We start from the raw sequence: 114,342 nt of genomic DNA on the forward strand, positions 1-114,342 counted from the left end.
TATAAATCATAATTGGCACTGGCTTTACAAGCACCCTGTTGAGTTCTCAAAGAACAACCACACACCGACCAGAAGCCCCACCTCAGTGGAACCCCAACCGGGGCTTTTCGTACCGTGTCCCTTAGCGCTTTCCAGCGCCAGGCACTTTTACTACGTTACCCGCTCGTTTCCGCCGTGTCAAACCGGTGTTTCGCGGTTCGTCGTGCTTCATTCGGTAATGCGGGCACCATGGCTCGACCGGCTTGCGCCGCTCTCGTCACGGATTCGGCAGGCCGGCCGCTGCGGTCTCCCGCAAGCTCGCCCGGTGCCCTGCCGGTTGGTAACCATACCCGGTCGGTTTCGCCGCACCAAATCCGCCTCGCGGCGTTTCTGGCGGCACCTCCCGGTCCGGGATCCGGTGGGCAAGCCCGCCGGCCCGAGGCCGTTTGTCCTGCGCTCCGGCCGTCTCAGGCTTTCGCCTGTTTCGTCCGTTCCGCGCTGGCAGAGAGAAAGTTACGCGTCCGGCGGGATGATCGTCAAATCCGCCGGACGCGTCCCCGGTCACATCGTCGACAGTCGACTATTCGCCCAGCTCAACGCCCGCGAACGAGCGCTTGCCGCGACGCAGCACCAGGTATCGCCCGTGCAGCAGATCGGTCGCCGACACCCCGGCGTCCACCTCGGTCACCCGATTGTTGTTGACGTAGGCGCCACCCTCGGCGATCACCCGGCGGGCCTCCTTGAGCCCACTGACGAGCCCGGAGTCCCGCAACAGCCCGGCGACATCCGGCAACTCGCCGGAGAGACGCACCAGGCCGGCCTCGGTCAACGCCGCACGCAGCGTCTCCGGGGCCAGGTCGTCGAGCGACCCGCGGCCGAAGAGTGCCTGACTGGCGGCGACCGCCTGTCGGGTCTCCTCGGCGCCGTGCACCAGGGTGGTCAGCTCCTCGGCGAGCGCGCGCTGCGCCAGGCGCGCCGCCGGCCGCTCGGCCGTCGCCTTCGCCAGCTCCTCCAACTCGTCACGTGTCCGGAAGCTGAAGTAGCGCAGGTAGCGGTCGACCTCTCGGTCCTCGACGTTGAGCCAGAACTGGTAGAACGCGTACGGGCTGGTCATCGTGGGGTCGAGCCAGACGGCGCCCCCCTCGCTCTTGCCGAACTTCGTACCGTCGGACTTGGTGACCAGCGGCGTGGTGAACGCCTGCACCGGCCCGGCGCCCCGCCGGCGGACGTAGTCGACGCCGGCGGTGATGTTGCCCCACTGGTCGGAGCCACCGAACTGGAGCTGACAGCCGTGCCGGCGGTGCAGCTCGAAGAAGTCGTTGCCCTGCAGCAGCTGGTAGCTGAACTCGGTGAAGCTGATGCCCGTCTCGAGTCGGGCCCGCACCACCTCCCGCGCGAGCATCTTGTTGACCGGGAAATGCTTGCCCACGTCGCGCAGGAACTCGACGATCGACATCTCGCCGGTCCAGTCCAGGTTGTTGACCAACTGCGCCGCGTTGTCCCCGGTGTACGACACGAAGGGCGCGAGCTGTTCGCGGATGCGCTCGACCCAGCCGGCGATCACCTCGGGCGGGTTGAGCGTCCGCTCGGCGCTCTCCTTCGGGTCACCGATCTGCCCGGTGGCCCCGCCGACCAGCAGCAACGGGCGGTGGCCGGCGAGTTGCAGCCGGCGGGCCATGAGGACCTGCATGAGGTTGCCGACGTGCAGGCTCGGCGCGGTGGGGTCGAAGCCCACGTAATAGGTGGCGGCCGTCCCCCCGTCGAGCAGCTCGCGCAGCTCGTCGAGGCCTGTCGAGTCCTGGATGAGGCCACGCCAGAGCAGGTCGTCGGTCAGGGAGTCCCGCCCGGAGGGCGGGGGGCTGCTGTCGGTCACGGTCACCGATTCTCCCCCATCGCCGGCACCGACCCGTACCGGGTTTGCCGCAACCCGCCCCGGTTAGGCTTGCGCCCCGTTGATCGAGGAGGGATTTGCCGTGGAGATGCCGGATCTGACGGGTGGTTTCGTCGCCCTGCTCGGCCTGACGTTCGAGGAGGCGTCCGCCGACCGGGTGGTCATCAGCTGGCAGGTCCGACCGGAGCTGCACCAGCCGTTCGGCATCCAGCACGGCGGGGTGTACTGCTCGGTGGTGGAGACCGCGGCCAGTGTGGGTGGCTCCCTCTGGCTGGCCGACCGGGGCACGGTGGTCGGCGTGTCGAACCAGACCGACTTCCTGCGGGCCGTCCGGGACGGGAAGCTGACCGCGGTCGGCACCCCCGTGCACCGGGGCCGCAGCCAGCAGCTCTGGCAGGTGGAGATCACCGACGCCGACGAGCGGCTGGTCGCCCGCGGTCAGGTGCGACTCCAGAACCTCTCGCGCGACTGAGCGGCGGCACCCGGACGGTTCAGCTGCGGGCCTCGTCCAGCACCGGCTCCGCCGCCTGGTCGGCGTCGGGGTCGGTGTCATCGGGTACCCGGCTGACCCGTACCTCGGTGATCGCCCGGTGGTCGATGCCGGCCACCACCAGCACCCAGCCGTCCAGGGTGACGTCCTCGCCGGCGACGGTGGGGATGTGCCCGAGGCGGGCCAGCACCAGCCCGGCGACCGTGGTGTAGTCGCCGTCCGGACGCGACGGCAGCTCGACGCCGATGTCCGGGAGGTCGTGCACCGGGAAGGTGCCGGGCAGCAGCAGCGCGCCGTCCGGGTCGCGCCGCACCGAGCGCACGTCCCGGTCGGTCTCGTCGTAGATCTCGCCGACGATCTCCTCCAGGATGTCCTCCAGCGTGACGATGCCGTCGACCGCGCCGCGCTCGTCCACGACGAGCGCGATGTGCTGGCGCTCGGCCTTGAACTGGCGCAACGCGTCCACCACCGGCAGCGAGTCGGGCAACAGCATCGGGGGGCGGGCGATCTCGTCGACCGGGCGGTCGTCGGGCACGCCCACCAGATCGCGCAGGTGGATCACGCCGGCCGTGTCGTCCAGGCCGCCGTGGCGCACGACCGGCGCGCGGGAGTGCCCGGTGGCGGCCAGCACGAGCCGCGCGGCCTCCGCGGTGGTCCCGCTGTCGAGCGTGAAGACCTGCAACCGGGGTACGAGGACAGCCCGCAACCGTCGGTCGGCGATCTCCACGGCGCCGGCGATGATGGTGCGTTGTTCCTTGGTGAAGCCGTGGTTGCCGGCGACGATGTCGCGCAGCTCGTCCGGGCCGATCTCCTCCGGCTGGTGTTTCGGGTTGAGCCCGACCAGGCGGACGACCACGTCGCTGGTGGCGCCGAGCGCCCAGACGGCCGGCCGGGTGAAGCTGGCGAGCAGATCGAGCGGGCGGGCCACCAGTAGTGCCCAGCGCTCGGCGGACTGCATGGCGATCCGCTTGGGGGCCAGCTCGCCGAAGACCAGGGTGACGAAGGTCAGCGCGAGGGTGACCACCACGATGGCCACCGTCTCGGCGGCGCTGCCGAACATTCCGAGCAGCGGGACGAGCGGCTTGGCCAGCGAGACCGCCGCGGCGGCGGAGGCCAGGAAGCCGGCGAGGGTGATGCCGATCTGGATGGTGGCCAGGAAGCGGTTCGGGTCCTTGGCGAGGCGGGCCAGCACCCGCCCGGCGCGACTGGTGCGCTCCAACCGCTGGATCTGACTGTCCCGCAGCGACACCAGCGCCATCTCGCTGCCGGCGAAGAGCGCGTTGATCACGACCAGGATTCCGACCAGGGCCAGTTGGCTCCCGTAGCTCTGCACGCCCGGTTCGCTCCCTCGTGGTGGTGGCACCGGCCGGTACGCGCGGTGCCCGCCGGTCGGCGAGCCCGCCCGGCGTAGGCGTGTGTTTGCCCCGTCCGGTGCCCGCCGAATCCTGCCCCGGTGAGGCTACGCCGGATCGGGCGTCGGTGACGCTACGCCGGATCGGGCGTCGGTGACGCTGCGCCGGATCGGTCGCGGGTGACGCTACGCCGGATCGGCGGCCGGGGTCGCCGGCAGGTCGAGGACGTACGAGTCGCCGTCCGGGCGGAAGCCGAGCCGGTGGTAGTACGGGGCGACCATCCGGGGCGGGCTGACCACCCGACGGAAGCCTCGTTCGGTGAACAGGTGGCTGCGTCGGTAGACGAACTCGCCCGGGGTGAAGTCACGGAACCTGGGGGTCACGTAGTCCAGGTCGATCTGGGCGACGCCGTGCGCCTCGGCGTGCGACAGCACCACGCCCACCACCTCGTCGGCGGTGACCACCAGGAAGGCGGATCGTCCCGACGCGTCCGGGTCCCAGTGGAAGTCGGGGTTGAACCGGGCGATGTCGCCGGCGTGCACCCGCAGCGTGTGCGCGAGGAACTGGTCGCCGACACCGACCTCGACCACCTGGTAGGTCTTCTCGTCGTGCCGGGTGGCGAGCATCCCGCGCAGGTACCAGATGTTGATCGCCGCGAGCACGACGTTGAGCCCGACGCCGGGCCAGACCTCGATCGCGGCGTTGTAGCCGATCAGCACGAAGCAGCCGACGAGGTTGAGCGCCCGCAACCGCAGGATGCGCGACTGCAGCAGCGACCAGACCAGCACCGCGGAGCCGGCCCAGCCGACCAGATCCAACCAGTTCACCCCGCGAGACTAGTGCCCGCCCAGGTCAGGGGCGTCGGCGGGCAGCTCCAACAGCCACTCCTCGACGTCTTCGCCGCGACCGTTGGCGTACCCCGAGTCCTCGCCGACCACCACGAAGCCGCACTTGCGCAGGACCGCGAGGGACGCGGCGTTGTCCTTGACGGCGCGGGCGTGCACCGGTCGGGGCACCTCGCGCAGCAGCGCGGTCAGGGCCGCGGTGGCGTGCCCCCGGCCCCAGCGGGCCGGGTCGATCCAGTAGCTGACCTCGGTCCTGCCCTCGGCGGGGAAGGCGCTCACGTAGCCGACCACCTCGCCGTCGACCTCGACGGTGCGGACCCGGTTCGCCGGGTTGGTGAGCACCCGGGCCCAGTGCTGGGCGAACTCCCGACGGTCGGACGGGTCCTTGGCGACGAAGGCCGCCATCCGGTTGGCCTCCGGGTCCTGCTGGAACAGGAAGAACTCGACGAGGTCGTCCTCCTGGACCGGGCGCAACCGCAGATCAGGGGTCATCGGACGAGGGTACGCAACGGCGAGCCCGCGCCGCGCGCTCAGTCGCTCACGGCGGCGACCGCCAGCACGGCGGCGAGCAGGGAGCTGCCCACCGACAGCAGGCGGCGCCACGGCACCCGCGCGTTGACCACCGGCAGGGCGGACCACCGGGTCACGGCCAGTGCGGCCCCCGCCGCGGACAAGCCGGCGCCGAGCGGCCAGAGCCAGACCGGCACCACCGACCAGTCGCCCATCCGGTGCGCCAGCCCGAGATAGGCGAACGCCCACACCACCGCCGCCACCAGGGTCACCCGGTCCAGTTCGCGGCGGCGGGCGGTGCCGAGCAGGGACAGGCCGCCGAGGAAGCTGAGCGCCACCGCGAGACCGGCGCCGATCCAGACCGGAGCCGCCGGTGCCGCCCCTCCAGCCTCCTTCTCCGGTACGCCGAGCAGTCGCAGCCCGATCGGCTCGACGCCCTTGTCGGTGTTGCCGAGGACCACCACCGCCCGGCCGGTGGCCCGTTCGAGGCCAATGTAGGACCGGAACCCGCCGGTCGCGCCGTTGTGCCAAACCACCTCGTGGTCGCCGTGCCGGGTGGTGAACCAGCCGTACCCGACGTGGGTGTTCTCGTCCTCGCGGAAGCGGGCGGTGGTGGCGTCGGTGCCGGGCGCGGTGCCGGCGAGGGTCGCGGCGGCCAGCCGGCCCAGATCTTCGGCGGTGGACCAGGGGCCGACGCCGGCCGGGGCGTAGCCCACTCCGGACCAGGGGTCGAGTGCCCGGCCGGCGGCCCGGCCGCCGTGGGCGCGGCCGGCCGGCAGGTCGTCGGCGTGGGTGGCGATCACCGTGGCGTTCATGCCGAGCGGTCGGAGCAGCCGGGACCGCAGCAGATCGGCGTACGCGACGCCGGCCTTCGCGGCGAGCGCGTGACCGAGCACGGACGGCCCGACGTTGGAGTAGTGGACGTCGCCGCGCTCGTCGTCGTCGGGGGTGACCCGGTCGGCGGCGCTCCGGATGGCGTCGACGTCCTGCCCGGCGTACGGGTTGCCACCGGACACGTTGGACCAGAGGATGCGAGCCCAGCCCAGGATGCCGCCGGGGGCGAGGCGGGGCAGGCCGGCGCGGTGGCTGGCCAACTCGGCGAGCGTCACCTCGCGGGCGGGGCCGGCGACGGTGGGCCAGGTGGCGCCGAGGGGGTCGTCGGGGCGGACGACCCCGGCGGCGACCTGGTCGGCCAGGAGCATGCCGGTGAGCACCTTGGTGACCGAGCCGATCTCGAACGAGGTGCCGGGCTCGACCGGCCGGCCGGTCGGGTCCCGGTCGCCCAGGCCGGCGGTACGGATGCGACCGTTCTCGACCAGGGCGACGGCGAGCCCGCGGTGCCCCGACGGGTCGCGCACGGCGGACCGTGCGGCGGCGGCCAGATCGGCGTCCCCGGTGGCCTGTGCGCTGAGGCGGGCCACCCGGGGCATCAGCGCGATCCCGGCGACGCCGGCGACCAGTGCCGCGGCGAGGGTGATCGCGGTCGTCCTGCGCATGGTGCTTCTCCCTGCTGTTCGGGCGGTCGGTGCGGTGGGGGCGGTTCAGCGACCGGCGGCGGTGAGGATGGTGAGCAGCGGCACCACGCGTTCGGCGGGGACGGACCACCGCCCTCGGCCGACGCTGCGCAGCCAACCGGCGGCGGTGATCTGGCGCAGGTGGTGGTGGAGCTGGCCGGTCGTGCCCAGTTCCTCGATCTCGGCCAGCTCGCTGGTGCTCTGGCGACCGTCGAGGATCTCGCGCAGCAGCCGCAGCCGCACCGGGTGGGCCAGCGCGGAGAGCGTGGCGGACAGCTCGGTCCAGTCGGCGGCGAGCACGTCGTCGACGGTGCGGCCGTACTGCCAGTCGTAGTGCTGGCCGGCGACGCGGACGGTGCCGGTGTAGAGGACCGCGCCGGTGCCGTCGGGCGGCAGGCGCTGCTTGAGGCCGTCGAGGGCCCAGAAGGCGCCTTCGGACGCGGCCGGTGCCGTCGATGCCGGCGTCAGTCGTTCACTCAGGGCGGTGATCTGCGCTTCCAGGGCGGCCAGCCGCTCTTCCACTGTGCTCATGTGGAGATAGTACGTACTAACGTACTTCCGAGCAAACTCTGTCTCCGGCGTCGGCGATCCGTGGCGAGCGCGCCGCCACCGAGGCAGGAAGATGAAGGGGGCAACCGACCGACCCAGGGAGCGCCGATGAACCGACCCGTCGTGGTGGGCGTGGACGGATCGTCGTCCAGCCTGGTCGCCGCGGAGCACGCGGCCCGCGCCGCACTGCTCCGGTCCCGGCCGCTGCTCCTGCTGCACGGATACCTGCACCCATTCGGCTACGGCATCCCGCTCAACCCGTACGACATCGGGATGCCGGTGCCGTCCGAGGAGGCGCAGCGGATGTTGGAGACCACGGCGGCCGACCTGACCGACCGCTGGCCCGGCCTGGTCGTCGAGGTGCGTCAGGTAGCCGGCGGCCCCGGCATCACGCTGATCGAGGAGTCCCGCCAGGCCGAGTTGGTCGTGGTGGGCAGTCGAGGGCTCGGCGGGTTCGCCGGGCTGCTGCTCGGCTCGGTCGGCACGCAGGTGGCCGCGCACGCGCACTGCCCGGTGCTGGTGGTCCGCCCGGACGAGCAGCCGATCCCGGTGGACGGGCCGGTGCTGGTCGGGGTCGACGGCTCCGAGTCGTCCCGGCTGGCGACGGGCTACGGCGCCGACGAGGCAGCGCGGCGGGAGGTGCCGCTGGTGCTGGTGCACGTCGGCCCGGCGGCCGGGGACCGGGCGGTGCCGGAGGAGATCGAGGAGTCGCAGGCCGTGTACCAGGCCGAGGCGGTGCGGCTACTGGCCGACGCGTCCGCCGCGGTACGCGCCGCGCACCCCGACCTGGTGGTGCGGGAGCATCCGGTCCGGGCGGCCGGCCCGGTCCAGGGGCTCATCGAGGCCAGCGGCACGGCGTCGCTGCTGGTCGTGGGCACCCGGGGCCGGGCCGGATTCGCGGGCCTGTTGCTCGGGTCGGTCAGTCAGGCGGTGATCCAGCACGCGCACTGCCCGGTGCTGGTCGCCCACCCGGTCAGCTGACCGGCGCGTCGTCGGATCGGCCGAGCATCTGCAGGAAGTCGGTGGTGAGGGCGAACGGGTCGGCGGGGCCGCTGGTCGGCGGCCGGCGCTCGATCTGGTCGGCCAGTTCACCGGCGGCGCGCCGGATCCGACCGCGCAGAGCGCCGTCCGCGGTGCCGTCGGACCAGTCCTCCGGTGCGGCGAAGACCGCGGTCGGGACGACCACCGACCGGAGGTAGGCGAACATCGGGCGGACGGCGTGCTCCAGAGCCAGGGAGTGCCGGGCGGTGCCGCCGGTGGCGCCGATCAGCACCGGCCGGTCGACGAGCGACTCGGAATCCAACACGTCGAAGAACGACTTGAACAGCCCGTTGTACGAGGCGCTGAAGATTGGGGTGACGGCGATGAGCCCGTCCGCCCCGGTCACCGTGTCGATGACGTCGCGCAGCGCGGTCGGCGGGAACCCGGTGAGCATGTTGTTGACCACGTCGTGGGCGTACTCCCGCAGGTCGACCACGTGCAGCTCCACCTCGGCGCCGCGCCGGACCAACTCGTCGCGGGTCGCCGCGGCGAGCTGGTCGGCGAGCAGCCGGGTCGACGAGGGCTGACTCAGCCCCGCCGAGACCACGGCCAGGGTGCGGTGGGTCATCGGGTCGCCCCCTCCGGTGCCTTGCCCGTGACGTCGTCGACGGCGTGCACGGTGCTGTCCTTGCCGCCGCCCGCGGCGGCGACCAGCGAGGCGTGCGTCGGCGCCGCCGGCACGTGCGCGGGACGCAGCGCCTCGAACTCCTTGCGCAGCACCGGCACCACCTCCTCACCCAGCAGGTCGAGCTGCTCCAGCACGGTCTTCAGCGGCAACCCCGCGTGGTCCACCAGGAACAGCTGCCGCTGGTAGTCACCGACGTACTCCCGGAAGCCCAACGTGCGGTCGATGACCTGCTGCGGGCTGCCCACGGTCAGCGGCGTCTCCCGGGTGAACTCCTCCAACGACGGCCCGTGCCCGTAGACCGGGGCGTTGTCGAAGTACGGCCGGAACTCGCGGACCGCGTCCTGCGAGTTGCGGCGCATGAACACCTGGCCACCGAGGCCGACGATCGCCTGGTCGGCGCTGCCGTGGCCGTAGTGCGCGTACCGCTGGCGGTAGAGCGCGACCATCCGCTGGGTGTGCTCCTTGGGCCAGAAGATGTGGTTGGCGAAGAAGCCGTCGCCGTAGTACGCGGCCTGCTCGGCGATCTCCGGGCTGCGGATCGAGCCGTGCCAGACGAACGGGGGCACGCCGTCGAGCGGGCGCGGCGTCGAGGTGAACGACTGCAACGGGGTGCGGTACTTGCCCTTCCAGTCGACCACGTCCTCGCGCCACAGCCGGTGCAGCAGGTCGTAGTTCTCGATGGCGAGGGGGATGCCGGCGCGGATGTCCTTGCCGAACCACGGGTAGACCGGGCCGGTGTTGCCGCGGCCCATCATCAGGTCCACCCGGCCGTCGGAGAGGTGCTGAAGCATCGCGTAGTCCTCGGCGATCTTCACCGGGTCGTTGGTGGTGATCAGCGTGGTGGCGGTGGACAGCAGCAGCCGCTCGGTGCGCGCCGCGATGTGGCCGAGCATGGTGGTCGGCGACGAGGGCACGAACGGCGGGTTGTGGTGCTCGCCCGCGGCGAAGACGTCCAGACCGACCTCTTCGGCCTTGAGCGCGATGGCGACCATGGCCTTGATCCGCTCATGCTCGGTCGGCTCCCGACCGGTGGTCGGGTCGACCGTGACGTCGCCGACGGTGAAGACTCCGAACTGCATGACCAGCTCCTCGCGTGTCAACCGGGTGCCGTCGTGGTACCCGGACGCAGCTCACAACTTATTTGACGACGCAACTATTCCGTGGCCGGCCCATCTCGCAGTGGCGCCGGTCACGCCCGATAACGGACACACCCCGCGTTGGCGGCGCCTATCACCAGCTCAGCCGCCGGCCACCGACGGGAGCACCTGCACCTCGGCGCCCTCGCCGACGGGCGTGGCCAGCCCACCCGAGTGCCGGCAATCCGCACCGTCGACATAGACGTTGACGTAGCGGCGCAGCTCGCCACGCTCGTCGCGGATCCGCCGGGCCAGCCGCGGATGCGCGACGGCCAACTCGTCGAGGACCGCCCGCAGCGTCCCGGTGGCGCCGACGCTCAGCCGACTGGCCCCGCCGGCCTCGCCCCGCAGCGGTCCGGGCAGCAGCACGGTGACCACGCTCAGACCCCCGCGGCCCGGACGCAGAGCACGTCCGGCAGGTGTGCCGCCACCAGGGACCAGGAGTCGCCCTCGTCGCGGCTGGCGTAGACCGAGCCGGAGCGGGTGCCGAAGTAGACCCCACCGGGAGCGGCGCCGTCGGCGCACATCGCGTCGCGCAGCACCGCCGGGTAGAACGGCCCCTCGGGCAACCCCACCGACAGCGGCTCCCACTTGCCGCCGGCGTCGGCGGAGCGGAACACCCGGCAGCGGTGGTCGGCCGGGAACCGCTCGCTGTCGGCCACCAACGGGAAGGTCCACACCATGCCGCCCCGCCCGGGGTGGGCCACCATCGGGAAGCCGAAGTCGCTGGGCAGCCCGTCGGCGATCGAGGACCAGGTGCGGCCGTCGTCGTCGGAACGGTAGACGCCGTGGTGGTTCTGCGCGTACAGCCGCTCGGGATCGGCCCCGTCCCGAGCGACCTTGTGCACGCACTGGCCGAACTCCGGCCACTCGTCGGGCATGAAGTAGGCGCGGATGCCGGTGTTGCCCGGCGCCCAACTCGCCCCGGCGTCCTCCGAGCGGTAGACGCCACCCGTGGACATCGCGACCAGCAGCCGGGCCGGGTCCCGCGGATGCGGCAGCACGGTGTGCACGGCCTGGCCGCCGAAGCCGGCGTCCCACTGCGGGCGGTGCGGGTGGTCCCAGAGGGAACGGACCAGCTCGAAGCTGCGGCCACCGTCGGCGGACCTGAACAGCGCCGACGGCTCGGTGCCGGCCCAGACCACGTCCGGCTGGTCGGGGCCGGCCGGCACCAACTGCCAGACCCGCCCGAGGGAGACGCCGGTGTCGGCCGGGAACGCGACCGGCGCCTCGTCCGGCTCGTCCCAGGAGGCGCCGAGGTCGTCGCTGGTGGCGACGCTGGGACCGAAGTGTGAGCTGGTCATCCCGACGAGCAGCCGCGGGGTGGACCGCCGGGTGTCGACCGCGACCGCGTAGACCCCGGTCATCGGAAAGTGCGGGCCGGTGATCTCCCAACCGCGCCGGTCATCGTCGCTGGTGGCGAGAAACAACCCCTTGGCCGTGCCGATCGCGAGCAGCGTCGCCATGATGTCCTCCGAACCGTCAATGAGCAGTTCGGTGATTATGGCCACACCCTCCGACACGTTCGCCGGACACACGCGCGCGGGATCAGCGCCGGGTGCGGGGCACGTGCCGGCGATACGCGCTGACCGTCGGATCGCCGTCGAGCCAGAACCGCCACGGCAGGTCGTGCGCGCCGGTCACCCCGACGCGCGGGCCGGCGACCACCGTCTCCGGCGGCACCGGCCGCGTCGGTGGGCGCAACCGGACCGGCCCGTCGCTAAGCAGGTACGCCCCGTACGCCTCGCGGTCGATGCCGAGCGCGGCACAGAGCCGGGCCGGCCCACGGGCCAGGTCCACGTCCCGGCGTACGGCCGGTCGACGGTCCCGAGCCTCGGTCAGGCCGTCGACGACCTGCCCCGCGCGCAGCAGGACCGCGGAAGCCTCCCCCTCGACACCTGTCACCACGTTCATGCACCAGTGCATCCCGTAGGTGAAGTAGACGTACGCGTGCCCGGCCGGCCCGAACATCACCGCGTTGCGGGGGGTGCGACCCCGGTGCGCGTGCGAGGCCTGATCCCCGGCCATGCCGGCGTACGCCTCGACCTCGGTGATCCGGACGGTGACGCCGCCCGCGTGCAACTCGCAGCCCAGCAGCCCACGCGCGGCCGGCAGCAGCGGGCCGGCGAGCAGGTCGGCCAGCGTCGCCAGGCCGGCGTCGGCGGAGCGGTCGTCCGACACGAGATCCATGGCTCCGACGGTACCCAGCATTCCGCCTGACCATCCCGCCGCCGGGTCCGGCCGGGCACCCGGAAGCCCTCCGGTGTTCATTCGTTCGTCATCCACCCGCGGAAACCCGCCCCACGACCGGCGGGTGTAACGAGTGTCGTCGCAGGGCGCGACGGCGCATCCGGAGAGGAACCACCATGAACGTACGCAGAATCCGTCGACCTCTCATCGCCATCGTCCTGGCCGCGGCAGGCGCCACGCTTGCCCTCGCCCCGTCGGCCAGTGCCAACGCCCCGCTGCGGGCGGGTGCCGCGGTCGACGGCGCCCCGCTGACCGCGGTCGCGCTCAGCGGCACCGGCAAGATCGACGCCAGCGGCGCGGCGGTCTTCGTCCCGATCACCCTGACCTGCTCGCAGCGCACCTCGGTCGACCTGACCGTCAAGGTCGCCCAGGCGATCGGGGACACGATGCGGACCGGCACGACCAGTCGGAAGGTGGTCTGCGACGCGACCACGCAGAAGGTCCGGATCGCCGTGACCGCGACGGAGCGCCCGTTCGCCCCCGGCGTGGCGTTCGGCGTGGTGACCGGCAACTCCTGCGACGCACTGTGCAACTCCCTCACCGACGAACACCGCTTCGAGCTGTCGCTCTGAGCCGCGGCGGGGCGGCGCGGCAAGACCGCACCGCCCCGCTTCAATAGTTTGTTGACAATCGTTCGTTGATAGACTGGGATCGGGGCATGACGACGGACGAGCTGTTCACCGCGCCGGACCCGTCCCGCGCCCGCGCCCACCGCACCCACGAGGCCCTGCAACGCATCAGCGAGCGGCACGCCGGGACCGACACCCAGCGCGGGCGCTGGGCCCACCCGTACGTGCTCGACCCGTGGGAGGCGGTCGCCCTGGTCACCGCACTGGCCGCCGGCGGAGCCGAGCGGGCACCGGCCGAGGAGCCGATCGACGCCGCCGACCTCACCGCCGCGCTGACGCTGCTGCCGCACGTCCGCGCCGAGCTGGACGCCCTGGAAGCCGGACTGTTGACGCTGGCCCGCGACCGGGGGCTGACCTGGCAGGCGATCGCGTACGGGCTGGGCCTGGGCAGCGCGCAGGCGGCCCGGCAGCGCTACGAGCGGGTCGCCGCCCGCTCAGCCGAGCAGAGCGCCTGACGGCCGCGCCCGTCCGTGTTCGACCGCGCCAAGATCGCGCTGGTCCGCGTCAAGATCGCGCTGGTCCGCGCCAAGATCGCGCTGGTCCGCGTCAAGATCGCGCTCGAACACGGAAGTAGTGGCCTCGACCGCGGCGGAGGCCACTAGATCCTGGATCGAGCACGATCTTGCGGGACGGGACGGGACGGGACGGGACGAGACGGGGCGGGGCGGGGCGGGGCGGGGCGGGGCGGGGCGGACCCAGAGCGGGCCGGGCCGGGCGGGATCGGCACGGCGCGCGTGCGACGGCGATTGGGCGGGCACACTGTGCGCACGACGAGGAGGCACCCATGGAGCGCGCGGAGATGCTGACGTACTGCCTGGCCAAGCCGGGAGCGTGGCTGGACCGGCCGTGGGAGGGCGACGAGGTGGTGAAGGTGGGCAGCCGGATCTTCGCGTTCCTCGGCAGCGGCGCGGGAAAGCCGACGGTCGGCATCAAGTGCGGGCCGACCCGGGAGATGGCCGACGAGTGGCTGCACCGGCACCCCGACGACGCCAAGGTGATGGCCTACATCGGCCGGTCCGGGTGGAACACGCTGCGCCTGGACGGCGGGATCGACGACGAGGAGTTGACCGAGGCGGTCGACGCGTCGTACGACATGGTGGTGGCGAAGCTCCCGAAGCGGGAGCGCCCGACGACCTGAACCGCCGCGGCGCCGGCGGCCAGCGCCGACGCCACGGCACGGCTCAGCGCGGGACGACCCGCTCGGCGGCCCACTCCCGCCAGGTGGTCAGCCGGTCCGCCGCGGTGGCGAGCTGGTCGGCCACCGGGCCGGGGCCGGTGGAGCCGGGGGTGGTGCGGGCGGCGAGGGCCGAGCGGACCGAGAGCACGTCGCGCACCGACGGGTCGAGGTGCTCGCTGATCGCGGTCAGGTCGTCGTCGGAGACGTCGTTGAGCTCGCACTCCCGGGCCGCGCAGAGCGCCACCAGCCGACCGGTGATCTCGTGCGCGTCGCGGAACGGCACGTTGCGCCGGACCAGCCAGTCGGCGACCTCGGTGGCCAGGGAGAAGCCGACCGGGGCGGCGGCGACGAGACGGTCCACCCGGACCGTCATCGTGGAGATCATCCCGGCCAGGGCCGGGAGCAGCAGCTCCAGGGTGTCGACGGCGTCGAACGCCGGTTCCTTGTCCTCCTGCATGTCCCGGTCGTAGGTCATCGGCAGGCCCTTGAGCATGGTGAGCACGGTCACCAGGCCGCCGACCAACCGGCCGGACTTGCCGCGGGCCAGCTCGGCGATGTCCGCGTTCTTCTTCTGCGGCATGATCGACGACCCGGTCGCGAACGAGTCGTCCAGCTCCACCCACCCGAACTCGTGCGAGGTCCAGAGCACGACCTCCTCGCCGAGCCGGGACAGGTGCACGCCGATCAGGGCGGTGGTGAAGAGGAACTCGGCGACGAAGTCCCGGTCGGCGACCGCGTCCATGGAGTTGGCGAACGACGTCCGGAAGCCCAACTCCTTGGCCACGGCCACCGGGTCCAGCGGAAGCCCCGAACCAGCGAGGGCGCCCGCGCCCAGCGGGCTGACCGCCGCCCGGTGGTCCCAGTCGCGCAGCCGCTCCAGGTCCCGCAGCAGCGGCTGCACGTGGGCGAGCAGCCAGTGCCCGAACGTGACCGGCTGGGCGTGCTGGAGGTGCGTCATGCCGGGTGCGGCCGTGTCGATGTGCCGCTCGGCCTGCTCCACCAGCGCCTCGGCCAGCTCGACGAGCCGGCTGGCCACGCCCCGGGCGTGGTCGCGCAGGTATAGCCGCAGGTCGGTGGCGACCTGGTCGTTGCGGGACCGGCCGGCGCGCAGCTTGCCACCGAGGCTGCCGAGGCGCTCCAGCAGACCGCGCTCCAGCGCGGTGTGCACGTCCTCGTCCTCGATGGTCGGGCGGAACGCCCCGGAGGCGCAGGCGGCCTCCAGGTCGTCCAACGCGGCCAGCATGCGGCCCAGCTCCTCCGGGTCGAGCAGGCCGGCGCCGGCCAGGACCCGGGCGTGCGCCCGGGAACCCGCGATGTCGTACGGGGCCAGGCGCCAGTCGAACTGCACGCTCACCGACAGTCGGGCCAGCGCCTCGGCGGGGCCACCCGCGAAACGACCACCCCACAGGCTCGTCCGGTTGGTGGCTGCGCTGTTCTCGGTCAGGCTCTTGTCGTCCACGTCGCCCATCATTGCTCTGCTCGTCTCTCCCTCGCGACTGCGGGGCTCACTCACTGCGTTCGCGCTCGCACCGGTCACTGTCCGCCACCGCCCAACGGGCGTCCCGAGCGGCGGCCATCCGGCTCGGCAGCCCCCACAGCTGCACGAAGCCCTTGGCCAGGGACTGGCCGAACGTGTCTCCGATGTCCAACCCTCCGGAGTACGCGAGCACGACCCGCTCGGTCATGACGGGAGGTTCCCTTCGGCGGTGTCGTCCCGGCGTGCCCAACCGGCGAGCTTCTCGCCGAGCGCGGCCCCGCCGATGGCCTCGCGGGCCACCACGAGGATGGTGTCGTCGCCGGCGATGGTGCCGACGATCTCGGGCAGACCCGCCCGGTCCAACGCGCTGGCCAGGTACTGGGCCGCGCCCGGCGGGGTCCGCAGCACCGCGATGTTGCCGCTGGAGTCGACCCCGTTGAGCAGCTCGCGCAGCAACCGCACCAGCCGCGCCGGAGCTGCCTCGGCGTCGCGCAGCGGTCGCTGGCCGTCCTCCGGGATCAGGTAGACGGCCGGTCCGTCACCGCCACGCACCTTGACCGCGCCCAACTCCTCCAGGTCCCGCGAGAGGGTGGCCTGGGTGACCACGACACCGTCGGCGGCGAGCAGGTCCGCCAACTCGGTCTGCGACCGGATCGCCCCGTCACGGATCAACTCCACGATCCGGGCGTGCCGGGCCGCGCGGGTCAACGGCCCGGTCATCGCCGCTCCCCGGTCGCGGCGTCACCGGTCGCGCCGTCACCGGTCGCGATTTCCAGCAGGAACGCCAGCAGCGCCTTTTGCGCGTGCAGCCGGTTCTCCGCCTGGTCGAAGACCGCGCTCTGCGGCCCGTCGAGCACCTCGTCGGTGATCTCCTCACCACGGTGCGCCGGCAGGCAGTGCAGCACGATCGCGTCCGGCGCGGCCTGACCGAGCAGTTCCTTGTTGACCTGGTACGGCAGGAAGGGGGTGATCCGGTCCAGCCCGTCGGACTCCTGCCCCATCGACGTCCAGGTGTCGGTGGCCAGCACCTCGGCGTCGCGTACCGCCTCGGCCGGGTCGGTCAGCACCCGTACCGACCCGCCGGTGTCGGCGGCGATCCGGGCCGCCTGGTCCACGACGGCCGGATCGGGCGCGAACCCCGCCGGCCCGGCGATCCGCACGTGCATGCCGGCCAGCGCCCCGGCCAGCAGGTACGACTGCGCCATGTTGTTCGCGCCGTCGCCCACGTACGTCAGGGTGCGCCCGGCCGTGCCGCCGCACCGCTCCCGGATGGTCAGCAGGTCGGCCAGCAGCTGGCACGGGTGGAAGCCGTCGGTGAGCGCGTTGACCACCGGCACGGTGGCGCCCGCCGCGACCTCGGCGATCCGCTCGTCGCCGTGGGTCCGCAGCACGATGGCCGCGACGTAGCGGGACAGCACACGTCCCGCGTCCGCCAGGGACTCGCCCCGACCGAAGTGGGTGACCTGCGTGTCCACGACCAGCGGGTGCCCGCCCAACTCGGCGATCCCGACGTCGAACGAGATCCTGGTCCGCAGACTCTGCTTGTCGAAGAGCACCGCCACCGAACGGGGACCGGCCAGCGGCCGGTGGCCGAAGCGGTCCGCCTTCATCTGCGCGGCCAGGTCGAGAACGGTGGACTGCTCGGCCGGCGAGAGGTCGTCGTCGCGCAGGAAGTGCCGGGTCATGCGGTCGTCCCCGTGGTGGTCGTGGTGGTCGTGGTGGTCGGCGTGGTCGGCGTGGTCGGCGTCGAGATCTTGGAAGATTTGGGCCCCTGGAGGGGCGCTTTCCCTCCAAGATCTGGCTCGGTCCCGGCGGTCCCGGCGGCCGCCGGGGCCGTCGCGTCCAGGGCGGCGGGCAGCGCGGCGACGAAGGCGTCCACCTGCGCGGCGGTGAGGATCAGGGGCGGGACCAGCCGGAGCACGCCCGGCTGCACCGGGTTGACCAGGAAACCGGCCTCCCGCAGCGCCTCCGCGAGCACCGACGCCACGGGCGCGGTGAGCGTCACGCCGAGCAGCAACCCGGCGCCGCGTACGCCGTCGATCAGCGGGTGACCCAGCGCCTCGATGCCGCGACGCAGCCGCTCGCCGACCCGCTTGACGTTGTCGAGCAGGCCCTCGTTGGCGATGGTCGCCACCACGGCGAGCGCCGCCGCGCAGCTGACCGGGTTGCCGCCGAAGGTGGTGCCGTGCGAGCCGGGGGTGAGCAGGTCGGCGGCCCGGCCGAAGGCCAGCGTCGCCCCGATGGGCAGCCCGCCACCCAGCCCCTTGGCCAGGGTGACCACGTCCGGCTCCACGCCCTCGGCCTGGTGCGCGAACCAGTGCCCGGTACGCCCCACGCCGGTCTGCACCTCGTCGAGCACCAGCAGCGCGCCGTGCCGTGCGGTGATCCGCCGGGCCGCGGCCAGGTAGCCGGCCGGCGGGACGACGACGCCGTTCTCACCCTGGATGGGCTCCAGGATCAGCATCGCGGTGGCGTCCGTGACCGCCGCTTCGAGGGCGGCCACGTCGCCGTAGTCGACGTGGGTCACTTCGCCGGGCAGCGGCCGGAACGGGTCGGCCTTGGCCGGCTGACCGGTCAACGCGAGCGCGCCCATGGTGCGGCCGTGGAAGCCGCCCCGGGTGGCCACCACGTGCGTGCGGCCGGTGCGCCGGGAGAGCTTGAACGCCGCCTCGTTCGCCTCCGCGCCCGAGTTGGCGAAGAACACCCGGCCCGGCCGGCCGGCGAGCGCCAACAGCAGCTCGGCCAGGGCCACCGGCGGCTCCGCCACGAAGAGGTTGGACACGTGCCCGAGGGTCGCGACCTGCTTCGACACCGCCGCCACCACGGCCGGGTGGGCGTGACCGAGGGCGTTCACCGCGATGCCACCGACCAGGTCGAGGTATTCGCGGCCGGCGTCGTCGACCACCACGGCGCCGGCACCGGAGACCAGCGCCAGCGGCGGCGTGCCGTAGTTGTCCATCATGGACTGCTTCCAACGCTGCGCCAACGTGCTCACGACGCGACCATCCCGTCTCCCGGCACCACCATCGTTCCGAACCCCTCCGAGGTGAACACCTCAAGCAACGTCGAGTGCGCCACCCGACCGTCGACGACGTGCGCGGCGGGCACTCCCCCACGCACCGCCCGCAGGCAGGCCTCCATCTTCGGCACCATCCCCGACTCCAGACTGGGCAGCAGCTTGGCCAGGTCATCCGCGACGATCTCGGAGACCAGGCTGGTGGTGTCCGGCCAGTCCGCGTACAGGCCGGCCACGTCGGTGAGTACGACCAGCTTGCGGGCCCGCAACGCGATGGCCAGCGCCGCGGCTGCGGTGTCCGCGTTGAGGTTGTGCAGCACCCCGTCCGCGTCCGGCGCCACCGTGGAGATCACCGGAATCCGACCGGCGTCGATCAGGTCGGTCACCGCCGACACGTCGACCGACTCGACGTCACCGACCTGGCCGACGTCGACCGGCAACCCGTCCACGTACGCCGGGCGGCGCACCGCCGTGAACAGCCGCGCGTCCTCGCCGGAGAGGCCGACCGCGTACGGGCCGTGCGAATTGATCAGCCCGACCAGCTCGCGGCCCACCTGCCCGACCAGCACCATCCGGACCACGTCCATCGCCTCGGCGGTGGTCACCCGCAGGCCGCCCCGGAACTCACTGGCGATGCCGAGCCGGCCCAGCATGGCCGAGATCTGCGGACCGCCGCCGTGCACCACCACCGGCTTGAGACCGGCGTACCGCAGGAAGACCATGTCGGCGGCGAACGCCCGCTGCAACTCGGGGTCGGTCATGGCGTTGCCGCCGTACTTCACCACCACCGTCGAGCCGGAGAAGCGCGCCAGCCAGGGCAGCGCCTCGATCAGCGTCTCCGCCTTGACCTGGGCGCGGGCGAGGTCGGTGCTGAGACTCATGAGGAGTACGCCGAGTTCTCGTGCACGTACGCGTGGGACAGGTCGTTCGTCCAGATCGTCGCGGCGGACGAGCCGGCGTGCAGGTCGATCCGGATGGACACGTTGCGCCCGGTCAGGTCGACCTTCGAGCGGTCCTCGGCGGCGGCACCGCCCCGGCACACCCACACCCCGTTGACCGCCACGTCCACCTCGTCCGGGTCGAAGGCGGCGGCGGTGGTGCCGACCGCGGCGAGGATCCGCCCCCAGTTGGGGTCGTTGCCGAACAACGCCGTCTTGACCAGGTTGTTGCGCGCCACCGTGCGGCCCACCTCGACCGCGTCGTCCTCGTCGGCCGCGCCGACCACGTCGATGGCGACCTCCTTGGTGGCGCCCTCGGCGTCGGCCACCAACTGCTGGGCCAGGTCGTGACAGGCCTCGGTCACGGCCGCGGTCAACTCGGCAAGCGTCGGCTCGATGCCGCTCGCACCGCTGCTCAGCAGCAACACCGTGTCGTTCGTGGACATGCAGCCGTCGGAGTCGACCCGGTCGAAGGTGACCCGCGTCGCGGCCCGCAGCGCCTCGTCCAGCGTCGCCGGCCCGGCCACCGCGTCGGTGGTGAGGACGCAGAGCATGGTGGCCATCCCCGGCGCGAGCATCCCGGAGCCCTTGGCCATGCCGCCGACGGTCCAGCCCCCACCGGGGGCCACCGTGGTCTTCGGCCGGGTGTCCGTGGTCATGATCGCCTCAGCGGCGGCCTGGCCGCCGGTCCGGGACAGCCCGCGGATCGCCGAGCGGACGCCCGGCAGCAGCTTGGGCATCGGCAGCCGCTCACCGATCAACCCGGTCGAGCAGACCGCCACGTCGCCGGCACCGAGGATCAGTCGCGGACTCACCGAGGTCAGCGCGGCGGCGGTGTGCTCGGCGGTGGCGTGGGTGTCCTGGAAGCCGCCCGGGCCGGTGCAGGCGTTGGCACCGCCGGAGTTGAGCACCACGGCGCGAACCACGCCGCCCTGCACGACCTGCTGCGTCCAGCGCACCGGCGCGGCCTTGACCCGGTTGGTGGTGAACACACCTGCCACACCCGCGTCCGGGCCGTCGTTGACCACCAGGGCGACGTCCGCGCCACCGCCGGCCTTGAGGCCGGCGGCGACCCCGGCCGCCCGGAACCCCCGCGGGGTGGTGACACTCATGGTGCGGTCCCCCAGATCGACAGGCCCGTCGTCTCCGGCAGGCCGAGCATCAGATTGGCGTTCTGTACGGCCTGACCGGCCGCGCCCTTGCCCAGGTTGTCCAGGGCGCTGAGCACGATCAGGCGACCCGAGTCGACGTCGACGGTGGCCTGTAGGTGACACGAGTTGGAGCCCAGCGTGGCGGCGGTGTGCGGCCAACGGCCCTCCGGCAGCACGTGCACGAACGGCGCGTCGGCGTACGCCCGCGCCAGCACCTCCTGCGGGTCGACGCCGCGCGCCGGCACCGCCGTGACCGTGGCCAGGATCCCGCGCGGCATCGGCGCCAGGACCGGGGTGAACGACAGACCGGTCGCGCCGGTGGCCTGCTTGATCTCCGGTGTGTGCTGGTGGGTGCCCACCCGGTACGGCGACAGGTCCCCCATCACCTCGCTGGCCAGCAGGTGCGCCTTCGTCGACCGGCCGGCGCCGGAGGTGCCGGAGGCGGCGACCACCACCACGTCGGCGGGGCTGGCCGCACCGTCGGCGATCAGCGGCGCGAGCGCCAGGGTGATCGCCGCGGCGTAACAGCCGGTGTTCGCCACCCGGGTGGAACCGGAGATCAGCTCCCGCTGGCCGGGCAGCTCGGGCAGGCCGTAGGTCCACTGCCCGGCGTGCGTGCCGCCGTAGTACTGCGCCCAGGCGTACGGGTCGGCGAGCCGGTGATCCGCGCCCAGGTCGACGATCCGCACCTCGTCCGGGAGTTGGGCCGCGAGGGCCGCCGACTCACCATGCGGCAGGGCCAGGAAGACCAGGTCCGCGTCGGCCAGGGTCGCCGGGTCGGTCTGGCCGAGCACCAGGTCCAGCCCGGTGAGCTGCGGATGCACCACGTCGACACGATGCCCGGCCTGGCTGTGCGCGGTGGCGGCGACCAGGTCGAACTCCGGGTGCCCGGCGATCAGACGCAGCAACTCACCACCTGCGTACCCGCTCGCACCGGCGACCGCGACTCGAATCCCCATACCCACCTCCGCATGACTATGCAGCGAAGATTAACAAGGACGACTCACGAGTGCAAGTTCATGCAGTGCAGTGCATGCTAATGAACAGATCGGCTGAACGGTGCGGTATCGCCAACCCGGCAAGCGGGAGGCCTCACGCTTCGGTCTCCTCGGGCCGCGGAGAGCCGGCCTCAGTCATCCAGGAGGAGCGGGTGCGTCGGGTGGGCCAGCCAAGGAACCGATCGAACATGTCACTGGCGCTCCCGGTGGTGGCGGGGTTGAGCTTGTGCAGGTCGTCGATGGCGTCATGGAGCATACGGGCCAGGTAGAGGCACAGGCTGACCTGATCGCCGTCGTACTCGCTGACGAGAGCGAGCTTCGCGCGCCCACAGGGCCAGGGTTGGCCGCAGGCACGACAGAGCCAGATCGGCCGCAGCGGGGTGTGCTCTCTGCGCCCGGAGTCGAGGCGTTGGGCTTGGGCAAGGCGCTCGTCGTGGATCCGGGCGGCAGAAGACGCTCCGGTGGAATCAAGCCGGTCTTGCTCATGGGCGCTCACGTCAATCCCCACTCGGTAGGTCGGGCTTGGAATGGCGGCGGAACGGGCGGGAGTTCACGTGGCCGCCGCGCCTTGCACAGCGGCGTCTGCTCCCACCCGTTCCAGCCCTGCGTCTACACAAGCCGCAGTGGTCGCTGCCGCCCAGCGCGGCAACTGCGCAGAACTGACGCATCCCCATTGCGTCGCACGGTGTGAGCTGGGTGAATGGACCGCGACGGATGGAGGCGAAGGGAGGCGGTACGTGGCGGACAGGCGTCGGCACCGGCTTGCGCAGCGCCGCAAGACGATCGGCCTGAGCCAGGAACGCCTCGCCGAAGCCCTCGGCGTCGACCGCTCCACCATCGTGCGGTGGGAACGGGCGGAGACTGACCCGCAGCCCTGGCACCGGCCGCGCCTTGCCACGGTCCTCAAGCTGTCGATCGAGGAACTGGCCGACCTGTTGGCCGACGTCGGCCAGGCGCCGTCACCGCCCGACGAGCGTCTCGGCTACGTGCTTCGCAACCCCGGCCGCGTCGACCTGATCGCTGTGGCGCACCTACGGGAGCGCGTACGGCGCCTCGACGAGCGCTACGACCAGACGCCCTCGACGCTCCTGCTCGCCGAGGCCGGGCAGCTACACGGTCAGGCAGTCTTCCTTCGCCAGCACGCCAGCAACGGGCCGGTGCAGCGCGAACTGGCGGCAGCAGTCGCCGAGTCCGCGACGTTGATGGGTCAACTCGTCTGGGACGCCTCGCAGCGGCGTGACCATGTCGCCAGCGCCGCCTACTTCGACCAGGCGATCAGCGCGGCCCAGGAAACGCGAGACCCGGTCACCGAGGCCAACGCGTTGCTCCGCAAGAGCTACCTCGCCCTCTACGGCACCAAGCAACCCAACGTCGGCCTTGTCCTGACGACCCGCGCCGCCGCCGTGAGCCACAGCGACAGTCACGTCATCGCTGGCCTCGCCCAACTGCATCGCGCTGAGGCGCACGCGATGCTCGGTCAGACCGAGGACTGCTCCGACGCTCTCGGTACCGCTGAAGCTCACTTCGCCGCCGTCGACACCCGAGACCCAGCCACCGACATCTTCTGCCCCAGCCACTACACGAGGCTCGCGGGCTCCTGCTGGCTCTCCCTCAACAAGCCAGACCAAGCCGTACCAGCGCTAGAAAACGCCCGACGACTGATCGCCGCGCGCCGCAAGTCCACCGCCGTCATCCTCGGCAATCTCGCCCTCGCTAGCATCCTCCAACGCGACGTCGACGCCGCAACGTCATACCTGCACCAGGCCATCGACGTCATAGAGCGGACCCGTGCCGGCGGCGGACTCAACCTCGCCGTCGCCGCCGCCCGGCAGCTACGCCCCTGGCGCAACGAGCCCCCGGTCCAGGATGTGAACGACCGACTCCTCACCCTGATGAGCCCATAGGAGCACCAACGTGACCGACATCGACCGCGCCAAACACGCCGTTCGGCAACACGTGTGGGACCTCCTCGAACGTCACGGTGCCGCCCCACCCGGCGTGCACGGTCACATCCCTGACTTCGTCGGCAAGGAGGAGGCCGCGGCCCACCTCGCGGAGCTGGACATCTGGAAGAACGCCCGAACCATCAAATGCAACCCCGACCGGGCACAACTTCCCGTCCGGGTACGTGCTCTGCAGGAAGGCAAGCTGCTCTACATGGCGGTCCCGAAGCTCGCCACCCCCAAGCCCTTCTATCTGCTCGACCCCGCCAGCCTCACCGCACCGATCGAGACCGCTGCTACCAGTAGCGGCGCACCCCAGGCCGCTCCCACCGTGGGACCCGACGAGATGCGTGCGGTGGACCTCATCGTCTGCGGCAGCGTCGCTGTCAGTCGCCGCAGCGGCGTGCGGGTCGGCAAGGGCGCCGGCTACTCCGACCTGGAGATCGCTCTCCTCACCGAAGCCGGACTCGTGACCACCCAGACCGCCATCGCCACCACGATCCACCAGACCCAGCTTCTCGACGATGAGCTGCCCGACGCGGACCATGACTTCAGCGTCGACTACGCGATCACGCCGAACGAGGTGGTGGCCTGCAGACCCGGCCGGGGACAGCCGTCCGGCATCATCAGATCAAACCTTCGCCAAGATCAGCTCGACAGCATTCCCATCCTGCGCGCCTAGCGACTGTCGCCAGAGGACGCGAGAAGGCCAGGCGCCTTCTCACTAACGAGGCCCGCGCCCGGCCTGCCCGTGGGTTCAACGAGCAAGATTTCTCCTTGCCTTCAACTGTCCCAGCCTGTCACTCAGATTGATCGAGTGGCACAGGCCGTCACCGGCAGGCCTTGACGGTAGCGGGCTCAGATCCAGCCTGCACTGGCTGCGGCCGCTCGGGGATCCGCCCACCCCGGGTGTGCCGGAATCCGACAGCTGGAGCACCTTTACGTCAGAGTGACGCTAACTCTAGTGTCGATTCATGTCCGACGATCGCTGGGTCGCCCCGAGGGTTCTTCTCGCGGTGGACCTCGTCATCCTCACGCTGCGCGGAGCCGTCCTCCAGGTTCTGCTGATCGAGCGCGGCGTCGAACCTCACCGTGGGGCGCTCGCGCTGCCCGGTGGCTTCCTCGGCCACGATGAGGAAGAGCTGCTCGCCGCCGCCCACCGCGAACTCGCCGAGGAAACCGGCTTCGGTGCCGGCCGGCCACACCTCGAACAACTTGGCGTCTACGGGGCACCTGGGCGCGACCCGAGGGGCCGGGTGATCTCGGTCGCCTACCTGGCGATCGCGCCGGCGCTGCCGGAGCCCGTCGCCGGCACCGACGCCTCTTCCGCCTACTGGAGGCCCGTGAACGAATCCCTCGCTGGCGACGTCCGGCTCGCCTTCGACCACCGGCGGATCCTCGCTGACGGGGTCGAGCGGGCGCGGGAGAAGCTCGAACGCACCGCACTCGCCACCGCGTTCTGCGGACCGACGTTCACGATCGCCGAGCTCCGCACCGTCTACGAGGCGGTATGGGGCGCACCCCTCGACCCCCGCAACTTCTACCGCAAGGTTCGCAGCGTGGACGGCTTCATCGTCCCGGTGGAGGCGACCCGACGGACGGACGGCGGCCGGCCGGCCCAGCTGTTCCGACCGGGCCCTCACACCACACTGCATCCCCCCATGGTCAGGCCTTCGGGACCGGACCCGGCGGACAAGGAGACCGCATGAGCACCAAAGATCGGCTCGTCGTGATCCTCACGGCGCTCAATCTGGAGTACGAGGCGGTTTGCGAGCGGTTGTCCGACCTCACGGTGCACCGGCACCCTGCCGGGACCCGTTTCGAGGTCGGCGGGCTCGGCCGCGGAGGCTGCCGCGTTGCGCTGGCCTTGGTGGGCAAGGGCAACCACCCAGCCGCCGTCCTCGCGGAGCGCGCGATGGCCGAGTTCTCCCCGGCCGCCGTGCTCTTCGTGGGCGTCGCCGGAGGTCTGTGGCCAAACATCCGGCTCGGCGACGTGGTGGTGGCGAGCAAGGTCTACGCCTACCACGGCGGCACCAGCGAAAACGACGGACTCAAGGCCCGGCCCAAGGCCTGGGAGATCCCGCACGAGGCCGACCAGATCGCGCACCACGTAGCACGGTCCGGGCGGTGGCGCGACGGGCTCACTGCCGAGTCCCATCCCGCTACCGTCCACTTCGGTGCCATCGCGGCCGGTGAGGTGGTGCAGGACTCGGCGGTCTCGGAGCAGGCGCGGTGGATCCGCCAGCACTACAACGACGCGTTGGCGATCGAGATGGAGGCGGCGGGCGTCGCCCAGGCCGGGCACCTCAACCGTGCCCTGCCGGTTGTGGTGGTGCGGGGCATCAGTGACCACGCCGACGGCACCAAGACGAGCACCGATGGACACAACTGGCAGCCCCGGGCGGCACGGCATGCCGCCGCGTTCGCCGCTGCACTGGCCCAGGAACTGGTGAAGAACCCCCCGACCCCCGCAACCAGTGACACCGACAGCGACAGGAGTGCGCCTGTGCGAATGACGAACCGGAACGTGGCCACCGGCAACGCCCAGGTGGGCATCCAGGCCGGGCAGATTCAGGGCGGCGTCGTCATCGGCGCCGGCGCCGATCGACCGGCCGACCTGGCGGCGAGCCTAGGCGAGTTGCGGCGTGACCTGAAGCAGGCGCACCGGGACGGTGGCCTCGACAACGACACCTACGAGGCCGCCGAAGCGGAGTTGGACACCGCCGCCGACTGCGTCCGGGAGGGGGTGGCCGGCAGCAGGAGCAGGCTGCTGCTCGCACTGCGGCGGCTGCGGGGCCTCGTCGGCGAGGTGGCCGAGTTGGCTGCACACCTCGCAGGCATCATCGCCGCGGTGAAGGCGTTCCAGTGACGACCGAAACGGCGACAAATGTCGCGGACGGAGACGCGTATGTTGGTGTGCAGGCCGGTACCGTGCACGGCGGCATCAACTACTACACCCTGCCCCCCGACCCGACTCCGGAGCAGCAGTTCGAGGCTGGGGTGAAGTACCTCGACGCCCGAGTACGCGACGAGGCGGTGCGGCTGCTCGAACGCGCCGCCGCCGGGGGCCTCCAGACCACCGAGATGCAGTTCTACCGGTTGATCGCTCTCCTCAGCGGACGCACCCTGCGCCAGCTCGGGGACGGTGAGCTGGACCGCCTCACCGCCATTTGTCGCAGCCTGCCGCCGCTCGATGCCAACGAACCGTGGGCCGCCGGCGTGCAGGCTGTACTTCGGCTGCTGACCCCGGTCAGCCCGGCCGAAGCAGAATTCGTCATCAAGGAGATCGACGCGCTGGGTGATCGACAGCGGGAGAGCGTCTACGGCCACCTCGAGGCACTGCTCGACGGCACGATCCAGGACGAAATGTGGCAACGGTCCGTTGCTCTGGCGGTATTGCGGCGCACCAGCGACCGCCGGGTCAACCGGGTATGGAAGTTCTTCCAACCCGTGCCCGCACAGCCCCGTACCCGGGAGGTGGCTCCCGCCGCCGTGACCGTGCGCAACTGGCTCCAGTTCGGTATCGCCGCGGCCTTCGCCGCGCTCTCCGTCGCCTCCCTGGTCGCGCTGGCCATGGCGACGGGACGACTCGGTCCCGTCGCCGGCGCGCTCGTCGGCGTCGGCGGGCTCGCCGCCTTCGGTGTCGGGGGCGCCGATCGCCACTACCGCTCGACGCGCATGCACGCCAAGGAGGCACAGCTTCGCCCGCCCACCCAACGCCGTCCCGAAGCGCCGACGGGCGGATTCGCGAGCAGGGTGGACCGCATGTTCCACCACTACTTCTCCCTATATGTGCCGCGCGGCACCGATCGCGGGTACTGGCTCGACCAGACCGCGGGCATACGGAGGCAGCTGCGTGACGAGCTGGTGGAGATCTACCGGGAACAGCGCATCGGAGCCGATCGCGTCGCCTGGTTGGTCCGGCACCTCGTCGGGGACGTCCGAGACCGGTGGGAGCGCGACACTCTCACGGCCCACCGACAGGAGCTGCGTCTCCCCGTCCGCACACGCACCCTCCATCTCGGCGGCCTGGTACTGCTCACCGGTGGCGGCGTCCTGGCCATGGCGGGCAGCATCTCGCTTGATCCCCTACACGCCGTCATGTGGCTCCTGCTGGCGGTAGCGTCGGCGGTGCCGGCGAAACGTGCCGGGTTCCGCATCATCGCCGAACGGCGCCGCGTAGCCGACGATGGCGCGGAACGGTTGCTCCGGGATCAAGCCCAATGGGCGGCGTACCGCAAGTGGCAGGCGAAGCTGGCTGACAGCCCCACCGACGCCGAGATGGCGGCCTGGCTAGAACACGACCGCAAGGTCCTGGTCGACCAGGCCATGAGGCAATTCCAACTGCATCCCAGCCAGGTCATCGCGCACGCATTCATCGAGGCACCCGGCCGCGCCTGCAAGCGGGCTCGGTATCCCCGTGGCCCCTGGCGATACTCCCGGTATCAACTCCTGCTCTTCCTGCTCACCCAGGATGGTGTGCGGCAGGTCGACATCGAACTGGACTTCGAGCTGGCCACGAGCCAGATCACCCAGCGCCTCAATTACCGCTTCGACGCCGTCGCCGCCGTACGGATCGAAGGGGTCGCCGGACAGCAGCAGACCTTCAAGCTGACGCTTTTCAACGGCGACCCGGTTTCGGTGCAGGTGAGCGTGCCAGATGGCGAGACCGACCCACATGGGGACGACCCGACAAAGATCACCGAGCTGTCACAGGACGCATCCGGACTCAGCCACACCCTTCACGTCCTGGAGGGGATCGCGGCTGAAGGTAAGCAGTGGGTGAGGCACCGCCGCCGCCGCGCCGATGAGAAACTTTCCAGCCTCGCAAGCGCCATTCGGGACGTGAGCGACTGACGACGACTCGTCTCCGGGGAATTGCGGCGGACGCTGGCACCCGTTCGCCGCGTTGTTCCTCATCAAGCTCGGGGAAGGTGACCTCGCCTGGACCGCCGCCAGCCTAGGTCTCGCCGCCGCCAACACCAGCCACGATCACGCCCTGATCGGCTCACTCAGCCGCCCTGGCGCGCACTTGCTGGCATCCATCGGCCAATACTGGTCGAACCAGTCCTCGCCGGCGCCGGAACTCGACGCCAGCCCCGGGAAACACGACAAGGCCCGCTCCGGTGGGCGGTTTCTGGGGGTCCTCGCAACACCTGATGGCTTAGCAGCACCGTGCCCGTCGAGCGGCAGGTTCGGCACGCCATCGAAACCGCCCGAGCCCTCGCCCGGTGGAACCGCATCGACGACGCGCTCGCGGTGCTCCTGGACGCCGAGGTCATCGGCCCCGACCAGGTGCGCTACCACCAGCTCTCCCGGGACCTCGTCCGGGACATCCTCACCCGCCCCCGACCGCCCCGACTGGCCGTCGAACTCAGCGATCGGATGGGCGTGCGGTCGGGAGGGCCACGCTGGTAGCTGGGCTCAGATCAGCCGACTCGTGTAGCCGGCCGCCACCAGTCGCTCGAAGGCCGCCCGCACCTCCTCCGGCATCTCCTGCGGAAACGCGAACCCTCGCTCGGCGTACACCTCGATCCGCTGCGTGTCGCCGACCAGCATGTCCACCACCCGCTGCGGGTCGCCGATGCTACTTACGTAGTCATCCAGTTCGAGTGGGTTCGATGCGCACACCACATCGACCTCCGGCCACATCAGCCTGCAGGTAGCGTAGGCCCGACGCTGCTGGTAGGGCCGCGACATGATCAGCACCGACTTCACCAGGATCCGGTGTTCGGTCAGGAGCTGACGCGAGTGCTGCAGGTTCTGGGCGGTGTTCGTGGCACGCGGCTCCACGAGAATTGCTTCCGCGGGAACGCCCTGCTCGATGGCGTACTCGCGGTAGTGCACTGCTTCCCCACGCGGAAACCGCTCGACGGTCGTCGGGGCGTTCGCGCCGGTGAACACGATCCTTGGGAAAAAACCCTCGTGAAACAAGCGCGTCGCGATGACAGCCACGCCGAGGTCATGACTGCCCAACCCGATCCCCACGTCGCACGGGCGCAACTCGTGACGCATGTCGTGGTAGCGCCAGAGCGTCTCCACGTCCGCGCGGATAGCGTCGGGAATCGCCTCGGCAGGTGCCGCAGCATGCCGGTTCATCACCACCTACCGGAGAGCCGTCATCGGGGGTCCGTCGGACCTGCCCAGGGCCACCAATCCCGCCCTCGCCACCTCCAGAGGCACGACGGCGGCCACGGGCTCATCCCGCTCGCTCAGGTAGACAACCTGGCCCTCACGCACGCTTCGCAGTAGCTCAGAAAGCACAGCCGGCAGCGGAAGGTCGCCAGGCGTGGCGTAGGTCCGATCCGCGCTGGGTTCCCTCATACCGCCAGCGTAGGGGTAGCAGCGCGGTGCAACGCCGCTGACTCCAGCACCACGCCGCAACGGGCCATCGGCAAGGAGACGAAAAGGCCCTGACCCAGGATAAGACCGAGGTCAGGGCCTTGATCGTTGGTGCGCCGTCAGGGATTCGAACCCGAACCCACGGATTAGGAGATTGTGGGACGGTCCCGTTATGCGCCGCGCAGAGTAGCGCCGAGGCGTTCCGCCGCGACGGCGACCGCCGCGTCCCGTGCCGCGACCGCCTCCTCGACGGTCAGCGTCCGGTCCGGCGCCCGGAAGGTCAGCTTGTACGCCAACGACCGGCGCCCCTCACCGAGCTGCGTCCCGGAGTAGACGTCGAACAGCCGCACGTCCTCCAGCAGTTCACCGGCGCCCGCCTCCAGCGCTCGGCGCACCTGCTCCGCCGGCACCGAGTCGTCCACGACCAGGGCCACGTCGATGAGCGCCGGCGGGAAGCCGGACACCGTCGGCGCGGGCGTCACCGGGGTCGGCGGCAGCGTGTCGAGGTCCAGCTCCATCGCGCAGGTGCGCCGGGGCAGTTCCAGGGCCGCGACCACCACCGGGTGCAGCTCACCGGCGTGCCCGACGACCGTGTCGTCGACCCGCAGTTCGGCGCAGCGGCCGGGGTGCCACGGCGCGTACTCGGCCGCGCGCACCTCGACCCGCTCGTCGGGGATCCCGGCGGCGGCCAGCACGTCCCGGGCCGCCTCGATCGCGTCCGCCCAGCCGGCCGGTCGACCCGCACCCCACCAGCCGGTCGGGTCAAGGTCGCCGGCGAGCACCACCGCGACGTGCACCGGCTGCGCCGGCACCACCGCGTCGGCGGCGGCGAACTCCGCGTCGGTGGGACGCCGGTCCACGCCCATCTCCGGCGGGCTGCCGGCACCGACGCGCGGGTGGAAGACCGCGCCGATCTCGTAGAGGGCGAGGTCGCGGTGACCCCGGCCGAGGTTGCGCTTGAGGATGCCGAGCAGCGGGCCAAGCAGCGTGGTGCGCAGCAGCGGCTCCTCCTCGGACAGCGGGTTGGCCAGTCGCACGGCGGGCCGGCGCGCGTCGTCGGCGGGCAGGCCGAGCTGGTCGGCCAGCTCCGGCGACACGAACGGGTGCGCGAGCACCTCCACGTACCCCCGCTCCGCGAGGGACCCGGCGACGGCCCGGCGGCGACGCTGCCGCGGGGTCAGGCCGCGGCCGGGGGGTGCGGTCGGCAGCACCGACGGCACCTTGTCGTACCCGTCGAGGCGGACCACCTCCTCGACCAGGTCGGCCGGGTCGGTCAGGTCGGGCCGCCAGGTCGGCGGGGTGACGCTCAGCGCCGCCCCGGCGCCGCTGGCCATACCGAGAGCGCCCGGGTCCTCCAACAACCGGTCGTCGCCCTGCGCCACCGTGCAGCCCACCCGCTCCAGCAGGGCCACCACCCGCGCCGGCGGGTACTCAACCCCGACCCGACGGGTCGGCAGGTCCGCCGGCAACGTGATCGGGGTACGCGGCCGGACGTGGTCGATGTCCAGGATCTCCGCGCTCGGGGCGCCCCCGCCGTGCTCGGTGAGCAGCCGCACGGCACGCTCCAACGCGACGAGCGCCACGGCCGGGTCGACGCCCCGCTCCCAGCGCTTCGCGGCCTCGCTGAACAGCTTGTGCCGGCGAGCCGTACGGCCGACCATCGCCGGGTCCCAGTGCGCGGCCTCGAACAGCACGGTGGTGGTGCCGGCGACGACCTCGCTGGTCTCGCCGCCCATCACCGCCGCGAGGGAGATCGGCCCGGTGTCGTCGCAGATCACCATGTCGTCGGCGGTGAGCACCCGGTGGACGCCGTCCAGGGTGGTCAGCTTCTCCCCCGCCTCGGCGCGGCGCACCACCAGCGGCCCGACGATCCGGTCGGCGTCGAAGGCGTGCATCGGCTGGCCCAGCTCCAGCATCACGTAGTTGGTGATGTCCACCGGCAGCGAGATGCTGCGGATGCCGGCGGTGACCAGCCGCTGGGCCATCCACGACGGGGTGGGCGCGCTCGGGTCGACCCCCCGGACCAGGCGGGCGGTGAACCGGTCGCAGCCGACCGTGTCGCGGACCTCCACCGGGTACGCCGGAGTCTCGGTGCCGCTCGGCGCGGGCGTCAGGGCCGGGTCGCGCAGCGGCACGTCGAAGGCGTGCGACAGCTCCCGGGCCAGGCCGCGCAGGCTCAGCGCGTACCCCCGGTCGGGGGTGATCTCCAGGTCGAACACGACATCGTCGAGGCCGACCACCGGGCGTGCGTCGTCGCCCGGCTTGGCCGTCACCTCCGGCCCCAGCACGATGATGCCGGAGTGGTCGTCGCCCAGACCCAGCTCCTTCGCCGAGCAGATCATGCCCGCCGAGTTGTGCCCGTACGTCTTGCGGGCGCCGATCGCGAAGCCGCCGGGCAGCACACCGCCGGGCAGGATCACCACGACCCGGTCACCGACGGCGAAGTTGCGCGCCCCGCAGACGATCTCCTGCGGCTCGCCGGTGCCGTTGGCGGCACCCACGTCGACCCGGCAGAAGCGGATCGGCTTCTTGAAGCCGGTGAGCTCCTCGATCTCCCGCACCTCGCCGACGACGAGCTGACCGGTGACCGCCCCGGCCAGGTCCACCACGGACTCGACCTCGATGCCGAGGTCGACCAGGGCCTGCTCCAGGTCACCGGTGGGCAGGTCGGCGGGGAGATCGACGTACTCCCGGAGCCAACTGACAGAAACTCGCATGACGTCAGACCACCGTTCCCGTGTCTCGTACCCGCATCGCCTACGCCCCGGTCCCGAGCGCGCGGCTGAACCGCACGTCGCCCTCGAAGAGATGGCGGATGTCGCTGACCCCGTGCCGGACCATCAGGGTCCGGTCGATGCCCATCCCGAACGCGAAGCCGGAGTAGACCTCCGGGTCGACGCCGCAGGCGCGCAGCACCCGCGGGTTGACCATCCCGCAGCCACCCCACTCGACCCACTGCGGGCCGTCGCGGTGCTCCGGGAACCACACGTCGAACTCTGCCGACGGCTCGGTGAACGGGAAGTAGTGCGGCCGCCACCGGGTCTTCGCCTCCGGACCGAACATCGCCCGGGCGAAGTGGTCGAGGGTGCCCCGCAGGTGCGCCATCGTGATGCCCTTGTCGACGACCAGGCCCTCGGCCTGGTGGAACACCGGGCTGTGGGTGGCGTCGATCTCGTCGGTGCGGTAGACGCGGCCGGGCACGATCACGTAGATCGGTGGCTTCCGACTGAGCATGGTGCGGGTCTGCACCGTGGAGGTGTGCGTTCGCAGCACCAGCCCGGACCCCTCCGGCGCGATGTGGAACGTGTCCATCAACCCGCGCGCCGGGTGGTCGGCGGGGATGTTCAACGCGTCGAAGTTGACCCACTCCAGGTCGACCTCGGGACCCTCGGCCACCTCGTAGCCCATCCCGACGAACAGGTCGCTGATCGACTCCATCAGGACGCTCAGCGGGTGCCGGGCACCCCGCGGACGCCTGTCGTAGGGCAGGGTGACGTCCACCCGCTCCTCGACCAGCACCCGCTCGGCCTGCTCACGCTCCAGCACCTCGGCGCGGTCGGCGTACGCGGTCTCGATCGCCCGGCGGGCCTCGTTGACCCGCTTACCGGCGTCGGACTTCGCGGCCGGCGGCAACGCGCCGATCTCGCGGCGCGCGAGGGAGACCGGCGACCGGTCCCCCAGGTGCACCGAGCGCAGCGCGGTCAACGCGTCCGGGTCGGCGGCGGCCGTGAACGCCTTCGTGGCGTCCGCGACAGCCTCGTCCAGGGCGGCGGGGTCGAGCAGGGCGACCTGCTTCGGGTCGTACGGATCGTTTCGGTAGCTCATGGCGTACGGGCACTCCCTCACGGCGGCGCCAGCCCTCACCGGGGCGGCTAGGCGAGTCTACGGACGCGCGGCTTCGCCGCAGCCCGCCGGTAGGAGTTGTGCAGGGAGCAGGTCAGGCCCGCCGCCCGCCGACACCGGCGGGCTGGCTAAACGAACGCCGTGTCGCGTTCATGGGCGGACGCTCTCCCCTGCTGTCAGTCACGCCGGGCACGATCACCTCAGCGCTGTGCTCTCGCTGAAGCGTACAGGCACACCGCCGCCGCGGCAGCCAGGTTGAGGCTCTCCGCGCGCCCGTACAGCGGCACCCGCACCCGGGCGTCGGCCGCCGCGGTCAACTCCTCGGGCAGGCCGTGCGCCTCCGAGCCGAACAACCAGGCGGTGGGCCCGACGAGCCGACCGTAGTCGGCCAGGTCGTCCAGGTCGCTGTCGCCGTACCCCGTGGTGGCGAAGATCGACAGCCCGGCGGCGCGCAGCGCGTCGACCACCGTGACCGGGTCCGGCGCGCGGACCACGTCGACGTGGAAGAGGCTGCCGGCCGACGCCCGCACGCACTTGCCGTTGTACGGGTCGACGGCGTCGCCGGCGAAGATCACCGCACCCGCGCCGGCGGCGTCGGCGGTGCGCAACACCGTGCCGGCGTTGCCGGGGTCGCGGATCTCGGCGAGGACCGCCACCAGCCGGGGCGCATTCGCGAGGGCCTGCTCCAACGACACGTCGAGGTGTTGGCAGACCGCGACCAGCCCCTGCGGGGCGACGGTCTCGGTCAGGGCGGCGAGGGCGTCGTCGGTGATCTCGGAGACGGGCACGTCGGCGCGGGCCGCCGTGGCGGCCAACTCCGGGTGCCGGTCGAGCGCGGCGGGCGTACCGAACAGCTCGGTGACCACCCCCGGCCGCGCCAGGGCCTCGCGGACCGCCTGCGGTCCCTCGGCCAGGAACCGGCCGGTGGCGTCGCGGTCGCGCCGGCGCTGCAACCGCCGGGCGGCGACAACCCTGGGGGTACGCGGGGTGAAGGCCATGATGTGCGTTCCTCCGGCACGATTGAGGCGCCCCCCGGACGGCGGTGCCGACACGGGAGACGCCTCGCTCTGGTGCGTGGGGATCAGGCGGCCTGAGCCGCCGCGCCGCCGGTGCCCTCGGCCGTGACCGCGGCCCGGGCCAGCTCCACGATCGCCGCGAAGGAAGCGGCGTCGTTGACAGCCATGTCGGCCAGGATCTTGCGGTCGACCTCGATGCCAGCCAGACGCAGGCCCTGGATCAGACGGTTGTAGGTCATCCCGTTGGCCCGGGCGCCCGCGTTGATCCGCTGAATCCACAGCTGCCGGAAGTCGCCCTTGCGGTCGCGACGGTCCCGGTAGGCGTACTGCATCGAGTGCAGCACCTGCTCCTTGGCCTTGCGGTACAGCCGGGAGCGCTGACCGCGGTAACCGCTCGCGGTCTCCAGCAGGGTACGACGCTTCTTCTGGGCGTTTACAGCCCGCTTGACGCGTGCCATCTCAACTCCTTAAAACGTAAAGGTGGCGCGCGTCAGCGGCCGAGCAGCTTCTTGATGCGCTTGACGTCAGCCTTGGCCACCTCGACCGTGCCGGTCAACCGGCGGGTACGGGTGGAAGACTTGCCTTCCAACAGGTGGCGCTTGCCGGCCTGCTCGGCCACGATCTTGCCACGGCCGGTCACCTTGACCCGCTTGCCCATACCCGTGTGGCTCTTCATCTTCGGCATGTGGAACGTCTTCTCCCCTGTTACTCGCCGCTGGTGTCGGCGGCGAGGCCGGTGTTACCGGCTGCTGCGGTCTCGCCGACCGCCGCGGTCTCATCGGCTTCCGGAGCGGCGGACTCATCCGCTGCCCGGTCCCGAGGTGCACCGCGGGACGCCGTGGCGGCGACCGCGGAGGCCTTGACGGCCCGGTGCGGAGCGAGAACCATGATCATGTTTCGGCCGTCCTGCTTGGGGGCGGCCTCGACGTATCCCAGGTCCGTGATCTCGGATTCGAGCCGGCGCAGGAGCCGGTAACCCAGCTCCGGGCGGCTCTGCTCGCGACCACGGAACATGATCGTCACCTTGACCTTGTCGCCCGCCTTGAGGAACCGCACCACGTGACCCTTCTTGGTCTCGTAGTCGTGCGGGTCGATCTTCGGCCGAAGCTTCATTTCCTTGATGACGGTCTGCTGCTGGTTACGCCGCGCTTCGCGCGCCTTGAGTGCGCTCTCATACTTGAACTTGCCGAAGTCCATGAGCTTGCACACCGGCGGGCGCGCCATCGGCGCAACCTCGACCAGGTCCAGATCGACGTCCGCGGCCAGCTGAAGGGCGCGCTCCAGCGGGACGATGCCCACCTGCTCACCCTCGGGGCCGACCAGTCGGACCTCACGTGCCCGGATCTGCTCGTTCACGCGTGGTTCGACGCTGATGGGGCCTCCTCGAGTCGTTTCTGCTCAGGTACCGACCCCGGCGGCTCCCAGGCGGGAACCGACCTGGAAAGCAGAAGGCCCCGGCGCATGCCAGGGCCCGCTCGACCGGTCGGTGCGATCACAGGATCACACGTCCGGTGCCGGGACGTGCCCGGAACCGGTGACCGGACCCGGCCACCGTAGCGGCGACTCGGGTGGGAGCAGGCGCTCCGCTTTCAAGGCTGCCTGCTCGCATGCGGAGACAGCCCGGTCGACTCGATAACACTACACCCGCGCCCCGGCTGGCCTCAAACCGGGCACACCCCCGCCACGCTGGGCCTACCCGCCGCGCTCCCGGACGGTCGACCCCGCACTGCCGGCGCGCGGCGGGCGCTCAGCCCCGCCGCTCCCCGTGTGTGCGGCGGATGCTCGGCCCCGCCCCGGGGCGCGTCGGGAGCTCGACCCGCCCTGCCCGCGCACGGCGCACGGCGCACGGCGCGTCAAGATCCGCGCAACATCGGCGATAGTGCTGCCTCCGGCGGGCGTGAGGCAGCAGTTTCGGTGTTGTTGCTCGGATCTTGGACAGCTGGGGGTCGGCTCAGCGGCCGCTGGCACGCTCGGCGAGACGGGCCTGGTGCGCCTCGTGCAGTCGCCGCAGCGCGCGGACCCCGTCCACGGCCAACTCCTTGTCGGCGGCCTGCAGGGCGACCATCGGCAGGAGATCGTCGTCGTGCAGCTCCAGGCTGGCCCACGGCGCGCCCCGGTCGAAACGGACTCCCCGGACAACCTCCCAGGGCAGCTCGTAGGAGCTGATGACGTTGCGGACCCGAATGCCGCGAGCGTCGGCCTCCACCCGCGGACGGGTGAACAGCAGGAAGCCCAGCGCGCCGAAGATGCCCAGGCCGATCATGGCGATCTGGTCGCCACGTTGGAAGCTGCCGTAACCGTCGCCGGTCGGCCCGCTCAGCGAGGTGGCGACCAGGCCGAACACGACCACCAGCGCGACCGCCGCCGACCAGCAGACCACGCGGATGCGACGGGGCTTCAGGTGGACCAGTTCGGTGTCACTCACCCCACCAGTCTGCCATCCGCACCCGCCCGTCGAGCGCACCACCCGCCGAGCCACCGCTCAGCCCGCACCGCCCCGCGCAAGCCGCGCCGCCCCGCGCAATCCACACCGCCCGCGCAAGCCGCACCGCCCCGCGCAAGCCGCACCGCCCGCGCAAGATCGTGCTTGATCCGGGATGTAGTGGCCTCGGTGGCGCTGGAGGCCACTACATCAATGATCGAGCGCGACCTTGCGCGGGCCGGGCGCCCACCACGGGCGTCGACACCACCGCCTCGAACCCCGCGGCGGCGCGAATGACAGATCCACTCGGCATCGGCGAAGCGGGGGTGTCCCAGGCATTCGGACACCCCCGCTTAGCGAAACCGAGTTGATCAACCGCCGGGGTCGAGCGGTGGATGCCGACGGTCAGAGGCGACAGGCGTGGATGTTGGTGACGAGGATGGCGCGGGCGCCCAGCTCGTACAGCTCGTCCATGATGCGGTGGACGTCGTCGCGGAGCACCATCGCCTGCACCGCCACCCAGCCCTCGCGGTGCAGCGGCGACACCGTGGGCGACTCGATGCCGGGGGTGAGCCCGCTGGCCCGTTCCAGCAGACCCGCCGGCACGTCGTAGGCGAGCATCACGTAGCGGCGGGCGACCAGCACACCGTGCAGGCGACGCAGCAGCTGCGCGGCCTGCGGGTGGGCCGGCGCGGCGGCGCGGCGGACCAGCACCGCAGAGGAGCGCAGCAGCGGCTCACCGAACACCACGAGGCCCGCCTGACGCAGGGTGGCGCCGGTCTCCACGACGTCCGCGATCACGTCGGCGACGCCGAGGCGTACGGCGTTCTCCACCGCGCCGTCGAGGCGGATCACGTCGGCCTTGACGCCCACCTCGCCGAGGTGCCGCTCGACCAGCCCGGGGTACGCGGTGGCGATCCGGTGCCCGCCCAGGTCCTGCACCGAGGCGATGTCGTCGGGGCGGGCGGCGAAGCGGAAGGTGGCCTGACCGAAGGCGAGGTCGACGACCTCCTCCGCCGGCGCGGCCGAGTCGATCAGCAGGTCCCGGCCGGTGATCCCGAGGTCGAGGTCACCGGACCCGACGTAGGTGGCGATGTCCTTGGGGCGCAGGTAGAAGAATTCGACGTCGTTGGCCTCGTCGCGGCAGACGAGGTCCTTGGGGTCGGTGCGCTGGCGGTAGCCCGCCTCACGCAGCATCTGGGCGGCCGGCTCGGCCAGGGTGCCCTTGTTGGGAATGGCGACACGCAGCATGACGGGAGTGCTCCTTCGATCCGGATGGCGATCAACGGGTGGGGATGCACTCACAGATGTCGGTAGACGTCCTTGAGGTCGAGACCACTGGCGAGCATGAGCACCTGGACCTGGTAGAGCAGTTGGGAGATCTCCTCGGCGGTGCGTTCCGGCCCCTCGTGCTCGGCGGCCATCCACGACTCGGCCGCCTCCTCGACGACCTTCTTGCCGATGAAGTGCACGCCCTTCTCCAGGGCGGCGACGGTGCCCGAGCCCGGGGTGCCGGCGGCGGCCTTGGCCTGCAGCTCGGCGAACAACTCCTCGAACGTCTTCACGGTGGACGATTCTTCCAGCCACCGGGGCGGCACCCCACGTCCGGGTCCGCCGAAATCCAGCAAGCGGACAATTCCCTATCAACACGGTGGGGTAAAACCCCAAGCAGACTGGTCGATACCTCTACGCTGTCGGCCATGGCCAGCAGCTCACGTCTCCTCGCGCTCACCCTCGCCGGTGCCGCCGTCGTCGCCACCGCCGGATGCGCGCCACAGAAGGAGCCGACCCCCACTGTCACCGCGCCGTCCTGCGCCAAGGACAGCCTGCCCACGCGGACGCCGGGCAAGCTCACCATCGCCACCGACCAGCCCGCGTACGAGCCGTGGTTCGTCAAGGACAAGCCGGACAACGGCGAGGGCTTCGAATCCGCCGTCGCGTACGCGGTGGCCGAGAAGCTCGGCTACGCCCGCGCGGACGTCTCCTGGACCCGGGTCAAGTTCGACACCGCCATCGCACCCGGGCCGAAGGCCTTCGACTTCGACATCAACCAGGTCTCCATCACCGACGAGCGCAAGCGGGCGGTCGACTTCTCCGCGCCGTACTACCTGGTCCGGCAGACCGTGATCGCGTTGAAGTCGTCCAAGATCGCCGGCCGGAAGTCGTTGGCGGAACTCCGTGACGCCCGACTCGGCGCCCAGGTCGGCACCACCAGCCACCAGGCGATCGTCGACGTGCTCAAGCCCGCCAGCAAACCCCAGGTCTACAACAGCAACGACGACGCCAAGAAGGCCCTGCAGAACGGGCAGATCGACGGTCTGGTGGTGGACCTGCCGACCGCCTTCTACATCACCGGCGCGGAGATCACCGACGCGACGATCGTCGGGCAGGTGCCGCAGGTCGGCGCGCCCGAGGCCTTCGGGTTGCTGCTGGACAAGAACTCGCCACTGACCCCCTGCGTCACCGGCGCGGTCGGTCAGCTCACCGAGGCGGGCACGCTCAAGCAGCTGGAGGAGAAGTGGCTCGCGCAGGTCGCGGGGGCGGCCGAGCTGCGGTGACCCTGCTCGAACACGTTCCCTCCGAGGCGCAGCGCCGGCGGTCGGCGTACCGGCATCGGCAGACCGTCTACAGCGTGCTGGTCGCGGCCTGCTCCACGGCGGCGCTCGGCACGCTGCTGGTCGTCGCGCTGACCGGCGCGCCCGGCTGGGACCGGGTCCGGCAGTCGTTCCTGGACCCGGCGATCGCCGCCGACGCGCTGCCGGCGGTGCTGGGCGGGCTCTGGCTCAACGTCCGACTGCTGGTCTGCTGTGCCGTCGGCGCGCTGGCGCTCGGGCTGGTGATCGCGGTGCTGCGGACGTTGCGCGGCCCGATCTTCTTTCCGGTCCGGGCGCTGGCCGCCGGATACACCTACACCTTCCGCGGTCTGCCGCTGATCATCGTGCTGTACGTGCTCACCCTCGGTGTGCCCGGCCTGCGCCTACAGGGCATGCCGCCGGCGCTGGTGCTCGGCGGGCTCGCCCTGGTCCTCACCTACGGCGGATATCTCGCCGAGGTGTTCCGGGCCGGCATCGAGTCGGTGCATCCCAGCCAGCTCGCCGCGGCCCGTTCGCTGGGCCTGACCTACCGGCAGACCATGCGGCACGTGGTCCTGCCGCAGGCCGTCCGCCGGGTGGCGCCACCGCTGCTCAACGACGTGGTGGCGTTGCAGAAGGACGTCGGGCTGGTCTCGCTCGCCGGGCCGATCGACGCGGTCCGGGCCGCCCAGATCGCCACCGCCCAGACCTTCAACTACACGCCGTACATCGTGGCGGGGGTGCTCTTCGTGCTGCTCGCGATCCCGCTGATCGCGGTCACCGACTGGGTGACGCTGCGGGCGGCCCGCCGACAGTCGGGAGGCTGACCATGGCGGTGCTGCGGTGCCGGGGCCTGCGCAAGGAGTTCGGCGGTCAGGTCGTGCTCGACCAGCTCGACCTGACGGTCGCCGAGCATCAGGTGGTCGCGCTGATCGGCGCCTCCGGCTCGGGTAAGTCCACCCTGCTGCGCTGTGTGAACCTCCTCGAGGAGCTCGACGACGGCACCATCGAGTTGGACGGGGAGGACATCTCCGATCCCCGGGTGGACCCGGACCGCGTCCGCCGGCGGATCGGGATGGTGTTCCAGGCGTACAACCTGTTCCCGCACCTGAGCGTGTTGGACAACATCACCCTCGCGCCGCGGCGCGTACACCGGCGGGATCGTGCGGAGGCGGAGGCGCAGGCCCGGGAGTTGCTCGACCGGGTGGGTCTGGGCGGACGGGCGGACGCCTACCCGGATCGGCTCTCCGGCGGGCAGCAACAGCGGGTGGCGATCGTCCGGGCACTGGCGAACTCACCTCGACTGATGCTGCTCGACGAGATCACCTCCGCGCTGGACCCGGAACTCGTCGGCGAGGTGCTGGCGATGATCCGGGACCTGAAGGCCGACGGCATGACGATGGTGCTGGCCACCCACGAGATGGGCTTCGCCCGGGAGGTCGCCGACCAGGTCTGCTTCCTCGACGCCGGGCGGGTCGTCGAGAGCGGCCCGCCGGAGCAGGTGTTCGGCGAGCCGACCCAGCCGCGGACCCGGCAGTTCCTGCACCGGATCATCGAGGCCGGTCGTCTCTGAGAGCCCGCCCTCGGAGACGACCGGGGCGGCACGGGCGTCAGCCGCCGAAGCCGACCCGCTGGGCGTTGCCCGCCGCGACGGTTCGTACGGCAAGCGCCGCGTCGAGTGCGGCCACCGTGGCGGCCCAGCCCTTGTCCTCGGCCGAGCCGGGCAGACCGGCCCGGTCGCGGGCCTGCTCGATGGTCTCCACGGTCAGCACCCCGTGCGCCACCGGCTTGCCCTCGTCCAGCGCCACCCGGGTCAGCCCGTCGGTCACCGAGCGGCAGACAAAGTCGAAGTGGGCGGTGGAACCGCGCACCACCACGCCGAGCGCGACCACCACGTCGCAGCGACGCGCGAGGGCCTGCGCCACCACCGGCAGCTCGACCGAGCCGGCGACCCGGGCGACGACCGACCGCGCCCCGCACGCCTCGGCGGCGGCCACGGCCCGCTCCAGCATGTGGTCGGTCAGGTCACCGTGCCACCGGGCGGCCACGATCCCGACGGTCAGCCCCGCGGCGTCCACCGCGTCGACTCCCGGCTCACCGAAACCCGCCATCGTCATGCTCCGATCTCGTCGTTGGCGACCGGGCGCCCCAGCGGCGCCTCGGACACCTCGTCCAACTCGTCCAGCAGGTGACCCATCCGGTCCCGCTTGGTGCGCAGGTAGCGCAGGTTCTCCGGGTGCGCGCCGGCCGGCAGCCCCTCCCGGCCGGTGATGGTCAGCCCGTACCCCTCCAACCCGGCCCGCTTGGCCGGGTTGTTCGTCAGCAGGCGCATCGAGCGCACGCCGAGGTCGTAGAGGATCTGGGCGCCGGTGCCGTAGTCGCGGGCGTCGGCCGGCAGGCCCAGGTCGAGGTTGGCGTCGACGGTGTCGCGGCCGGCGTCCTGCAACTGGTACGCCTGCAGCTTGTGCAACAGCCCGATGCCGCGCCCCTCGTGTCCGCGGACGTAGAGAACCACGCCCCGGCCCTCGCGGCCGACCCGGGCCAACGCGGCGTCCAACTGCGGCCCGCAGTCGCAGCGCAGCGAGCCGAACACGTCCCCGGTCAGGCACTCCGAGTGCACCCGGACCAGCACGTCCTGGCCGTCGCCGAGGTCACCCAGCACCAGGGCGACGTGTTCGGCCGGATCGTGCTCCGCCCGGTAGCCGAGCGCCCGGAACACCCCGTGCCGGGTGGGCATCCGGGCGTCCGCGACCAGTTCGACCTGCTTCTCGGTACGCCGCCGGTAGGCGACCAGGTCGGCGATGGTGATCAGCGTGAGGCCGTGCTCGGCGCAGAACTTCTCCAGGTCCGGCACCCGCATCATGGTGCCGTCGTCGTTGACCAGCTCGCAGAGCACGCCCGCCGGGCGCAGACCGGCGAGCCGGGTCAGGTCGATCCCCGCCTCGGTGTGCCCGGGCCGCCGCAGCACCCCGCCCTCGCGGGCGCGCAGCGGCACCACGTGTCCGGGCCGGGACAGGTCGGTCGGGTCGGTCGCCGCCGAGGCGAGCAGCCGACTGGTGTGCGCGCGGTCGGCCGCCGAGATGCCGGTGCTGACCCCCTCCCGGGCGTCCACGGTCACCGTGTAGGCGGTGCCCCGCCGGTCCTGGTTGGTGTGGTGCATCGGCGGCAGGTCGAGGCGGTCGGCCTCGCTCTCGGTCAACGCCACGCAGACGTACCCGGAGGTGTAGCGCACCATGAACGCCATCAGCTCCGGCGTGGCCAGCTCGGCCGCGAAGATCAGGTCGCCCTCGTTCTCCCGGTCGGCGTCGTCGACCACGACGACCGGCCGGCCGGCGGCGATCTCCGCGATCGCCTGCTCGATGCTCCCAAAACTGGTCATGCCGCCACTCCACTTCGTTCCATGGCGTCATGACCCACCACGGCGTTGAACCTGCTGATTCGCTCGCTCCGCTCGCTCATGCGACGGCCTCCGTGTAGGTGGGACGGACCGGGGCCGGTCGGGTGGCGCGCGAGGTGCGCCACCAGGCGGCGAAGCCCCAGGCGCAGATGGCGCCGTAGACCAGGTACATGACCGCCGACGGATAGAAGCCGCCACGCAGCAGCAGCGGCACGCCGACGGCGTCCACCGCGATCCACAGCAGCCAGAACTCCACCCAGCCACGAGCCATGCCGTAGGTGGCCAGCAGGCTGCCGGTGAGGATCCAGGCGTCGGGCAGCGGACCCCAGGAGCCCAGTGCCTTGAGCACCGGGTACGCCGCGGCGGTGCCGACCACCGCGGCCAGCAGCAGCATCAGCCGCTCCCGCCCGGTGGCCCAGCGCGGGACGACCGCCGCCTGACCGGCGTCGGCGCGACGGTTCGACTGCCAGCGCCACCAGCCGTAGACGCTGACCGCGAAGAAGAACACCTGCCGGCCGGCCTGCCCGTACAGGTCGTGCTCCTGCGGGGTGGCGAACACCCCGCCGAGGAAGACGGTGAGCAGCAGCGCGTTACCGACCATGCCGACCGGCCACGCCCAGACCAGCCGGCGCAGCCCGAGCAGCGCGGAGACCAGCCCGAAGGCGTTGCCGACGATCTCCCGGAGCAGCACCGGCGAGCCGGCCACCTGCACCTGGGCGTCCAGCAGCCAGCTGAGCGGACCCATCAGGCCACCTCGCCCAGGGTCGAGGCCGTCGGGCGAGCGTCGGTCAGCCGGTCGCCGAGCAGCCGCTCGACGTACTTGGCCAGCACGTCGACCTCCAGGTTGACCGGGTCGCCGACACCCTTGGCGCCGAGCGTGGTCAGCGCGAGCGTGGTCGGGATCAACCCGACGGCGAACTCGTCCGCGCCCACCTCGGCCACGGTCAGCGAGACGCCGTCGATGGTGATCGAGCCCTTCTCCACCACGTACCGCGACAGCGCGGCGGGCAGGCGGAACCGGACGGTCTCCCACTGCTCGGCCGGCTCCCGGGAGATCACCTCGCCGACGCCGTCGACGTGGCCCTGCACCAGGTGCCCGCCGAGCCGGCTGCCGAGGGCGGCGGCCCGCTCCAGGTTGACCGGGTCGCCGACGTTCAACGCGCCCAGCGCGGAGCGGCGCAGCGTCTCGCCCATCACGTCGGCGGTGAAGACCCCGTCGGTGACGTCCACGACGGTCAGGCAGACGCCGTTGACGGCGATGGAGTCGCCGTGCCGGGCGTCGGACGTGACGAGCGGACCGCGCACGGCGACACGCGCGGAATCGCCCGCCGTGGCCGTGACCCGGACGATGTCGCCCAACTCCTCGATAATGCCGGTGAACATGTCAGCCCTCCCTTTTGCGGGGCAAAGCGGTGATCCGGAGATCCGGACCGACCTGCGTAACGTCGACGAACTCCAGATCGATGGCCTCGGCGATGGTGGTCACTCCCGCGTCGACCAGGGCGGTCGGTCCGGCGCCGAGCAACCGGGGCGCCACGTACCCGACGATCTTGTCGATCAGGCCGGCCCGCAGGAACGCGCCGGCCAGTCGGGGGCCGCCCTCCAGCAGCACCGCGCGGACCCCGCGCTGGTGCAGCGCCGCGAGCAGCGCCGACAGGTCGACCCGGCCGTCCGGGTCGGCGCCGACCTCGTCGGCCGTCGCGATCCACGTCCGCGCGGCGCCGTCGCGGACCTGGGCGTCCGCCGGGGTACGCCCCGAGCTGTCCACGACCACCCGCAGCGGCTGCCGGATGGCCAGGCTGCCGTCGCGCAGGTTGCGGGCGGTCAACCGGGGGTCGTCGGCGAGGACGGTGCCCACCCCGGCGAGCACCGCGTCGACGGTGCCGCGCAGCGCGTGCACGTCGATCCGGGCCGCCTCCGAGGTGATCCACATGCTGGTGCCGTCCGCCGCGGCGGAGCGCCCGTCGAGCGTGGCGGCGTACTTCCAGATGACATACGGCCAGCCGCGGCGCATCGAGGTCAGCCACGCGACGTTGCCGGCCTCGGCCTCCTCGCCGCGTACCCCCAGGTCGACCCGGACCCCGGCGGCGCGCAGCGTGGCGGCGCCCCCGGACGCGACCGGGTTCGGGTCGGGTACGGCGATGACCACCCGGGAGACACCGGCCTGGACGAGCGCGGAACTGCAGGGGCCGGTGCGACCGGTGTGATCGCATGGTTCCAGGGTGACGACTGCGGTGCCGCCCTTGGCGCGTCGCCCGGCCTGCGCCAGCGCGACGATCTCGGCGTGCGGCCCGCCCGCGTACGCGTGGAAGCCCTCGCCCACGACCTGGCCGTCCTCGTCGAGCAGCACGCAACCGACCACGGGGTTGGGACTGGTGGTGCCGAGCCCGCGTGCCGCCAACTCGATCGCACGCCGCATCGCCTCGTCGACGGAGACGCTGGCCATCGCCCTGCCCTGCCCTCTCACTCGCCGGTCCGCGCGCGGCGGTCAGGGAGGCTGCGGCCATGGGGCCGCGGGCAGGCGGTGGCGGATCCGGGAACGGCGCGAGCCGCCCACGGATTCCGGGAACGGCACAGCCGCCCCCGGAGGGTCGGCGCGGCACGCTGAAGCCAGCGGCCGGCTCGGACCCGTCCGTCCCGCGCGCTGTCTCCCATCCGGACTGTCTGGGAGCGGACGAACCGCTCCCAACCGTCGGCCCCGGATTTTCACCAGGTCCACCGGGCAGCAGAGCCGTCCGGGTCGCGGGCTGACCACGGTTGGACCGTGGATCACCGCCGGTTCGGAATTTCACCGAGTCCCGCCAGCGCGTGGTGGGTACAGGAAAGTGTTACATGCAAAAGGGCGCGCGTCGCCACCTAGGCGAGCTACTTCACAGGGCCGTCATGCTCACGTGACACCACGGCGCCGGTCCACCGCGACGTACGACCCCGGTTGACTCTTGGCCACCGTCTTCATCTCCGAGGCCACCGCGATCGCCTCCAGGGGGTCGGTGAACCGCTTGCCGGCGTCGGAGAGGGACACCCCGATGGAGAGCGTGACCAGGGCGGCGCGGCGGATGGTGCCGCGCCGGTCCTTCAGCTCGACGAAACCGCGCTCCCGGTCGGTCGGGTCGTAGAGCGTGTCGGCCGCATTCTCGAAGTCGACGACCGCCCGGGACGTCAGTGGGCGCACCTGGTCCGGTGCGCAGACGATGACGAAGTCGTCGCCGCCGACGTGACCGAGGAAGGCCGGTGGCAGCCCGACGCCCACCACCGCCCGGTGCAGGCTCCGGGCCAGCGCGGAGATGAAGTCGTCGCCCCGCACGAAGCCGTACCGGTCGTTGACGCTCTTGAACCGGTCGATGTCGACGTAGCCGACGGCGTAGTCCACGCCGTTGCGGACCCGGTCGCTGATCTCCCGCCGGATCCGGCTGTTGCCGGGCAGCCCGGTCAGCGGGGAGACCTCCCGGAACTCCTTGTTGCGGCGCAGGGTGGACGAGACCCGGGCCACCAGCTCGGCGGTGTCGAACGGCTTGACCAGGTAGTCGTCGGCGCCGGCGCTGAGCCCGTGCACCTTGTCGACAGTCATCCCTTTGGCCGTCAGCATGATCACCGGAAGGGCGGAGGTCATCGGGTCGGCGCGCAGCCGCCGGGTCAACTCCAGCCCGTCGATGCGGGGCATCATGAGATCGACCACCGCCAGGTCCGGTCGCTGACGCTCGATGACCTCCAGGGCCTCCTGGCCGTCGCTGGCGTGGATCACCTCGAAGCCGTGCAGCCGCAGGTTGAACTCGACGAAACGAGCGATGTCCGCGTCGTCGTCGACGACGAGGATGATGTCCTTGCGGTCGACCTCGGGTTCCACCTCAGGCCCCGGGAGCCGCGCGTTCCGCCAGCGCCCGCAGGTGTCGTACCGCCTCCGCCGGGTCGGCGGCGCCGTACACGGCGGTGCCGGCCACGAACGCGTCGGCGCCGGCGGCGGCCGCCTGCTCGATGGTGTCCGCGGCGATCCCGCCGTCCACCTCGATGCGCAGCTCCAGGTGCCCGGCCGAGACGTGCCGGCGGGCGGCACGCACCTTCTCCAGCAACTGTGGAATGAACCGCTGCCCACCGAAACCGGCCTTGATCGTCATGATCAGCAGGGTGTCGAAGCTGGGCAGCAGGTCCAGATACGGCTCGATCGGAGTGTCCCGGTCGATGGCCAGGCCGGCCTTCGCACCCGCCGAGCGCAGGTCCTTGGCCAGCGCCACCGGGTCGTCGGCCGCCTCCGCGTGGAAGGTGACGTTGTACGCCCCCGCGTCGGCGTAACCGGGCGCCCACCGGCGCGGATCCTCGATCATCAGGTGCACGTCGAACGGCATCGCGGTGACCGCCCGCAGGCTCTGCACCACCGGCAACCCGATGGTCAGGTTCGGCACGAAGTGGTTGTCCATCACGTCGACGTGCAACCAGTCCGCGGCGTCCTCGACGGCACGGACCTCTTCGGCGAGATGGGCGAAATCGGCGGCCAGGATGCTCGGCGCGACGATCGGCGGCGGTACGGTCACGGGGCCAGTGTACGAACGCGGTCACGCGCGACCCGCAGCGCGGCACCAACTCCGACGCGTTGTGATGCGACAGTGACCAGTGGTGCAGAATTAGGCGCTCCGGACTGCCGAATCCGGACGAACAGACATGAGTGGCTGGCCGATCGACGGAAACGCGACGACACTCCAAGCGGGACGGTGCCGAAGGGCGCACGCCCGCCGGGGTTTCGCCGCGGGGCGCGGTGACCGGCCGCCAGCTCCCGGAAGGGCGGACGATGCGACGGTGGCTTCCAGCGCTGGCGCTGGCCGGCGTCACGACGATGCTGCTGGCCGGCTGCTCGCCGGCGCGGGGCGCGGACGGTGATCTCACCGACGACTGGCCGGCGCTTCGGGACCCGACGCCGTTCACCCCCGCCACCGACACCTGCCTGCCCCGGATCACCGGCGTCGTGCAGGCCAGCACCTACGAGACGGTGGACTGCGCGCGCAACCACCTCGCCGAGGCCATCCACGTCGGCACCTTCGTCGGGCCCGACGCGCTGACCGAGACCCGGCCGGAGCCTGGATCGGCGGCGCTGCGCACGGCCCGCGCCGAGTGCGACCAACGGGCCCGGGAGGTGCTCGGCGGCGACTGGCACACCGCCCGGCTCACCCTGTCCCTGGCGCTGCCGTCGGCACCGGCCTGGGCCGGCGGCGCGCGCTGGTTCCGCTGCGACCTCAGCGAGACCGGCAGCATCGACAACACCCGCCCGGTGAACCGCACCGGCAGCCTGCGGGGCGCGTTGATCGGCGACAGCCCGCTGACCCACCGCTGCTTCGACCCCAAGCTGATCGGCGACAACCTCAACTACATGGCGCCGGTGCTCTGCACCGAGCCGCACCGCGCCGAGTTCGTGGGCGTCTACCAGGAACGCGACGCCACCTGGGCCGAGTTCAGCGGGTCCGCCGCGCAGTCGCACCGGCGCTGCATGGAGTTGATCGCCGCGTACGCGGCCGTGCCGAACAACAAGGACCTCCCGTACCGGGCCGGGTCCATCTACTACCCGCCGTCACAACGGGAGTGGGAGGAGGGCGACCGTGGCGTGCGCTGTTTCCTGTGGAGCGACGACCGCAAACTCACCCGCTCGATGCGCGGCGCCGGCCCCGAGGGACTGCCCGCCATCTGAGGATGGGTGCCGTATGCTGCTGCGCCGTGGCGCTACCGACCGGCGGGGTCCGGCCGGAGGCCACAGTGGCGGGAGGTCAGCGATGCGACGGTGGTGGGCGGCGTACGCCGGGGGTGCGGCCCTGGCCCTGGTACTGACCGGGTGCAGCGCACCCGCCGGAGTCGACACCGACCTCGTGGACGACTGGCCGGCACCCGTCGCGGCGCAGCAGTTCGTGCCCGCCGCCGACGTCTGCCACCTGACCTCTCAGCAGGTCGGCTTCCTGACCGGCTACAACCCGACGGCGTGCACCGAATCGCATCTGGTCGAGACCATGCACGTCGGCACGCTCACCGGCCCGAACGCCCAGCCCGGCACGCCCCCGCAGCCCGGCTCGGCGGGCATGCGGGCCGCGCAGGCCGGGTGCGACGCGGAGGTCAACAAGGCGCTGGGCGCCGACTGGCGTTCCGGGCGGATCGGCCTGACCGTGGTGCTGCCGTCGCCGCAGGCCTGGGCGGGCGGCGCCCGGTGGTACCGCTGCGACGTCACCGAGATCGCCAGCATCGACGACACCACCGTCGGCCCGCGCACCGGCAGCCTCCGGGGCGCGCTGTCCGGCGCGGCACCGCTGGCGTACCGCTGCTTCAACCCCAAGCTGGTCAAGGACGACATCGACGAGATGCTGCCGGTCTCCTGCACGGCCAAGCACCACGCCGAGTTCGTCGGGGTCTGGCAGGCCCCGGCGGTCAGTTTCGCCGAGTTCTCCCGCACCGTGAAGAAGACCCACCGGGCCTGCCAGACGATGATCGCCAGGTACGCCAAGGTGCCGGACAACTCCCAGCTCGAGTTCCGCGCCGGCACGATCTTCTACCAGCCGTACGAGGAGGAGTGGAAGAACGGCAACCGCGGCGTGCAGTGCTTCCTCTGGATCTCCGACCGGAACCTGACCCGCTCGATGCGCAACGCCGGCACCAAGGGGCTCCCGGTCACCTGAGCGTCCGACGTCCGGCCGGTCGGGTGACCGGCCGGACGTGAGCCCCGTCAGCCTCGCCGCAGGACGGCGAGGAACATCGCGTCGGTGCCGTGGCGGTGCGGCCAGAGCTGCACCGTCGGCCCGTCACCCAGACCGGGCATGCCGGCCGGCAGCAGCGGTCGGGCGTCGACGAAGTCCACCGCGACACCACTGCGGCGGGCCGCCTCGGTCACCGTCACGTGCGTCTCGACGGTGTGCGGCGAGCAGGTCACGTAGGCGACCAGACCACCCGGGCGGACCGCCCGCAACGCCGCGCCCAGCAACTCCCGTTGCAGCCGGGTCAGCGGCGGCAGGTCGGACGGTTCGCGACGCCACCGCGACTCCGGCCGACGCCGCAGCGAGCCCAGCCCCGTGCAGGGAGCGTCCACCAGCACCCGGTCGAAGTGCTGCTCCGGCAGCTTCGGGTCGGCGCCCACGTCACGGCCGTCCATCGCCAGCACGGTCACCGGCAGGTCGCGGGTGGCCAGGGAGACCAGCCGGGCGCGGTGCTCGGCCACCTCCACCGCGGTCACCCGCGCGCCACGCTGCGCGGCCAACGCGCCGAGCAGGCCGGCCTTGCCGCCCGGGCCGGCGCACAGGTCCAACCACCGCCCGTCCGGGCCGTCCAGCGGCGCGTCGGCGAGTGCCGCCGCGACCAGTTGGGAACCCTCGTCCTGGACGTGGGCACGGCCGTCGACCACCGCCGGGATGTCGCCCGGCGCACCGCCGGGCAGATAGACGGTGTACGGCGAGAAGGCGCCGGGCGCCCCACCGACCTGGTCGGCCAGCTCGATCGGGTCGATCAGGCCCGGCCGGGCGCACAGGTGCACCGGGGGACGCTCGTTGTCCTCGATCAGGAGCCGGGCCGTCTCACCGAGATCGCCGTCGAGCGCTTCGGAGAAGGCCCGCACGATCCACTGCGGATGGCTGTACGCCAACGCCAGGTGCCCGACCGGGTCGGTCTCCATCGGTGGGGCGAGTTTCGCCACCCAGGCGTCCGCGTCCCGGCTGGACACCTCGCGCAGCACCGCGTTGGCGAAGCCGGTCGCGCCCGGTGCGACCGAACGGACCAGGTCGACTGTCGACGACACCGCGGCGTGCGCCGGCACCCGGGTGTGCAGGAGCTGGTACGCCCCGAGCCGCAGCGCGTCGCGGACCGGCGGGTCGATCCGGGCCACGTCCCGGCCGGCGGCGTCGGTCAGGATCGCGTCCAACGTGCCCAGGTTGCGCAGGGTGCCGTAGGTCAGCTCGGTGGCGAAGGCCGCGTCCCGGCCGAACAGCCCCTCCTCCCGCAGGATGATGGGCAGCACCAGGTTGGCGAACGCGTCGTCGCGGTGCACGGCGGCCACCGCCTCGTACGCCGCACGGCGCGGGCGGTCCAGTGGTGGCCGGACCGGCCGGCGGTCCCCGCCACGACCCGGGGGCGGGCCGGAGCGGGTCGGACGGGTGCCTTCCGGGGCGGTCACGCGAAGTCCTCTCCGGCGCCGACCCGGACGCCGCGCGCCCAGTCGGTCGCGCCCATGGCCCGCTTGCCCGCGGCGCGGACCTCACCGAGGCGCACCGGCACGGTCGCCGTGCCGGCCAACACCCGGGACTTCTCCACCAGCAGCTCCCCCGGCTTCAACTCGGGGCCGTCGGGTACCGGCACGACCGGGCCGAGCTTCACCCGCTCGCCCCGGAACGTGGTCCAGCCGCCCGGGGCCGGCGTGCAGGCCCGGATCCGGCGGTCCACGGCGAACGCCGGGTCACCCCAGCGGACCCGGGCGTCGTCCACGGTCAGCTTCGGCGCCAGCGACACCCCGTCGGCAGGCTGCGGCTCGGCGCGGGCGGTGCCGTCGGCGATCGCGTCGAGCACCGCCACGAGCAACCCGGCACCGGACTCGGCGAGCCGTTCCAGCAGGTCACCGGAGGTGTCGGCGGCCCGGATCTCGTCGGTGAGGGTGCCGTAGACCGGGCCGGTGTCCAGACCCTCCTCCAGCTGGAAGACGCTGGCCCCGGTCAGCTCGTCGCCGTGCAGCACGGCGTGCTGCACGGGAGCCGCGCCCCGCCACGCCGGCAGCAGCGAGAAGTGCAGGTTGATCCAGCCGTACCGGGGGATCTCCAGGGCGGCCGGTGGCACCAGCGCGCCGTAGGCGACCACCGGCACGCAGTCCGGTGCGAGCTCGCGCAGCCGGTCGAGGAACTCGGGGTCGCGGGGGCGCTCCGGCGTGAGCACCTCGACGCCGTGCGCGTCGGCCCACTCGCCGACCGGGGAGCGGGACAGGCCACGCCCACGCCCGGCGGGCGCGTCCGGCCGGGTGACCACGGCGACCAGGTCGTGCTGCGACGCGGCGACGGCGGCCAGGGCGGGAACGGCGACGGCCGGCGTACCGGCGAAGAGCACACGCATCGGGGTCACCGACCCAGACCGAAGGGGTCGCTGATGTGCGGGCTCAGCTTGACCGTGGGTGGGGCCGCCGCGTCGTACCAGTCGGCCTGACGGATCGCCTTCATGGCTTCCTTGCGCCCCTCCTGGTCCAGCCGGTCCAGGAACAGCACCCCGTCGAGGTGGTCGGTCTCGTGCTGCACGCAACGCGCCATCAGGCCGGTGCCGACGATCTGCACCGGGTCACCGAAGGAGCTGAAGCCCTTCGCGATGACATTCTGCCGACGCTTGGTGTCGAAGTAGAGGCCGGGAATCGACAGGCAGCCCTCCGGGCCGTCCTGCTCCTCCTCGTCCGGAAACTCCAGCACCGGATTGATCAGGTGCCCGAGCACGTCGTCGACGTCGAAGGTGAACACCCGCAGACTCACGCCGAGCTGCGGCGCGGCCAGGCCGGCGCCGTTCTGCTCACGCATCGTGTCGGTCAGGTCGGCCACGAGCCGACGCAGCTCGGCGTCGAAGGTGACCACCGGATCGGCCGGCGTGCGCAGCACCGGATCCCCAAACAGACGGATGGGCTGAACGGTCACGCGGGATGGCTCCTTCGACAGGTGGATGGGCGTCACGTACCAGTCTACGGAGTGCCCGGCCGCGCGCTGGCCGGCGTACCTCGATCGGCCACCGCAGGTGTGCCCAGCGTCACCGGCCGGCCGCCGGGCACCGGCCGAGCGCGCCCGGCCCCGGCCCCTCGCCGACGTCCGGGCGGCCCGTGCGGAGCGTCAGCCCCACGCCGAGCACCTGGGCGTCGCCCGGCTCAGCAGGTCACGTACCCGCTCGACGTCGGGGTGACCGAGATCGTCGAGGATGCCCAGGGCCCGCCGCCAGGTGCGGACGGCGCCCGCCGTGTCCCCCGCCGCGTCTCGGCTCTCGCCGAGGCGGGCCAGGGTGTCCGCCTCGTCGTAGCGGTCGCTGACCCGCCGGTACAACCCGAGCGCCCGCTGGTAACAGCGGATCGCCGCGCGGTGGTCACCCAGCCGGGCGTGGATGAAGCCGAGGCTGTCCCAGGTGTTCGCCTCACCGTGCCGGTCCCCGGTCGGACGCAGCAACACCAACGCCTGCTCGCAGTGCGCGAGCGCGGGCCCGTACTGGCCGAGCTGGGCGTGTGCCCAACCGACCGCGTTGCGGGCGCTGGCCTCCCCGGCCGGATGACCGGCGGCCCGGTACAGCGCCAGGGCCCGCTGGCCGTGGTCCAGCGCCTCGGCGTACCGGCCGAGCCCGTCGAGCATCGCGCCGAACGCCCGGTGGGTGCGCGCCTGCCCGGTGTGGTCACCCAACGCCTCGAAGATCACCAGGGCCTGGCGGTAGTTCCGGGCCGCCTCGTCCACCCGGCCCAGCCGGGAGAGCACCCGGGCCAGGTCGCGGTGGGCGTTCGCCTGCCCCAGCCGGTCACCCGCGCGCCGCGCCCCGGCCAGGGCGGCCCGCTGGGCGACCGCCAGGTCCGTCCACCGCCCCCGACGCTGCAGGAAATCCACGAGTGTCCAGGCCAACTGCCAGGCGTGCCCGTCGAACCCGGCACGTCTCGCGTGTGCGACCGCCGCCAGCAGCACCGGGTACTCGATGGTGAACCAGGTGAGCGCCTGACCGTGGTCGGTGATCTCCTCGGGCAGCACACCCGGTGGGGCGGCGGCCAGAGCGACCGGATCCCGGCCCGGTTGCAGCAGCAACGCCGCCGCGTGGGCGGTGTGCAGGTAGTGGTCCAGCCCACGCCGGATCGCCGCCCGCCGGGCCTGCGCCGGTTCGAGGCGTTCCGCCAGCTCCGCCGCGTACGCCCGGAGGAGGTCGTGTGCGCCGAACCGCCCGGGGGCCTGCTCGGTGACCAGGTGGGCGTGGGCCAGCTCCGCCAGCAGTCGAGGCACCTGGCCCCGGGGCAGCCCGGCCAGGCTGGCCGCCGCGGCGACCCCGATCTCCGGCCCCGGATGGCAGCCGAACAGCCGGAACAGACGCGCCGCCGCAGGCGTGAGGCTCCGGTACGACCACGAGAAGACCGCCTGCACGTCGCTGCCGGCGTCGCCACCGTCGAACGAGTCCAGCGGGTGCGGCGCCTCCCGCAGCTCGTGGGCGAGGGCGGCCAGGCCGAAGGCGGGGTTCGCCGCGCCCCGGGCGGCGAGCACCGCCAGCGCCAGCGGCAGCCGCGCGCACCGCTCGATGATCTCGTCCACCGCCCGCGGTTCGGCCGCCAACCGGTCCGCGCCGAGCCGCCGGCCCAACAGTTGCCAGGCCTCGACGGTGCTGAGCAGGCCGACGCCGATCGGGCGGGCGCCGTCGGCGGCGATCAGACCGGCGAGCCGGTTGCGGCTGGTGACCAGGACCAGGCAGCTCGGGTTGCCGACCAGCAGGGGACGGACCTGGTCGATGTCGCGGGCATTGTCGAGCAGCACCAGCATCCGGCGACCGGCGAGCAGACTGCGATAGAGGCCCACCTGCGCGGAGAGGTGGGTGGGGATTCGTTCGGGCGGCACCTCGAGGGCCTCCAGGAAACCCCGGACCGCCTCGACGGCAGTCACCACCACCCCGGAGGAGTCGAACCCGCGCAGGTCGACGTAGAGCTGGCCGTCCGGGAAACGGGCGGCGATCCGGTGCGCCCAGTACACCGCGAGCGTCGTCTTGCCGACCCCGGCCGTGCCGGACAACGTCAGGACGGTGCCCGGCGCCATGCTGTCGTCCCCGGACCCGCCGGGGCTGGCACACGCGGCGTCGAGCTCGGCGAGCTGGGCGGCACGCCCGACGAATCCCGGCAGCGCCGGGGGCAGTTGGCGGGGCACCGGGAAGCGGGCCGACGGCGTACCGGGGCGTGGGGCGCCGGCCCTGGCCCGTCCGGCCCCGGCACTCGCCCGTCCGGTCGTCGCGTGGTCCCGGTTCGGACTTCGGCGGCGCTCCTCGACCCGGTCCCGTGCCGTGGCCAGTGCCCCCTGCTCGGCAGGGGCGGCACCGAGCAGCCTGATGAGCGCGTCGAACCGCTCCGGCGGAGGCAGGATGTTGCCGGCGAAGTACTCCCCGATGATCCCGCGCGACCAGCCGGTCTTCGCCGCCAGTTGCCGGTACGTCAGTTGGGTCTCGCCCTGCTGCCGGGCTTCCCGACGGCGCAACTGGCGCAGCAGCCCGGCCAGTTCCTGCAACGTCTGCGCCTCGGCGGCGGCGTGGGTCACCTCGAACGCCGCGGACGATCCCGGTGCCGCCGATCGACCGGAAGGTACCCGTTGGTCGGACATGCGGCTCCCACCCCCCGGTCACCCGGCCGCCCCGGATGCGCACGGGCAGGCTAATTCCGCCCCAGCGCCGGTCGATAGGCGAGCGCCGATGTCTGACAGTTCCACGTCGGACAGTGGACCGTCCGGCGCTGTCCGGTGGTGTCCAGCCCCGTCCAGGATCCGTCTCGCGGCGCCGACGTCCCGTGCCACCTTCCTGGTGCGGGTTCGGCCCGCTCCACTACCCCTGGGGGAAGAGGTACCTGATGATCCGTCCACATCTGACCGTCCGGCGGTCTCCGTCGCTGCTGCGGCGCGTCGCCGTCGCCGCGTTCGGCCTCACGCTGCTCGCCGCGGGCGTGACCGCCGCACCGGCCACCGCCGCACCCGGAGGCAAGGCCGCCACCGCCGGCTCGTTCGTCGACAGCACACCGGTGCCCGGCGGCTTCGCCTCCTGGTCGGAGCTGCTCCGGCTCCAGGAGCGCATGAACACCGCCGCCGCGCGGATCACGAACGCCGCCGAGCGCAGCGCGAACTCCGGCTTCGCCGGAATCGTCGCCGATCCCACCACCCGGCACCTCCAGGTCTACTGGAAGGGCGAGCCGCCGGCCAACCTGGTGGCCACCACCCGGGCCACCGTCGCCACCAAGGTGCTGTCCGCCCCGTACTCGCAGCGGGAACTCGTCGCCGCGGCCGACCGGCTGCGGGCCAAGGTCGGCAACCAGATCACCACGGTCGGGCCTCGCGCCGACGGCGCCGGCCTGCTCGTCGGCACCCAGGACGGTCTGCTCGGCGCGTCGGCACTCGCCGGCGTCCCGGTGACCGTGCAGACCGGGGTCGCCGCCGCGCCGGCCACCCGGTGGGACGACAGCCCGCCGTGGTGGGGTGGCGCCGCGTGGCGCAACACCGCGACCGGCGGTGGCTGCTCGACCGGCTTCGGCGTCTACCAGGGCGGGGTGACGCGGGTGCTCTCCGCCGCGCACTGCGCCAACCTCAACGTCCTGGCGACCGACCCGACCGGGCAGACGATCGGCACCGTCGGCACCCGCAACGTCAGCACCGACACCCTGCTGCTCAACGGCAGCGGCGGCGGCCGGGTCTTCAACAACAGCACCAACGCGGCCGGCCAGGTGGTCAGTGAGTTCAACAACCAGGTGATCGGCGCGACGGCCAGCCAGGTCGGCAACTGGGTCTGCACCTCCGGCGCGTACTCCGGCACCCGCTGCTCGATCCAGGTGAAGGCCCGCAACCTGTGCATCAACGTGCGCAACTTCGGCACGGTCTGCGGTCAGGTGCAGGCCGAGAGCACCCTCCGCACCAACGCCGTCGGTCAGGGTGACAGCGGCGGCCCGGTGGAGATCGTGAACGCGGCGAACACCCTCCAGGTCTGGGCGACCGGGACCAACACCGCCATCGACGACACCAACACCTCGGTGGCCTGTACCGGCTACGTCCCCACCGGTCGGACCTGCGCCTGGCGGTTCTACTACGAGGACATCTTCTCCGGCATGGCCGGCGTCGGCGCCTCCGGCGTGGTCCTCGGCTGAGGCATCGCCTCGACGCACCGACCGAACAGGTGGCCGGGCCGGCGCGCACCCCGCGTGCTGGCCCGGCCCATCGCTGGGCTCAGGCGCCGGCGGCCGGGTCCCCGGCGAGCACCGCGTCACCGCGCAGCAGCGCCGGCTCGGGTAGCGGCAGCTGGATCTTGTGGGCCGCCTCCCAGTCGTAGATCAGGCCGGGGCGCACCTGGGCGGCGAAGTAGTCGATCGCGCTCATCCCACCCACCACCGGCTCGTCGACCTCGGCGACCAGTTGGGCCGGGACCAGCGAGAACCCGTTCTGCAGGGCGGCGCTGAGCCGACGGTGACCGTCGACGACGAAGAAGTACTCGCCGGTGAACCCGATCTTCAGCGGTTCGAGGGCCTCGTCGCCGGCCTCGGCCACGTCGCCGACGAAGTCGGTGTCCCACAGACCCCGCAGGGTGGCAATGTCTTCGGTCGGGTAGACGCGGGCCGGGTCCAGCAGCAGCAGCGGCGGCCCGTCGCGCAGCACCTCGGCGCCGAGCGTGCCCTCGTACGCGGCGACAATGTGCTCGATCACCTCGGCCGCCGAGGCACGGGTGGTGTCGCAGATCAGGTCGTAGTTACGCAGTCGGGCCTTGTCCACCCCGTACCGGACGATGAACCGGCTGCGCTCGCTCGCGCTGCGTTCCCGGAGCTTGGCCTTGGCCTCCTCCAGGGAGGCGTAGCTCTCCGCCGGCCCGGACGGACGGGCCAGCACCCGGCGGGCCGCCTCACCCGGCTCGGTGATCATGTGAACCTTGAGCGCGTCGGTGAAGAAGTGCCAGGCCAGCCGGGAGTCCATGACGAGGCGCTCACCGGAGGCGGCGATGTTCCGCTGGAGCTGGTCGACGTAGCCGTCGACGGCCTGGTCGAGCTCGGCGTGCAGATTGAGCTGCAGAGCGGTCATCTGCCGCTGCTGCGCCATCTCCCGGTAGAGGTCACCCACACTGACCCGGCGCATGCCGAGCCGCTTGGCGATCTCGACCGACACGGTGCTCTTGCCGCTGCCGAGGTCGCCGTTGAAGACGATCGATTGTCCAACGGTCACGACTGGTCCACCCCTGCTCACCGGCTCAAAGACATCATCGACATCGCGTCCGACCGACGCGTTCCCGCCATCGTCGCGCCATCCTGCGGCGGCCCCCAGCACGGCGCCTGTGACGCTCCGTCGCAACCTGGAGCCGTCGTACGCCTTGGCATGACGGGCGATGCTACCACTCCGCCGCCACCGCCCTGTCGGACGCGGTGTGCGAGGACCAACCGCGCGGGCCGGGCCCGTCGCCCGCCGACGCCCCCCCGAAACCGCTCAGAACAGGCTCAGCGGGTCGACCTGGAGACGAACCGGATCGGCGGCCTTGCGGGCGGCGCGCACACCCGCGGCCGAGTGCAGCGCCTCGGCGAGCGCCGCAGCCCGCGCCCGGGGCACCCGGACCAGCATCCGCTCCCGGCCCTCCTCGGCCGGCACCGGCCCGAGCACCTCGGCGTCGTCGGGCAGCCGGGCCGCGGCGAGCAGGTCGGCCACCGCCTCGGCCGCGCCGGTGACGCTCGCCATCCGGACGGCCGGTGGGAAGCCCAACTCCCGACGCTCGGCCAACTCCCGGCCGGCGAACCAGGCGGCGTCCCAGCGCAACAGCGCCTGCACCGGGGCGAGCGCACCGTCGGCGACCACCACCACCCGGCCCGCGGGTGCCGGGCGGGCCAGGGCCGCCGCCGCCAGCCAGCGACGCAACGCCTCCTCACCGGCGCGCAGGTCGGCCCGGGTCAGCAGAGCCCACGAGTCGAGCAGCAGCACCGCTCCGTAGCCGCCCGCAGCGACCGGCTCGGCGCCGGGCGTGGTCACCACGAGGGCGGCGCCGCCGGGCACGTCGGTCAGCACCTCCTCGCGCCCCGAGGTGCGCACCGGCACGCCGGGGAACGCCCGACCCAGCTCCTCGGCGGTCCGCCGGGCGCCGGTCACCGCGGCCCGCAGCCGCCGCCCACCGCACTGCGGGCAGGCGTACGCGGCAGCCACCCGGGCGCACCACCGGCAGGCCGGGGTGCCGCCGGCCGAGGGCAGCGCGAGCGGCCCGGAGCAGTGCTCGCACCGGGCCGGGGTGCGGCACTCGGCGCAGGAGATCGACGGCAGGTAGCCGCGACGGGGCACCTGCACCAGCACCGGCAGGTCCTGCCGGAGAGCGTCGCGGGCGGCCGTCCAGGCCAGGCTGGGCAGTCGGGCGGTGGCGGCCCCCGGGTCGCGGGCCAGTTGCGGGTCGTCGCCGGTCGGCGCGATGGCCGGAATCCGGGCCCGCACGGTGGCCCGGTCGGCGACCACCTCCCGCGCCCAGCCGGTCTCCAGCAGCAACTGCGCCTCGGCGGTGCGGGCGTACCCGCCGACCAGCGCGCCGGCCTCGGCGAGCTGGACGCGGGTGAGCAGCACGTCGCGGGCGTGCGGATACGGCGACCGGGGCTCGGAGTGCAGGTCGTCACCGTCGTCCCAGATGGCGACCAGGCCGAGCCGGTCCACCGGGGCGAACATCGCCGCCCGGGTGCCGATCACCACCGGCACCTGCCCGCGACGGGCGGCGAGGAACGCCCGGTAGCGCCGGGCCGGACCGAGGGCGGCGGAGAGGCAGACGTGCCGCCCCGGGCCGAGCACGCCGGTGAGCGCGGCGTCCAGCCGGTCGAGGTCGCGGGCGTCGGGCACCACCACCACCGCGCCACGCCCGCCGGCGACGGTGGCGGCCACCGCGTCGGCGTAGCGGGCCGCCCAGTCCTCGCCGGGCAACGCCGACCAGACCGCGCGGGGCGTCCGGCCATCGGTGAGCGCCCGCAGCAGCGCCGGACCCGTCGGGTAGTCCCGCCACCCGCGCGGGTCGACCGGGTCGGCCGCCGGGTCGACGGCCGTCGGGTCTACGGCCGTCGGGTCTACGGCCGTCGGGTCTACGGCCGTCGGGTCTACGGCCGTCGGGTCGACGGCCGTCGGGTCGACGGTCTCGGGCCGCACGGTCGCGGACGCGGTGTGCCCCGGCCGCGCGGTCGAGGGTTCGGCGGCGGGCGGGTCGAGGGTGTCGGCGTCCGGTGGAACGGACGTGCCGTCGTCGCGGGGCTCCTTCTCGACCCGGGCGTGCCGGGGTGGGACGGCGAGCCGGAGCACGTCGGCGAGGCTGCCCGCGTACCGGTCGGCGACCGCGCGGGCCAGCCGGGCGATCTCGGGCGCCAGCACCGGCTCCGGCGAGACGACCTTCTCCAGGTACGCGAGGCGGCCGGTGTGCCCGGAGTCGTCGGCGCGCGACAGCAGCCACCCGTCGACGAGTTGCCCGGCGAAGCGCACCTTCACCCGGGTACCGGGCACCGCCACCTCGTCCAGCTCCGCCGGCACCAGGTAGTCGAACGGCCGGTCCAGGTGCGCCAGGCCGACGTCCACGCAGACGCGCGCGACCGGCGACCCGTCCGCGGGTCGCCGGTCGCTGCGCTTGGTGGCGGTCAGGCTCCCGCGGCCGACTTGAGGTCGGCGGCCCGGTCGGTGCTCTCCCAGGTGAGGTCCGGCAGCTCCCGGCCGAAGTGGCCGTACGCGGCGGTCTGCTGGTAGATCGGGCGGAGCAGGTTGAGGTCCCGGATGATCGCGGCCGGACGCAGGTCGAACACCTCGGTGACGGCCTTCTCGATCGACGCGACCGGCACGGTCTCGGTGCCGAACGTCTCGATGAACAGGCTCACCGGGTGGGCCTTGCCGATGGCGTAGGCGACCTGCGCCTCGCACCGCTCGGCCAGACCGGCGGCGACCACGTTCTTGGCGACCCAGCGCATGGCGTACGCGGCGGAGCGGTCCACCTTGGACGGGTCCTTGCCGGAGAACGCGCCGCCGCCGTGGCGGGCGTACCCGCCGTACGTGTCAACGATGATCTTGCGGCCGGTCAGGCCGGCGTCGCCCATCGGGCCGCCGATCTCGAACCGGCCGGTCGGGTTGACCAGAAGCCGGTAGCCGTCGGTGTCCAGGCCGAGGCTCTCCAACTCCGGGGCGATCACGTGGTCACGCACGTCGGGAGTGAGCAGCGAGTCCAGCGAGATGTCCGCGGCGTGCTGGCTGGACACGACCACGGTGTTCAGCCGGACCGGGCGCAGCCCCTCGTACTCGATGGTCACCTGGGTCTTGCCGTCCGGCCGCAGGTAGGGGATCGTGCCCTCCTTGCGCACGGCGGCCAGGCGGCGGGCCAGCCGGTGGGCGAGGGCGATCGGCAACGGCATCAGCTCGGGCGTCTCCGAGCAGGCGAAGCCGAACATCATGCCCTGGTCGCCGGCGCCCTGCGCGTCCAGCGCGCTCTCCGACGCCCCGGTCCGCAGCTCGAAGGCGTTGTCCACGCCCTGTGCGATGTCCTCGGACTGTGCGCCGATGGAGACGCTGACGCCGCAGGACGCGCCGTCGAAGCCCTTCTTCGACGAGTCGTAGCCGATGTCGAGGATGGTGCGGCGGACGATCGTCGGGATGTCCGCGTACGCCTTGGTGGTCACCTCACCGGCGATGTGCACCTGGCCAGTGGTGATCATGGTCTCCACCGCGACCCGACTGTGCGGATCCTCGGTCAGCAACGCGTCGAGGATGCCATCGCTGATCTGGTCGGCGATCTTGTCCGGGTGGCCTTCCGTGACCGATTCGGACGTGAAGAGGCGGCGTGTCACGGCACTCCTAAGCGTGTGAGGTCGTTCCGCGGCAGTCTAATCACCACTGCGGCCGGTGCAGGGACCGGTCGCGCTCCGTTCCACCCGTCAGGAGCGGACGGGCAGCCGCGCCACGACGAGATCCCAGACGGTGTCGGCCACGGCTTCCTTGGCCTGCTCGGGCAGCCGGCTGACCGAGCCGTCCGCGCCGATGACCGTCACCGTGTTGGTGTCGGCGCCGAAGACCAGGTCGGGACCGACCTCGTTGACGACGATCAGGTCGGCCCGCTTCCGAGCGAGTTTCGCTCGGCCGTTGGCCTCGGCGTCGCCGGTCTCGGCGGCGAACACCACAAGCAGCTGCTCCGGTCGTTTGCGCTGGCCGAGCTCCGCCGCGATGTCCGGGTTCGTGACGAGCTCGATGGTGGGCGCGACACCGTCGTCCGACTTCTTGATTTTGCCAGGCGCATAGGCCGCCGGCCGGAAATCGGCCGGAGCCGCCGCCATCACCACCGCGTCGGCCTCGACCGCGGCCTTCAACGTCGCCTCCCGCAACTCGGCGGTGGTGCCGACCCGGATCAGGTCGACGCCGGCGGGGTCGGCGAGGGAGACGTTGGCCGCGATCAGGGTGACCCGGGCGCCTCGGGCGACCGCCGCGCGGGCGAACGCGTACCCCTGTTTGCCGGAGGAGCGGTTGCCCAGGAAGCGGACCGGGTCCAGCGGCTCCCGGGTGCCACCGGCGGTGACGACCAGCCGGCGGCCGGCCAGGTCGGCGGGGGCGGAGGCACCTCGGGCCAGGACCCGACGGGCGACGGCGAAGATCTCCGCCGGGTCGGGCAGCCGACCCTTGCCGGTGTCGACGCCGGTGAGCCGCCCGACTGCCGGTTCGATGACCCGGACCCCCCGGGAGCGCAGCGTGGCGACGTTGGCCACGGTGGCCGGGTGCTCCCACATCTCGGTGTGCATGGCCGGGGCCAGCAGCACCGGACAGCGGGCGGTCAGCAGGGTGTTGGTCAGCAGGTCGTCGGCGAGCCCGTGCGCGGCCTTGGCGAGCAGGTCGGTGGTGGTCGGTGCGACCACCACCAGGTCGGCCTGCTGACCGAGCCGGACGTGCGGCACCTCGTGCACGTCGGTCCAGACGTCGTCGGCGACCGGCTGGCCGGAGAGTGCCGCCCAAGTCGGCGCCCCGACGAACCGGAGCGCCGACGCGGTCGGCACGACCCGGACCCGGTGACCTGATTCGGTGAAGAGTCGCAGCAGCTCACACGCCTTGTAGGCGGCGATGCCGCCGCCGACCCCGAGGACGATCGAGGCGGACATCGGCCGGCGAGTGCTTACGGCTGGTCGGTCGGCTCGGCGGTGAGCAGGCCCGAGTTGATCTCGCGCATGGCGATGGAGAGGGGCTTCTCCTGCGGGGTGGTCTCGACGAGCGGGCCGACGTACTCCAGCAGGCCCTCGCCGAGCTGGCTGTAGTAGGCGTTGACCTGGCGCGCGCGCTTGGCGGCGAAGATGACGAGCGCGTACTTCGACGTCGTCTTCTCGAGGAGCTCGTCGATCGGCGGGTTGGTGATGCCTTCGGGGTTGGCGATGGATCCCACGAATTTGACCTCTGCGTCTTTCGAGCCGCGCGCACGCGGTGTTGAGTCTCAACGGCGGCCGGCGGTCAGCCGCGCACGCGCGACCAGGCCGGATCCGGATAAGAAGAACCGAGTAAGCCTACCAGCTCGTCGACCACCCGCTCGGTGCGGTCGTGGGTCAGCGTGTGCGTGAAGGCGGCCGCCACGGTGGGGTCGGGTTCGTACCCCGGTGGGCCCAGCAGCACCAGCCGCGCATCGGGCCGGCGGGCCCGCACCACCGCCGCGCCGGGCAGGTCGAGCGGGAGCAACACCGGCTGCCCGGCGTCGAGCCGGGCGCGCAGCGGTGGGTACGGCGTGCCCCGGCGGTATGCGCCGATCCGGGACCACTCCAACAGCTCGCCCGCGGCGAGCCGGCGATCGAACTCGGCGGGGGCGAGGAAAACGCGGTCGTCCCCGTCGATCTCCGCCTCCCGGCGCGGCCTGGTCGTGGCCGGCACCGGGATCCACACGGACGGAGAACGCGCCCGGACCAGCTCGACGACACTCTCCCTGCCGGAACCCGAAGGTCCAGCCAGGACAGTGAGCCGAGCAGCCGGGCGCGCCTCGTCATCCGTGCTCACTGCTTGTTTCTACACGCTGCCAGGTTCAGTTGGCGGCGAACTCTCCAAGCAGTGCCTTGCGCTGCTGCTCGCCGAGGCCACGCAGGCGACGGCTGTCCGCGATCTTGAGCTTCTCCATGATCTGGGTGGCCCGGATCTTGCCGATACCCGGCATGGCCTGCAGGACGGCCGAAACCTTGAGCTTGCCGACGACGTCGTCGCTCTCGGCGCGCTCGAGGACGGCACCAAGAGTGGTCTTGCCCTGCTTGAGCTGCTCCTTCAGCTGAGCACGGGCCTTGCGGATCTCCGCGGCCTTCTCGAGCGCGGCAGCGCGTTGTTCGGGGGTCAGTGACGGGAGCGGCACCAGTTCTCCTCAGGTCCCTATCGCGGCGGGCGGGGCGCACCGCCGCATCTGTGAAACGTGGTGTCGCTGTGAACCAAGGGGTCCATGGTTCCCAGCGCGGGGAAAACTAGCGGCCAACGGAGCTTTCGGCAACGTGGGGGCCGCATGATCACCGTAAGGTGACCGACCCGTCAGTCAGTCACCGGGCAGGCAGGACGGCCCGGCAGTCGGCCAACACGCGGTCCGCGGCGGCCCGCAGGGCGTCGACATCGGGGCCGGCGGAGAGCACCTCCCGGGAGTACGACGGGAGCACCGAGGCGAGGCTCGAACCGAAGACGGTACGCAGATCGGCGGCACCGGCACCCTGCGCGCCGAGCCCCGGAGCGAGCAGTGGACCCCCCACGCCGGAGAGGTCGTGACCGGTGTCACCGATGGTCGCCCCGACCACCAGACCGAAGCTTCCGAGCGGAGTCGCACCCTCGTTGAGCTGGGAAATCTCGTCGATCACGGTTTGCGCCACGGTGCGGCCGTCGGCCGTGCGGGCCTGCTGCACGGCCGCGCCCTCGGGGTTGGAGGTGAGGGCCAGCACGAACACGCCGCCGCCGTGCTCGGCGGCCAACTCGAACATCGGCGCCAACGAACCGACTCCGAGGTAGGGGCTCGCGGTGACCGCGTCGACATACATCGGGCTGGATGGATCGAGGTACGCGGAGGCGTACGCGCGCATCGTCGAGCCGATGTCGCCGCGCTTCACGTCGAGGAGAACGAGCGAGCCGGCATTCCGTAACTGTCGGATAGTTGACTCAAGAATCTCCACTCCGCGGGATCCGAATCGCTCGAAAAAGGCCGACTGAGGCTTCACCACCGCAACCCGGTCACCGAGCGCCTCGACGACGGTCCGCGCGAACCGATCCAGTCCCGAGACGTCGTCCGGGAGGCCCCAACCGGCCAGCAGACCCGGATGCGGGTCGATGCCCACACAGAGTGGCCCCCGCTCGCCGATCGCCCGGTGCAGCCGGGTTCCGAAGCTCTCCATCCGGTACTCCCTCTCTCCTGCCGGGCGGCGGACCGCCTCCCGGGTGTGCGTTGACGACGGCGGTTCAGCCGGCCGCCACCGCCGCCGCCACCCCGGCCGTGATCCGGGCCAGGTCGGCGTCGTCGGTGACGTACGGCGGCATCGTGTAGACGAGGTCGCGGAACGGGCGCAGCCACACCCCCTGATCCGCGGCGGCCACGGTGGCCGCACCGAGGTCGACCTGGTGGTCGAGTTGGACCACCCCGATCGCGCCGAGCACCCGCACGTCGGCCACGCCGGGCGCACCGCGCAGGGGCTCCAGGCCGGCGCGCAGGCCGGCGCCGACCCTGGCCACCTGGGCCGACCAGTCCCCGGCCCGCAGCAGCCCGATGGAGGCGTTGGCCACCGCGCAGGCCAACGGGTTGCCCATGAACGTGGGTCCGTGCGCGAGGACGCCGGCGGCGGAGATGCCCCGGGCGACCTCCGGGGTGCAGAGCGTCGCCGCCAACGTCAGGTAGCCCCCGGTGAGCGCCTTGCCCAGGCACAGCACGTCCGGCGTCACCCCGGCGTGCTCGGCGGCGAACATCGCACCGGTACGACCGAACCCGGTGGCGATCTCGTCGAAGATCAGCAGCACCCCGTGCGCCCGGGTCACCTCGCGCAGCACCCGTAGGTAGCCCGGATGGTGGAACCGCATCCCGCCGGCGCCCTGGACGACGGGCTCGACGATCACCGCGGCCAGTTCGTCGGCGTGCCGCTCGACGGTCTCCACCAACGCCGCCACGTACGCGTCGTCGGGCGGGTCGTCGAAGCCGCCGGGCGGGACCGGGGCGAACACCTGCCGGGGCAGCACGTCGCCCCAGAGGTGGTGCATGCCGCCCTCCGGGTCACAGACGCTCATCGGGTGGAACGTGTCGCCGTGGTAGCCACCCCGCCAGGTCGCCAACCGGCGCCGCTGCGGTCGGCCGACGGCCCGCTGGTACTGCAGGCACATCTTCACGGCCACCTCGACGCTCACCGAGCCGGAGTCGGCCAGGAACACGTGCTCCAGGCCGTCCGGGGTCAGCTCGACCAGGGTCCGGGCGAGCCGTACGGCGGGCTCGTGGGTGAGCCCGCCGAACATCACGTGGCTCATCCGGCCGAGCTGGTCGGTCGCCGCCGCGTCCAGCACCGGGTGCCGGTAGCCGTGGATCGCCGCCCACCAGGACGACATCCCGTCCACCAGCTCCCGCCCGTCGGCGAGCCGCAGCCGCACCCCCTCGGCGCTCTCCACCACGTACGGCGGGTTCGTCGGGGGCAGCGCGGCGTACGGATGCCAGACGTGCGCCCGGTCAAAGGCCAGGATCTCCTCGGGTGTCACACGTACTCCTTCCAGACACGGACAAGCCGGGCGTCCCACAGCCGAGAGTCATCCCCGCGCCCTTTGCTCGGCTTCACCGGACGCGACACCCGGTGTCCGGAGAGCGGACGTCGGCCGTCGCGTGGGTTGACGCAGAGCAAAGGGCCAGCAGCGAGGCTCGCCTCCCGGGCGCGCGGCCGGTTCGGCGACGAGCCGGCGCGGGCCGGCCCGACGCGAGGCCGGGCGAGCACCGGGCCGGCGCGGTCACCGGCCGGCGACCGCGTCCGGTGCCACGGGCGCGGCAGTCGCGCGGGCGGCGGCGCGGACCAGGGCCGGACCGCGGTAGATGAAGCCGGTGTAGAGCTGCACCAGGGCGGCGCCGGCGTCGAACATCCGCGCCGCGTCGTCCGGGTCCAGCACCCCGCCGACGCCGATGATCGGCAGCCGTCCACCGGTCTCCCGGTGGACGAAGTCGACCACCTCCCGAGCCCGTCCGGTGAGGGGCCGGCCGGAGAGACCACCGGCCTGGGCGCCGCGCTCGGCGTCCACCGTGGCCAGCCCGGTCCGGGACAGCGTGGTGTTGGTGGCGATCACCCCGGCGGCGCCACGGTCCAGACAGACCTCCAGCAGCTCGGTGATCGCCGCCTCGGTCAGGTCGGGCGCGATCTTGACCAGCACCGGCTTCTCCCCCACCAGCGCGCCGAGCAGCGCGTCCAGGTGGGCGCGGTCCTGCAACGACCGCAGGCCCGGCGTGTTCGGTGAGGACACGTTCACCGCGAAGTAGTCGCCGTGCCCGCGCAGCGCCCGGTACGAGGCGAGGTAGTCCTCGACCGCCTCGTCCAGTGGGGTCACCTTGGACTTGCCCAACGAGATGCCCAGCGGCACCCCGAGCGGGCGGGTGAGCGCCGTCAGCCGGGCCGCCAACGCCGCGGCCCCGGCGTTGTTGAAGCCCATCCGGTTGACCACCGCCTCGCTGGCCGGCAAACGGAACAGCCGCGGCCGTGGATTGCCCGGCTGGGCGTGCGCCGTGACCGTGCCGACCTCGACGAACCCGAAGCCGAGGGCCGGCCAGGCCGGCAGCGCCGCGCCGTCCTTGTCCATCCCCGCGGCCAACCCGACCGGGTTGGGGAAACGCACCCCGAACACCGTGCGCGGCGCGTCGACCGCGTAGCGGGTTCGCAGCGCGGCGAGCGCGGCCGGCCGCCGCGACAGGGCCGCCAACCGCCGCAGGGTCCACTCGTGCGCCGCCTCGGCGTCTCCACCCCCGATCCGGAACAACCAGGGCCGTACCGCCTGCTCGAACAGGGTCACTGGGCGGCCCGCAGGATGGCGTGCAGATCCTGCAGGGGGCGCACCTGCATGTCGCCGCGGATGCGCGCCTCGATGCCCATGACCGCCGCCGCCGCGCCGGGGACCGTGGTGATGCAGGGGATGTCGGCGGTGACGGCCGCGCTGCGGATCTCGTAGCCGTCGGAGCGGGCGCTGGCACCCGAACCCTGCGGCGTGTTGATCACCAGCGCCACCTGGCCGCCGGCGATCAGCGACACCGCGTCATCGCCCTCGCCAGCCTGGTAGTGCTTGCGGACCTGCTCGCAGGCGATGCCGTGCCGGCGCAGCACCTCGGCGGTGCCGGTGGTCGCCACGATCTCGAAGCCGAGATCGGCCAACCGCTTGATCGGGAAGATCATGCCGCGCTTGTCCCGGTTGGCCACCGAGACGAAGATCTTCCCGGCGGTCGGCAGCGACCCGTACGCGGCGGACTGGCTCTTGGCGAAGGCGTGCCCGAAGTTGGTGTCGATGCCCATCACCTCGCCTGTCGACTTCATCTCCGGCCCGAGCAGCGAGTCGATCCCCTTGCCCGCGCGGGTCCGGAAACGCTTGAACGGCAGCACCGCCTCCTTGACCGCGACCGGCGCGTCGGCGGGCATCGTGCCCCCGTCCCCCGTCGCCGGGAGCAGGCCCTCGGCGCGCAGCTCGGCGATCCTCGCGCCGAGCGCGATCCGGGCCGCCGCCTTGGCCAGCGGCACCGCCGTCGCCTTCGAGACGAACGGCACGGTACGCGACGCCCGCGGGTTGGCCTCCAGCACGTAGAGCACGTCGTCCTTGAGGGCGTACTGCACGTTGAGCAGGCCGCGGACGCCGACGCCACGGGCGATGGCCTCGGTGTAGCGGCGGACCTCGGCCAGGTGCGAGCCCGCGAGGGTGATCGGCGGCAGCGCGCAGGACGAGTCGCCGGAGTGGATGCCGGCCTCCTCGATGTGCTCCATCACGCCACCGATGTAGACCTCGCCGTCGGCGTCGCAGAGAGCGTCCACGTCGATCTCGATGGCATCGTCGAGGAACCGGTCCACCAGCACCGGGTGATCCGGGGAGATGTCGGTGGCCCGGCCGATGTAGTCGCGCAGCGTCGGGTCGTCGTAGACGATCTCCATGCCCCGCCCGCCGAGCACGTACGACGGCCGGACCAGCACCGGGTAGCCGATCTCGTCGGCGATCGTCTTGGCCTCGTCGTAGGACGTGGCCATGCCGTGCGCCGGCGCGCGCAGCCCGGCGCGAGCCAGCACGGCGCCGAACGCGCCCCGCTCCTCGGCCAGGTGGATCGACTCCGGGGAGGTGCCGACGATCGGCACACCGGCGTTCTTGAGCCGCTGCGCCAGGCCCAGCGGGGTCTGCCCGCCGAGCTGCACGACCACCCCGACCACACCCGGCCCGCCGGCCGCCCGGCCGGACGAGTCCTCGGCGTGCCAGACCTCCAGCACGTCCTCGAAGGTCAGCGGCTCGAAGTAGAGCCGGTCGGCGGTGTCGTAGTCGGTGGAGACCGTCTCCGGGTTGCAGTTGACCATGACGGTCTCGTAACCGGCCGACCGCAACGCCTGCACCGCGTGCACACAGGAGTAGTCGAACTCGATGCCCTGCCCGATCCGGTTCGGGCCGGAGCCCAGGATCAGCACCTTCGGCCGGTCCGACGGCGCGACCTCGGTCTCCAGGTCGTACGTCGAGTAGTGGTACGGCGTGGTCGCCTCGAACTCGGCCGCGCAGGTGTCCACCGTCTTGTAGACCGGGCGTACGTCGAGGCGGTGCCGCAGGGTGCGGACGCCGTCCTCGGCGGCCAGCTCCGGGCGCAGCGCGGCGAGCTGACGGTCGGACAGGCCGGCCCGCTTGGCCCGGCGCAGCAGGTCGGCGTCGAGTACCGGCGCGTCGACGATCTCGCCGCGCAGCTCGATCAGCGCGGCGATCTGGTCCAGGAACCACGGGTCGATCCCGCCGGACGCCTCGCTGACCTCGGCGATCGACGCGCCGAGGCGCAGCGCCCGCTCGACGGTGTAGAGCCGGCCGTCGTGCGGGATCCGCAGCGCGGCCAGGGTGTCGGAGCGGGTGGCGTCCGCCGGATCTGGAGTGGTCCAGAAACCAGATGATCGGGTTTCCATCGAGCGCATCGCCTTGTTCAGCGCCTCGGTGAAGTTGCGCCCGAGGCTCATCGCCTCGCCCACCGACTTCATCGTGGTGGTCAGCTCCGGGTCCGCGCCGGGGAACTTCTCGAACGCGAACCGGGGGATCTTCACCACGACGTAGTCCAGGCTCGGCTCGAAGGCCGCCGGGGTCTTCAACGTGATGTCGTTGGGGATCTCGTCGAGGGTGTAGCCGATGGCCAGCTTCGCGGCGATCTTCGCGATCGGGAAGCCGGTCGCCTTCGAGGCCAGCGCCGAGGAGCGCGACACCCGGGGGTTCATCTCGATCACGACGATCCGGCCGTCGACCGGGTTGACCGCGAACTGGATGTTGCAGCCGCCGGTGTCCACCCCGACCTCGCGCAGCACCGCGATGCCCAGGTCCCGCAGGCGCTGGTACTCCCGGTCGGTGAGCGTCATGGCCGGAGCGACGGTGACGCTGTCGCCGGTGTGCACACCCATCGGGTCGATGTTCTCGATCGAGCAGACCACCACCACGTTGTCGTGCCGGTCGCGCATCAGCTCGAGCTCGTACTCCTTCCAGCCGAGCACGCTCTCCTCGATGAGGACCTCGTGCACCGGGCTGGCGGCCAGGCCGTCGCCGGCGATGCGGGCCAGGTCTTCGGGGGTGTGCGCCATGCCGGAGCCCAGGCCACCCATGGTGAACGACGGCCGGATCACCACCGGCAGGCCCAGCTCGGCGACTGTCGCCTCGACCTCGTCCATCGTGTGGCAGACCCGGGAGCGGGGCACCAGCCCGGTCGGGTCGTCGACACCCAGCCGTACGCCGGCCTTCGCCACGATCTCCTTGAACAGCTGCCGGTCCTCGCCCCGGTTGATGGCGTCGATGTTCGCGCCGATCAGCTCGACGCCGTACTTCTCCAGGACGCCGGCCTCGTGCAGGGCGACGGCCGTGTTCAGCGCGGTCTGCCCGCCGAGGGTCGCCAGGATCGCGTCCGGGCGTTCCTTGGCGATGACCAGCTCCACGAACTCCGGGGTGATCGGCTCGACGTACGTCGCGTCGGCGAACTCCGGGTCCGTCATGATCGTCGCCGGGTTGGAGTTGACCAGGCTGACCCGGATCCCCTCGCTGCGCAGCACCCGGCACGCCTGGGTGCCGGAGTAGTCGAACTCGCAGGCCTGCCCGATGACGATCGGCCCGGAGCCGATCACGAGGATGTGCTTGAGATCGGTCCGCTTAGGCATTGCTGCGCCCCTCGATGAGATCGGCGAATCGGTCGAAGAGGTAGTCAGCGTCGTGCGGGCCGGCCGCCGCCTCCGGGTGGTACTGGACGGTGAACGCGGGCAGGTCCACGGCCCGCAGCCCCTCGACCACGTTGTCATTGAGGCAGACGTGCGACACCCGGACGCCACCGAAGTCGGTGTCGATCACCTGGTCGGGGACGACCGCGCCGTTGCCCGAGCCGGGGACCTGCACCGCGAAGCCGTGGTTGTGGCTGGTCACCTCGACCTTGCCGGTCAGCCGGTCGAGCACCGGCTGGTTGATCCCCCGGTGGCCATAGCCCAGCTTGTAGGTGCCGAAGCCGAGCGCCCGACCGAGGATCTGGCTGCCGAAGCAGATGCCGAACAGCGGCACCTCCCGCCGCAGCGCCTCCCGGGCCAGCGCCACCGGGGCGTCGGCGGTCGCCGGGTCGCCCGGGCCGGGCGACAGGAAGATCGCGTCGGCGCCGGTGGCGAGCATCTGGTCGATGCTCGACGACGCCGGCAGCACGTGGGTGGTCACCCCACGGGTGGCCAGCCGACGCGGCACGTTGCGCTTGATGCCCAAGTCCAGAGCCGCCACGGTGAACCGGTGCTCGCCGAGGGCCTCGACGACGTACGGCTCGGCGGTGCTCACCTCGGCGGACAGGTCCGCGCCGACCATCTGCGGTGACTGCCGGACCCGGGCCAGCAGGCTCTGCGGGTCCTTCTCGACGCTGGAGATGCCCACCCGCATGGCGCCCCGCTCGCGCAGGTGCCGGGTCAGCGCCCGGGTGTCCACCCCGCTGATGCCCACCACGCCCTCGGTGGCGAGGCGGTCCTCCAGGCTGCCGGTGGCCCGCCAGTTCGAACCGATCCGGGCCGGGTCGCGCACCACATAACCCGCCACCCAGATCCGGCCGGACTCGTCGTCCTCGCCGTTGACGCCGGTGTTGCCGATGTGCGGGGCGGTCTGCACCACCACCTGCCGGTGGTAGGACGGGTCGGTCAGGGTCTCCTGATAACCGGTCATGCCGGTGTTGAAGACCGCCTCGCCGAAGGTCTCGCCGACGCTGCCGTACGCCTCACCGGGGAACGTGCGCCCGTCCTCGAGCACCAGGATTGCGGAACGTCTACGGGTCACTTGACTGCCTTTCCGTCCAGGACCGTCGGCTCGCCACGCAGGAAGGTCGCCACGATGCGACCCGGCAGCGTCATGCGGGCGTACGGGGTGTTGCGACTGCGGCTGGCCATCTCCGTCGGCTCGATGGTGCGGCGGGCGGCCGGGTCGATCAGGGTCAGGTTGGCCGGCACACCCGGCGCGGGGTCGACGCCGTGCCCGGTCAGGCCGGCGATCCGGGCGGGGGTACGCGACATCCGCTCGGCGATCAGGTCCCACTCGGGGCCGAGCACGTCGAGCGCGATGGACAGGGCCGTCTCCAGACCAAGCATGCCCGGCCGGGCGTACGCCCACTCGCACTCCTTGTCCTCCACGGCGTGCGGGGCGTGGTCGGTGGCGATCACGTCGACCACACCGTCGGCGAGCGCGGCGCGCAGCGCGGCGATGTCCGCGGCCGTCCGCAGCGGCGGGTTGACCTTGAAGACCGGGTCGTAGCTCTCCGCTCGCTCGTCGGTGAGCAGCAGGTGGTGCGGGGTGACCTCGGCGGTGACGCGTACCCCACGGGCCTTCGCCTGGCGCAGCACCTCGACGCTGCCGGCGGTGGAGACGTGGCAGACGTGCAGGCGGCTGCCCACGTGCTCGGCGAGCAGCACGTCCCGGGCGATGATCGCCTCCTCGGCGACCGCCGGCCAGCCGATCAGCCCGAGTCGGGTGGAGACCTCACCCTCGTGCATCTGCGCGCCCTCGGTGAGCCGGGGCTCCTCGGCGTGCTGGGCGATGATCCCGTCGAACGCCTTCACGTACTCCAGCGCCCGGCGCATCAGCTTCGGGTCGGCCACGCAGTGCCCGTCGTCGGAGAAGATCCGCACCCGGGCCGCGGAGTCCGCCATCGCGCCCAGCTCGGCCAGGCGCTCGCCGGCCAGCCCGACGGTGACCGCGCCGATCGGTTGCACGTCGACCAGACCTGCCTCGCGGCCGAGCCGCCAGACCTGCTCGACCACGCCCGCGGTGTCGGCGACCGGGGACGTGTTGGCCATCGCGCAGACCGCCGTGTAGCCGCCCATCGCCGCGGCGCGGGACCCGGACTCGACGGTCTCGGCGTCCTCCCGGCCGGGCTCGCGCAGGTGGGTGTGCAGGTCGACGAGGCCGGGCAGGGCGACCAGCCCGGTGCCGTCGACGACTGTGGCGTCCGGCGCGGACAGGCCGGCGCCCACCTCGGTGACCAGGCCGTCGCGGATCAGCAGGTCGGTCGGCGCGCCGCCGACGACACTCACGTTGGTGATCAGGTACGCGCTCACCGGTTGTTCCCTCCGAGCAGCAGGTAAAGAACAGCCATCCGCACGGAGACACCGTTGGTGACCTGTTCGACGATTGTGGAGCGGGGTGAGTCGGCGACCTCGGGGGTGATCTCCATCCCCCGGTTCATCGGGCCGGGATGCATGACGATCGCGTGCTCGGGCAGCCGACGCATCCGTGGGCCGTCCAGCCCGTAGCGGCGGGCGTACTCGCGCGCGGAGGGGAAGTAGGAGTCGTTCATCCGTTCCCGCTGCACCCGCAGCATCATCACCACGTCGACGTTGGGCAGCACGGCGTCGAGGTCGTAGGAGACGTCGGTGGCGGGGGCGAGGGCTCCCGCGATGTCGACCGGGATGAGGGTCGGCGGGCCGACCAGGGTGACCTTGGCGCCGAGGGTGGAGAGCAGCAACACGTTGGAGCGGGCGACCCGGGAGTGCAGCACGTCCCCGACCACCGCGACCGAGAGCCCGGCGAGCCGGCCCAGCCGGGACCGCATGGTGTACGCGTCCAGCAGCGCCTGGGTCGGGTGCTCGTGGGTGCCGTCCCCGGCGTTGACGACCGACCCGTCGACCCAGTTGGCCAGCCGGTGCGGCGCGCCCGAGGCGGGGTGCCGGACGACGACCGCGTCGGCGCCCATGGCCTGCAGGGTCAACGCGGTGTCCTTCAGGCTCTCGCCCTTGGTGACGCTGGAGCCCTTCGCGGAAAAGTTGATCACGTCGGCGCTGAGCCGCTTCGCCGCCGCCTCGAAGGAGATCCGGGTGCGGGTGGAGTCCTCGTAGAAGAGGTTCACCACGGTCCGGCCGCGCAGCGCGGGCAGTTTCTTGATCTCCCGACCGGCGACGGTGGCCATCTCGGCGGCGGTGTCCAGGATCTCGGTGGCGGTGTCGGCGTCCAGGTCCGCGCCGGAGAGCAGATGCTTGATCATGAGGTGGGTCCCCCGTAGAGCTTGACCTCGTCGGTCCCGTCGGTCTCGGCGAACGTCACCTTCACGCTCTCGGCGAGCGAGGTCGGGATGTTCTTGCCGACGTAGTCGGCGCGGATCGGCAACTCCCGGTGGCCGCGGTCGACCAGGACGGCGAGTTGCACCGACGCCGGGCGGCCCACGTCGTTGAGCGCGTCGAGCGCGGCCCGGACGGTACGGCCGGAGAAGAGCACGTCGTCGACGAGGATGACCCGCTTGCCGTCGATCCCGCCGGACGGCAACTCGGTCGGGCCGATCGCGCGCGTGGCCTGCCGGCGCAGGTCGTCGCGGTACAGGGTGATGTCGAGCACACCTACCGGAACGGCGACGTCCTCGAAGGTGCTGATCCGCTCGGCGAGTCGCCGGGCGAGGGGCGTCCCCCGGGTCGGAATCCCCAGCAGCACCGTGTTGGCGGCACCCTGGGTCTTCTCGAGGATCTGGTGGGCGATGCGGTCGACCACGCGTTGCACGTCGGCGCTGGCGAGGATCACCTTCACCGAGGGTTGTCGCGGTGGTGACGGGCGGGCAGCCGGTGGGTACGCCACGGCGGACCTCCTTCCCCGCCTCACGGGACGGGTCGTTAAAGGATGTCGGGCACCTCCGGCCGGACCGCGCAGCGGACCTGACCGGGGCTTCGCGCCACGTTACCAGTGGTCACCGGGCCGATGGACGGCGGCCGCTGACCACCGGGTCAGGACCAGGATTCGGGGACAACTTCCCGGACGCTCCCCAACGGTCGGGTCACGACCACTTGACCAGGTGTCGCATTCCCCGTACCGTCACGCTCCGTAGCGATCGACGGGAGAACCCCGAGCAGCACTGGGAGTGTCCGAATGCCCTCTGAATACGCCAAGTCTCTGGGCGCCCGCCTGCGCTCCATCCGCCAGCAGCAGGGTCTGTCCCTGCAGGGTGTGGAGGAGAAGTCGAATGGGCGGTGGAAGGCCGTGGTGGTCGGCTCGTACGAGCGCGGCGACCGGGCCGTGACGGTGTCCCGTCTGGCCGAGTTGGCCGAGTTCTACCGTGTCCCCGTCTCGGAGCTGCTGCCTGACGGCAGTGGTGTCCGGCACGAGCCCACCAGCAAGATCGTCCTGGACCTGGAGCGGCTCTACGACGAGGCCTCCGAGGACCTGGCCTACGTCGCCCGCTACGCCCGCGCCATCCAGCAGCAGCGTGGTGACTACAACGGCCGGGTGCTCTCGATCCGCGCCGATGACCTGCGGGCTCTCGCGATCGTCTACGACGCCTCGCCGTCGGGTCTGATCGAGCGGCTCACCGAGCACGGTGTGCTGGTGGCCGACCCGCGGGCGTTCTTCGCCTCCTGAGCTGTCGCTGTACCGAAAGGGCCCGTGCCATCTGGCACGGGCCCTTTCCGGTCACGGCGTTCGGTGCTGCGATGCTCAGCGGGTGGCGTACTCGGCGATCCGGCCGAGCACCCCGTTGAGGAAGCGCGGCGAATCGTCGGTCGACATCTGCCGGGCCAGCTCCACAGCCTCACTGATCGCGACCGCGTCGTCGATCTCGTCGACGTAGAGCAACTCGTAGACGGCGATCCGGGCCAGATTCCGGTCGACGACCGGCATCCGCTCCAACGTCCAACCCTCGGCGTAGCTGGCGATCAGCTCGTCGATCCGGTTGAGGTGCTCGGCGACGCCCTCGACCAGACCCACCGCGTAGCCGAGGTGCTCCGGTCGGGGCTGCTCGATCCGCTGCACGTAGCCGGCCAGCACCTCCACCGGAGGCTTGTCCCGCAGGTCGGCCTCGTAGAGGACATCCAGCGCCCGCTTGCGCGCCTTGCGGCGCGCCGGCATCTGCTGCTTGGAACCCTCAGCCATCAGGCGCGGCCGAGGTAACGGCCGTCGCGGGTGTCGACCTTGATCTTCTCACCGGTGGTGATGAACAGCGGCACCGGCACGGTGGCGCCGGTCTCCACGGTCGCCGGCTTGGTGCCGCCGGTCGAGCGGTCACCCTGCAGGCCCGGCTCGGTGTAGGTGACCTCCAGCACGACGCTTGTGGGCAGCTCGATGTAGAGCGGCACACCCTCGTGCTGGGCGACGGTCGCCTCCGCCTCGGGCAGCAGGTAGTTGGCTGCCTCGCCAACGGTGCCGCCGAGCACGGTGATCTGGTCGAACGTCTCCAGATCCATGAAGACGAAGTCCTCACCGTCGGCGTACAGGTATTGCATCGTGCGCTTGTCAACGGTCGCGGTTTCGACCTTGGTGCCCGCGTTGAAGGTCTTGTCGACCACCTTCCCGGACAGCACGTTCTTCAGCGTGGTGCGCACGAAGGCACCACCCTTACCGGGCTTGACGTGCTGGAACTCGACGACAGCCCAGAGCTCGCCGTCCAGGTTGAGTACCAGGCCGTTTTTGAGGTCGTTGGTGGAGGCCATTTCCTGCCTTGATCATCAATTGGCGGACAGACCTTACGAGTCTACTAGCTGCGCCGAGACCCGCTGACCACCCTACGCGGGCGGGGGCCGACCAACGGGCATCGACGCCCACAACGGTGACGGAGCGTGACGCTCGGACCGGTAGCCGTTCCCCTCGTCGAACCCTTTGCTCTGCTTCAACCCGCGCACCAGTCACCCACCGTGCCGGCCAGACCGCCGCCCTCGGTACGACACAACTCACAAAGCCGCAGCTCACCGCACTGTTGCGCCTGGTGAAGCAGAGCAAAGGATCTGAGCAGGGTACGCACAGCCGGCACCGGACGCGGCCCACCAGGTGACGCTCGGCGACGCCGATAACGCTCACTATCGGTAATTTGTCGCAGCCGGTGGGAAATGGGCGGGAAACCGGTGGTCAGGCGCCTCGGCCGGCCAGGTGGTGCAGAGCGAGGCGATAGCCGTCGATGCCGAGGCCGCAGATCACCCCGGTCGCCACCGCGGACACCACCGAGTGGTGCCGGAACTCCTCGCGGGCGTGGATGTTGGACAGGTGCACCTCCACCAACGGCCCCCGCAGCATCGCGCACGCGTCCCGCACGGCGTACGAGTAGTGCGACCAGGCAGCCGGGTTGAGCACCACCGCGGCAGCCTCGTCGGCGGCGGTGTGCAGCCAGCCGAGCAGCTCGTGCTCGGCGTCGGTCTGCCGGACCGTCACGTCCAACCCCAACTCCCGGCCGGTGGCCTCGCAGAGCGCCACCAGGTCGGCGTAGGTGGTCTTGCCGTACACCTCGGGCTCCCGGGTGCCCAACCGGCCCAGGTTCGGCCCGTTGAGGACGTACACCTTCACCGGCTGGACACCTCCTGGTAGGCGGCCTCCAGCAGCACGTCGTCCGGGCCCTCCAACATCGCCGGACGGGCCAGCCCGTCCAGCACCACGAAACGCAGCCGGCTGCCCCGGGCCTTCTTGTCCACCCGCATCGCGGGCAGCAGGTGCGGCCAGGCGTCGGCCGGGTAGCTCACCGGCAGGCCGAGCGCGCTCAACGTGGCCCGGTGCCGGTCGGCGGTCGGCGCGTCCAGCCGGCCGGCGAGCCGGGCCAGCGCGGCCGCGTAGACCAGGCCGACGGAGACGGCGTGGCCGTGCCGCCAGCGGTAGCCCTCGTTCTGCTCGATCGCGTGGGCCAGGGTGTGCCCGTAGTTGAGCACCTCCCGCACACCCGACTCGCGCAGGTCACCGGCGACCACGTCCGCCTTGACCCGGATCGCCCGCTCGATCAGCTCCCGCGTCACCGGCCCGCGCGCGTCGGTGGCCGCCTCCGGGTCGCGCTCGACGAGATCCAGGATCGCCGGATCGGCGATGAACCCGCACTTGACCACCTCGGCGAGCCCGGCCGCCAGGTCGACCGCGGGCAGGCTGTCCAGGGTGGCGAGGTCGGCCAGCACACCGACCGGCGGATGGAACGCGCCCACCAGGTTCTTGCCGGCAGCCGTGTTGATGCCCGTCTTGCCGCCAACCGCGGCGTCCACCATGCCCAGCAGCGAGGTCGCCACCGGCACCCAGCGCACTCCGCGCAACCAGCAGGCCGCGACGAAGCCGGCCAGATCGGTCACCGCGCCGCCGCCCACCCCGACCACCGCGTCGGTACGGGTGAAGCCGGCCGCGCCGAGCCGGTCCCAGCAGGCGGCCGCCACGTCGATCTGCTTGCCCGACTCGGCGTCGGGCACCTCGATCGGCAGCGGCTCGACGCCGGCGGCGCGCAGCCGCTCGCCGAGCGCGTCCGCCAGGGCCTTGAGCGGGGGCGCGTGCAGCACCGCCGCCCGACTCGCGCCGGGCAGCAGGCCCGGCAACGCGCCCAGCAGGTCACGCCCCACCAACACGTCGTACGGCCGCTCGCCGCCGACCGGAATCCGGGTCACCTCGTTCATCGCCGGCAGCCTAGTCCAGCGGGCGGCGCGGTGACGGCATCTGCCCACCTGCTGGCCGGGCCGCCCAGTCGGCGAGCAGGCGGGCGTGCTCGGCCACCGCGGCGCGCAGCGCCTCCGGGTGTCGCACCGTGAACGGGCAGCCCAGACCGGCGAGGAGCGCGGCCATGCCGGGCAGGCTCTCCGCCCGGGCCCGCAGCAGTACTCCCTCGGCGGTGATGGTCAGCTCGGCCACGCTGGGCGGGATGCGACGGCGCGCCGTGTCCACATCGGTCTCCAGCAGCACCTCGACCTCGTGCGAGTAGGGCACGCCGGCCAGCGACCTGGTCACCCGGGCCACCGGGTCGAAGCCCTCCGGGACGGTGAACGTCGCCGTGCCCGGCGTCACGGCGCCGACGCGGTCCAGTCGGAACGTGCGCACCTCCCCGCGCCGGTGGTCGTGGCCGGTGACGTACCAGCGGCCGGAGTGGAAGACCAGGCCGTACGGGTCGAGTTCCCGGTGCGACTGCTCGCCCCGCCAGGAGCGGTAGTCCAGTGCCACCCGCTGCCGGTGCCGGGCCGCCGCGGCCAGCGCGAGCAGGGTGCCCGACGCCGGCCGCAGCTCCGGTTCGGGGCGGCGCAGGGTGAAGCCGAGGTGCTCCTGCACGGCCGCGAGCCGGTCGGCGAGCGCCGCCGGCAGCACCCGACGGATCTTCGCGAGCGCCGTGGCCGTGGCGGGCTGCTCGGTGGTCAGCCCGACCCGCTCCGCGACGACCAGCCCGAGCAGCACGGCCACCGCCTCGTCGTCGGTGAGCATCAGCGGCGGCAGCTTGTAGCCGGGGTGCAGCCGGTAGCCGCCGTGGCGGCCCCGGTCGGCGGTGACCGGGATGCCCAGCTCGACGAGGGTGGCCGCGTACCGGCGCACGGTCCGCTCGTCGACACCGAGCCGGCCGGCCAGCTCGGCGGCGGTGGCACGGTGCCGGGCCTGGAGCAACTCCAGCAGGGCCAACACCCGGCCGGCGGGATGTGACACAGACCACTCCTCGAAACCGGGCGGATTCTGTCCGGATTCGATCGTACGGTCTGTCGGTAACCGAGAGAAGGAGCGACAGATGGCGACGTACGTGCTGGTGCCGGGGTTCTGGTTGGGCGCCTGGGCGTGGCGGGAGGTGACCTCGGCGCTGCGCGCGCAGGGGCACGAGGTCCACCCGATGACACTGACCGGCGTGGCCGAACGCCACCATCTCGCCGGTCCGGAGATCGGCCTGGAGACGCACACCACCGACATCGTCCGACTGATCGAGGTCGAGGATCTGCGCGACGTGCTGCTGGTCGGCCACTCGGGCGGCGGGATGCCGGTCGCCCAGGCGGCGGACCGCATTCCGGACCGGATCGCCCGGGTGATCTACGTGGAGAGTGGGCCGTTGCCGGACGGCGTCGCGCAGTTCGACACGGTGCCACCGGAGGAGCAGCAGCGGCTGCGCGCCGCGATCGGCACCGGCCACCTGCTGCCGCCGCCGGCGTGGGACCCGGCCGCCGACCCCACCAACCTGGCCGGTCTGGACGAGCCGACGCTGGCCCTGCTGCGTGCCCGGGCCACCCCGCAGCCGCTGGCGGCCGCCACCGACGCGGTACGCCGTACCGGTGGGCGTCCGGTGCCGACCGCGCTGGTCGCCAGCACCTTCCCGCTCAGTGTGGTACGGCAGATGATCGGCGAGGGGCACCCGTTCTTCACCGGTCTGGCCGGCGGTCAGCTGTTCGAGTTGCCCACCGGGCACTGGCCGATGCTCAGCGAGCCGAAGGCCCTGGCCGACGTGCTCGAACGCGCCGCCCGCGGCTGAGCGCCGACCCGGTCAGCGGTCAGCCCTTCAGCACGGCGGCGATCTCGGCGACGACCGCCGCCGGGGCCCGGCCGTCGGTGGTCACCGTCATCGTGGCCACCTCGCGGTAGAGCGGCCGACGCTGATCCATCAGGTGCTTGAGGGTGGCGCGCGGGTTGATCGCCAGCAAGGGTCGGCCGGCGCCCAACCCGACCCGCTTCACCGCGTCCGGCAGCTCCACCGAGAGGTGCACCACGCGGTGCCCGATCAACGCGGCCCGCGTCTCCTCGGCCAGCACCGCGCCGCCGCCGAGCGCGAGCACACCCGTGCCGCCGGCCAGCGCCGCGGCCACCGCGGCCCGTTCCAGGGTACGGAAGTGCGCCTCTCCCTCGTCGATGAAGATCTCCGGGATCGGCTTGCCGGCCATCTGCTCGATGTCGACGTCGGTGTCGCGGAACTCCACCCCGAGGGTGGCGGCGAGCGCCCGGCCGACGGTGGTCTTGCCGCAGCCGGGGACGCCGACCAGCACGACGACCGGCGCCATCAGCGGATCACCAGGGCGTCGAGGTAGCCGGCCAAGTTGCGACGGATCTCGGCGATCGAGTCCCCGCCGAACTTCTCGGTGGCCGCCTCGGCGAGCACGAGCGCCACCATCGCCTCGGCGACCACCGCCGCGGCGGGCACCGCGCAGACGTCGGACCGCTGGTTGATCGCGGTGGCCGGCTCGCCGGTGGTGATGTCCACGGTGGCCAGCGCCCGGTTCAACGAGGAGATCGGCTTCATCGCGGCACGAACCCGCAGCGGCTCGCCGGTGGTGATGCCACCCTCCAGCCCACCGGCCCGGTCGGTGACCCGGCGGACGCCCGTCGCCGACGGAATGATCTCGTCGTGCGCCTCCGAGCCCCGGGACCGGGCCTGCTGCCAGCCGTCGCCGATCTCCACGCCCTTGATCGCCTGGATGGACATCAGGGCGGTGGCCAGTCGGGCGTCGAGTTTGCGGTCCCACTGCACGTGACTGCCCAGACCCGGCGGCACCCCGTACGCCAGCACCTCGACCACGCCCCCGAGGGTGTCGGCGGCCTTCTTCGCGGCATCGACCTCGGCGACCATCAGCGCGCTGGCCTCCGCGTCGAGGCAGCGCAGCGGGTCGGCGTCGATCCGGGCAGCGTCGGACGGCACGGGACGCAGCCCCGGCTTCGCGGCCACCGGACCCAACTCGACGACGTGCGAGACGATCTCGATGCCGAGCGCCTGCCGGATCAACGCCTTGGCGACCGTGCCGACGGCGACCCGGGCGGCGGTCTCCCGGGCGCTGGCGCGTTCCAGGATCGGCCGGGCGTCGGTGTGCCCGTACTTCTGCATGCCGGCCAGGTCGGCGTGGCCCGGCCGGGGACGGGTCAGCGGCGCGTTGCGGGCCTGCCGGGCCAGCTCGTCGGGGTCCACCGGATCGGCGGCCATCACGGTCTGCCACTTCGGCCACTCGGAGTTGCCCACCCGGATCGCCACCGGGCTGCCCAGGGTCACGCCGTGCCGCAGACCGCCGAGCAGCTCGACCTCGTCGCGCTCGAACGCCATCCGGGCGCCACGGCCGTAGCCCAGCCGCCGACGGGCCAGCTCGTCGGCGATCTCGGAGGAGGTCACCTCGATGCCGGCCGGCACCCCCTCCATCATCGCGACGAGGGCGGGACCGTGCGATTCACCTGCAGTCAACCAGCGCAACACAGCGGCCAGTCTGTCACGGCGCGCCACCGACCCGGCACGCTGCCCGCCGTGTCCCGCCCTGCGGACACCGGTGCCCGGTCGACCGGGCACCGGTGGCAGGTCAGATCCCCCGACCGCGCTTGTGCAGGGTGCGCAGGACCGCGTCGGCCCGGACCACCCGACCGGCGACGGCGAGGGCCAGATAGGCGCGCGGCTCGCGGGGATTGCTCCGCAGGGTGCGCCGAGCCCACCGCAGCGCGCCCCGACGGTTGCCGGCGGCGGCCTGGGCGAACGCGATCTGACCGGCCACCCGCGCCGCACCGGCCGGTTGGCCGGCGAACTCGGGGTAGCGCCGCAGCAGCCACTGCAACGCCTCGGAGATGGTGTCCCAGCGCTGCGAGAAGTACGAGCGCTTGTGCCACCGGACCAGCACCGAGGGCGTCCGCAGGTTGATCAGCGGCGCGCTCCGCGCCGCCCGCAGCAGGAACTCGTAGTCCTCCGCGTAGCTGCCCGGGATCTCCTCGTCGACCAGCCCGAACCCGTCGCGCAGCGCACTGGCGCGGATCAGGAAGGTCGACGGGTGCAGCTCGGTCAACCGGTCGCGCAGCAGGTCGTCCAGGCTGATCCGGTCCTTGTCCAGCACCCGGTCGACGGTGTGCCCGTCATAGCTGACCCGGATGCCGGAACAGACGAACTCGGCAGCCGGGTCGGCGGCCAGCGCGTCGACCTGCGGGGCCAACTTGCCGGGCAGCCACTCGTCGTCGTCGTCGCAGAACGCGACAAGCTCACCCTCCCCGGCGAGGGTGCCGCTGTTGCGAGCCCCGGCCAACCCCGGGGTACGGGTGTTGCCGATCACCCGCACCGCACGGGTCGGGCCGCCGGCCAGCTCGGTCAGCGACTCGTCCTGCGCGGACTGGTCGAACACCACCACGACCTCGATCGGCCCCGGGTACTCCTGGGCCAGGATCGCGCGCACCGCCGACCTCAGCAGCTCCGGGCGGTCCCGGGTGGGCACCACGACACTGACGCTGGGCTGGTGGGTCATCGGATCTCCTTCGCACCCGGGCGCGGCCGGGACCGGGCCCGCCACCGGAGTGGGCGCGGGGTCGAGCGGGCCACCAGGTCGTCGACGATCCGCCCGACCCGGGCCACCGCCGCCCGTTGTGCCTCGTGCGCCTGCGGGTCGGCGGCCACCGCGTACCGGGATGGGTCGGCCAACCCGTCGGTCAACGCGCCGTGCAGCGCCTCCCGGGTCTCGCAGAGCGCCACCAGGCCGGCGGCGCCGAGCCGGCGGGCGAACAGGAGCTGGTGGTCGTCGACGTGCTCACCGCGCGCCGGGTCGCGAGGCACCACGATGGGCAGGTGGCCGTGCCGGCGTGCCTCCAGGATGGTCGCCGGGCCACCGTGGCAGACCACCAGGTCGGCCTCGGCCATCGCCTGTTGCAGCGCGTCGTGGCCGAGGAACGGCACGGCGCCGGGCAGGTGCGGGGCACGGGTGTGCCCGTGCTGCACCGTCAGCCCGACCTCGTCGGTGGCCTGCGCGTGCCACTGCGCCAGCCAGTCGACGAGCCGGTCGAAGGGGTGCTTGTCGGTGCCCACCGCGACCAGCAGCCGGAGCTGGCCGGTTTCGGTGTCACGCTGGCGCGGCAGTCGGGGCTCCTCGTCGGTCGAGGCTGGTTGCGATCGCCGGGCGGTGCCGGCCTCCCCCGTCACAGCAGCGTCCCGACGACTGTCGCCTCGGGATACTGCCGGCGCTGCTCGTCCCACTGCACGAGCATCGCGGACAGGAACGGTCGGCAGAGCCGTGCGGTCAACGTCGGGGTGTCGATCCGGTCGTACACCTCGATGTAGACCGTCGGGATGCGCCACAGCCGGGCCAGCACCACGAACGGCACCGCCACCCCGGCTCCGGTGGTGACCACCGCGGCGACCCGCCGCGCCCGCAGCACCCGCCAGGCCAGCAGCGCGTTGCGCAGCAGGTTCGGGATGTTGCGGGTGGTCGGGTGGTGCGCCGGCACCAGGTCCTCGCCGGTCAGCAGGGACACCGCCTCCGGGGTGTCGAAGGTGACCCAGCAGCGCCGCCACTGTTCGTACCAGGGCCGCAGGGCGAGTAGTTGGGCCAGATGGCCACCGCTGGAGCCGACCAGCAGAAGCACTGGCGCGGCATCGTCGTCGATCTTCGTGTCCACGCGACTCCCCACAAGTTCGCTTGGAATTCCAGTTCACGCCACGCAGAAGCAGATCACACGTTTTCCGGTCGTTGAATAGCGCGACCGGTCGAGACGTCGATCTCCACATCGGGCACCCGGGCGCGTCGAACGCCCGAGGTCCATCGATCGTTATCACCACCTGCCATTATGTCGTCACTCTGCGGCGCGCCTCGACGCCACGATTCCTCCGGATCAGCCGCTATGTCTTTTCTCGATGACGTCCAGAAGTGCGGGATGCAGCGCGGTGTTCCAGCCCGCGCCCGCGTCGGCCAGCCGCCAGGTCCGCAACCACATCTCCACCAGGTACGCGTCGGCGACCAGCCGGCGCTGTGCCGCGCCGAGACCGAGTCGCTCGCCGTACCGGTCCAGGTTCGCGTCGACGGCCGACGCCGCGACAGCGGCCGACTCGCCCCGCAGCACCAGTGCCCGCTGGAACGCGTCGTGCGCCAGGTCGAACCCGAGGGGCACGTCCGCGCCGCTGTGCTCCCAGTCCCAGGCGACCAACCGGCCGTCGTGCCGGCCCAGGTTCCACGGCACCCAGTCGCCGTGCCAGTGACCGAACTCGACGCCTGTGTCGCCGTGCCGACCAGCCAGCGCGGCGACCGCGGCGACCGCCCGCGCACCGGACTCCTCGGCCGCGGCGGCCCGGTCGGCCTGTCCGGCCAGGCGGGTCAGGAAGGTCGACCCGGCCAGCGCCCGGGGTGCACCCGGCGGGCCGCCACGTCGGGCGACCGCGAGCAGCGCCGCGATCCGCGGCGGGTCGTCGACCGGCACACCGCGTACCGCCGGTGGCAGCGGCTCGATCACCGCGACCACCTGGCCCGCCCACGTCGTCTCGGTGAGCAGTCTCGGCGGCGTCGGGTGGTCGGCGACGCCGGCCACCGCGGCCAACGCCCGCAGCGCCGCCGCCTCGGCGGTGACCAGCGCGCGGGTCGCGTCGTTCCAGCCGATCTTCGCGTAGCCGCGCGGACGACCGTCGGCGCTGAAGAGTTGCAGGGTGGGCTTGACGTTCGGGTCGGGTGGTCGGACCCCGCACGCGGCCAGCAGCGGCGTGCCGCCCAGCTCGGCCGCGAGTCGCTCGGTCAGCAGCAGATCCGCGGCCACCGCGCCGGCGGGCACCGAGACGGTCAACGTCGGGAAGGGCGCGAGCCCCACCGCACCGAACCGGGCCAGTCCGCCGAGCACCGCCCGCACCGCGCGCACCTTCGGTGGTCGCAGGGCGTTGTACGCCAGCAGCGACGCCGCCCCGGCCGCAGGCGCGCCCAGCGGCACCAGGAACCGCGCCCGGGCGACCGACGGCACCACCGCGTACCGGGCCACCGCCCGGTGACCCGCCGGTGCGGCGCCGCCCACGGTCAGGTTGACCCGCTCGTCCGGGAAGACCGCGCGGCTCACCCAGCCCAGACCGTCCACCCGGGAGCGCGGGTCCGTGGCCGGGCCCACCCGTGTCGTCACGCCGGCCGGTCCGCCCAGTCGAGGTCCAGCCCGAGCCGCTGGCGCAGCGCGTCGTTGTGCGGGCGGTAGTAGTCGGTCAGCTCGGCGCGTACCGCAGGCTCCAGCGGCGCCGAGCGCCGGTCGTTGAAGACCTTGAAGTGCGGCAGGTCGTGCGCCGGCAGGCCGAGGAAGTCGAGGGTGCGCCGGTAGGTCGCCCGGGAGTCACGGTAGAGGTCCTCGCTGGGCAGGAAGAGGATCTGCTGCCTGTCGAAACGCTCCAACCACGGCTCCAGGTGCTCCAGGTAGCGCCCCCGCGCCCGGTACGTGTACCAGTCGTACGCCTCGCTGAACGACTCCGGCTCGGCGATCAGCCGCTCCCGCTCCCCCGCCGTCCGCTCCGACTCGGCGGCCAGCGCGGCGGCGAAGTCCAACGGCTCGATGCCGTGCGTGCGGCGCTCCTTCCAGTGCGAGTACGCCCGCTCCACCGGGTCCCGCAGGAGCACGATCAGTTTCACGCCCGGCAGCAGCGCGGCGACGCGCTGCGCGGCGAGTGGGTGGAACATGTACAGCGGCGCTGCCTCGCCGACCCGGACCGGCCCGCCGTGCCGCTTCGACAGGGCGTCGCGGTGGCGCTGGGTCGGGAAGTGCGAGCGGTACCACGCCTCGCCGCGCCCCCAGTGCTCCTCGAAGTAGTGCGCCGACTTGGTGTTCCACGCCGGGAAGAGGCGGGGCACCAGCGGGTGCTGGATGAGGTAGTTCCACAGGGAGGTGGTGCCACCCCGTTTCGTGCCGATGATCAGGAAGTCCGGCAGGGGCCGCCGGTCACTCGTGCGGACCCCGTAGTCCACCAGGGACTCCTTCACCCGGACGGTCACCTGGGTCGGGACCAACTGCTTGACCCGGTCACGGATGGACGCCACGACGGACCTCACCTGCCTCTCGTCGATGCCGTGCCGGGGTCGGCGGCCGTGGCCGCGGTCTCCCGTCCACGGACCTGCCTCATGGTCTCCCGGACACCGGCGCGCACCCGGGGCAACGTCAACATGCCGACGCAGCCGGCGAGCAGCACACCCAGTGCCACCGCCAGGCCGGGCAGGCCGCGCCCGCCCACCAGCACACCGGCGCCGGCCGCCAGACCCACCGCGGCGACCGTGGCCGCCGCGGCACGCACCGTCGCGCCGTCGAACAGCGGCTCCCGGACCACCGACCGGGCGAACCCGGCGGCGGTGAGATTCTCGGTGGCGATGCCCGCGGCCCAGGCCACCGCCGCTCCCGTGGCGCCGTGCCGGGGAATCAGCCAGAGGCCCAGCGAGACGGTCACGGTCAACCCGGCCACGGTGGCCACCAGATGCAGCCCGCTGCGCCCACCCATCAGCAGCAGGCTCTGCACGTTGCCCACCCCGGTGTTGACGAGCATCGCCAGCGCGAGCACGGTCATCGCCGGCACACCGGCGGTGAACTCCGGCCCGAACAACTGCAGGAAGGCCAACGCGAAGACCGCCAGCAGCAGGTACACCGGCCAGGACAGCACCAACCCCCAGATGGTCAACTGCCGGTGCACGGCCGCCGCCGCGGCCCGCTCGCCGCGCCCGAGCAGCCGGGACAACTGCGGTGACACCGCCACCCGCAACCCCTGCATGGCGAGTTGGCCGGCCAGGACGTACCGGCCGACCGCGCCGAACACGCCGGCGTCCGTCGGCCCGGCCAGCACGGAGGTGAGCAGCACACCCACCCACATGCTGCCCGCGTCGATGGCCGCCGACGCGGCCCGGGGCAGCGCGAAACGCCAAAACGTCGACCAGTCGCCGCCTGTCGGTCGCAGCGCCGCGCCCCGGCCCAACCCGAGCGGGCCGGCCACGAGGGTGAGGCACACCAGCAGCGCCACCGCCGCCGGCACCAACCAGCCGGTCATGCCGGCGACCAGGCCACCGCCGGCCAGCGCGGCGGCGCCGACCAGCAGCGGCCGGGCGACCGGCAACAGCAGGAACTGCACCCCGACGTACGCCCGGATGGACCGCACGCAGCGCAACGCGGCCAGCAGGAGGGTCATGACGACCACCACCGGCACCGCGGCGAACGTGATGGTGAGCAGCGCGTGGCCGCTCGTACCGGAGCCACGCAGCAGCCGGGGCGCGAGCGCGTCGGCGGCCAGCACACCGACGCCGGCGACCAGGAGCCCGGCCAGCAGCGGCGGGATCAGCGCCACCGGAAGCACCCGGGCCGCGTCGCCGCGCACGCCGACGCTGCGCCGGGGCAGCGACCACATCAGGCCGGTCTCCGCGCCGAGCGTGCAGATCGCGGTGGCCACGGTGACCACCCCGATCGCCGCGAAGAACGCGCCCGCGCCGGCCGTGCCGTACGACCGGGTGATCACCACGGCCAGCACGAAACCGAACAGGCCGCTGGTGGCCGCGCCGAGCAGCCCGGCCACGCCGCTGCGCGCGCTGCGTCGGGTCTCGGTCGAGCCCGCGTCGGCGATGACGGCCGGGTGGTGGGCACCGGCGGGCGCCGGCGTCGGGTGCTCCGGGCCGGTCGGCGGTCGGGTCGCGGCGGTCACGCCGGCACCACCGCGGCCGGCGCGGCGGGCTGCGACCACCCGGGCGCCCGGGGCGACCCGGTCCACCGCTCCCGTTCGGTGAGCGCCATCGCGAAGCCCACCGCGAAGAACGCGACAGCCAGATTCTGGTTCGCCATGCCGTAGAACGGGACCTGCACCAGGCAGACCACCGGCACCACCGACAGCCACTGCCCGGCCGCCGACGTCGCCCGCGCGCAGATCACCGCGGCGGCGACGAACCAGGCGAGGAAACAGACGAGCGCGGGTACGCCGTGACTGAACAGCACCATCCAGAGCTGCCCCTGGGTGCCGATCGGCGCGTCCGCCGACACGGTGTCGACGTTCACCGGCGCGCCGTAGCCCAACCACGGTGACTCCTGCACCCGGCGGATCACCTCGGTGTAGAGCGAGAGCCGGTCGGTGTTGGTGTCGCTGGACTCGACCCGGTTGTTGATCAACTCGGTGATCGGAATGAACAGTGTGGCCAACCCGCCGATCACCACCACGCCCACGATGGACGCGGCCACCCGGATGTTGCCGCGCAGGCTGGCCCGCACCCCGAGCACCGCGAGCCCGGCGCCGAGGCTGAGGAACATCGCCCGGTTGAGGGTGAGGAACGCCGGAGCGAGCGACAGCGGCAACGACGCGAGGAGCGCCCAGCGCAGGACACCCCGCCGACGCAGCATCGTGAAGGCCACCACGCAGGGCAACGTCATCGCGTACGCGCTGCCGTAGTTGTTCGTGTACGCGAACGGGGCGGCCGGCCGGTAGATCGGGTTGAGCGACCGGGTGCTGTATTCCGCGGTGGTCAGGTGCACCATGTCCTGGATGAAGGGGGTGCCGGCCACCCCGCCGGGCAGCAGCACCTCCATCGGGGTGGCCATGGCCAGCCGGGGCACCAGCACCCCGAGCCAGCCGAGCGCCACCAGCGCGAACCAGAAGGCGCAGAGCGGGCTGAGCACCGCCACCAGGCTCGCGCGTTCCCGGGCGGCGACGTAGACGTAGACACCGACCACGAGCGCGGTCAGGTAGAACGCCAGGCGCAGGGCGAACGTCAGCAGCGAGGCGGGCGACGGCAGCTGGGTGGCGCTGACCACCACGATGGCGAGGAACAGCAACCAGATCCCGGCCGCCGGCGGCAGTGGCACCCGACCCCGGGTGAGCAGCAACGCGAACAGCAACCCACCCAGCAGCGGCCAGCCGAGGTAGAACGCACCGAACAGCCACCAGAGCGGCACCAGGCCGAACATCAGCGACAGCGGCCAGAGCGGCAGCCGGGGCGGCAGCGACGGCGGCGGCACCGGCGCGACGGCGGCGGTAGCGCCTCCGGGCGGCGGATCGGTCGCCGGGGCGCGGGTGACCGACACGCTCAGGCCCGGCCGTTACGGGTGAGCACGAAGCCCAGCGGGGTGACCCCGGCGGCGCGCAGCCGTTCCACCAGGCGTCGCAGGTCGCTCTGCCGGGTGCGGTCCCGCTCCACGACCACCACGGCGCTGCCCTGCCGGGCGACGGCGACGCCGCGCTCGTCGGACTCCGCGGGCGGGGCGTTGAACAGCACCAAGCCGTGGTCGGCGCCCTGTCGCCAGGTGCCGAACCGGACGCTGCCCACACCGACGCTCACCTCGTCCGGGTCGACGACCCGACCGTTCTCCGGGCGGGCGGACGACACCCGGGGCAGCGTCAGCGTGGCGTCAGCGTCGGTGGACGGGCGGGCGCCGGTCGGATGCGGGGAGGGTCGGCGGGGGGTCGCGGCCTCACCGGCGCCGGCGGGCGGAGGGCTGCCGGCCGGGCGGGGCTTCGGCACCAGCGGCCGGGACGGGTCGACGGGCAGCCGTCCCCGGTCGGCGAGCACCGTGGCGCGCAGCAGTTCGGTGCGCCCGCTGTCGTCGGCGACGAAGACGTCGCGGCCGTCGGCGGCGAGCGCCACCGCGAGCCCGGCGGTGAGCGCGGAGGCGTCCTCCCGGGCGCTGACCAGCGCCACCCGGGCGGGTGGACGGACCCGCTCGGCGACCGCCATCGCCACGTACCGGACGTCGGCGTCGACCGCTCGGGGGCTGCCCCGGAACGCCGGCCGCCGCACGGTGCCGAGCAGCGGCAGGCCGGTGGCGTCCCGGCCGTCGGCGACCGAGCGGACCCGCCGGTCGGCCGACTCCCAGGCGTACGCGAGCACGATGCCGATGAGCGCCCCACCGAGCAGACCGGCGACCAGGTAGAGCGGACGGTGCCCGGCGGAGGCGACAAGCGACTTCTCGGCGGTCTGGGTCACCCAGCCGGGGTTGACGTCGACCGCGGCGATCTCGGTACGCGCGGAGTTGAGCTGGGTGAGCTGGTTGTTGATCCCGGCCAACTCGGCGACCACCGCGTTGCCGGCGGCGGGGTCCTTGGTGGTGCTGGCCCGTTTCTGCAGCGCGGCCTGCTGGGCGGCGACCTTGGTGATGCTGACGTCGTAGGAGCGCAGCATCTCGGCGCGCTGCTGCTCGTACATGGTGCGTCGCACGTCCAGGTAGGTCTGGGCGGCCAGGTTGGCGCCCTGCACCGCCCGCTGCGCCTCGCCCGCCTGGTAGCTGAAGCGCAGGATCTGCCCACCGGTGGGCACCTCGACCTCGAGCGCGCCGCGGATGTCGCGCGGGTGTCCGCCGGCCGCGTCGGCGAGCCGCTGCACCACCTCGGTGCCGGTGGCGATGCCGCTCTCCACGTTCATGTTGACCGCCCGGTCGGCACCCGCGCCGCTGGGGGTGAACGCGTCGGTCACCACCGGCCGGACCGCCACCACCGCGTTCGCGGTCAGCGCCGCCGGCACCAGCAGCACGTAGCCGAGCGCGGCGAGCAGACCGACCAGGGCCGCCGCGCCGACCAGCCGCAACCGGTGCATCGGCACCCGCAGCAGGTCGGTCAGCGTCACCGCGCCGGGGGTCGCGGCGGACGGGCCGTCCGTGGTCCAGGAGCCGGAAGTCGCATCAGTCATGGAACTTCTTCACCGTCTGTTGAGGATTGCCGACGACCACGACGCCAGGAGGGACGTCCGTGCGGACCACCGTCGCCGCGCCCACGACGCTGTCCCGGCCCACCCGGACGCCCTTCATCACCAGGGCGTGCGCGCCGACCCACACGTTGTCCTCGAGGACGATCGGGGCGCGGGTGGCCGGGCCGGGCGGGGCGTGCCGTTGCGCGGGCGGCAGGTTGTGGAAGTCGTTGTCGAGCAACTCGCAGTCCGACAGGAGGCACCGGTCTCCCACGGTGACCGATGTCCAGGTGCCGATCCAGGTGGCGTTGAGCAGACAGTCGGCGCCGACGCGCACCTCACCGGGACCCGCGAAGCGGACCAGCTTGTTGATCCGGGTGCGGTCCCCGATGGTCACCCGCACACCTCGGCGCAGCCGGACCCGGCCCCGGATCTCCACGTCCCGGCCGAGCGTCAACCGCCGGTAGCGGAGCTGGTACCACACGCGTTTGACCGCGAAGAGCAGACGCACCGCGCGTCTCGTACGGATGCCAGCGGCGCCGAGCAACGAGCCTCCCCACGTCACGGGGCCGGTGGCGGTGTGCCCGCCACCGACCCAACGTGAACAATCTACCGACGCTCCGTTACGAACGGTTGACCATTACTGCACGGAGAAAAACGTCGAGGGGGTGGACCAGGACAACTCGGGCGTTGCGGCGCTGATCACGGTCGCCGTGGTGCCATCGACCGCCATGCTCGCCGCGGCCGTCGGGTCGAACGGCACACTGCGCAGGGCGCCGTCGGTGCCACCGTAGACGATCCGACCGCCCACCCAGGCCATGCCACGCACTCCGGACCAGGTCACGCCGGTCGTCGGCAGGGCGAACTCGGTGGCACCGAGATAGTTGCCGTCGATCTCGAAGTAGCGGTAGTAGAGATTGTTGGCCCCGGTGCGGGTGTAGTAGAGCCGGCCGTCGAGGAAGAAGGCGCCGGTCAGCACCGCCGGGTTGTACCAGTCGTTGTAGCCGGACGCCTCCCACGACGAGCCGATCGCGCCGCCGTTGAACAGCGAGACGTCGATCCGGCTGCCGGTGGGCGTGCCGGCCACCGTGTGCGACCAGTAGATCCGGTCGCCTACCCGCCACGTCGCGCCGGCCGCCGTGTAGGCGGGCTGGCTGACGGTGGTCGCGGCGCCCAGCGCGGTGCCGTCGAACGGCACCTTCGCCAGCGTGCCCGGGGCGGTGTTCAGGTAGAGGTTGCCGGTGGTGGCCGAGGGCGGGTTCATCGGGGCGAAGGTACGCCCGCCGGCGAGCGGGAACATGCCGAGCCGGCCGTGGTACTCCTCGCCCATCCCGTCGGAGTTGTGTCCGAAGTAGAGCCCGTCCGAGCCGCGCCAGAGCACCGGCACCGCCGAACCCCAACTGCTGGTGCCCGCGGGCATCGAGGCGCTGCCACTGCGACGTGGATTCCAGTTCACCGGCATCCCGGTGGCCGGGGTGACGGCGGCGATACCGAGCCGGTCGACCGCGCCCGGGCCGGCGTTGTCGCTGGCGTTCGGGTTGTTCATCCAGCGGAAGTGCCCGCCCAGATAGATCACGTTGTCCGCCACCTCGACCGAGGTGATGGTGTCGTTGCCGGTGAAGTCGGCCCAGGTGGCGACCAGGCCGCTGCCCCGCGCTGCGGTCTCGAAGCGGACCAGGACGTCGCAGTACGCGGTCGGCCAGCCACCGCCACCGTTGCTGCCGACGACGAACCAGCTGCCGTCCTCGCCGAACTTCACGTCCTGCACGTAGTGCACGAAGGTCGCCGGCGACGCGCAGGGCGAGACGTACTTCTCGGTGCTCCAGTCGAGCAGCGCGGGCGTCGCGGAGACGTCCACGAGCGCGATCTGATTGCGCGCCAGGCCGTTGACGAGCGTGAAGTTGCCGCCGACGACGAGCGTGTTGCCATCCGGTGCGACGTCGAGCGTCCAGACGTACGACGTGGTGCCGTGCCGTCCCACGGTGGCGTCGATGACGAAGCTCGGGTCGATCGCTCCGGTGGTCGCGTTGAGCCGGCCGATACCGACGTGCGCGGTGCCGTTGAGCCAGTTGAACGCGCCGGCCACGTACAGCCAGTTGCCGTGCAGCGCCAGGTCGCGGACCGTGCCGCCGTCGGAGCGCCCGACCCAGCTGTCGACGATCGCGCCGGTGGCCGGGTTGAGCGCGACCAGGTTCTTCCGGGAGACCCCGTTGACGTTCTTGAAGGAGCCGCCGACGATCAGCGTGCCGCCGGGACCGGCGACGAGCGTGTTGACCGCGCCGTCGAGCACCGGCAGGAAGGTGGTGGACATGGTGCCGGTGAGTCGGTCGTACGCGAAGAGGTAGCGCTGGGTGACCCACGCGGCGCCGGCGGTCTGCCGCAGTTGGGTGAAGCTGCCGCCGACGAAGACCGTGTTGCCCACCTGCGCGAAGGCGCGGGTCTCACCGTCTCGGGCGTGCGGCGTCACATCGGCGGGGTTGGCCGACACCAGGGTGGCCGTCTCGGGGACCGGCACCACCGCGGCCGACACGGTGGTGGGTACGCCGAGAACCGCGGCGACGATCGCCAACGCGACCATCCCCGCCCTGCTCCGACGTTGTCCTGCGAAACGCCACAAGTGCGAGAGTCTAGGCACGCTGCGCCTCCAAGGTGGATGAGAACCCGGGGTAGCGTGCCTCGTCCAGCTTGGTCAATGAAATCCGCCGATTGGGCGGTGCATGAATCTGCTAGCCGACAGAACGCCGGAGGGTCGGATGTCCGACCTCCGGTGCACGGCGTCCTGTCAGTGGCCGAAGACGGTCGTCAGCGGCTCCCTCCGGTGGGCTGCCGCAGGTACGGATCCTGCCCGGCCTTCGCGAAACCGGCCACCGCCGCGGCGTCGTGGTTCATCGTCATGTCGCAGGTCGCCGTGCGGCTGGTCATGCCCGGCGAGTTGAAGTAGATGGCGGCCTTGATCTTCGGGTGCGCTTTCAGCGCGGCCGGGAAGTCCTGGAACCAGCGCTGCTTGGCGCCCAGGTCGGCGGAGTTGAAGTTGGTGCCGAACTCGGCGAGCATCCGGGGCTTGCCGGCGCCGATGCCGTTGGCGTCCAACCAGTCGTAGAAGCCGCCCACTGTCGTGCTCGGGCTCTTCCACACCGTGCTGCCGTTGCAGACGTGGAAGTTGTACGGGTCGTAGCCGACCCAGTCGACGTACCGGTCGCCGGGGTACAGGCCGGCGTACCGGGAGTGGTGCCCGGACCAGCCCATCATCGTCCAGACCCAGACCGCGTTCGTCGCGCCGGCCTTGGCGAACCGCTCGTGGACGTAGCGCCAGGCACGGACGAAGTCGGCGTCGCTGCCCTTGTTCGGCTCGTCCTCCGGCTCGTGGTCGAAGCCCATGAACACCGGTACGCCAGCCGCGCGGATGCGGCCCGCGACCGCGTCGATCGTGGCGTCCTGCCGGCCACTGTAGATCTCCGACCACTTCATCGTGGTGCCGGCGGAGAAGTCACGGGACTCCCAGGCGAAGAACATCAACCGGCCCTCGCGCATCTGCTGCGTCTCGTACGCGTCCGGGAAGGCGCCGTTGCTGCCGGCGTTGGAGAAGTCGTGGTAGCGGTGCACGATGTCGAACTTGCGCCCGACCTGCGACTCCACGTCGGTGACGGCCTTACCGTGGTCCCAGCCGCCGGATGCACCGGCCGGCGAGTACATGCCCCACCAGGCGCCGCAGGACGGAACGAGCTTGTCCGACACGGAACCACACCGGCCGTCCGGGAGGGTGCCGCTCGGGCTCGGCGTCGCGGTCCGGCTCGGCGCGATGGTGGCCGACGGCTTCGGCGCGGCGGTGGTCGGCGCGGCGCTCGGCGACGCGCTCGGCGGCGGCGCGGGCCGGGTGGTCGTCACCGACGACGGCCGGGTGCCGATGTCGTAGCTGATCACCAGGCTGGGACGCAGGTCCGCGTTGCGGTTCTCGACCGACGCCCAGTAGACCCGGCTCTCCAGGCCCGTCTGGGCCAGGGCGACAGTCCAGGTGCCGTTACCGGTGACCAGCTTGGAGATGTCCCACTCGTTGAAGCCCTTGGCCACACCTGACACGCTGTCCAGCACGGCACCGGCCGTCGCCAGCGGCGGCCGCGATTCACGGGCGCTCAGCGGTGAGGCGTGCGCCGTCACCGTGGCGGGGAACTGCTGCCAGGCGTGCATCCGCAGCGTCGCCCGGACGTTGACCGCGGCGGCCGGCACGGTGGTCACCGCGAACTCGACGACCGCCTCGCGGCCACCACGCGGATTGCCGTCGCAGCGCGTCGCGCAGGTCGCCAGCGTCGTCTTGGTCGCGTTGTCGCCGTCCTGCGACACCGCGGTCGCGGTGGTGTCGGCCACCGCCCGGATCGACAGGTCGTCGCTGGCCAACAGCGGCATCATGGTCGCCACGACGCCGGCCACCACCGATCCGCCGACCACGCCGATGGCGATCGCCTTGCGCCGGGGTGCGGAGCGGAACCGGGTGATGCGGTGCAGTCCGTGCCTGGTCAAGGAAACTCCCTGTGTCTGCGTCCGTAACGGTGAGCAGCGTATCCATGACCAGGACGCATCGCGGGAACGACAGTTTCCCGTAAGCGCGTCTTAACCGTCAGCTAAAGAAGGCCGCCTCTGGTCGCCTGTCGTACCGCTTCCCGCATCGCCGTGACCGGTGCGGCCACGCCGGTGAACTGCTCGAACTGCCCGACCGCCTGAGCCAGCAGCAGGTCCAGACCGGACACCACCCGCCGGCCGGCCGCGACGGCGGAGGCGGCCAGCGGCGTGGGCCACGGGTCGTAGAGCGCGTCGAAGAACACCGCCCCCGGCCGCCAGGTGACCGCGTCGGCCAACGGGTCGGCGACTCCCTTCGGCACGGTGGAGACAGCCACGTCAGCGGCAGCGAGATGCTGGTGCGCGGCGGCCCAGTCGGCGGGGATCAGCGCGACACCCAGCGCGTCCGCCACCGGCCGCAGCTCGTCGACCGCGGCCGCCCGCCGGGCCACCACCGTGACCGGGGAGCAGCCCAACCGCGCGGCGGCGGCCAGCGCGGCACGGGCCGTGCCACCGGCGCCGAGCACCGTCACGGCGGCACCGGCGCCCACCCCGGCGTCGGTGAGCACCCGCACCATGCCGGCGACGTCGGTGTTGTCCGCGTACCAGGAGCCGTCGGGGCGGCGTACCAGCGTGTTGGCCGCGCCGACGGCGACGGCGACCGGCGACGCGGCGTCGGCCACGGCGAGCGCCGCCTCCTTGCCCGGCATGGTCACCGACAGGCCCGCCCACTCCGGCCCCAGGCCGGCGACCAGGTCCGGCAGCTCGGCGGCCGCGCACTCGATCCGGGTGTACGACCACCCGGTCAGCCCGGCCGCGGCGTAACCGGCGTTGTGGATCACCGGGGAGAGGGAGTGCGCGATCGGCTTCCCGAGTACCGCGGCCCTACGGGTCGACACGACCACCGCCGGTTGTCGTCACTGCCCTGTCCTCCCGAGTGTGCCGGATGGGATGCCGTCAGATGATGCCGGCTTCCCGGGCCTTGGCCTCGTTGCGCTGGTGCTGCTCGTACGTCTCGGCGAACTCGGAGTGGCCCTGCTTGTCGATGGCCACGAAGTAGAGCCACTTGCCCGTCGGCGGGTCCATCGCCCCTTCCAGGGCCTGCTTGCCGGGGCTGTTGATCGGGGTCGGGATCAGGCCGCGCAGCTTGCGGTTGTACGGGTTTTTCTGGTCGTCCATCTCGGCCGCCGTCATCTGCTTGGACGACTTGGTCGGCTTGCCGATCGACTCCAGGTAGTAGTTGACCGTGACGTCCATCTCCAGGCAGTTGCAGAAGAACTCGCCGTACACCCGGTTGTAGGCCACCCGGGCGACCTTGCCGAGGTCGTCGGCGTTGCCCGCCTCGGCCTGGGCCAGCGACGCCACGATCAACGCCTCGTACGGGCTGACGCCGCCCCGCTCCTTCTGCACCGTGTCGGCGAACTTCATCTCACCGGTCACCGAGAGGAAGCGATTCACCATCAGCTTCAGGATGCTCTGCGCGGTGGACTTGGGCGGGATCTCGTACGTGTCCGGGTAGAGGAAGCCCTCGACGGACTTGCCGACCTTCTTGCCGTCGCTGCGCGTGAACCACCAGTCCGGAACGCCGAGCGCCTCCGGGTCCTTCGCGGCGGTTTGGAAGTCCTTCACCGGGATCTTGGTCTTCTCGGAGAGCAGCTTGTAGATGTTGAAGCTGGTGCGACCCTCGGGGATCGTCAACCCGTTGACGATCTTGTTCTTCAGGTCGAGCATCGCGGTGACGGCGCTCGTGCCGCTCATCTGCTTGCGCAGCTTGTACGTGCCCGGCTGGATGTTCTTGCTGCGCGAGTTGGCCTCGGCCGCCTCGATGAACGCCTTCTGGCTCTTCACCACGTCGGCCGCGACGAGGGCGTCGGCCATGTCGGCAATCAGCGCGCCGTTCTTGATGTCGACGGTGACCTCACCGGACCCGGCGCCGTCGTAGTCGGGGGTGACGAAGTAGCTCTGGATGCGGTCGAAGCCGTAGAAAGCGCCGCCACCGATCGCGCCCAACAGGACCAGGGCCATCAGCAGAGCCAGGAACGTCTTGCCCCGGCCACCGCCGGACCCGCCCTTGCCCTTGCCGTTGCGGAAGCTGCGCCGGTGTCGGCCCTTCTCCCCCCGCTCCGCCTCGTCGAACCCCAGGTCCAGATCGTCGATCATTACGTCCGCCTCCGCTGCGCGTCCAGCCAGCTCTGCAGGATCTCCACTGCGGCCGCCTGATCGACAACCGCACGTTGACGTTTACCTCGGACGCCACGCTCGGCAAGCCTACGAGAGGCGACCACCGTCGACATCCTCTCGTCGGTGAGCGTTACCGGGACGGGCGCTATCACATCGACCAGTCGGTCAGCGTACGCCTTCACGTGGACAGCCGCCGGACCATGCTTGCCGGCGAGATTGACCGGAAGGCCGACGACAACGCCGACAGCCTCGTGCTCGGCCACCAGCGCGGCCAACTCGGCGAGATCGCTGGGCACCGCGTCCGGCGCCGCCGTCAGATCACGGGCGAGCGTGACCAGCGGCGTTGCCAGGATCCCGTCCGGATCCGAGCGGGAGACGCCCACCCGCACCTGACCGACGTCCACCCCGATCCGCACACCGCGCGTCAGCTCAGCCACCGACGGTCACCACCGACCGGGTACGAACCAGGGCGGACCGAATGGCCCGCCCTGACTCACAGTAATGAGCTGTCACGCTTCGGTGATCGCCTTCTCGACGGTGAGCAGCAGGTTCGGCGCCTCGGCCGCCGGCAGTCCGCCGCCCTGGGCCAGATCGGGGCTGCCACCGCCGCGCCCGGAGAACGCCGCCTTCACCAGCTCCGACGCGGCCAGACCCCGGCTGCGCGCGGCCGCGTTGACCGCCACCACCAGGGACGCCTTGCCGTTTGACCGGGCCGCCACCGCGACCACCGCCGGCCGCGCCGGGTCGATCTTGCCGCGGATCTCCTGGGCCAGGGTCCGCACGTCGTTGCCGGCCGCGCCCTCCGGCGCCTCGGTGCCCACGTACGCCACCCCGCGCACATCCTTGGCCTGCGCCGCGAGCGCCGACGCCCCGCCCAGCACCAACTGCGCGCGCAGCTTCTCCAGCTCCTTCTCGGCGTCCCGGAGCTGGGTAACGGTCTGCTCCACCCGGTCAGCGACCTGGTCGTTGGGCACCCGGTACAGCTCGGCCAAGCGGGAGACCAGCAGGTGCTCCTTGGCCAGGAAGCCGAAGGCGTCCATGCCGACGAGCGCCTCGACCCGGCGGACACCGGACCCGATCGACGACTCGGAGAGGATCTTCACGAGGCCGAGTTGGGCCGAGCGGGCCACGTGCGTGCCGCCGCACAGCTCCCGGGCGTAGTCGCCCACCTCGACGACCCGCACCTCCTCGCCGTACTTCTCGCCGAAGAGCGCCATCGCGCCGATCCGCCGCGCCTCGTCCAGCGAGGTGATGAAGGCGTGCACCTCCAGGTCGGCCAGGAGCACCTCGTTGACCTGCTGCTCCACGTCCCGCAGGACGGTCGGCGACACCCCGGTCGGCGTGTTGAAGTCGAACCGGAGCCGACCGGGCGCGTTCAGCGACCCCGCCTGCGTGGCCGACTCACCGAGGAAGTTCCGCATGGTCTGGTGCACCAGGTGCGTCGCGGTGTGCGACCGGGAGATCGCCCGCCGCCGGGTCGTGTCGATCTCGGCGTAACCCGCCTCACCGGCGCGCACCTCACCCCGGATCACCCGGGCCCGGTGCACGATCAGGCCGGGCACCGGCTGCTGCACGTCGAGCACCTCGACCTGCCCGCCGCCGACGGTGATCATGCCCTGGTCGGGCTGCTGACCACCGCCCTCGGCGTAGAACGGGGTCGTGTCGAGCACCAGCTCGATGGTGTCGCCCTCGGTCGCCGCCTGCCGCGGCCCGTCGACGCCGAGCAGCGCGCGCACCGTGGACTCCCGGGACACCTCGCTGTAACCCGTGAACGTCACCGGGCCACCCGAGTCCAGCACCGACCGGTACGCCGACAGGTCGGTGTGCCCGGTCTTGCGGGCCTGCGCGTCCGCCTTCGCCCGGGTGCGCTGGTCGGCCATCAGCCGGCGGAAGCCCTCGTCGTCCACCGCGAGGCCCTGCTCCGCGGCGATCTCCAGGGTCAGGTCGATCGGGAAGCCGTACGTGTCGTGCAGCTGGAACGCCTTCGCGCCGGACAGCGCCGAGCCGCCCGCCGTGCGGGTCTCGGCGATCGCGGTGTCCAGGATCGTCGTGCCGGCCCGCAGGGTGGACAGGAACGCCTCCTCCTCCGCGTACGCGTAGTCCGCGATCCGGTCGAAGTCGGTCGCCAGCTCCGGGTACGACGGGGACATGCAGTCCCGCGCCACCGGCAGCAACTCGGGCAGCGCCCGATCCTGCCACCCGAGCAGCCGGATCGACCGGATCGCCCGGCGCATGATCCGGCGCAGCACGTAGCCGCGACCCTCGTTGCTCGGGGTCACGCCGTCGCCGATCAGCATCAGCGCCGTGCGCACGTGATCCGCGATCACCCGCAGCCGGACGTCGTCCGGGTGCGACTCGCTGGCCACGTGCCCGGAGTGCGCGCCGTAGCGCTTACCGGTCAGCTCCGCCGCCCGCGCCAGGATCGGCCGGACCTCGTCGATCTCGTACAGGTTGTCCACACCCTGCAGGATCGAGGCCATCCGCTCCAGGCCCATGCCGGTGTCGATGTTCTTCGCCGGCAGGTCACCCAGGATCGGGTAGTCCTCCTTGGTGGTGCCCGGCCCCCGCTCGAACTGCATGAAGACGAGGTTCCAGTACTCCATGTACCGGTCCTCGTCGACCGCCGGGCCGCCCTCACGGCCGTACTCCGGGCCCCGGTCGTAGAACAGCTCCGACGACGGACCACACGGCCCGGGAATGCCCATCGACCAGAAGTTGTCCGCCTTGCCCCGGCGGACGATCCGGTCGGCGGGCACCCCCACCGACCGCCAGATCTCGTACGCCTCGTCGTCGTCGAGGTAGATCGTCGGCCAGATCCGCTCCGGATCCAGCCCGTAACCACCCTCGGCGATCGGCTTCGTGGACAACTCCCAGGCCAGCGGGATCGCGCCGGCCTTGAAGTAGTCACCGAAGGAGAAGTTGCCGTTCATCTGGAAGAACGTGCCGTGCCGGCTGGTCTTGCCGACCTCGTCGATGTCCGGGGTACGGATGCACTTCTGCACGCTGACCGCCCGCTGGTACGCGGGCGTCTGCTGACCCAGGAAGTACGGGACGAACTGCACCATGCCGGCGTTGACGAACAGCAGGTTCGGGTCGCTGATGGCGGGCAGCGGAGCGGACGGCACCACGGTGTGGCCATTCGCCTCGAAGTGCGCGAGGTACCGCCGCTTGATCTCCGCCGTCTTCATCGCTGGTGTTCCTCCGGAAAGATTTCCCGATCGCCGATCCGCGGGTCTTCCCGCAGGTCGGCGAACTTGTCGTCGAACGCCTCGCCCGAGGCGAACGCGTGGTGGATCTCCTGCTCGCGTTCGGCCATCCCGACCCGGACGTCCTCCACGAAACTACGCAGCGACTCGACGAGCCCGCCAGCGGATTCCGTCAGTGAGCTGGCGATGCCCGCCGGCGTGTACGCCTGCGCGGTCCGGGTCGCCTTGCGGACCACGATCACCCCGACGGCCACGCCGATGCCGAGCCAGAACAAGCGCCTCATGTCCCGCTACCTCCTGGTGCGCCGGTCCGGTCAGCTGTTGCCGCGTCGCGCGGCCCGTCGCTGCTGCTTGATGGTGTCGCGTACCTCGCGCTCGGTCTCGGCGTGCCGGCGGCCGGCGGCGGCCTTGCGCACGCCGTAGCCGAACGCGGCCACCTTGACCAGCGGGTTCGCGGCCGCGGCAGAGACGACGGTGGCCAGGTTGGCGACGTTGGCGGTGACGTTCTGCGCGTGGCTGGTCATGGTGTCGACCTTCGCCAGCTGGAGATTCACGCCGTCGAGCGAGGTCTGCACCTGCTCCAGGGCGGTGTTGACGTTCTTCACCGTGGTGTTCACGTCACCGAGCAGCGGTCCGGTCCGATCGTTGAGATCGTTGATCATCCGGGTGGTGGCGTCCACCGTGTGCCGCAGCCGCAGGATGGGCAACGTCAGGATGAGCACCAGCACCGCGAACGCGCTCGCCGCGATCAGCGCCGCGATCGCCAAAATGTCGCCCACGCCTGTCCTCCTCAAGCAGAGTTCCGCAGGACCCGACGTCCCCGGAACGCACAACCGTGGCACCGTGGCGGCCGCCACGCCGTCAGCGGTCACCGACAGCGGGCGTGCCCGCCAGCCCCAGACCCTACCGTCCGTGATGGAGACCGCCTCACGACGGTGAGGGTGTCAGCTCACCCAGTGGATCCCCGCTGACCGTCGGGAACGGGTCCTCCCCGGTCAGTGACGGGTCGGTGGTCGGCTGCGGCCTGGTCCGCTCGTCGTCGATCGCGTTGCGTACCTTCACCGACACCAACGAACCGGTGCACTCCGTCGCAGCGGCCGACGGGTCGCCGGACGGCACGACCGCCGGCTCACCGTCGACCGGCGGCGGCACGCAGGTCGGCTCGCGTACCCACAGGTCGAGCGTCAACTCGTCGCGACGCCAGCAGGTGTAGCTGCCCTTCGTCTTCTGCTCCGGGCAGCGGCTCACCTTCCACGGCTGCCAGCCGTCCTGGCGCAGCGCGTCCTCGTAGACCTTCGCCGTGTCCTCTGGCGACTTGTCCGAGGTGACGGTGCGCTCCCGCAGCCGGCAGTCGAGCAGGCACCAGCGGCTGCCGCTGACGTCGTCGACGGTCTTGGCGGCGGCCCAGCCGGGCACGTTGAGCTGATCAAGGTTGTCGAAGACCGGGTCACGGCTCAGCGTCCGAATGCCGAAGAAGAGCGGCACCGCACCGAGCAGCACGACGCTGACCAGCACCAGCACCGCCGCGCGGAGGCGACGGCGTTCCCGCAACTGCCGGCGCAACTCGGATCGGGCACCCGGCGCGGCATCGTCGTCGGGCGTGTCCTGGCCGGCCGAGCGCAGCGCGGGCTCACCTGCCGGTCGATCCACCGGGCCGGCCGGGACCGGCACCGCGGCGGCGGCACGGGCCACCCCGACCGGCTCACCGGGGCGACCGGGTGGTGGCACCGGGGCGACGCCGCTCGGGTCGGGGCGGCCGGGCTCCCGGTGCGGCGGCAACGCACGTCCCGCGGCACGGTCGGCGGGTACGGGTCGGCCGGCCGGGGCGCCACCACGCGTCGGGGACCCGGGACCGGCACCCGGCTCACCGTGCGCCCGATCGTCGGCGAGGGGCGGTCGCGCACCGCCGGGCGGGCGGACGGCGGCACGAGCCGGGCCATCCGGCCGCGTACGCGGCGGACCGTCCACGCCCGGTGCGGCGGCGGCCCGAACCGGGCCGTCCCCACCCGGTGGCACGGCGGCCCGAGCTGGACCGTCCGGACGGACGACGTCCCGGGGTGCCGACTCGGCGCCCGGGGCGGGGCGGGGCGCGGGGTCGGCGTCCCGGCGCCCGGCGCCCGGGACCGGTGCGCCACCCGGGACGGGTCGCGCCCGGCCGGGCGGGGTGGAGCGGGCGGCGCCGCGCGCGGGCGCGGGTGCGGCGGGACCGGCGCCGGGCGCGGGTCGTCCACCGGCGTAGGGGGCGTCGCCGCGGTCGTTGGCCGGGCCGGGTCGCCCTGGACCGTCCGGGCCGGGCTCGGCGCCCGGCCGGCGTCGTCGGCCGGTCGGATCCGGCGTGGGAGTCGCGTCCGGGCCGGGCGCGCCCACCGGGCGGGCCCGCCCGCCGGTGCGGTCCGGAACGGACGCCGCAGCGCCCCGGCCACGGGCCGGGCGGTCGCCGGACGCCGACGCAGGGGGCGGAGCCTGCTCACCTGTGGTTCCTGGCGCGTCGGGTCGGGCGGCACGACGACCGGTCGGAGGGTCCGCACCGGGGTCGGCCGGCGGGCCGGCGGGCCGGCGGGCGGCGGTGCGCTCCGCGGCCGGGTCGGGCACGCCGAGGCGACCGGACGCGTGGTCGACGAGGTCACCCGCACCGCCGGCCGGCGCGGGACCGCGACCCGCGGCCGGCGGGGTGCCGCCGCGGCGGTTGACCACGGGCAGGCCGGGGTCGGTGTGCGGCAGGCGGCCGGCCTGGCGCAGCCAGTCGGCGGGCCGTTCGGGGCGGTCCGCCCGGGGTTCGCCGCCGGCCGGCGTCCGACGCTCCGGCTCAGCGGGGACGGCCCGGCGACGACCGGTGCCGTCGGCCGGTCCGATGGTGGGCGTGGCACCGCTGTGCGCGCCGGAGGCCGCCGGCACCGGCGGGGCGTTGCCCGTGCGCGGCACCGCGGGCTCGTCGGGTTCGGCGGCACGGCGGCGGCCGGCGGCCGGACGGGAACGCTCGTCGGGACGACGGTCGGTGGGCTCCGGAGCCCCCGGGTCGACCGGGCCTGGGCGACGCCGCGCGGTACGCGGGTCGCGGTCGATGGCGGGGTCGGGTCGTAGGCCGTCCGCGGCCGGTGGCGCGGCCGGCGCGCCGGCGAGGCGCGCCGTGCCGGCGGCTGGTCCGGCGGCCCGCGCCGGGTCGGGTGCCGCTCCGGCGCGCCGACCGGCCGGTGTTCCCTCGGCCGGTGGCAGTGCACGACCGGGCTCGGTGGGCTCCGGACCAGGTCGGCGACCCGGTGGGCCGGCGTCCGGGCGGCGCAGGGGCGGCATCGCGTCCGGGTGACCGCCGGCCACGGCGGCGTCCGGACGACGGCCCGGCGGAACGGCGGCGTCCGGACGACGACCGGTCGGGGCGCCCGAGGTGGGTGGGCCGGGGGGAGCCGTTGCCGGGCGGGGCCGGGCCGGGCCGCCGGGCGCGTCGGGTGTGGCGCGAGGCGCCGGCGGGCCGGCCGGGTCGCCGCCGACCGGGCGGGCGGCCGGGGGCGCCGGCGGTACGGCGGCACGGGCACCGGGTGCCGGCCGTACGCCGCGACGCGCGGGCTGGCCCGGGCCGGGGGCAGCGGGGCCGGCGGGAGGTGGGCGGTCATCCGGGCGGCGGCCCGCCGGCGGCACGTCCCCCGGCCAGGGGGTGTCGACCGGTCGACGGGCGGCGGCACCCGGGCCGCCCTGGCTCGGGGCAGGCGGCACCGCGGCCGCCGGCGGCACCGGCCCGCGCGCACGGGCCGGCTCGGCCGGCGCTCCCGTCCGCGGCCTGGCGGACTCTACCGGCGCACCCGTCCGCGGCCCGGTGGGTTCGGCCGGCGCACCCGTCCGCGGCCCGGCGGGTTCGGCCGGCGGACCCCCGCGCGGCCCGGCGGGCTCCACCGGCGGACCACCGTGGGGGCGGTGGGGTTCGGCCGGCGCGCCGTCCGGACCCAGTTCACCGCGTTGCTGCTTGGCCGAGCGGAGGTCGTCGATCCAGCCGAACTCCTCGCCGGCGACCGGCTCCTCCGGCTCGGCCTCGGCCGCCCGGCCTCGACCCCACCGGCGCGTCTTGGCGCGGGGATCGCGCCGTTCGTCCGGGCCCTCGTCCGGGCGGTCCCCACCACGCGATCTCACTGTTGACCCTCTCCTGCGGCGTCAGCGCCGCTGTCCTGCGTCGTGCCGGAGGTGCCCGTGCCCGTCGTCGGGCGGCCGTTCTCACCAGGAAGCGCGGACGCGGTCCGCGTCGTTACCGGCGGCTCGGCTGTCGGAGTGTCCGGACGGGTGGCCGGGGCCGGCAGGCCACGCACGATCCGGCGCAGCACCGGCAGCCGGTTGGCCACCGACCGTTCCGCGCCGTGCGGGCTGGGCTGGTAGTAGTCGGTGCCGACCAGGTCGTCCGGCACGTACTGTTGGGTGACCACGCCGCGCTGGTCGTCGTGCGGATAGCGGTAGCCCGTGCCGTGGCCCAGGCCGCGAGCGCCGGCATAGTGCGCGTCGCGCAGCCCGCGCGGCACGGGGCCTCCCCGACCGGCCCGGACGTCGGCGATCGCGGCACCGATGGCGGTGGTGGCCGAGTTGGACTTGGGGGCGGTGGCCAGGTGGATCACCGCCTGGGCCAGGTTGAGCTGCGCCTCGGGCAGCCCCACGTACTCGACGGCGTGGGCGGCGGCGGTGGCGACGCTCAGCGCGCCGGGGTCGGCCATGCCCACGTCCTCGCTGGCGAAGATGACCAGGCGGCGGGCGATGAACCGGGCGTCCTCACCGGCGACCAGCATGCGGGCCAGCCAGTGCACGGCGGCGTCCACGTCCGAGCCGCGCATGCTCTTGATGAAGGCGCTGACCACGTCGTAGTGGGCGTCGCCGTCGCGGTCGTAGCGCACCGCCGCGACGTCGACGGCCTGCTCGGCGGTGGCGAGGTCGATCCGCCCGCCGCCCAGCGCCGTGGCGGAGGCCGCCGCCGCCTCCAGCGCGGTGAGTGCCTTGCGGACGTCACCGGCGGCGAGTCGGACCAGGTGGTCCTCGGCCTCCGGGGCCAGGGTGAGCACGCCGCCCAGGCCACGCTTGTCGGCGACCGCGCGGCGCAGCAGGCCCCGCACCGCCTCGTCGTCGAGCGGTTGCAGGGTGAGCAGCACGCACCGCGACAGCAACGGCGAGATGACCGAGAAGTACGGATTTTCGGTGGTCGCCGCCAGCAACGTGACAGTGCGGTCCTCGACCGCGGCGAGCAGCGAATCCTGCTGGGTCTTGCTGAACCGGTGCACCTCGTCGATGAAGAGCACGGTCTGCGGGCCACCCGAGCGGCGCTGGCGGCGGGCCGCCTCGATCACCGCCCGGACGTCCTTGACGCCGGCGGAGAGCGCCGACATGGCGACGAAGCGCCGGTCGGTCGCCCCGGCCACCAGGTGCGCGATGGTGGTCTTGCCGCTGCCCGGTGGACCCCAGAGGATCACCGACATCGGGGCGCCGCCGGAGACCAGTTGCCGCAGTGGGGCGCCGGGGGCGAGCAGGTGGTCCTGGCCGATCAACTCGTCGAGAGTCACCGGGCGCATCCGGACGGGCAGGGGCGAGTCGTCGGCCACCGCGGTGAAGCCGTCGACACCGGCGGGACCGTCGGGCGCGCTGCGCGACCCGGCGGGTTCACCGAGGGAGAAGAGGGCGTCGGACTCCATCACGAAGACAGTACCGGGCCGGGCCCACGAGGCCAGAATCGCGCCGTGGGCCCGGCCCCGGTGATCGGTTCCGGTCAGCCACGGCCGGGGCGACGGCCCCGGTACCAGCGACCGCCGCCGCCACCGCCGCCACCGCGCGGGCCGCTGCCCACGCCGCCCAGGTAGAGCGCGAGCAGGAACAGACCGAGGAGCACGAGGGTGTTCCAGTTGAACAGGTCGGGTGCGCCGAAGTCGGTGTCGAGCAGATCGATCAGCAGGGCAAAGCCAAAGACGATGGCGGCCAGGATGGCGAGCATGTCGGTCCTCCGGTGGGGGTTCCCAGTAGGTCGGCGCGTGATGTACCCAATCGGTCGACTCGCCAATCTCCACCGTGGATCTGGGGTGTCCACCTCCGGACCGGGTGGACCGCCGCCCGGGTCCGTGCCCTCCTACCGTTGCGCCGACACGGGCACCGCGGTCGGCTCGACGGGCGTCGCGACCCGACGGCCGGCCAGCCAGGCGGGCAGGTAGAGCGGCGCGGCGACGGCGAGCACCACCGCGCCGACCACCATCGCGGTGCTGACGCTGACGGCGGCGGCGATCGCGGTCAGGATCACCCCGCCGAGGGCGAAGCCGGGTTGCGCCATCATCGAGTTCAGCGAGAGAACGCTGGTCCGGTACGGGCCGTCGACCTGCCGGTGCAACAGGCCGCTGTGCAGCGGGTTGGACGCGCCGTGCACGGCGTAGCAGGCCAGGTAGGCCACCAGCACCCCGACCGGCCCGGCGAACAGCCCCATCCCGACCACCGTGACGCCCTGCAGGATGCGCAGCAGCGCCGCTCCCGGAGCAGCCCCGAACCAGCGCAGCAGCAACGGGGTCAGCGCCGCGCCGGCGGCCGAGGCCAGCCAGGCCGCCGAGTTGGCCGGCCCGAGCAGCGCGGCGGCGCGTTCCGGGTCACCGATCACCTCGGCGAGCCGGACCGGCAGCAGCGACTCAAAGGTGACCATGCCGAAGCCCCAGAACAGCTCCACCAGCACCAGCGCCAGCAGCACCCGGGAACGGCGCAGCAGCCCGATCGCCTGGCCGATCATCCGGGGCGCCTGGACCACCGAGGCCCGCAGGGACGCGAACCCGCTGGCCGGTCGCTGCTCGACCAGCAGGACGAGCAGCGCGACAAGCGACACCGCCTGCGCGATGATCGCGGCCAGCACGGGCACGGTGAGCGCGCTGACCCGCCCGATCGAACCCAGTGCGACCAGGCCGCCACTGAGCAGCGCGCCAGCACCGATCGCCCCGCCGCTGACGGTGCCGGCGTAGCCCAGGCCCCGCTCATACTCGGCATCCGGGTCCGCGGCCAGTGTGGCGTCGACGTACCAGGACTCCAACGGCCCACTGTCGAGTGCCCGGTAGATCCCCTGCACCGCATAGACCAGGAAGAACACCCAGAACGAGTCGGCCACCGCGAACAGCGCCAGCGAGACGAGGCTGAGCGCCCCGGCCACGACGAGCACCGGTCGGCGGCCGAGGGCGTCGGCCAGCCCGCCGGTGGGCAGCTCCAGCGCGAGCACCAGCAAACCCTGCGCGCTGAAGACCAGGCCGATCTGCGGCAGCGACAGGCCGCGCTCCTGCATCAGCAGGATCATGACCGGGATGATCAGACCCGTGGGCAACCAGCGCAGACCGTAGAGCGTGAGGTAGCGGAACCGGACCTGGCGTACGGTCAGCGCGCTCACGAGGACACCTCACTTCGCGACTGCGGGGCTCGCAGCACCGGCTCACTCCTCGCGCTCACCAGGCCACCGTTCGTTCGCGACTGCGGGGCTCGCAACACCGGCTCACTCCTCGCGCTCACCAGCGATCGTCCAACCGGGGGAAGCCGGCCAGGAACACGTGCACCGGCTTGGCGTCCGACGCCTCGGTGACCGCCTCCTCGCGGTAGCGCATCAGCACCGCCCACAGGTCGGCACTGAGGGCCCGCAGCCGGGTCGGGTCCAGCGGCAGCACCAGGTCGCTCATGCCGGCGGCGTCACGCCAGTCACGGGACTGGTGGTGCTCGACGGCCATCCACCGCTCGGCCAGCTCGGCCATCACCCGTACCTGGTCGCCCTGGATCCACTGCACGGCGGCACGGGCGTCCGGATCGTCGTCGAAGTCGGTGGGCTCGAAGTCGCTGACGTCGTGTGCGGCCTGCCACCATCGCTGCCGGCTGGTGCCCCGGTCGGGGTCCTCGGTCACCAGCCCGACGTCGGCGAGTTGGCGCAGGTGGTAACTCGTGGCGCCGGTGTTGGTGCTCAACCGCTCGGCCAACGCGGTCGCGGTCGCCGGGCCGTCGACCCGCAGCGAGCCGAGCAGCCGCATCCGCAGGGGGTGGGCAAGCGTGCGAACCTGTCGGCCGTCCAGATGGACGCGGCGCTGCTCGACCGGCCGGTCGGGTGAAGGACTCTCCATTCCTGCACACTATCTCTGCACAACTCTTGTGCACAAGAGTTGTGCATGACATGTGTGCAAGGCTGCTCAGGGCGCGAGAAGTTCGCGTACTCCCCGCAGTCGCGTGCGGAGCAGGCCGGCGGCGCGGGTGGAGTCGAGGCGTACGTCGAGGGGGCGGGACAGGCCGGCGGCGGCCCCGGTGGTGGTTGTCAGCCCGGCCGCGTCCAGACCGAACCGCGTCGCGACCAGCAGGCCCAGGTCGGCGCGGCTGACGGCGTCCGGGCCGGCGACGTTGAGCAGACCCGTGTACGAGGAGGCGACCAACTCCAGCACGGCGTCGGCCAGGTCGGTGACATCGATCGGGCAGCGGGACTCGTCGGTGAACAGCGCCGCCCGGCCGGCGAGCGCGTCCCGGCAGAGCTGGATCTGCTTGCTGCCCTCCCCCAGGATCAGGGAGGTACGCACCAGGGCCGCACCGGGGTCGATCGCCCGCACGGCGGTCTCGGCCGCGGCCTTCGCCGCTCCGTAGGCGTGCACCGGGGTGGGTGGGTCGTCGTCGGCGTACGGCATGGGACGGCCGGCGTGCAGCGCGTCACTCGACACGTGCACCAGTCGGGCGCCCACCTCGGCGGCGGCGACCGCCACGTTCGCGGCGCCGTCGGCGGTGACCGCCCAGTCGTCGTACCGGTAGGGGGTCCCGACCACGGCGTCCGGTCGCACCTGCGCGACAAGCGCGCGCACGGCGGACCGGTCCGTCACGTCCAGCCGCCGCGCGTGCACGCCCGGCACCGCGAGCTCACCGGAGTGGAAGGTCCCGACCACAGCGAGCCCGGCGCGAACGCCCCGCCGACACACCTCGGAACCCAGAAACCCACTGCCCCCGACCACAAGCACCCGCATGCCAGCCCACTCCCCCACCGATGATCAAGAGGTTTGCGTCATCTCGCGGGGCGATGATGACGCAAACCTCTTGATCAACCAAGCGGGGGCGGGGGTGCGGTTAGACCGGGTCGGCTACCGGGGCCGCGGGGCCGGCCGTACCCGTGTGGGCTGTTGCGGGGGGCTTGGGCTTGGCGTCGATGCCGGCCTCGGTGCGCTGCTGGGCGGTGATCGGGGTGGGGGCACTGGTCAGCGGGTCGAAGCCGCCCCGGGTCTTCGGGAACGCGATGACCTCGCGGATCGAGTCCGCGCCGGCGAGCAGCATGCAGACCCGGTCCCAGCCGAAGGCGATGCCGCCGTGCGGCGGTGCGCCGTACTTGAACGCCTCCAGCAGGAAGCCGAACTTGTCCTGCGCCTCCTCGGGCGTGATGCCGAGCAGGTCGAAGACCCGCTTCTGCACGTCACCCCGGTGGATACGGATCGACCCACCGCCGATCTCGTTGCCGTTGCAGACGATGTCGTACGCGTACGCCAGGGCCCGGTCCGGAGCCTCCTCGAACCGGTCGACCCACTCCGAGTTCGGCGAGGTGAACGGGTGGTGCACAGCCGTCCAACCGCCCTCGTCCGTGCGCTCGAACATCGGCGCGTCGACCACCCAGCAGAACGCCCAGGCGCTCTCGTCGATCAGACCGGACCGCTTGGCGATCTCGACGCGGGCCGCGCCGAGCAGCTCCTGCGCCTCCCGAGTGGTGGCGCTGGCGGCGAAGAAGATCGCGTCGCCCGGCTTGGCGCCGACCGCGTCGGCCAGCCCGCCCAGGTGCTCGGCGGAGAGGTTCTTCGCCACCGGGCCGCGCGCCTCGCCGGTCTCGGCGTCCAGCACCACGTACGCCAGGCCGCGCGCGCCACGCGCCTTGGCCCAGTCCTGCCAGCCGTCCAGCTCCTTGCGGCTCTGCGCCGCGCCACCCGGCATCACGACCGCGCCGACGTAACCGCCCGCGTCGATCGCCCCGGCGAACACCCGGAACGCGGTGCCGCGCAGGTAGTCGGTCAGCTCGGTCAGCTCGACGCCGTAGCGCAGGTCCGGCTTGTCGGAGCCGTACCGGGCCATGGCGTCGTGCCAGGTGATCCGCGGGATCGGCCCGGAGATCTCGTGCCCCGCCAGCTCCTTCCACAGCGTCGAGACGATCGCCTCACCGAGGTCGATCACGTCGTCCTCGGTGACGAAGGACATCTCGATGTCGAGCTGGGTGAACTCGGGCTGCCGGTCGGCCCGGAAGTCCTCGTCGCGGTAGCAGCGGGCGATCTGGTAATACCGCTCCATGCCGCCGACCATCAGCAGCTGCTTGAACAGCTGCGGCGACTGCGGCAGCGCGTACCAGCTGCCGGGCTGCAGGCGCACCGGCACCAGGAAGTCGCGGGCGCCCTCGGGCGTCGACCGGGTCAGCGTCGGCGTCTCGATCTCCAGGAAGTCCCGCTCGTGCAGGACACCCCGGGCCAGGTGGCTGGCGCGCGAACGCAACCGCAGCGCGTTCGCCGGCCCGCTGCGACGCAGGTCCAGGTAGCGGTACTTGAGCCGGATGTCGTCGCCGGCCTCGATCTGGTCGTCCACCGGCAGCGGCAGCGGCGCGGCCTCGGAGAGCACCTCCAGCTCGGTGACGGTCACCTCGACCTCACCGGTGGGCAGCTCCGGGTTCTCGTTGCCGGCCGGCCGGCGGGTCACCTCGCCGACGACCTTCACGCAGAACTCGTTGCGCAGCGCGTGCGCGTCCTCCTCGCGGAAGACCACCTGGACGACGCCGGTGCCGTCGCGCAGGTCGACGAAGATGACCCCGCCGTGGTCGCGCCGGCGGGCCACCCACCCGGCGAGCGTCACCGTCGAGCCGGCGTCCGCGGCGCGCAGGCTTCCGGCATTGTGGGTACGGATCACGGCTGGCAACTCCTCATCGTGGAACAGTCCTCACCCGCATTCTGTCAGGGGTGGCCGCCCCGCCTCCGGGCACCCGGCAGGCCGGCGCGATTCGCTGGTGGGGTGGACCGGCGAACCCGACTCCCCCGGCAGCCGCGCCGGTTAACGTGGCGAAATGCGGCCCGTACCGAACTGGGCCGTCGCCACGGCGGCGGCGGCGCCCGTGCTGCTGGTGGCCGGTTGGACCGTCGCGGAGGCCCGGCAACCCGCCGGGTACGACCCGATCCGGGACACCATCAGCGAGCTGGCGGGGCAGGACGCCACCGACGCCTGGATCATGGTGGTGGCGCTGGTGCTGCTCGGCTGCTGCTACCTGTCGGTGGCCGCCGTCCTGCACGCGGCCGGACTGCCCAGCCGGTTCCTGCTCGCGATCGGTGGGGTGGCCACCATCGCGCTTGTCGCGTTTCCCCGGCCGCCGGTCGGCGGCTCGGTCAGCCACGGCGTCGCGGCCACGGTGGCCGTCCTCGCCCTGGTGCTCTGGCCGGCCGGCTCGGCACTGCGGCTGCCGCGCGGTCACGACACCGCGCACCCCACCCGACCGGAGGCGCCCTGGGCGTTCCGCCGGGCGGTGGGGCTGAGCACCACCCTCGTGCTGCTCGCGCTCTTCGGCTGGTGCGCGTTCGAGGTGACGAGTGGGTCGCGCACCGGGCTGGCCGAGCGGGTCACGGCGGTGGCGGTCTCCCTGTGGCCGCTGCTGGCGGTCGTCTCCGCCCGGCGGGCGCACCTCGCCTGGTCCGTCGGCGCCGCGACACCCACCGGTCCCGCCGTGGGTGTCGTACCCCCGGATCCCCTGCGACCCACCCAGCGGCCCGACCGGCTCGCGTGAGCCGGCGCGCGACGGCGCCCGGACGCGCGACGCGGGCCGCCGGAATCCTCCGGCGGCCCGCGGGCGGTGACGGGATCAGAAGACGCTGACGCCGTAGCGGCTCAGGGCCTCGGTGACGGGCTGGAAGAAGGTCGTGCCACCGGTGCGGCAGTTGCCACTGCCGCCGGAGGTCATGCCCAGGGCCGTGGTGTTGGCGAACAGCGAGCCGCCGCTGTCGCCCGGCTCGGCGCAGACGTTGGTGCGGATCAACCCGGAGACGGAGCCCTCGGCGTAGTTGACGGTGGCGTTCGTCGCGTTCACCGTGCCGCCGCGCAGGCCGGTGGTGCTGCCGGAGCGCTGCACCGACTGGCCGACGGACGCGTTGCCGGCGCCGGTGATGTCCCGGTAGCTGCCGTTGTAGAGGTAGACGTTGCCGGCGGCGTTCGCCGAGTTGCTGTGCCGCACGATGCCGTAGTCGTTGCCCGGGAAGCTGGTGCCGGTCCGCGTGCCGATGAGGGCGGTCTGGGCGGAGTTCGAGTACCAGTTGGCGGAGATGTTGGTGCAGTGCCCGGCGGTCACGAAGGAGTAGGTGCTGCCGCTGCGCACGTTGAAGCCGAGCGAGCAGCGCCCGCCCCCGCCTGCGTAGATGGCCTGGCCGCCGGAGATCCGGGTGCTCAGCACGCCCGCCTCGGCCTCGACGCGGACCGCGCCGTTGGCCCGCGCGGCGGCGGCCTTGACCCGCTCCAGCTTGGCGCCGGTGACGGTGCTGTCGACGGAGACGACGACCTGGTTGGTGACCGGGTCGCTCCACCAGGCGGTGCCCGGGATCTTCGCGGAGCGCTCCAGATCGGCGGTGGCCCGGTTGAGTTCGCCGGCACCGCGGGTGACGTAGCGGACGGCGGCGCCGGCCTTGTTCGCCGCGCTCGCGGCGGCCGCGTCGGTCACCGTGACGACGGACCTGCCGCTGGCGTCGATGTACGAACCGGCCGAGCGGTCGCCGAGTTGCGCGGACAGCGCGGCCGCGGCGTCGGGCGAGGCGGCGGGTGCGGCCTGGGCGGGTGCGCCGATGAGCACACCGACGACCAGACTTCCGGAAACGGCGACAGTGGCCGCAACGCGGAATGTGGACCTCGTGGGTCGCATGTAACAACCTCCTGGGCGGGGGAGCGGGTCTCGCCGAGGTCGGCTGACCCGATGGCAACCCGGCCGATCTGGGGAAACCGGCCAAGTGCACTGAAGTATTCACATACTTAAGA

The 114,342-nt window shown here is 72.4% G+C and carries 109 protein-coding genes and 1 riboswitch; of the genes, 21 read left to right on the forward strand and 88 right to left on the reverse strand.

Annotated features, from left to right (window positions below):
- Positions 1 to 559: 559 nt before the first annotated feature.
- Positions 560 to 1,852: a tyrosine--tRNA ligase gene (gene tyrS, locus AB0C01_RS00005; protein ID WP_357570238.1), complete on the reverse strand. Its 1,293-nt coding sequence runs from the start codon at positions 1,850 to 1,852 to the stop codon at positions 560 to 562.
- A gap of 106 nt (positions 1,853 to 1,958) precedes the next feature.
- On the opposite strand from tyrS, the gene AB0C01_RS00010 reads away from it, so the two are divergent.
- On the forward strand, positions 1,959 to 2,342 hold the full coding sequence (locus AB0C01_RS00010; protein ID WP_357254945.1) for a PaaI family thioesterase: 384 nt from the start codon (positions 1,959 to 1,961) through the stop codon (positions 2,340 to 2,342).
- Positions 2,343 to 2,361: 19 nt separating this feature from the next.
- On the opposite strand, the gene AB0C01_RS00015 is transcribed toward AB0C01_RS00010, so the two are convergent.
- The 5 genes from AB0C01_RS00015 to AB0C01_RS00035 form a co-directional block, all read right to left on the reverse strand.
- Entirely contained in the window at positions 2,362 to 3,693 is a 1,332-nt protein-coding gene (locus AB0C01_RS00015; RefSeq protein ID WP_357569813.1) for a hemolysin family protein, read from the reverse strand.
- Between the two features lie 204 nt (positions 3,694 to 3,897).
- Complete coding sequence (locus AB0C01_RS00020) at positions 3,898 to 4,539, reverse strand: hypothetical protein (protein ID WP_357254928.1); 642 nt, start codon at positions 4,537 to 4,539, stop codon at positions 3,898 to 3,900.
- Between the two features lie 9 nt (positions 4,540 to 4,548).
- Positions 4,549 to 5,049, reverse strand: coding sequence for a GNAT family N-acetyltransferase (locus AB0C01_RS00025; protein WP_357254927.1), 501 nt, complete (start codon positions 5,047 to 5,049; stop codon positions 4,549 to 4,551).
- Positions 5,050 to 5,087: 38 nt separating this feature from the next.
- Positions 5,088 to 6,563, reverse strand: coding sequence for a serine hydrolase domain-containing protein (locus AB0C01_RS00030; protein ID WP_357569814.1), 1,476 nt, complete (start codon positions 6,561 to 6,563; stop codon positions 5,088 to 5,090).
- A 45-nt stretch (positions 6,564 to 6,608) separates the two neighbouring features.
- Positions 6,609 to 7,112: a winged helix-turn-helix domain-containing protein gene (locus tag AB0C01_RS00035; RefSeq protein ID WP_357569815.1), complete on the reverse strand. Its 504-nt coding sequence runs from the start codon at positions 7,110 to 7,112 to the stop codon at positions 6,609 to 6,611.
- A gap of 126 nt (positions 7,113 to 7,238) precedes the next feature.
- Between AB0C01_RS00035 and AB0C01_RS00040 the strand changes: the two genes are divergently transcribed.
- Complete coding sequence (locus AB0C01_RS00040) at positions 7,239 to 8,111, forward strand: universal stress protein (RefSeq protein ID WP_357569816.1); 873 nt, start codon at positions 7,239 to 7,241, stop codon at positions 8,109 to 8,111.
- Here AB0C01_RS00040 and AB0C01_RS00045 read toward each other — a convergent pair.
- The 5 genes from AB0C01_RS00045 to AB0C01_RS00065 all read right to left on the reverse strand — a co-directional run bounded on the left by AB0C01_RS00045 (position 8,104) and on the right by AB0C01_RS00065 (position 12,125).
- Positions 8,104 to 8,739, reverse strand: coding sequence for an FMN reductase (locus AB0C01_RS00045; RefSeq protein WP_357254920.1), 636 nt, complete (start codon positions 8,737 to 8,739; stop codon positions 8,104 to 8,106). The two genes, AB0C01_RS00040 and AB0C01_RS00045, sit on opposite strands and share 8 nt — an antisense overlap.
- Positions 8,736 to 9,878 carry an LLM class flavin-dependent oxidoreductase gene (locus AB0C01_RS00050; protein WP_357254918.1) on the reverse strand — a complete coding sequence of 381 codons (1,143 nt, stop codon included), beginning with the start codon at positions 9,876 to 9,878 and terminating at the stop codon, positions 8,736 to 8,738. Before AB0C01_RS00050 ends, AB0C01_RS00045 begins: the two co-directional genes overlap by 4 nt.
- Before the next feature lie 159 nt (positions 9,879 to 10,037).
- Positions 10,038 to 10,313, reverse strand: coding sequence for a ubiquitin-like small modifier protein 1 (locus AB0C01_RS00055; RefSeq protein ID WP_357254916.1), 276 nt, complete (start codon positions 10,311 to 10,313; stop codon positions 10,038 to 10,040).
- A gap of 2 nt (positions 10,314 to 10,315) precedes the next feature.
- Complete coding sequence (locus tag AB0C01_RS00060; protein WP_357254914.1) at positions 10,316 to 11,446, reverse strand: exo-alpha-sialidase; 1,131 nt, start codon at positions 11,444 to 11,446, stop codon at positions 10,316 to 10,318.
- A gap of 37 nt (positions 11,447 to 11,483) precedes the next feature.
- Positions 11,484 to 12,125, reverse strand: a complete 642-nt coding sequence (locus AB0C01_RS00065; RefSeq protein WP_357254912.1) for a DNA-3-methyladenine glycosylase — start codon at positions 12,123 to 12,125, stop codon at positions 11,484 to 11,486.
- 176 nt (positions 12,126 to 12,301) lie between these two features.
- Between AB0C01_RS00065 and AB0C01_RS00070 the strand changes: the two genes are divergently transcribed.
- The 4 genes from AB0C01_RS00070 (at position 12,302) to AB0C01_RS00085 (ending at position 13,952) form a co-directional block, all read left to right on the forward strand.
- Positions 12,302 to 12,757, forward strand: coding sequence for a hypothetical protein (locus AB0C01_RS00070; protein ID WP_357254910.1), 456 nt, complete (start codon positions 12,302 to 12,304; stop codon positions 12,755 to 12,757).
- Between the two features lie 86 nt (positions 12,758 to 12,843).
- Positions 12,844 to 13,269: a DNA-binding protein gene (locus AB0C01_RS00075; RefSeq protein ID WP_357254909.1), complete on the forward strand. Its 426-nt coding sequence runs from the start codon at positions 12,844 to 12,846 to the stop codon at positions 13,267 to 13,269.
- A 15-nt stretch (positions 13,270 to 13,284) separates the two neighbouring features.
- On the forward strand, positions 13,285 to 13,416 hold the full coding sequence (locus tag AB0C01_RS00080) for a hypothetical protein (RefSeq protein ID WP_357569817.1): 132 nt from the start codon (positions 13,285 to 13,287) through the stop codon (positions 13,414 to 13,416).
- Between the two features lie 182 nt (positions 13,417 to 13,598).
- On the forward strand, positions 13,599 to 13,952 hold the full coding sequence (locus AB0C01_RS00085; RefSeq protein WP_357569818.1) for an MmcQ/YjbR family DNA-binding protein: 354 nt from the start codon (positions 13,599 to 13,601) through the stop codon (positions 13,950 to 13,952).
- 43 nt (positions 13,953 to 13,995) lie between these two features.
- Here the strand turns inward: AB0C01_RS00085 and argH are convergent, their stop codons facing one another.
- From argH to AB0C01_RS00130, 9 genes are all read right to left on the reverse strand, one after another.
- The gene (gene argH, locus AB0C01_RS00090; protein WP_357254943.1) at positions 13,996 to 15,459 is read right to left on the reverse strand and encodes an argininosuccinate lyase; all 1,464 of its coding nucleotides are present in this window, start codon (positions 15,457 to 15,459) and stop codon (positions 13,996 to 13,998) included.
- Positions 15,460 to 15,496: 37 nt separating this feature from the next.
- Positions 15,497 to 15,676 carry a hypothetical protein gene (locus tag AB0C01_RS00095; protein ID WP_357570259.1) on the reverse strand — a complete coding sequence of 60 codons (180 nt, stop codon included), beginning with the start codon at positions 15,674 to 15,676 and terminating at the stop codon, positions 15,497 to 15,499.
- Positions 15,673 to 16,188, reverse strand: a complete 516-nt coding sequence (locus AB0C01_RS00100) for an arginine repressor (protein ID WP_357254903.1) — start codon at positions 16,186 to 16,188, stop codon at positions 15,673 to 15,675. Before AB0C01_RS00100 ends, AB0C01_RS00095 begins: the two co-directional genes overlap by 4 nt.
- Positions 16,185 to 17,153: an ornithine carbamoyltransferase gene (gene argF / locus AB0C01_RS00105; RefSeq protein WP_357569819.1), complete on the reverse strand. Its 969-nt coding sequence runs from the start codon at positions 17,151 to 17,153 to the stop codon at positions 16,185 to 16,187. Before argF ends, AB0C01_RS00100 begins: the two co-directional genes overlap by 4 nt.
- The gene (locus AB0C01_RS00110) at positions 17,150 to 18,463 is read right to left on the reverse strand and encodes an acetylornithine transaminase (RefSeq protein ID WP_357569820.1); all 1,314 of its coding nucleotides are present in this window, start codon (positions 18,461 to 18,463) and stop codon (positions 17,150 to 17,152) included. Before AB0C01_RS00110 ends, argF begins: the two co-directional genes overlap by 4 nt.
- A complete protein-coding gene (argB, locus tag AB0C01_RS00115) occupies positions 18,460 to 19,365 on the reverse strand; it encodes an acetylglutamate kinase (protein ID WP_357254898.1) in 906 nt (301 codons plus the stop codon). The genes AB0C01_RS00110 and argB overlap by 4 nt, the downstream gene beginning before the upstream one ends.
- Positions 19,362 to 20,534, reverse strand: coding sequence for a bifunctional glutamate N-acetyltransferase/amino-acid acetyltransferase ArgJ (argJ, locus tag AB0C01_RS00120; RefSeq protein ID WP_357569821.1), 1,173 nt, complete (start codon positions 20,532 to 20,534; stop codon positions 19,362 to 19,364). Before argJ ends, argB begins: the two co-directional genes overlap by 4 nt.
- Entirely contained in the window at positions 20,531 to 21,532 is a 1,002-nt protein-coding gene (gene argC / locus AB0C01_RS00125; protein ID WP_357254894.1) for an N-acetyl-gamma-glutamyl-phosphate reductase, read from the reverse strand. Before argC ends, argJ begins: the two co-directional genes overlap by 4 nt.
- A 133-nt stretch (positions 21,533 to 21,665) precedes the next feature.
- Complete coding sequence (locus AB0C01_RS00130) at positions 21,666 to 22,010, reverse strand: hypothetical protein (RefSeq protein WP_357570239.1); 345 nt, start codon at positions 22,008 to 22,010, stop codon at positions 21,666 to 21,668.
- Positions 22,011 to 22,308: 298 nt separating this feature from the next.
- On the opposite strand from AB0C01_RS00130, the gene AB0C01_RS00135 reads away from it, so the two are divergent.
- The 6 genes from AB0C01_RS00135 (at position 22,309) to AB0C01_RS00160 (ending at position 28,932) form a co-directional block, all read left to right on the forward strand.
- A complete protein-coding gene (locus tag AB0C01_RS00135; protein ID WP_357569822.1) occupies positions 22,309 to 23,475 on the forward strand; it encodes a helix-turn-helix transcriptional regulator in 1,167 nt (388 codons plus the stop codon).
- Between the two features lie 10 nt (positions 23,476 to 23,485).
- Positions 23,486 to 24,196 (forward strand): 5-formyltetrahydrofolate cyclo-ligase, encoded by a 711-nt coding sequence (locus AB0C01_RS00140; protein ID WP_357569823.1) that lies wholly within the window; start codon positions 23,486 to 23,488, stop codon positions 24,194 to 24,196.
- A 292-nt stretch (positions 24,197 to 24,488) separates the two neighbouring features.
- A complete protein-coding gene (locus AB0C01_RS00145; RefSeq protein WP_357569824.1) occupies positions 24,489 to 25,223 on the forward strand; it encodes an NUDIX domain-containing protein in 735 nt (244 codons plus the stop codon).
- Positions 25,220 to 26,383 carry a 5'-methylthioadenosine/S-adenosylhomocysteine nucleosidase gene (locus tag AB0C01_RS00150; RefSeq protein WP_357569825.1) on the forward strand — a complete coding sequence of 388 codons (1,164 nt, stop codon included), beginning with the start codon at positions 25,220 to 25,222 and terminating at the stop codon, positions 26,381 to 26,383. Before AB0C01_RS00145 ends, AB0C01_RS00150 begins: the two co-directional genes overlap by 4 nt.
- Complete coding sequence (locus AB0C01_RS00155) at positions 26,380 to 28,371, forward strand: hypothetical protein (RefSeq protein WP_357569826.1); 1,992 nt, start codon at positions 26,380 to 26,382, stop codon at positions 28,369 to 28,371. The genes AB0C01_RS00150 and AB0C01_RS00155 overlap by 4 nt, the downstream gene beginning before the upstream one ends.
- 318 nt (positions 28,372 to 28,689) lie before the next feature.
- A complete protein-coding gene (locus tag AB0C01_RS00160; protein ID WP_357569827.1) occupies positions 28,690 to 28,932 on the forward strand; it encodes a hypothetical protein in 243 nt (80 codons plus the stop codon).
- A gap of 6 nt (positions 28,933 to 28,938) precedes the next feature.
- Here AB0C01_RS00160 and AB0C01_RS00165 read toward each other — a convergent pair whose 3' ends face one another.
- The 10 genes from AB0C01_RS00165 to AB0C01_RS00210 form a co-directional block, all read right to left on the reverse strand.
- A complete protein-coding gene (locus AB0C01_RS00165) occupies positions 28,939 to 29,619 on the reverse strand; it encodes a YdcF family protein (RefSeq protein ID WP_357569828.1) in 681 nt (226 codons plus the stop codon).
- Between the two features lie 407 nt (positions 29,620 to 30,026).
- Positions 30,027 to 32,573 (reverse strand): phenylalanine--tRNA ligase subunit beta, encoded by a 2,547-nt coding sequence (gene pheT / locus AB0C01_RS00170; RefSeq protein WP_357569829.1) that lies wholly within the window; start codon positions 32,571 to 32,573, stop codon positions 30,027 to 30,029.
- 40 nt (positions 32,574 to 32,613) lie between these two features.
- Complete coding sequence (gene pheS / locus AB0C01_RS00175) at positions 32,614 to 33,681, reverse strand: phenylalanine--tRNA ligase subunit alpha (RefSeq protein ID WP_357254884.1); 1,068 nt, start codon at positions 33,679 to 33,681, stop codon at positions 32,614 to 32,616.
- Positions 33,682 to 33,899: 218 nt separating this feature from the next.
- Complete coding sequence (locus AB0C01_RS00180) at positions 33,900 to 34,751, reverse strand: RNA methyltransferase (RefSeq protein WP_357569830.1); 852 nt, start codon at positions 34,749 to 34,751, stop codon at positions 33,900 to 33,902.
- A gap of 29 nt (positions 34,752 to 34,780) precedes the next feature.
- Positions 34,781 to 35,173: a 50S ribosomal protein L20 gene (gene rplT, locus AB0C01_RS00185; RefSeq protein WP_007458417.1), complete on the reverse strand. Its 393-nt coding sequence runs from the start codon at positions 35,171 to 35,173 to the stop codon at positions 34,781 to 34,783.
- A 32-nt stretch (positions 35,174 to 35,205) separates the two neighbouring features.
- A complete protein-coding gene (rpmI, locus tag AB0C01_RS00190; RefSeq protein ID WP_110566082.1) occupies positions 35,206 to 35,400 on the reverse strand; it encodes a 50S ribosomal protein L35 in 195 nt (64 codons plus the stop codon).
- A gap of 20 nt (positions 35,401 to 35,420) precedes the next feature.
- Positions 35,421 to 36,071 (reverse strand): translation initiation factor IF-3, encoded by a 651-nt coding sequence (gene infC, locus AB0C01_RS00195; RefSeq protein ID WP_357254880.1) that lies wholly within the window; start codon positions 36,069 to 36,071, stop codon positions 35,421 to 35,423.
- Positions 36,072 to 36,666: 595 nt separating this feature from the next.
- A complete protein-coding gene (locus AB0C01_RS00200) occupies positions 36,667 to 37,140 on the reverse strand; it encodes a PH domain-containing protein (RefSeq protein ID WP_357254878.1) in 474 nt (157 codons plus the stop codon).
- Positions 37,141 to 37,542: 402 nt separating this feature from the next.
- On the reverse strand, positions 37,543 to 38,388 hold the full coding sequence (gene hisG / locus AB0C01_RS00205; protein WP_357254876.1) for an ATP phosphoribosyltransferase: 846 nt from the start codon (positions 38,386 to 38,388) through the stop codon (positions 37,543 to 37,545).
- Positions 38,389 to 38,438: 50 nt separating this feature from the next.
- Positions 38,439 to 38,720, reverse strand: coding sequence for a phosphoribosyl-ATP diphosphatase (locus AB0C01_RS00210; RefSeq protein ID WP_355030129.1), 282 nt, complete (start codon positions 38,718 to 38,720; stop codon positions 38,439 to 38,441).
- 117 nt (positions 38,721 to 38,837) lie between these two features.
- Here AB0C01_RS00210 and AB0C01_RS00215 point away from each other — a divergent pair, with 117 nt between their 5' ends.
- The 3 genes from AB0C01_RS00215 to AB0C01_RS00225 are packed head-to-tail and all read left to right on the forward strand — an operon-like array spanning position 38,838 to position 41,283.
- Positions 38,838 to 39,695: an ABC transporter substrate-binding protein gene (locus tag AB0C01_RS00215; protein ID WP_357254874.1), complete on the forward strand. Its 858-nt coding sequence runs from the start codon at positions 38,838 to 38,840 to the stop codon at positions 39,693 to 39,695.
- Complete coding sequence (locus AB0C01_RS00220) at positions 39,692 to 40,537, forward strand: amino acid ABC transporter permease (protein WP_357254873.1); 846 nt, start codon at positions 39,692 to 39,694, stop codon at positions 40,535 to 40,537. The genes AB0C01_RS00215 and AB0C01_RS00220 overlap by 4 nt, the downstream gene beginning before the upstream one ends.
- A 2-nt stretch (positions 40,538 to 40,539) precedes the next feature.
- Positions 40,540 to 41,283: an amino acid ABC transporter ATP-binding protein gene (locus AB0C01_RS00225; RefSeq protein ID WP_357254872.1), complete on the forward strand. Its 744-nt coding sequence runs from the start codon at positions 40,540 to 40,542 to the stop codon at positions 41,281 to 41,283.
- Positions 41,284 to 41,320: 37 nt separating this feature from the next.
- Here the strand turns inward: AB0C01_RS00225 and ribH are convergent, their stop codons facing one another.
- From ribH to rpe, 7 genes are all read right to left on the reverse strand, one after another.
- Positions 41,321 to 41,821: a 6,7-dimethyl-8-ribityllumazine synthase gene (ribH, locus tag AB0C01_RS00230; protein WP_357254941.1), complete on the reverse strand. Its 501-nt coding sequence runs from the start codon at positions 41,819 to 41,821 to the stop codon at positions 41,321 to 41,323.
- 2 nt (positions 41,822 to 41,823) lie between these two features.
- Complete coding sequence (locus AB0C01_RS00235; RefSeq protein WP_357569831.1) at positions 41,824 to 43,089, reverse strand: bifunctional 3,4-dihydroxy-2-butanone-4-phosphate synthase/GTP cyclohydrolase II; 1,266 nt, start codon at positions 43,087 to 43,089, stop codon at positions 41,824 to 41,826.
- A 76-nt stretch (positions 43,090 to 43,165) separates the two neighbouring features.
- Complete coding sequence (gene pnuC / locus AB0C01_RS00240) at positions 43,166 to 43,852, reverse strand: nicotinamide riboside transporter PnuC (protein ID WP_357254869.1); 687 nt, start codon at positions 43,850 to 43,852, stop codon at positions 43,166 to 43,168.
- Entirely contained in the window at positions 43,852 to 44,490 is a 639-nt protein-coding gene (locus AB0C01_RS00245) for a riboflavin synthase (protein WP_357569832.1), read from the reverse strand. The genes pnuC and AB0C01_RS00245 overlap by 1 nt, the downstream gene beginning before the upstream one ends.
- A gap of 1 nt (position 44,491) precedes the next feature.
- Positions 44,492 to 45,553: a bifunctional diaminohydroxyphosphoribosylaminopyrimidine deaminase/5-amino-6-(5-phosphoribosylamino)uracil reductase RibD gene (ribD, locus tag AB0C01_RS00250; RefSeq protein WP_357254865.1), complete on the reverse strand. Its 1,062-nt coding sequence runs from the start codon at positions 45,551 to 45,553 to the stop codon at positions 44,492 to 44,494.
- A gap of 193 nt (positions 45,554 to 45,746) precedes the next feature.
- Positions 45,747 to 45,917: riboswitch (FMN riboswitch) on the reverse strand.
- A gap of 77 nt (positions 45,918 to 45,994) precedes the next feature.
- Complete coding sequence (locus tag AB0C01_RS00255; RefSeq protein WP_357254863.1) at positions 45,995 to 46,951, reverse strand: response regulator; 957 nt, start codon at positions 46,949 to 46,951, stop codon at positions 45,995 to 45,997.
- A 1-nt stretch (position 46,952) separates the two neighbouring features.
- Complete coding sequence (rpe, locus tag AB0C01_RS00260; RefSeq protein WP_357254861.1) at positions 46,953 to 47,633, reverse strand: ribulose-phosphate 3-epimerase; 681 nt, start codon at positions 47,631 to 47,633, stop codon at positions 46,953 to 46,955.
- Positions 47,634 to 47,887: 254 nt separating this feature from the next.
- On the opposite strand from rpe, the gene AB0C01_RS00265 reads away from it, so the two are divergent.
- Entirely contained in the window at positions 47,888 to 48,778 is an 891-nt protein-coding gene (locus AB0C01_RS00265; protein ID WP_357254859.1) for a septum formation family protein, read from the forward strand.
- 82 nt (positions 48,779 to 48,860) lie between these two features.
- A complete protein-coding gene (locus AB0C01_RS00270; RefSeq protein WP_357569833.1) occupies positions 48,861 to 49,751 on the forward strand; it encodes a septum formation family protein in 891 nt (296 codons plus the stop codon).
- A 47-nt stretch (positions 49,752 to 49,798) separates the two neighbouring features.
- Here AB0C01_RS00270 and AB0C01_RS00275 read toward each other — a convergent pair whose 3' ends face one another.
- The 4 genes from AB0C01_RS00275 to AB0C01_RS00290 form a co-directional block, all read right to left on the reverse strand.
- The gene (locus AB0C01_RS00275) at positions 49,799 to 51,277 is read right to left on the reverse strand and encodes a transcription antitermination factor NusB (protein ID WP_357375585.1); all 1,479 of its coding nucleotides are present in this window, start codon (positions 51,275 to 51,277) and stop codon (positions 49,799 to 49,801) included.
- Complete coding sequence (gene fmt / locus AB0C01_RS00280) at positions 51,232 to 52,158, reverse strand: methionyl-tRNA formyltransferase (RefSeq protein WP_357254855.1); 927 nt, start codon at positions 52,156 to 52,158, stop codon at positions 51,232 to 51,234. Before fmt ends, AB0C01_RS00275 begins: the two co-directional genes overlap by 46 nt.
- A gap of 5 nt (positions 52,159 to 52,163) precedes the next feature.
- Entirely contained in the window at positions 52,164 to 52,721 is a 558-nt protein-coding gene (def, locus tag AB0C01_RS00285; protein ID WP_357254853.1) for a peptide deformylase, read from the reverse strand.
- Between the two features lie 189 nt (positions 52,722 to 52,910).
- Positions 52,911 to 55,400, reverse strand: a complete 2,490-nt coding sequence (locus tag AB0C01_RS00290) for a tetratricopeptide repeat protein (protein WP_357569834.1) — start codon at positions 55,398 to 55,400, stop codon at positions 52,911 to 52,913.
- Positions 55,401 to 55,642: 242 nt separating this feature from the next.
- On the opposite strand from AB0C01_RS00290, the gene AB0C01_RS00295 reads away from it, so the two are divergent.
- The gene (locus tag AB0C01_RS00295; protein WP_357569835.1) at positions 55,643 to 56,923 is read left to right on the forward strand and encodes a hypothetical protein; all 1,281 of its coding nucleotides are present in this window, start codon (positions 55,643 to 55,645) and stop codon (positions 56,921 to 56,923) included.
- Between the two features lie 79 nt (positions 56,924 to 57,002).
- Here the strand turns inward: AB0C01_RS00295 and AB0C01_RS00300 are convergent, their stop codons facing one another.
- From AB0C01_RS00300 to pyrR, 15 genes are all read right to left on the reverse strand, one after another.
- On the reverse strand, positions 57,003 to 57,986 hold the full coding sequence (locus tag AB0C01_RS00300; RefSeq protein ID WP_357254846.1) for an AAA family ATPase: 984 nt from the start codon (positions 57,984 to 57,986) through the stop codon (positions 57,003 to 57,005).
- Positions 57,987 to 58,244: 258 nt separating this feature from the next.
- The gene (locus AB0C01_RS00305; RefSeq protein WP_357569836.1) at positions 58,245 to 60,341 is read right to left on the reverse strand and encodes a primosome assembly protein PriA; all 2,097 of its coding nucleotides are present in this window, start codon (positions 60,339 to 60,341) and stop codon (positions 58,245 to 58,247) included.
- Between the two features lie 59 nt (positions 60,342 to 60,400).
- Complete coding sequence (gene metK, locus AB0C01_RS00310) at positions 60,401 to 61,594, reverse strand: methionine adenosyltransferase (protein ID WP_357254843.1); 1,194 nt, start codon at positions 61,592 to 61,594, stop codon at positions 60,401 to 60,403.
- A gap of 87 nt (positions 61,595 to 61,681) precedes the next feature.
- Positions 61,682 to 62,890, reverse strand: a complete 1,209-nt coding sequence (coaBC, locus tag AB0C01_RS00315; protein ID WP_357569837.1) for a bifunctional phosphopantothenoylcysteine decarboxylase/phosphopantothenate--cysteine ligase CoaBC — start codon at positions 62,888 to 62,890, stop codon at positions 61,682 to 61,684.
- A gap of 14 nt (positions 62,891 to 62,904) precedes the next feature.
- Positions 62,905 to 63,168 carry a DNA-directed RNA polymerase subunit omega gene (gene rpoZ / locus AB0C01_RS00320; protein ID WP_030335666.1) on the reverse strand — a complete coding sequence of 88 codons (264 nt, stop codon included), beginning with the start codon at positions 63,166 to 63,168 and terminating at the stop codon, positions 62,905 to 62,907.
- Positions 63,169 to 63,233: 65 nt separating this feature from the next.
- Positions 63,234 to 63,767, reverse strand: coding sequence for a guanylate kinase (locus AB0C01_RS00325; protein ID WP_357254839.1), 534 nt, complete (start codon positions 63,765 to 63,767; stop codon positions 63,234 to 63,236).
- 25 nt (positions 63,768 to 63,792) lie between these two features.
- On the reverse strand, positions 63,793 to 64,110 hold the full coding sequence (gene mihF / locus AB0C01_RS00330; RefSeq protein ID WP_030335662.1) for an integration host factor, actinobacterial type: 318 nt from the start codon (positions 64,108 to 64,110) through the stop codon (positions 63,793 to 63,795).
- A 178-nt stretch (positions 64,111 to 64,288) separates the two neighbouring features.
- A complete protein-coding gene (gene pyrF, locus AB0C01_RS00335) occupies positions 64,289 to 65,125 on the reverse strand; it encodes an orotidine-5'-phosphate decarboxylase (protein ID WP_357569838.1) in 837 nt (278 codons plus the stop codon).
- 64 nt (positions 65,126 to 65,189) lie between these two features.
- The gene (locus tag AB0C01_RS00340; RefSeq protein ID WP_357569839.1) at positions 65,190 to 66,464 is read right to left on the reverse strand and encodes an adenosylmethionine--8-amino-7-oxononanoate transaminase; all 1,275 of its coding nucleotides are present in this window, start codon (positions 66,462 to 66,464) and stop codon (positions 65,190 to 65,192) included.
- A 243-nt stretch (positions 66,465 to 66,707) separates the two neighbouring features.
- Entirely contained in the window at positions 66,708 to 67,754 is a 1,047-nt protein-coding gene (locus AB0C01_RS00345) for a quinone-dependent dihydroorotate dehydrogenase (RefSeq protein WP_357569840.1), read from the reverse strand.
- Positions 67,751 to 71,098: a carbamoyl-phosphate synthase large subunit gene (carB, locus tag AB0C01_RS00350; protein ID WP_357569841.1), complete on the reverse strand. Its 3,348-nt coding sequence runs from the start codon at positions 71,096 to 71,098 to the stop codon at positions 67,751 to 67,753. The genes AB0C01_RS00345 and carB overlap by 4 nt, the downstream gene beginning before the upstream one ends.
- Complete coding sequence (gene carA, locus AB0C01_RS00355; RefSeq protein WP_357254830.1) at positions 71,091 to 72,236, reverse strand: glutamine-hydrolyzing carbamoyl-phosphate synthase small subunit; 1,146 nt, start codon at positions 72,234 to 72,236, stop codon at positions 71,091 to 71,093. The genes carB and carA overlap by 8 nt, the downstream gene beginning before the upstream one ends.
- Positions 72,233 to 73,510 carry a dihydroorotase gene (locus AB0C01_RS00360; RefSeq protein ID WP_357569842.1) on the reverse strand — a complete coding sequence of 426 codons (1,278 nt, stop codon included), beginning with the start codon at positions 73,508 to 73,510 and terminating at the stop codon, positions 72,233 to 72,235. Before AB0C01_RS00360 ends, carA begins: the two co-directional genes overlap by 4 nt.
- Positions 73,507 to 74,433 carry an aspartate carbamoyltransferase catalytic subunit gene (locus AB0C01_RS00365; protein ID WP_357569843.1) on the reverse strand — a complete coding sequence of 309 codons (927 nt, stop codon included), beginning with the start codon at positions 74,431 to 74,433 and terminating at the stop codon, positions 73,507 to 73,509. Before AB0C01_RS00365 ends, AB0C01_RS00360 begins: the two co-directional genes overlap by 4 nt.
- Positions 74,430 to 75,014, reverse strand: a complete 585-nt coding sequence (gene pyrR, locus AB0C01_RS00370; RefSeq protein ID WP_357569844.1) for a bifunctional pyr operon transcriptional regulator/uracil phosphoribosyltransferase PyrR — start codon at positions 75,012 to 75,014, stop codon at positions 74,430 to 74,432. Before pyrR ends, AB0C01_RS00365 begins: the two co-directional genes overlap by 4 nt.
- A gap of 288 nt (positions 75,015 to 75,302) precedes the next feature.
- Between pyrR and AB0C01_RS00375 the strand changes: the two genes are divergently transcribed.
- Positions 75,303 to 75,791: a transcriptional regulator gene (locus tag AB0C01_RS00375; protein ID WP_007458348.1), complete on the forward strand. Its 489-nt coding sequence runs from the start codon at positions 75,303 to 75,305 to the stop codon at positions 75,789 to 75,791.
- A gap of 75 nt (positions 75,792 to 75,866) precedes the next feature.
- Here AB0C01_RS00375 and nusB read toward each other — a convergent pair whose 3' ends face one another.
- From nusB to AB0C01_RS00400, 5 genes are all read right to left on the reverse strand, one after another.
- Positions 75,867 to 76,277 (reverse strand): transcription antitermination factor NusB, encoded by a 411-nt coding sequence (nusB, locus tag AB0C01_RS00380; protein WP_184188983.1) that lies wholly within the window; start codon positions 76,275 to 76,277, stop codon positions 75,867 to 75,869.
- A gap of 23 nt (positions 76,278 to 76,300) precedes the next feature.
- The gene (gene efp, locus AB0C01_RS00385; RefSeq protein ID WP_210793018.1) at positions 76,301 to 76,858 is read right to left on the reverse strand and encodes an elongation factor P; all 558 of its coding nucleotides are present in this window, start codon (positions 76,856 to 76,858) and stop codon (positions 76,301 to 76,303) included.
- Between the two features lie 412 nt (positions 76,859 to 77,270).
- Positions 77,271 to 77,702 (reverse strand): type II 3-dehydroquinate dehydratase, encoded by a 432-nt coding sequence (aroQ, locus tag AB0C01_RS00390; protein ID WP_357254824.1) that lies wholly within the window; start codon positions 77,700 to 77,702, stop codon positions 77,271 to 77,273.
- Positions 77,699 to 78,778, reverse strand: a complete 1,080-nt coding sequence (gene aroB, locus AB0C01_RS00395; protein WP_357254822.1) for a 3-dehydroquinate synthase — start codon at positions 78,776 to 78,778, stop codon at positions 77,699 to 77,701. The genes aroQ and aroB overlap by 4 nt, the downstream gene beginning before the upstream one ends.
- A gap of 10 nt (positions 78,779 to 78,788) precedes the next feature.
- Positions 78,789 to 79,787: a YafY family protein gene (locus AB0C01_RS00400; RefSeq protein WP_357569845.1), complete on the reverse strand. Its 999-nt coding sequence runs from the start codon at positions 79,785 to 79,787 to the stop codon at positions 78,789 to 78,791.
- Between the two features lie 79 nt (positions 79,788 to 79,866).
- Here AB0C01_RS00400 and AB0C01_RS00405 point away from each other — a divergent pair, with 79 nt between their 5' ends.
- Positions 79,867 to 80,595: an alpha/beta hydrolase gene (locus AB0C01_RS00405; RefSeq protein WP_357254819.1), complete on the forward strand. Its 729-nt coding sequence runs from the start codon at positions 79,867 to 79,869 to the stop codon at positions 80,593 to 80,595.
- Positions 80,596 to 80,614: 19 nt separating this feature from the next.
- Here the strand turns inward: AB0C01_RS00405 and AB0C01_RS00410 are convergent, their stop codons facing one another.
- From AB0C01_RS00410 to aspS, 26 genes are all read right to left on the reverse strand, one after another.
- Complete coding sequence (locus AB0C01_RS00410) at positions 80,615 to 81,118, reverse strand: shikimate kinase (protein WP_357254817.1); 504 nt, start codon at positions 81,116 to 81,118, stop codon at positions 80,615 to 80,617.
- The gene (gene aroC / locus AB0C01_RS00415) at positions 81,118 to 82,296 is read right to left on the reverse strand and encodes a chorismate synthase (RefSeq protein WP_357254816.1); all 1,179 of its coding nucleotides are present in this window, start codon (positions 82,294 to 82,296) and stop codon (positions 81,118 to 81,120) included. The genes AB0C01_RS00410 and aroC overlap by 1 nt, the downstream gene beginning before the upstream one ends.
- A gap of 100 nt (positions 82,297 to 82,396) precedes the next feature.
- Positions 82,397 to 83,320: a glycosyltransferase family 2 protein gene (locus AB0C01_RS00420; protein WP_357254814.1), complete on the reverse strand. Its 924-nt coding sequence runs from the start codon at positions 83,318 to 83,320 to the stop codon at positions 82,397 to 82,399.
- Positions 83,317 to 83,988: a glycosyltransferase gene (locus AB0C01_RS00425; protein WP_357569846.1), complete on the reverse strand. Its 672-nt coding sequence runs from the start codon at positions 83,986 to 83,988 to the stop codon at positions 83,317 to 83,319. Before AB0C01_RS00425 ends, AB0C01_RS00420 begins: the two co-directional genes overlap by 4 nt.
- On the reverse strand, positions 83,985 to 84,464 hold the full coding sequence (locus tag AB0C01_RS00430; RefSeq protein ID WP_357254811.1) for a UDP-N-acetylglucosamine--LPS N-acetylglucosamine transferase: 480 nt from the start codon (positions 84,462 to 84,464) through the stop codon (positions 83,985 to 83,987). The genes AB0C01_RS00425 and AB0C01_RS00430 overlap by 4 nt, the downstream gene beginning before the upstream one ends.
- Positions 84,465 to 84,677: 213 nt before the next feature.
- Entirely contained in the window at positions 84,678 to 85,940 is a 1,263-nt protein-coding gene (locus tag AB0C01_RS00435) for a hypothetical protein (protein WP_357254809.1), read from the reverse strand.
- Entirely contained in the window at positions 85,937 to 86,839 is a 903-nt protein-coding gene (locus AB0C01_RS00440; RefSeq protein WP_357254807.1) for a sulfotransferase domain-containing protein, read from the reverse strand. Before AB0C01_RS00440 ends, AB0C01_RS00435 begins: the two co-directional genes overlap by 4 nt.
- Positions 86,840 to 86,847: 8 nt before the next feature.
- Complete coding sequence (locus tag AB0C01_RS00445; protein WP_357570240.1) at positions 86,848 to 88,398, reverse strand: polysaccharide biosynthesis C-terminal domain-containing protein; 1,551 nt, start codon at positions 88,396 to 88,398, stop codon at positions 86,848 to 86,850.
- A gap of 74 nt (positions 88,399 to 88,472) precedes the next feature.
- Positions 88,473 to 89,777 (reverse strand): O-antigen ligase family protein, encoded by a 1,305-nt coding sequence (locus tag AB0C01_RS00450; RefSeq protein ID WP_357570241.1) that lies wholly within the window; start codon positions 89,775 to 89,777, stop codon positions 88,473 to 88,475.
- Between the two features lie 68 nt (positions 89,778 to 89,845).
- On the reverse strand, positions 89,846 to 91,441 hold the full coding sequence (locus AB0C01_RS00455) for a lipopolysaccharide biosynthesis protein (RefSeq protein WP_357569847.1): 1,596 nt from the start codon (positions 91,439 to 91,441) through the stop codon (positions 89,846 to 89,848).
- The gene (locus AB0C01_RS00460) at positions 91,434 to 91,949 is read right to left on the reverse strand and encodes an acyltransferase (RefSeq protein WP_357254803.1); all 516 of its coding nucleotides are present in this window, start codon (positions 91,947 to 91,949) and stop codon (positions 91,434 to 91,436) included. The genes AB0C01_RS00455 and AB0C01_RS00460 overlap by 8 nt, the downstream gene beginning before the upstream one ends.
- Positions 91,950 to 92,078: 129 nt before the next feature.
- Positions 92,079 to 94,016: a hypothetical protein gene (locus AB0C01_RS00465; RefSeq protein WP_357569848.1), complete on the reverse strand. Its 1,938-nt coding sequence runs from the start codon at positions 94,014 to 94,016 to the stop codon at positions 92,079 to 92,081.
- Between the two features lie 224 nt (positions 94,017 to 94,240).
- Complete coding sequence (locus AB0C01_RS00470) at positions 94,241 to 95,953, reverse strand: glycosyl hydrolase (protein WP_357254800.1); 1,713 nt, start codon at positions 95,951 to 95,953, stop codon at positions 94,241 to 94,243.
- Positions 95,954 to 96,054: 101 nt separating this feature from the next.
- On the reverse strand, positions 96,055 to 96,894 hold the full coding sequence (locus AB0C01_RS00475; RefSeq protein ID WP_357569849.1) for a shikimate dehydrogenase: 840 nt from the start codon (positions 96,892 to 96,894) through the stop codon (positions 96,055 to 96,057).
- A gap of 52 nt (positions 96,895 to 96,946) precedes the next feature.
- Positions 96,947 to 98,149: an endolytic transglycosylase MltG gene (gene mltG / locus AB0C01_RS00480; protein ID WP_357254798.1), complete on the reverse strand. Its 1,203-nt coding sequence runs from the start codon at positions 98,147 to 98,149 to the stop codon at positions 96,947 to 96,949.
- Positions 98,149 to 98,607: a Holliday junction resolvase RuvX gene (ruvX, locus tag AB0C01_RS00485; RefSeq protein WP_112677948.1), complete on the reverse strand. Its 459-nt coding sequence runs from the start codon at positions 98,605 to 98,607 to the stop codon at positions 98,149 to 98,151. The genes mltG and ruvX overlap by 1 nt, the downstream gene beginning before the upstream one ends.
- 72 nt (positions 98,608 to 98,679) lie before the next feature.
- Entirely contained in the window at positions 98,680 to 101,358 is a 2,679-nt protein-coding gene (alaS, locus tag AB0C01_RS00490) for an alanine--tRNA ligase (protein WP_357254796.1), read from the reverse strand.
- The gene (locus AB0C01_RS00495; protein WP_357254795.1) at positions 101,355 to 101,660 is read right to left on the reverse strand and encodes a hypothetical protein; all 306 of its coding nucleotides are present in this window, start codon (positions 101,658 to 101,660) and stop codon (positions 101,355 to 101,357) included. The genes alaS and AB0C01_RS00495 overlap by 4 nt, the downstream gene beginning before the upstream one ends.
- Before the next feature lie 30 nt (positions 101,661 to 101,690).
- On the reverse strand, positions 101,691 to 102,155 hold the full coding sequence (locus AB0C01_RS00500) for a DUF948 domain-containing protein (RefSeq protein ID WP_357254791.1): 465 nt from the start codon (positions 102,153 to 102,155) through the stop codon (positions 101,691 to 101,693).
- Between the two features lie 148 nt (positions 102,156 to 102,303).
- A complete protein-coding gene (locus tag AB0C01_RS00505) occupies positions 102,304 to 102,999 on the reverse strand; it encodes a hypothetical protein (RefSeq protein ID WP_357254932.1) in 696 nt (231 codons plus the stop codon).
- A gap of 2,492 nt (positions 103,000 to 105,491) precedes the next feature.
- Complete coding sequence (locus tag AB0C01_RS00510) at positions 105,492 to 107,030, reverse strand: replication-associated recombination protein A (RefSeq protein WP_357569850.1); 1,539 nt, start codon at positions 107,028 to 107,030, stop codon at positions 105,492 to 105,494.
- A gap of 74 nt (positions 107,031 to 107,104) precedes the next feature.
- Positions 107,105 to 107,326 carry a hypothetical protein gene (locus AB0C01_RS00515; protein WP_357245222.1) on the reverse strand — a complete coding sequence of 74 codons (222 nt, stop codon included), beginning with the start codon at positions 107,324 to 107,326 and terminating at the stop codon, positions 107,105 to 107,107.
- Positions 107,327 to 107,458: 132 nt separating this feature from the next.
- On the reverse strand, positions 107,459 to 108,742 hold the full coding sequence (locus tag AB0C01_RS00520) for an MFS transporter (protein ID WP_357569851.1): 1,284 nt from the start codon (positions 108,740 to 108,742) through the stop codon (positions 107,459 to 107,461).
- Between the two features lie 115 nt (positions 108,743 to 108,857).
- Positions 108,858 to 109,457, reverse strand: a complete 600-nt coding sequence (locus tag AB0C01_RS00525) for a helix-turn-helix domain-containing protein (protein WP_357245226.1) — start codon at positions 109,455 to 109,457, stop codon at positions 108,858 to 108,860.
- A gap of 66 nt (positions 109,458 to 109,523) precedes the next feature.
- Positions 109,524 to 110,336, reverse strand: coding sequence for a sugar nucleotide-binding protein (locus AB0C01_RS00530; RefSeq protein ID WP_357569852.1), 813 nt, complete (start codon positions 110,334 to 110,336; stop codon positions 109,524 to 109,526).
- A 100-nt stretch (positions 110,337 to 110,436) separates the two neighbouring features.
- Complete coding sequence (gene aspS, locus AB0C01_RS00535; protein WP_357245229.1) at positions 110,437 to 112,242, reverse strand: aspartate--tRNA ligase; 1,806 nt, start codon at positions 112,240 to 112,242, stop codon at positions 110,437 to 110,439.
- A gap of 154 nt (positions 112,243 to 112,396) precedes the next feature.
- Here aspS and AB0C01_RS00540 point away from each other — a divergent pair, with 154 nt between their 5' ends.
- Positions 112,397 to 113,107 carry a DUF998 domain-containing protein gene (locus AB0C01_RS00540; RefSeq protein ID WP_357245231.1) on the forward strand — a complete coding sequence of 237 codons (711 nt, stop codon included), beginning with the start codon at positions 112,397 to 112,399 and terminating at the stop codon, positions 113,105 to 113,107.
- 75 nt (positions 113,108 to 113,182) lie between these two features.
- Here AB0C01_RS00540 and AB0C01_RS00545 read toward each other — a convergent pair whose 3' ends face one another.
- Positions 113,183 to 114,229, reverse strand: coding sequence for a S1 family peptidase (locus AB0C01_RS00545; protein WP_357245233.1), 1,047 nt, complete (start codon positions 114,227 to 114,229; stop codon positions 113,183 to 113,185).
- Positions 114,230 to 114,342: the final 113 nt, after the last annotated feature.

It is taken from the genome of Micromonospora sp. NPDC048905 (assembly GCF_040649655.1).
In the GTDB taxonomy this organism is placed as follows: Bacteria; Actinomycetota; Actinomycetes; order Mycobacteriales; family Micromonosporaceae; genus Micromonospora.

Excerpts from the sequence above, each read along its gene's own strand:
- AB0C01_RS00540 (WP_357245231.1), top strand. The coding sequence starts at position 112,397 with ATGCGGCCCGTACCGAACTGGGCCGTCGCCACGGCGGCGGCGGCGCCC.
- carB (WP_357569841.1), bottom strand. The coding sequence starts at position 71,098 with ATGCCTAAGCGGACCGATCTCAAGCACATCCTCGTGATCGGCTCCGGG.
- AB0C01_RS00065 (WP_357254912.1), bottom strand. The coding sequence starts at position 12,125 with ATGGATCTCGTGTCGGACGACCGCTCCGCCGACGCCGGCCTGGCGACG.
- AB0C01_RS00025 (WP_357254927.1), bottom strand. The coding sequence starts at position 5,049 with ATGACCCCTGATCTGCGGTTGCGCCCGGTCCAGGAGGACGACCTCGTC.
- AB0C01_RS00420 (WP_357254814.1), bottom strand. The coding sequence starts at position 83,320 with ATGACCCACCAGCCCAGCGTCAGTGTCGTGGTGCCCACCCGGGACCGC.
- AB0C01_RS00265 (WP_357254859.1), top strand. The coding sequence starts at position 47,888 with ATGCGACGGTGGCTTCCAGCGCTGGCGCTGGCCGGCGTCACGACGATG.
- AB0C01_RS00410 (WP_357254817.1), bottom strand. The coding sequence starts at position 81,118 with ATGGCGCCGGTCGTCGTGCTGGTCGGCGTCCCCGGCTGCGGCAAGACC.
- efp (WP_210793018.1), bottom strand. The coding sequence starts at position 76,858 with ATGGCCTCCACCAACGACCTCAAAAACGGCCTGGTACTCAACCTGGAC.
- AB0C01_RS00150 (WP_357569825.1), top strand. The coding sequence starts at position 25,220 with ATGAGCACCAAAGATCGGCTCGTCGTGATCCTCACGGCGCTCAATCTG.
- ribH (WP_357254941.1), bottom strand. The coding sequence starts at position 41,821 with ATGGCGGGTTTCGGTGAGCCGGGAGTCGACGCGGTGGACGCCGCGGGG.
- AB0C01_RS00515 (WP_357245222.1), bottom strand. The coding sequence starts at position 107,326 with ATGCTCGCCATCCTGGCCGCCATCGTCTTTGGCTTTGCCCTGCTGATC.
- AB0C01_RS00100 (WP_357254903.1), bottom strand. The coding sequence starts at position 16,188 with ATGACCGGGCCGTTGACCCGCGCGGCCCGGCACGCCCGGATCGTGGAG.
- hisG (WP_357254876.1), bottom strand. The coding sequence starts at position 38,388 with ATGCTGCGTGTCGCCATTCCCAACAAGGGCACCCTGGCCGAGCCGGCC.
- AB0C01_RS00455 (WP_357569847.1), bottom strand. The coding sequence starts at position 91,441 with ATGACTGATGCGACTTCCGGCTCCTGGACCACGGACGGCCCGTCCGCC.
- ribD (WP_357254865.1), bottom strand. The coding sequence starts at position 45,553 with ATGGCCAGCGTCTCCGTCGACGAGGCGATGCGGCGTGCGATCGAGTTG.
- AB0C01_RS00375 (WP_007458348.1), top strand. The coding sequence starts at position 75,303 with ATGCCCTCTGAATACGCCAAGTCTCTGGGCGCCCGCCTGCGCTCCATC.
- nusB (WP_184188983.1), bottom strand. The coding sequence starts at position 76,277 with ATGCCGGCGCGCCGCAAGGCGCGCAAGCGGGCGCTGGATGTCCTCTAC.
- AB0C01_RS00225 (WP_357254872.1), top strand. The coding sequence starts at position 40,540 with ATGGCGGTGCTGCGGTGCCGGGGCCTGCGCAAGGAGTTCGGCGGTCAG.
- AB0C01_RS00530 (WP_357569852.1), bottom strand. The coding sequence starts at position 110,336 with ATGCGGGTGCTTGTGGTCGGGGGCAGTGGGTTTCTGGGTTCCGAGGTG.
- AB0C01_RS00290 (WP_357569834.1), bottom strand. The coding sequence starts at position 55,400 with ATGTCCGACCAACGGGTACCTTCCGGTCGATCGGCGGCACCGGGATCG.
- AB0C01_RS00465 (WP_357569848.1), bottom strand. The coding sequence starts at position 94,016 with ATGGTCGCGTTGGCGATCGTCGCCGCGGTTCTCGGCGTACCCACCACC.
- AB0C01_RS00295 (WP_357569835.1), top strand. The coding sequence starts at position 55,643 with ATGATCCGTCCACATCTGACCGTCCGGCGGTCTCCGTCGCTGCTGCGG.
- AB0C01_RS00030 (WP_357569814.1), bottom strand. The coding sequence starts at position 6,563 with ATGCGCAGGACGACCGCGATCACCCTCGCCGCGGCACTGGTCGCCGGC.
- argJ (WP_357569821.1), bottom strand. The coding sequence starts at position 20,534 with ATGAGTGTCACCACCCCGCGGGGGTTCCGGGCGGCCGGGGTCGCCGCC.
- argB (WP_357254898.1), bottom strand. The coding sequence starts at position 19,365 with ATGAGTCTCAGCACCGACCTCGCCCGCGCCCAGGTCAAGGCGGAGACG.
- coaBC (WP_357569837.1), bottom strand. The coding sequence starts at position 62,890 with ATGTCCGCCTCGATCGTCCTCGGGGTCGGCGGCGGCATCGCCGCCTAC.
- AB0C01_RS00050 (WP_357254918.1), bottom strand. The coding sequence starts at position 9,878 with ATGCAGTTCGGAGTCTTCACCGTCGGCGACGTCACGGTCGACCCGACC.
- AB0C01_RS00075 (WP_357254909.1), top strand. The coding sequence starts at position 12,844 with ATGACGACGGACGAGCTGTTCACCGCGCCGGACCCGTCCCGCGCCCGC.
- argC (WP_357254894.1), bottom strand. The coding sequence starts at position 21,532 with ATGGGGATTCGAGTCGCGGTCGCCGGTGCGAGCGGGTACGCAGGTGGT.
- AB0C01_RS00085 (WP_357569818.1), top strand. The coding sequence starts at position 13,599 with ATGGAGCGCGCGGAGATGCTGACGTACTGCCTGGCCAAGCCGGGAGCG.
- AB0C01_RS00070 (WP_357254910.1), top strand. The coding sequence starts at position 12,302 with ATGAACGTACGCAGAATCCGTCGACCTCTCATCGCCATCGTCCTGGCC.
- AB0C01_RS00545 (WP_357245233.1), bottom strand. The coding sequence starts at position 114,229 with ATGCGACCCACGAGGTCCACATTCCGCGTTGCGGCCACTGTCGCCGTT.
- AB0C01_RS00215 (WP_357254874.1), top strand. The coding sequence starts at position 38,838 with ATGGCCAGCAGCTCACGTCTCCTCGCGCTCACCCTCGCCGGTGCCGCC.
- aroB (WP_357254822.1), bottom strand. The coding sequence starts at position 78,778 with ATGAACGAGGTGACCCGGATTCCGGTCGGCGGCGAGCGGCCGTACGAC.
- AB0C01_RS00245 (WP_357569832.1), bottom strand. The coding sequence starts at position 44,490 with ATGTTCACCGGCATTATCGAGGAGTTGGGCGACATCGTCCGGGTCACG.
- AB0C01_RS00365 (WP_357569843.1), bottom strand. The coding sequence starts at position 74,433 with ATGATCAAGCATCTGCTCTCCGGCGCGGACCTGGACGCCGACACCGCC.
- AB0C01_RS00010 (WP_357254945.1), top strand. The coding sequence starts at position 1,959 with ATGCCGGATCTGACGGGTGGTTTCGTCGCCCTGCTCGGCCTGACGTTC.
- argH (WP_357254943.1), bottom strand. The coding sequence starts at position 15,459 with ATGGGCGACGTGGACGACAAGAGCCTGACCGAGAACAGCGCAGCCACC.
- AB0C01_RS00235 (WP_357569831.1), bottom strand. The coding sequence starts at position 43,089 with ATGACCAGTTTTGGGAGCATCGAGCAGGCGATCGCGGAGATCGCCGCC.
- argF (WP_357569819.1), bottom strand. The coding sequence starts at position 17,153 with ATGACCCGGCACTTCCTGCGCGACGACGACCTCTCGCCGGCCGAGCAG.
- pheS (WP_357254884.1), bottom strand. The coding sequence starts at position 33,681 with ATGAGCTACCGAAACGATCCGTACGACCCGAAGCAGGTCGCCCTGCTC.
- fmt (WP_357254855.1), bottom strand. The coding sequence starts at position 52,158 with ATGCGTGTGCTCTTCGCCGGTACGCCGGCCGTCGCCGTTCCCGCCCTG.
- pnuC (WP_357254869.1), bottom strand. The coding sequence starts at position 43,852 with ATGGGTCCGCTCAGCTGGCTGCTGGACGCCCAGGTGCAGGTGGCCGGC.
- AB0C01_RS00145 (WP_357569824.1), top strand. The coding sequence starts at position 24,489 with ATGTCCGACGATCGCTGGGTCGCCCCGAGGGTTCTTCTCGCGGTGGAC.
- mltG (WP_357254798.1), bottom strand. The coding sequence starts at position 98,149 with ATGATCGACGATCTGGACCTGGGGTTCGACGAGGCGGAGCGGGGGGAG.
- AB0C01_RS00270 (WP_357569833.1), top strand. The coding sequence starts at position 48,861 with ATGCGACGGTGGTGGGCGGCGTACGCCGGGGGTGCGGCCCTGGCCCTG.
- AB0C01_RS00040 (WP_357569816.1), top strand. The coding sequence starts at position 7,239 with ATGAACCGACCCGTCGTGGTGGGCGTGGACGGATCGTCGTCCAGCCTG.
- AB0C01_RS00045 (WP_357254920.1), bottom strand. The coding sequence starts at position 8,739 with ATGACCCACCGCACCCTGGCCGTGGTCTCGGCGGGGCTGAGTCAGCCC.
- AB0C01_RS00510 (WP_357569850.1), bottom strand. The coding sequence starts at position 107,030 with ATGGAGTCCGACGCCCTCTTCTCCCTCGGTGAACCCGCCGGGTCGCGC.
- AB0C01_RS00405 (WP_357254819.1), top strand. The coding sequence starts at position 79,867 with ATGGCGACGTACGTGCTGGTGCCGGGGTTCTGGTTGGGCGCCTGGGCG.
- AB0C01_RS00525 (WP_357245226.1), bottom strand. The coding sequence starts at position 109,457 with ATGGAGAGTCCTTCACCCGACCGGCCGGTCGAGCAGCGCCGCGTCCAT.
- pyrF (WP_357569838.1), bottom strand. The coding sequence starts at position 65,125 with ATGGAGAGCTTCGGAACCCGGCTGCACCGGGCGATCGGCGAGCGGGGG.
- rplT (WP_007458417.1), bottom strand. The coding sequence starts at position 35,173 with ATGGCACGCGTCAAGCGGGCTGTAAACGCCCAGAAGAAGCGTCGTACC.
- rpmI (WP_110566082.1), bottom strand. The coding sequence starts at position 35,400 with ATGCCGAAGATGAAGAGCCACACGGGTATGGGCAAGCGGGTCAAGGTG.
- AB0C01_RS00035 (WP_357569815.1), bottom strand. The coding sequence starts at position 7,112 with ATGAGCACAGTGGAAGAGCGGCTGGCCGCCCTGGAAGCGCAGATCACC.
- AB0C01_RS00495 (WP_357254795.1), bottom strand. The coding sequence starts at position 101,660 with ATGAGGCGCTTGTTCTGGCTCGGCATCGGCGTGGCCGTCGGGGTGATC.
- alaS (WP_357254796.1), bottom strand. The coding sequence starts at position 101,358 with ATGAAGACGGCGGAGATCAAGCGGCGGTACCTCGCGCACTTCGAGGCG.
- AB0C01_RS00095 (WP_357570259.1), bottom strand. The coding sequence starts at position 15,676 with ATGACCGAGCGGGTCGTGCTCGCGTACTCCGGAGGGTTGGACATCGGA.
- pheT (WP_357569829.1), bottom strand. The coding sequence starts at position 32,573 with ATGCGAGTTTCTGTCAGTTGGCTCCGGGAGTACGTCGATCTCCCCGCC.